Origin of the sequence: Herbidospora daliensis, assembly GCF_001570585.1 — a bacterium.
Lineage (GTDB): Bacteria > Actinomycetota > Actinomycetes > Streptosporangiales > Streptosporangiaceae > Herbidospora > Herbidospora daliensis.
On sequence record NZ_BBXF01000011.1, the window covers coordinates 1 to 112,297 of the forward strand.

The window sequence follows — 112,297 nt, forward strand, 5'->3', positions numbered from 1 at the left end:
GGCCTCCCGGCCCTCGGCGTCACGCGGATCGGGGGGCGGCATCCTCGGCGGCGGGTTCTTCGGCGGCGGCGGACGGTCGTCGTCGGGTTCGTCGTCGCGCCGGTCGGCGCCGCCGCAGCGGCCCCGCCCCGAGCCGACCCGCGCCCCGCGGGCCGAGTCGGCCCGACCGGCCGAGCGGCCCTCCCGCTCCTCCGACGCGCCGCCGTTGTGGCTGCCGGGCCGGTCCGACAGCGGTCGTGGCGGCGGAGGCAGCGGCGGCAGCGGGGGTGGCAGTGGTGACAGCGCCGCGCCGTTCTGGCTGCGGCCCCGCGACAAGGACTGAACATGAACGACGGCCGGAGGAAGGGCCTGTTCGTCGCGGCCGTGGTCGTGCTGGCCGTGCTCGGGATCTATTTAACGACCCTGGGCGACGGCAGCGGCGAGGTCGGGACGGCGGGCCCCGTACCGGGATCCACCCGCACGGTCACCGCGCCGCCGGTGGCCGTGCCGAGCCAGGTGGCGACCACGCCGTCGGCCGACTTCGACGTCTACTCCTACCTGCCGCTGTCGCGTGACCAGCTCGGCGCGGCGGCCGACCTGGCCCGCCGGTTCACCGCCGCGTACGGCACCTACAGCTACGACGACGCGGTGGGCCGGGCCGAGCGGCTCAAGGGGTTCACCACGGTCGAGTTCGGCGACGACATCACCCGTACGGTCACCTCCCCGGCCGCCGTCGAGCACGACACGGCCGACCAGATCGTGTCGAAGGGCACGGCCCGCCTGAAGTCGATCCGCGACATGTCGGCCAACTCGGTCGTCGTGGTCGTCGAGGGCAGCGCCGAGATCACCGCGCTCAGCGGGGCCAAGAACCAGGTCGAGGACTACGCGGTCACCGTCGTCCAGGTCGGCGCCGACTGGCGGGTCTACGACCTGCAACTGGCCGGCAGCGGCCAGGACGGGGACGTCACCCCGTGACCACGACCCGGCTCGCGAACTGGAAGTGGCTGGCCGGGCTGCTGGCGGTCATCGTGCCGCTGACCATGTTCGGCGCGATCGTGCTGATGACGCCGCTGCCCAACATCATGATGGGCGGCGGCTCGGCGGCCTGCGAGGTCGACACCTCCGACCTGTCGGAGACCGCGCAGGAGGACATCCCGCCCGAGATGCTGGAGCTCTACAAGCGGCACGGCGAGGCCGTCGGCGTGCAGTGGAACGTGCTGGCGGCCGTCGGCAAACGCGAGACCGACCACGGCCGGTCGAAGCTGCCCGGCGTGCAGAGCGGCACCAACTACGCGGGCGCGGCCGGGCCGATGCAGTTCCTCATCAGCACGTGGGGCGGCAAGGCGAGCATCCCGATCCCGTCGGAGTTCAACGGCTACGCCTCCGACGGCGACGACGACGGCGTCGCCGACGTCTACAACCCCGCCGACGCGATCCTCGGCGCGGCCAAGATGCTCAAGCGCAACGGCGCCCCCGACGACCTGCGCAAGGCCCTGTTCGTCTACAACCGCGCCAACTGGTACGTCGACCAGGTGCTGGAGATCGCCGCCAAGTACGCCCAGTCGGGCTCGGTCGACGTGCCGCCGGAGGCCAACCCGGCCTGCGAGGTCGCCTACGACGCGCCGAACGCGGTGGTCGACCGGATCCTCGACTACGCCCTGGCGCAGCGCGGCAAACCCTATGTGTGGGGCGGCACCGGGCCCGACGGCTACGACTGCTCGGGGATCATCTACATGGCGTACCGGAACGCGGGCCTGAACATCCCCCGCACCACCTTCGGGCAGTGGCCCTTCGGGGTGCGCATCGACGCGGGCGAGGAGCAGGCCGGAGACCTGGTGTTCTTCAACTCCGGTCCCGGTACGTCGGCCGACAACCCCGGCCACGTCGGGATGATCGTGTCGCCGGGCAAGATGGTCGAGGCGCGCTGCACGCTCTGCGGCCCCATCAAGGTGACCACCTACCGCGACCGCGGGGCCATCGTCGGGTTCACCCGGCCGCTGCAGAATCCCGATGTGCTGGAGCAGCTCAAGCGTCAGGCCCTAACCTAGGCTGGCATGACACAGGTCGTCGTAGGGGCCGCGATCATCGCGGACGGCCGTCTGCTGAGCGCTCAGCGGGCCGAACCGCCGGAACTGCGCGGCGGGTGGGAGTTTCCCGGCGGGAAGGTCGACCCGGGAGAGAAGGACCTCGACGCGCTCGTGCGCGAATGCGAGGAGGAGCTCGGGGTCACCGTGGTGCCGGGCCGGAAGGTCGGCGGCGACTGGCCGCTCAGCAACGGCTACGTGTTGCGGATCTGGTTGTCGACCATCGTGTGCGGGCGCACGCCGGAGGCGCGGGAACACCTCGCGCTGCAGTGGCTGGAGCCGTTCGAGTTCGAGTCGGTGCCGTGGTTGCCCGCTGATCTGCCGATCGTCCGGGAGGTCCAAGATCTGCTCAAGGAGGGTTGAGTCGCCCCTCTTCGTGCCATAACGATTACTGAGAGTAATCGGGGAGGGGATTCTGGTGGTCGCTGGACGTGTGGTGTCCCTGGTCGGAGCCGGAATCCTGGCGCTGTCGGCCACACCGGCCGTGGCCTCGGAGGATCCCGGCCGATGGATGAGAACCGGCGACGTCTGGCGGTTCCGCCTGGCGACCTCGTGCGGTCACGCGGCGTGTTCGGTGCCCGATGAGGCGAGCTCGCCCGGGTGGCGCTGCCCCGTCCAGACGAGCCCCGCGCAGCCCGACGAGACGATGACGGGCCCCGGCCTGTTCGTGGAGGCGCCGGCCGCGATGCGGCTGAACCTCGACATGGCCGAACTGGCCCGCCGGGTGGCCGTCGTCTGCGCCCGCCTCAGCGCGATGCCGCCCGGGAAGCTGAGCGCGCTGGCCGCGACGGGCGAACTCGCCGACGGCGTGACCCAGTCGGCCGAGTCGGCCGCCGTGGTCGACGCGGAGGCCCGCGCCCTCGCCGGGCAGTTCGCCGAGGAGGCCGCGCGGGTCACCCCCCAGAGCCCGACCCTGGCCGGCGACTCCCAGGGCCGCCCGCTCGTGTACGCGGGCGAAGCCCAGGTGGGGCAGCCCATGCAGGCGGAGACCTCCGCGGGCGAGAGCATGGTCGCCCCGCCGATGCAGCCTTTCGAGGGATACGCCCACCCGGCGCAGGCCCAGGCCCCCGTCTACGTTCCGGCCGACCCCTCGATCCGTGAGACCGTGTCGCGCCCGCGCATCCGGCAGGCCGAGGGCCGGAACCGGTCGAAGGCCCAGGCGCATGGCCGCCACAAGTCGCGTGGCGAGAAGCGGAACCGTCCCCGGGTCCACGAGGCCGAGATGCAGACCTGGCCCGAACTCCAGGGCGGCGCGGAGCAGGGCCCGCCTCAGATGGGCGGCTTCGAGCAGGGCCCGCCCGAGATGCGCGGCGGGCGCGGCGAGCAGGGCCCGCCTCAGATGCGCGGCGGCTTCGAGCAAGGGCCGGGGGAGCCGGGAGGGCCCAAGGGCGGTCAGCTCGTCGAGCCGATGGCGCAGCCGCAGGCCATGCCCGGCATCCCGATGCCCGAGATGCCCGGCAATGTCAACCCTGGTCAGAGCCCGCTCGTCGACGGTGCGCCCGGTCCGCAGCCGAACCTGCCGCCCGCGCCTCAGCCCGGTCAGGAGCCCCAGGTCGCCCCTGGTCAGGCGCCGATCGGTGAGGCGCAGGGCCCGGCCGGGAACCTGCCGCCGGGAGCCCAGGGCATGCCGGGAGAGCTGCCGCAGCCGATGCCGAACGCGGCGCCGATGCCCATGCCGGGCGACCTGATGCAGGAGCCGTTGTCAGGAGGGTTGTCGAATCTTCCGCCGCTGCCGCCGCTGCCGCCGGGTGGTCCGCTGCCGCCCGGGATGGTCGAGGGAGGCACCCCGCCGGAGCTGCTGATGCCGATGGCGACGCCCACGCCGAGCGGCCCGCCGCTGACCCGGTCGCTGAACAACACGCAGGCGATCGCGCAGGAGGATTCGGGTCTCGACCTCGTGAAGGGCTGGCCCGGCGTGGTGGCCGCGATCGCGGCCCTGATCGCGGTGCTGGCGCTGCAGATGCGGCTCGGACGGCGCAAGGTCGTTTCCGACCCGCAACCAAAGTGAGGTTTGCCGTTACTTTGCCGGACTAGTATTTGTTTGACGTACGGAGTCAGGCGAAAGCGGCGGAGGAACCCGGTGGTCGGTCGAGCGCCCAGGAGAGCCGCGGCGGTGCTCGCCGCGGTGGTCGGTTCGCTCGGCGTTGCCGTGATGGTGGCCGCGGGGGCGAGTGCGGCCAACCCCGTCGATCCCTGTGACGTGAACCAGTCGTGCGACACGGTGACCACGACGGTGACCATGACGCCGTCGCCGACCCCGTCGGAGGCGGTGGTCACCGTCACCCAGACGGTCACCCCGACGCCGACGAAGAAGCCGACGACCCCGGCGGCGGAGCAGACGCAGGAGCAGGAGCCGACGCAGCAGCAGCCGGTCCCGACGGTGACGCAGGAGCAGCCGGTCGCGCCGCCCACCAACGACGTCGCGCCGCCGCCCACCGAGACGGTGCCGTCGGAGCCCAGCGAGCCGGAGCCCGGCGTCAGCCTGGCCCCGGCCGACCCGCCGCCGGGCACCCAGCCGTCGACGGGCATGAACCAGCCGGTGCCCGAGACGGCCCAGGTGGAGATCCGCAACGCGACGCCCTACTTCGACGAGGTCACGCTCAGCCGCAAGCTGGCGGTCCCGGCCGCGGTGCTGGTGCTGCTGGCGCTGCTCGCCTGGCTGATCTTCGAGGGCCGGCTGCGCCGCCTGGCCCACGCGGCGGCGGTCCGCAAGGCGGGCCCGCAGCTGCCGCCGAACATGGCGATGATGCCCTACCCGGGGTACCCGATGCAGCCCTACGGCCCCCAGCCTTATGGCCCCCAGCCCTACGGCCCGCAGCCCTACCCCTACGCGCAGGCGCCCTACGCGCAGCCCTACCCGCCGCAGCAGCCCCCGCCGCAGCAGGTCGTCAACTACGTGCCGGTGCCCTATCCGATGCCGTTCCCGACGCCGGCCGCTCCGCCGCAGGACTACACGCAGCCCTACGTCTACCAGCAGCAGCCCCCGTCGACGCCGCCGCCGGCCCCCGCGCCGCCGTCGCCGACCTACGCCAAGGGGTACGTCCTCGAGAGCTCGAACCACCCGCCGGACGACGAGCAGAAGCGCTGACCCCGGCCCGAAACAGCCCTCCGACCGGAGGGCTGTTTTTTTGTGCGCAGAATGCGTGGACGTGCAACACGCGGCTTCAAAGCGCGCAAGAAAGCGAGAGCGTTACGAAACTATTTCGCAGGGCCCTTGTGGAACGGGGCACGGGCGACCTACTGTCACCTCACCCTCAGGTGTTCACCCCCCGACAGAAACGAGCACGAGATGGCACGAAAAGTGGCGTTGGCGGCGGTCACCGCCACCGCCGTGGGCTTAGGTCTGCTGGTGGCCGGCCCGGCCGCGGCGACCCGTCAGACGGCGACCCCCACCGCGGTGACGCGGGCCGCGCTCGACCCGTCGCTGGTGGCGGGCCGCGGGGCGAACGTCCCGTTCGTCGAGCAGGAGGCCGAGAACGCGGCCACCAACGGCGTGGTGATCGGGCCCGACAGGAACGCGTACACGCTCCCGGCCGAGGCGTCGGGCCGCAGGGCGGTCAAGCTGACCCCCGGGCAGTGGGTGGAGTTCACGCTGCCGAAGGCCGCCAACGCCGTCACCGTTCGCTACAGCGTGCCCGACGCCCCGAACGGCGGGGGCATCACCGCTCCGCTGAACCTGACCGTCAACGGGGGCAACAAGAAGACCCTGACGCTGACCAGCCAGTTCGCCTGGCTCTACAACCAGTATCCGTTCACCAACGACCCGAACGCCGGGCTGCTGCACCCCGACTGGTGGATCACCGAGTGCCAGTGCGTGCCGGCCGCGACCTCGCCCACGCCCGAGATCACCAAGCCGTTCCGGCCGATGCACTTCTACGACGAGCAGCGGCTCCTGCTCGGCAAGACGTACAAGGCCGGTGACAAGGTCAGGCTCACCGCCCCGGCCAACAGCAACGCCGCCTGGACGGTCATCGACCTGCTCGACTCCGAGGTCGTCGGCGCTCCCCACGTGCGGGTGCTGGCCGCCAACGTGCTGCTGTTCGGCGCCGACCCGACCGGGCGCAAGGACTCGGCCCCGGCCATCGAGAAGGCCATCGCGTTCGCCAAGCGGAGCAACCTGAAGGTCTACATCCCGCCGGGCACCTACCAGGTCAACCGCCACATCATCGTCGACGACGTGACGATCGAGGGCGCGGGCAGCTGGTACACGATCATCAAGGGCAAGGAGGTCGCGCTGCCGACCCCGGCCCCCGACGGCTCGGTGCACACCGGCGTCGGCTTCTACGGCAAGGACGCCGCCGACGGCGGCAGCCGCAACGTGCACCTGTCGGGCTTCGCCATCGAGGGCGACGTACGGGAACGCATCGACACCGACCAGGTCAACGGCGTCGGCGGCGCGATGAGCGACTCGACGATCAAGGGCCTGCACATCCGGCACACCAAGGTCGGCCTCTGGTTCGACGGCCCGATGAACAACCTGAAGGTGACCGACAACGTCATCGTCGACCAGATCGCCGACGCGCTGAACTTCCACGGCGGCGTGACCAACTCGGTCGTGGCCAACAACTTCATCCGCAACACGGGTGACGATGGCCTGGCGATGTGGTCGGAGAAGAACGCCAACGTCGGCAACGTCTTCGACCGCAACACGGTGCAGACCCCGACGCTCGCCAACGGCATCGCGATCTACGGCGGCAAGGACAACGTCGTGTCGAACAACCTGGTGGCCGACCCGCTGCGGGAGGGCTCCGGCCTGCACGCCGGTTCGCGCTTCGGCGCCGAGCCCTTCACCGGCACGCTGAAGTTCACCGACAACACCACCGTCCGGGCCGGCGCGTTCGACCTGAACTGGCGCATCGGCCTCGGCTCGATCTGGTTCTACGCCCTCGACCGCTCGATCGAGAACGACATCCAGGTCACCGGCGACCACTACCTCGACAGCACCTACAACGCGATCATGATGGTGAGCGAGTGGGGTGTGAAGGACCTCTACTCGATCACCGGCGTGAAGTTCAAGAACGTCCGGATCGACGGCACCGGCACGTCGGTGCTGAGCGCCCGCGTCAAGGGCGGCGCGTCGTTCGAGAACGTCGACGCCCGCAACGTCGGGGCGGTCGGCATCAACAACTGCGGCGCGTTCAACTTCCCGCCGACCGGTTCGGAGTTCTCCGTGACCGACCTCGGCGGCAACGACGGCGGCGGCACCACCGGCCCGTGGGCCGGGGCGTGGCAGCTGCCCAACACCATCACCTGTGACGACCGCCCGCCGGTCGTCGCGCCCCCGGCGCCGTCTCCCTGGTAGGACACCCGCATCGTCGATCTGCGCCATCTTCGGGACGAAGCAGCGTCCCGAAGATGGCGATCTTGTAACGTCGGACGATGATCCCCTTATGGCGAACAGTCACCACCCTCGTGACCGCTGCCGCCCTCACGGCGACGGCGTCGCCGGTCTCGGCGACCACGACGCCTGACCGCCACCACGGCGGCCAGGCGGCCACGGTCCGCACCGACGCCGGCTGGTTGCGCGGCACCACGGCCGGCGACCACCGGCTCTTCCAGGGCATCCCGTACGCCGCCCCGCCGGTCGGCGAGTCGCGATGGCGGTCGCCGCAGCCGGTCGCGCCGTGGCAGGGCGTGCGGGCCGCGACGCAGCCGGGCGACCGGTGCGCCCAGCTTCCCGGCATCACGGCCCTGCCGGGCAGCGACAGCGAGGACTGTCTCTACCTCGACGTGGTCGTGCCGGCCTCCGCTTCGCCCCAGCGGCGCAAGCCGGTCGTGGTCTGGTTGCACGGCGGTGGCCTGATGACCGGGGCGGGCAGCGACAACGACGCCCGCAGGCTCGCCGTCAGGGGCGACGTGGTCGTGGTGACCGTCAACTACCGGCTGGGCATCCTCGGTTTCTACGGCTATCCCGGCCTGGAGAACAGCGGCGCGTTCGGCATCGAGGACCAGCAGGCCGCCCTGCGCTGGGTGGCGCGCAACGCCGCCGCCTTCGGGGGCGATCCGCGCAACGTGACGCTCGCGGGGGAGTCGGCCGGCTCCCACTCGGTCTGCGCGCAGCTCGCCTCGCCTTCGGCCGCCGGGCTCTTCCACCGGGCGATCATGCAGAGCAGCGCCTGCCGGATGGGCGACTTCGCCGCCGACGGCGTCACCCCGTTCCTGAACGTGCCGTTGTGGATCCCGCGTGAGGCGCACGAGGGCTACGGCCAGGTGATCGCCGCCGCGCTCGGGTGCGCCGATCCGGCCACCGCCCTGGCCTGCCTGCGCGGCAAGCCGGTCCCTGAGCTGCTCGCCCAGCAGCCGCTGCCGTTCCCGGGTTACGGCACCGCGGTCCTGCCGGAGGACCCCGCGAAGGTCTTCGCCGAAGGACGGTTCCACCGGGTGCCGGTGATCTCCGGCACCACTCGTGACGAGGGCACGCTGTTCGCCTCGGTGCTCTTCACCGATCCCTCGCAGGAGGCGTTCGAGGCGGCCGTGCGCAAGAACTTCGGCGATAAGGCCGCCGCCGTGCTGGCGAAGTATCCGCCGAGCGCGCACGGTTCGCCGCCGCAGGCCGCGGCGGCCATCATGAGCGACTACGAGTGGACGCGGGTGGCCCGCGACAACAACAAGCTGTTCGCCGAGCACGTGCCCACCTACGCGTTCGAGTTCACCGACCGCACCGCGCCGCCGCTCTTCCCCCTGGCCGACGGCGTCCGGCCGCTCGCCTTCCACAGCTCGGAGTTGTCGTACCTGTTCGACACCTCCTCGCTCACCACCCCGCTGAACAGGCAGCAGCGCCGGCTGAGCGACACCATGATCGATTACTGGACGCGCTTCGCCGCCACCGGCACCCCGAACGGTCCCGGCCTGCCGCGCTGGCAGCCGGTACGCCCCGGCGACCCCACGCCCTACGTCCAGCGCCTGGACCTAGGTCCCGGCGGCGTCGGCCCCTGGGACCAGGCCGCCGCCCACAACCTGGCCTTCTGGGACACGCTGACCGCGAGCTCCTGAACACGAAAGAGCCGGGCCGCGGATCCGGCCCGGCTCTTTCATCGCACGGTCAGCGGCGGAAGATCTTGTTCCCCAGCCACACCAGCGGGTCGTACTTGCGGTCGACCACGCGCTCCTTCATCGGGATCAGCGCGTTGTCGGTGATCTTGATGTGCTCGGGGCACACCTCCGTACAACACTTGGTGATGTTGCAGTAGCCCAGGCCGTGGTCCTCCTGCGCGGAGTCCTTGCGGTCGGCCACGTCGTAGGGGTGCATGTCGAGCTCGGCGATCCGCATGAGGAAACGCGGACCCGCGAAGTGGGTCTTGTTCTCCTCGTGGTCGCGGATCACGTGGCACACGTTGTTGCACATGAAGCACTCGATGCACTTGCGGAACTCCTGCGAGCGTTCCACGTCGATCTGCTGCATGCGGTACTCGCCCGGCTTCACGTCCTTCGGCGGCGTGAACGACGGGATCTCGCGGGCCTTCTGGTAGTTGTACGACACGTCGGTGACCAGGTCCTTGATGACCGGGAAGGTGCGCATCGGGGTGACCGTGATGGTCTCGTCCTCGGTGAAGGTCGACATGCGGGTCATGCAGCCCAGGCGCGGCTTGCCGTTGATCTCCATCGAGCACGAGCCGCACTTGCCGGCCTTGCAGTTCCAGCGCACCGCCAGGTCGGGGGCCTGGGTGGCCTGCAGGCGGTGGATGACGTCGAGGACGACCTCGCCCTCGTTGACCTCGACCGTGAAGTCCTCCAGGCGGCCTTCCCCGCCCTCGCCGCGCCAGACGCGGAACTTGCCCTTGTAACTCATGACAACTCCTTGGCCGCGGCGTCGTACTCCGCGAGTTCTTCCTCGGTGAGGTACTTCGAGAGCTCGGCCCGGTCGAACAGGGTGATCAGGTCGTCGCGCATGGAGACCTGGGTCTTCTCGACGACCTGGACCTCGGAGCCGTCGGGCTTGGACGAGCAGACCAGCAGCTTGCGCCGCCACTCCGGCTCCATGGCCGGGTAGTCGTCGCGGGTGTGGCCGCCCCGGCTCTCCTGGCGCAGCAGCGCGGCCTTGGCCACGCACTCGCTGACCAGCAGCATGTTGCGCAGGTCGATGGCGAGGTGCCAGCCCGGGTTGTAGATCTTGCCGCCGGGGGCGGTCGTGTTGGTCGCCCGCTCCTTGAGCTTCTCGACGGCCTCCAGCGCCTCGGCGACCTCGCTCTCCTTGCGGATGATGCCGACCAGCTCGTTCATCGTGCGCTGGAGCTCGTGGTGGACCTCGTAGGGGTTCTCGCCGCCCTGGCGCTCCAGGGGGGCCATCGCCTCGGCGTGGGCCTCCTCGACACCGGTCACCTGCGGGCGCCGGGCGCCCAGCGAGTCGACGTACGCCGCCGCGCCCGCGCCCGCCCGGCGGCCGAAGACCAGCAGGTCGGACAGGGAGTTGCCGCCCAGGCGGTTGGAGCCGTGCATGCCGCCCGACACCTCGCCGGCCGCGAACAGGCCGGGCACCGAGGCCGCGCCGGTGTCGGCGTCGACCTCGACGCCGCCCATGACGTAGTGGCAGGTCGGGCCGACCTGCATCGGCTCGGCGGTGATGTCGACGTCGGCCAGCTCCTTGAACTGGTGGTGCATCGACGGCAGCCGCTTGACGATCTCGGCGGCCGGGAGCCGCGAGGAGACGTCCAGGAAGACCCCGCCCTGGGGTGAGCCACGCCCGGCCTTCACCTCGGCGTTGATCGCGCGGGCGACCTCGTCACGCGGCAGCAGCTCCGGGGGACGGCGGTTGTTGGCCTGGTCGGTGTACCAGCGGTCGCCCTCCTCCTCGGTGGTGGCGTACTTGTCCTTGAAGACGTCCGGGATGTAGTCGAACATGAACCGGCGGCCCTCGGAGTTGGTGAGCACGCCGCCGTCGCCGCGGACCGACTCGGTCACCAGGATGCCCCGGACCGACGGCGGCCAGACCATGCCGGTCGGGTGGAACTGGATGAACTCCATGTTGATCAGCTGGGCGCCGGCGAGCAGGGCCAGCGCGTGGCCGTCGCCCGTGTACTCCCAGGAGTTCGAGGTGACCACGAACGACTTGCCGATGCCGCCGGTGGCCAGGACCACGGCCGGGGCGTCGAAGGTGATGAACTTGCCGGTCTCGCGCCAGTAGGCGAAGGCGCCGGAGATCGCGTCGCCGTCCTTCAGCAGGCGGGTGACGGTGCACTCGGCGAAGACCTTGATGTAGGCCTCGTAGTCGCCGTGGACCTCGAAGTCCTCCTGCTGGAGGGCCACCACGCGCTGCTGGAGGGTGCGGATCATCTCCAGGCCGGTGCGGTCGCCGACGTGGGCCAGGCGGGGGTATTCGTGCCCGCCGAAGTTACGCTGGCTGATCTTGCCGTCTTTGGTGCGGTCGAACAGCGCGCCCCACGCCTCGAGCTCCCAGACCCGGTCGGGAGCCTCCTTCGCGTGCAGCTCGGCCATCCGCCAGTTGTTCAGGAACTTGCCGCCCCGCATGGTGTCGCGGAAGTGGACCATCCAGTTGTCGTCGGAGTTGACGTTGCCCATCGCCGCCGCCGCGCCGCCCTCGGCCATGACGGTGTGGGCCTTGCCGAAGAGCGACTTGCAGATGATCGCGGTGCGCTTGCCCTGCTGACGTGCCTCGATCGCCGCCCGGAGCCCGGCTCCGCCGGCTCCGATGACGACGACGTCGTATTCGTGACGTTCCACGGTGAACAGTCCTTACGCGAACGGGAAGGTGATGACGCCCTTGGCCACCATGCGGACGTAGAAGTCGGCGATCATCACCGAGAACAGCGACGCCCACGCCAGCTGCATGTGCTTGGCGTTGAGCTTGGAGACGAAGGTCCAGGCCCGGTAGCGCAGCGGGTGCTTCGAGAAGTGGTTCAGCCGCCCGGCGGTGATGTGCCGGCACGAGTGGCACGACAGCGTGTACAGCACGATCAGGGCGGCGTTGACCAGCAGGATCCAGGTGCCCAGCCCCGCCGGCTTGTGGATCAGTGCGAGGACCGCGTCATAGGACAGGATGGCGCCGATCAGGATCGCACCGTAGAAGAAGTAGCGGTGGACGTTCTGGATGACCAGCGGCAGGCGGGTCTCGCCGGTGTACTTCTTGTGCGGCTCGCCGACGGCGCACGCGGGCGGGCTCAGCCAGAACGACCGGTAGTACGACTTCCGATAGTAGTAACACGTGAACCGGAAGCCGGCCGGCAGGCCGAGGATGATCAAACCGGGCGGCAACGTGAACCAGTCGCCGATCGGGGCCCAGCCGAACAGCCGGGCGCCCTCGGGGCACGCCGTCGTCAGGCACGGCGACGAGAAGGGCGCGATATAGGGCTCGACGAAGTAACTCTTGTCGAAGATCGCCCAGAAACCGTAGATCAAGAAGAAGGTGAGACCGGCGAACGTGAGCGCCGGCGCGAGCCACCATCGGTCGGTGCGGAGCGTACGCACCTTGAGCTGAGCGCGTTGTTTTCTGGCCGGGCTCTCGGCCGTCTGCTGGGTCATCGGAGACCTTCCACCGGAACTGACCGCGTGACGCCGTGTTGGGCGGCTCGCGCCGAACCGCCGCGTCGCCACGCCGTATTGGTGGGGGCTACGTTACGACCATGTCATAGATACGTGTGAGGAGGGTCACTGACTTCTGGCCTGTGATTCCTGTCACGTTTCTTGATCATGACCCCCTGTGGGAATTGCCCGGGAGCTTCACGACAGTCACGAAGAAATCATCGATCTGCCGTACTACCCGGATGAACTGGTCGAAATCCACGGGCTTGGAGACGTACGCGTTGGCGTGCAGCTTGTAGCTCCGCACGATGTCCTCCTCGGCCTCCGAGGTGGTCAGCACCACCACGGGGATCGAGCGCAGCTCGGGGTCGGCCTTGATCTCCTCCAGGACCTCCCGGCCGTCCTTACGCGGCAGGTTGAGGTCGAGCAGGATCAGGTCGGGGCGCGGCGAGCCGGCGTAGTCGCCCTCGTGGCGCAGGAACCGCAGCGCCTGCTCGCCGTCGTTGACGATGTGGAGCTTGTTGCGCACCTTGTTCAGCTCGAAGGCCTCCTGGGTGAGCAGCACGTCGCCCGGGTCGTCTTCGACCAGGAGCACGTCGATCCAGCGCAGCTCATTCATCAGTGGCCTCCAGAGTGAAGCGGAACGTGGTGCCCTTGTGATCGGGGCTCTCTTCGAGCCAGATCCGGCCACCGTGATATTCGACGATCTTCCGGCACAGCGCCAGCCCGATGCCGGTCCCGGGATAGACGTCCCGTGGGTGCAGGCGCTGGAAGATCAGGAAGATGCGGTCGGCGTACTTCGCGTCCACACCGATGCCGTTGTCGGAACAGGCGAACTCCCACATTCCGTCTTTGCGCTCGGCGGTGACGACGATCTTGGGGGGCTCTTCGGAGCGGAACTTGATCGCGTTGCCGACCAGGTTCTGGAAGAGCTGGGTGAGCAGCAGCTTGTTGCCGCTGACCGTCGGCAGGTCGTCGTGGACGACCGTGGCGCCGTTGTCCTCGATGCGGACGGCCAGGTTGTCGAGCGCGGTCTGCAGCGCGTCGGCCGTCGAGGTCGGCACCCGGTCGCCGGTGACCCGGCCGACCCGGCTGAAGTCGAGCAGGTCGTTGATCAGCAGCTGCATGCGCTTGGCGCCGTCGACGGCGAACTTGATGTACTGCTTGGCCCGGTCGTCGAGCTGGTCGCCGTAGCGCTGCTCCAGCATCTGGCTGAAGCTGGACACCTTGCGCAGGGGCTCCTGGAGGTCGTGGCTGGCGACGTACGCGAACTGCTCCAGCTCGCTGTTCGACCGCTTGAGCTCGGCGGCCTGGTCGGCCAGGGCCTGCTGGGCCTTCTGGGTGGCCCGCCACTCACGCAGCACCCGGCGGCGCATTGCGTCGACGTGGCCCGACAGCTCGGCCATCTCGGCCGGGCGGGACACGTTGAGCACGCTGTCGAAGTCGCCCGCGGCGACCTTGCGGACCTGGGCCTGCAGCGCGGCCACGGGCCGCAGGACGACGTAGCGCACCAGCAGGGTGAAGGCGACCGCGGCCAGCAGCAGGACCAGGGCGAGGGTGCCGAGCGCGGCGTAGAAGACGTCCCAGCCGCGCTCCAGGCGGGTGGCGGCGTCGCCGTGGAGCAGGGTCAGGTGCCCCTGCTGGGCGGCCAGCGCGCCGCGGACCGCGCCGAACGCCTCGTTGTTCACGCTCGCCAGGTTCGAGGCGGTGTCCTTGCCCGTCTCCGGCACCTGCCGGACGATCTCCTCGGCGTAGACCCGCCGCCAGTTCTCGATCGCCGCGAACAGGCGGTCGCTGTCGTCTCTGACCTCGGGCGCCCTCGGCAGCAGCGCCTCGATCTTGGCCCTGGCGGTCGCCGACGACTTCTCGGCGGTGTCGTAGTCCTGGAGGTAGAACGCCTCGTTGGTGCGGCCGTAGCCGCGCATGGCGCTCTCCTCGTTGGAGACCGACGTCGACATCTCCAGGGTGTGGAGCACGAGCGGGTCGATCACCTCGATGAGCGTCGCCCGCGCCTCGCGGGTGTCGTTCATGGTCGTGAGGGTGAACGCGATCGAGGCCGCGAACAGCAGCGTCACGATCGCGCCGACGAGCAGGAACCAGCGGCCCGCCGGGAGCCGGCCCAGCCCGCGTGGTGGCTTGGGCGGGGCGAGCGGACTGATGGTCCGGCTCATGTCACCTCCGGGAGAGCGCGACGGCCGCGAGGTCATCGGTCAGCGCGTCGGCGTGCATGGTCTTGACCTGTTCGATCAGCTGGTCGAGGAAGACGCCGCCCTGCTCGCGCACCAGCCGGATCAACCCCTCAGTGCCCAGCAGGTCGCGGCCGTCACCCACGGTGGCCTCGATCAGCCCGTCGGTGAAGAAGAGCAGCGTCCAGGGCGCGTCGAGGGTGATGTCGACCGGGGTCCAGTTCATCTCGGGGAAGATCCCGATGGGCGGCCCCGACGGGATCTCGGTGACCACGTCGACGTCGTCACCGAGGATAACCACGGGCGGCGGGTGCCCGACCACGTAGAGCCGGGCCGAGTCGAGGCCGGGGCTGATCGTCGCGGTGACGAGCGTGGTGAAGATCTCGGGGGAGCCGCGCTCCAGCCGGAGCACCGCGTCCATCGTGCGCAGCACGCCGTTGCCGTCGAGCCCGGCCAGGGTGAGGGTGCGCCACGCGATGCGCAGCGCCGCGCCCAGCGCGGCCTCGTCGGGGCCGTGCCCGCAGACGTCGCCGACCAGCACGTGGACCGCGCCGTCGGCCGTCTGGATGGTGTCCCAGAAGTCGCCCGCGAGCAGCCCCGCCTGGCGGCCGGGCAGGTAGGTCGACTGGTGGATCAGCGCGTCGGTGTGGAGCACCGGGGTCGGCAGCAGGCCGTGTTCGAGCCGGGCCGCCTCCTCGCGGATCAGGCGCTGCTCGACCAGTTCGCGTTCGGCGATGTCGCCGCGCTTGCGCTCCATGGCGTAGCGGATCGCCCGCGCCAGCAGGCCGCCGTCGACGTCCTGCTTGATCAGATAGTCTTCGGCGCCGGCCGCGACCGCGTCGATGGCGATCTGCACGTCGTTGAGGCCGGTCAGCACGACCACGGCCTTGTCGGGCGCCATGGCGGTCACCTGGCGGACGGCGTCGAGACCCATCGCGTCGGGCAGCGACAGGTCGACGAGGACGCAGTTCACCTCGGCGGTGAACCGGTCGCGTCCCTCGGCGAGGCTGCGGGCCCAGATGATCTTCGGCGGCTTCTGCGCGTCGGCCAGCAGCTCCTCGACAAGGAAAGCGTCCTCGGCGTCGTCCTCGATCAGGAGGATGGTGACGAGGTCGGGCAGACCATGGGAGAGAGCGGGCACGAAGGCCTCTTTCCAGAGGAGGGCACCCCAAATAGTAGCGACAGGCTACTAGTGCTGGGGGAGCGCTTCGACGCCTTGTGGGAGCGTGCCCTCACGGGTCGCCTCGTCGAGGAACGCCAGCAGAACGGCCCTGAACGCCTGGGCGGCACGGGTCGGCTCAACATCCTTGCGGTGCGCCAGCGCAACGGTTCTGCGCAGCCCCGGCAGCAGGGGGGCGCCCACCAGGCCGGGCCGTCCGTCGAGCACCATCGAGGGCACCACGGCCACCCCGAGCCCGGCTTCGACGAACCGGAGGACGGCGTCCATCTCGCCTCCCTCGACCGCGAACCGGGGTTCGAACCCGGCCTGGCGGCAGGCGTTCAAGGTGGCTTCGCGCAGGTCGTAGCCGCGCCGGAACATCACCAGAGGACGGCGGCGCAGCTCGTCGATGCGGACGTGGGGCCGGCGGGGAGCCAGGTGGGCGGGGGCGGCGACGACGAGGTGCTCCCGGAGGATCTCCTCGGTGACCAGCGACGGGTCGTCGCTCTGCAGCGGCAGGATGATCAGCGACAGGTCGAGCTGCCCCCGGGCCAGCGCCCGCACCAGGTCGCGCGAGCCGCCCTCCTCGACCTGGATCTCCACCCCCGGGTAGTCGTGGTGGAAGCGGGCCAGCGCGTCGGCCAGCAGCCCCGCGCACAGTGACGGTGTGGCCCCGAGCCTGACCCGGCCGCGCCGCAGCCCGGCGAGCTCGGCGACCTCGCGCCGGGCCGTCTCGGCGTCGGCCAGCATGCGCCGGGCGAGCGGCAGCAGGGCCTCTCCGGCGGGGGTGAGCGTGACGTTGCCGCGCGCCCGGCTGAACAGGGGCGCGCCGAGGTCGGTCTCCAGGGTCTTGATCTGCTTGCTCAGCGACGGCTGGGCCACCCGCATCCGCTCGGCCGCGTGGGTGAAGTGACGCGTCTCCGCCACCGCCACGAAGTAGGCGAGCTGCTGCAACTGCACAGCTCATCACTGTACGGCTGTGACTTTCGTCGCACGGGATCACCCTGGCCCGAAGGTCTTCCGCGCCAGGCCAGAGCACATAGCCAGGGGCTATCGAAACCAGACCCGCGATGACTTGGACGCCAACTGAGCCGCTTCCTAGCGTTTCGAGCGTGACTGCCACCATCGACCGGGGCAAGGCCACCGAACCGGTCACCCAGATACCCACCAGGCCCCGGCGATCCCGGCGCCGGGTCTCGTCGAACTCCCTCAAGGCCGTCATGGCCGTGTCGGGCGCGGTCCTGGTCTTCTTCCTGGTCGCCCACATGGCCGGCAACCTGAAGATCTTCGCCGGCGCCGAGTCGTTCAACGGCTACGCCGCCTGGCTCCGCGAGGTCGGCTACCCGCTGCTGCCGCACCGGGGCCTGCTGACCATCCTCGAAGCGGGCCTGGTCGTCGCGGTCGTGGCGCACATGTACTCGGCGATCGTGCTGGCCCGCCGCGCGGCGCACGCGCGTCCGGTCAAGTACGCCGCCAAGGTCAAGTCCCGCGCCAACGGCTACGCCACCCGGACCATGCGCTGGGGCGGCGTGATCATCTTCTTCTTCGTGATCTACCACCTGCTCGACATGACCTTCGGCGTGGCCAACCCCGAGGGCCACGCCGCCACCCCGTTCGCCCGGATGGTGGCCGGGTTCGAGCCGGCCCGGTGGTACATCACGGTGTTCTACGTGATCTCGGTGGTCATGGTCGGCCTGCACCTGCGGCACGGCCTGTGGAGCGCCCTGCAGACCCTCGGCCTGGCCCGGCGTTACCCCGTGCTGAAGGCGAGCGCGGCCGGTCTCAGCGCCCTGCTGACGATCGGGTTCCTGGTCGTCCCGCTGGCGATCACTTTTGGAGTCGTGCGATGAACTACCGCGAAGGTGCGCCGATCAAGGACACCAAGGCGCCCGAGGGCCCGATCGAAGACCGCTGGGAGAAGCGCAAGTTCTCGGCGCGCCTGGTCAACCCGGCCAACAAGCGCAAGATCAACGTGATCGTGGTCGGCACCGGCCTCGCGGGCGGCTCGGCCGCCGCGACCCTGGGCGAGCTCGGCTACAAGGTCAAGTCGTTCTGCTACCAGGACTCGCCCCGCCGGGCCCACTCGATCGCCGCGCAGGGCGGCATCAACGCGGCCAAGAACTACCGCGGCGACGGCGACTCGATCTACCGCCTCTTCTACGACACCGTGAAGGGCGGCGACTTCCGCGCCCGCGAGTCGAACGTCTACCGCCTCGCCCAGGTGTCGGTGAACATCATCGACCAGGCCGTGGCCCAGGGCGTGCCGTTCGCCCGCGAGTACGGCGGCCTCCTCGACACCCGTTCCTTCGGCGGCGCCCAGGTGTCGCGCACCTTCTACGCCCGCGGCCAGACGGGCCAGCAGCTGCTCCTCGGCGCCTACTCGGCGCTGGAGCGGCAGATCGCGGCCGGGACCGTCGAGATGCACACCCGCCACGAGATGCTCGAACTGATCGTCTCCGACGGCCGGGCCCGGGGCGTCGTGGTGCGCGACATGGTCACCGGCGAGGTCGAGACCCACCTGGCCGACGCGGTCGTGCTGGCCACCGGCGGCTACGGCAACGTCTTCTTCCTGTCGACCAACGCCAAGGGCTGCAACACCACGGCGATCTGGCGGGCCCACCAGAAGGGGGCCGTGTTCGCCAACCCGTGCTACACGCAGATCCACCCGACCTGCATCCCGGTCTCCGGCGACTACCAGTCGAAGCTGACCCTGATGTCGGAGTCGCTGCGCAACGACGGCCGCGTCTGGGTGCCGGTCAAGGCCGGCGACCCCCGGCCGGTGGCGGAGATCCCCGAGGACGAGCGCGACTACTACCTGGAGCGCATCTACCCGGCGTTCGGCAACCTGGTGCCGCGCGACATCGCCTCGCGCGCCGCCAAGAACGTCTGCGACGAGGGCCGCGGCGTCGGGCCGGGCGGCCTGGGCGTCTACCTCGACTTCGCCGACGCGATCGCCCGCCTGGGCCGCGACGCCGTGGAGAAGAAGTACGGCAACCTCTTCGAGATGTACGAGCGCATCACCGGCGAGGACCCGTACACCCAGCCGATGCGCATCTACCCGGCCGTCCACTACACGATGGGCGGGCTCTGGGTCGACTACGACCTCCAGTCGTCCATCCCCGGCCTGTTCGTGATCGGCGAGGCCAACTTCTCCGACCACGGCGCGAACCGCCTCGGCGCCTCGGCGCTGATGCAGGGCCTGGCCGACGGCTACTTCGTGCTGCCGACGACCATCGGCGACTACCTCGCCGACGCGCACCGGTTCGACGCCATCGACGACCAGCAGGTCGCCGAGGCCGAGATCGCGGTGAAGAACCGGATCGAGAAGCTGCTGTCGGTCAACGGCACCCGCACCGCCGACTCCTTCCACCGCGAGCTCGGCAAGCTCATGTGGGACTACTGCGGCATGGAGCGCACCGAGGAGGGCCTGCGCAAGGCCCTGGAGCGCATCCCCGAGCTGCGCGCCGAGTTCTGGCGCGACGTCAAGGTCAGCGGCGTCAACGAGGAGCTCAACCAGGCGCTCGAACGCGCCGGCCGGGTGGCCGACTTCTTCGACCTGGCCGAGCTCATGTGCCTGGACGCCCTGCACCGCACCGAGTCGTGCGGCGGCCACTTCCGGGCCGAGTCGCAGGACGCCGACGGCGAGGCCCTGCGCGACGACGAACACTTCGCCTACGTCGCCGCCTGGGAGTCCACCCCCGAGGGCCCGGTCCTGCACAAGGAAGACCTCGAGTACGAGTACGTGAAGATGACCCAGCGGAGCTACAAGTGAACCTCACCCTGAAGGTCTGGCGGCAGAGCGGCCCCGACGACGACGGGCGGCTGGTGCGCTACGAGATCGAGGACGTCTCCCCGGACATGTCGTTCCTGGAGATGCTCGACGTGCTCAACGAGCGGCTCATCCTGGCGGGCGACGACCCGGTCGCCTTCGACCACGACTGCCGCGAGGGCATCTGCGGCATGTGCTCGATGATGATCGACGGCGTCGCGCACGGCCCGCAGAAGAACACCACCACGTGCCAGCTGCACATGCGCCACTACAACGACGGCGACACCATCGTCATCGAGCCGTGGCGGGCCCGCCCGTTCCCGGTCGTGAAGGACCTGGTCGTCGACCGTTCGGCGTTCGACCGCATCATCCAGGCGGGCGGCTTCATCTCCGTCCCGGCCGGATCGGCCCCCGACGCCCACGCCACCCCGGTGCCGAAGCTCGACGCCGACTCGGCGTTCGACGCGGCCACCTGCATCGGCTGCGGCGCGTGCGTGGCCGCCTGCCCGAACGGCTCGGCCTCGCTGTTCACCGCCGCCAAGATCACCCACCTGGGCCTGCTCCCGCAGGGCCAGCCCGAACGGGGCTCCCGGGCCCGCGCCATGGTCGAGCAGATGGACGAGGAGGGCTTCGGCGGCTGCACCAACACCGGCGAGTGCACCGCGGTATGCCCGAAGGGCATTCCTCTCGACACGATCGCTCGCATGAACGCCGACTACCTGAGAGCATCCCGCAAGTCTGGGTAGGGACAGGGACGCCCGGCCCCTGCCACAACCAAATGGCCGGTTGTGGCAGGGGCCGTGCTCTATCTGGCCGGGCTGCCCAGTTCCTGGACGAGCGCCTCCCGGACCCGGTCCGGTGAGATGCCCGACTCGACGATGATCTGCATGGCCAGCCCGCCGCCCTCGCGGATGACGCCCAGCAGGACGTGCCCGTCGCTGATCGACTTGTGCTTGAGGGCGATGGCCTCGCGCAGCGACAACTCCAGCGTCTTCTTCGCGCGCGGGCCGAAGGGGATGTGCCTGCCGCTGCGCAGGTGGCCCCGGTGGTCGCGGACCGGTTCGCGGTCGAGGGCGCCGGGACCGAACGCCTCCTCGACCTTCTCCCTGATGGCGTCGAGGTCGATGCCGATGGTGCTCAGCAGTGCGGCGTCGAGTTCGGGCCCGCGCCGCCCGCCGGGCTGGTTGAGGATGTCGCGGAGCCGGGCCTCGGCGCCTCCGTGGTCGAGGCCCGTCAGGACGCGGGCGGCCAGCGACTCCGGGTCCTGGAGCATGCCCAGGAGGAGGTGTTCGGTGCCGATGCGCGGATGGTTCAGGCGCCGGGCCTCCACCTGGGCGGCGGAGACGACCCGGCGGGCGTCGTCGGTGAATCGTTCGAACATCGTCAGTCTCCCCGTCTGAGCAGGCCGCGCCCGCCCGCGTACTTCTTGTGGACGGCCTGTCTGGTGACGTCGAGGTGGACGGCGATGTCCTGCCACGACCAGCCCTGTTCGCGGGCGTTCTCGACCTGGAGGGCCTCCAGGCGGTCGACGAGGATCCGCAGCGCCCTCACGGCCCGCAGACCGATCGAGGGATCACGACTGCTCGCGTCGGAGGCGAGCTGCGCTGTCTCGTTCATGGTGTCAATGTAGGTTGACGCCGCCCTTCGTGTCAACCTACATTGACGTAAATGGCTGGACGGCTGTTCAGCGAGGTTGCCAGGCTGGCAGGATGCGCGCTCTTCCGGCCGGCGATCCCGGCCAACCAGACACGCGCGGGCCCGGCAGATACCTCTGGTGGATGGCTCGCGAACAGGGCCTGCCCATGTGGCTCGGCATCACCTACGCAATCCTGTGGTGGACCACCCAGGCCCTCATCCCGGCCGTCATCGGGTTCGGCGTCGACGCCGTCATCGGCAAGGACACCGGCGAGCTCGCGCGCTGGTCGGCGGTGCTGTTCGCGCTCGGCGCGGTGCAGGCCCTCACCGGCGTGCTGCGGCACCGCTGCGCCGTCTACACGTGGCTCTCGGCCGCCTACACCACCGTCCAGCTGACCGGCCGCCAGGCCACCCGCCTCGGCGCGACCCTGCCCAAGCGGCTGTCGACCGGCGAGGTGGTGAGCGTCGGCAACTCCGACATCGCCCACATCGGCAACGCGATGGACATCATTCTGCGCGGCGCGGGCGCGGCCGTCGCGGTCGTCGTCGTCACCGTCATCATGTTGTCGGCGTCGTTGCCGCTCGGCCTGCTCGTGGTGATCGGGGTGCCGTTGATGGCGCTGGTTATCAGCCCGCTGCTGCGGCCGCTGCACCGCCGCCAGCACGCCCAGCGCGACCTTCAGGGCGACCTCGCCACCCGGGCCGGCGACATCGTCGCGGGGCTGCGGGTGCTGCGCGGCATCGGCGGCGAGCAGGTGTTCGCCGAACGCTACCGGGCCGAGTCGCAGCGCACCCGCGCGGCGGGCGTGCGGGTCGCCTCGGTCGAGTCGCTGCTCGAAGGCGCCCAGGTCCTGCTGCCCGGTCTGCTGATCGCCTGCGTGACCTGGCTCGGCGCCCGCTTCGCGCTCGCGGGCGACCTGTCGGCGGGCGAGCTCGTCTCCTTCTACGGGTACGCCGTCTTCCTGATCGCCCCGCTGCGCACGCTTACCGAGGCCGCCGACAAGCTGACCAAGGGCGTCGTGGCGTCCAAGCGGGTCGTGCGCATCCTGTCGCTGGAGCCCGAGATCACCGGCGGCGCCGGCCAGGCCCGCCACGGCGACCTGCACGACGAGGAGTCGGGCGTCGTGCTCCGCGAGGGCGTGGTCACCGCGCTCGCCGCGGCCACGCCCGAGGAGGCGAGCGCCATCGCCGACCGCCTGGGCCGCTACTCCGACGGCCGGGTGACGCTCGGGGGCGTGCCGCTGGCCGACCTGTCCGTGACGGCGGTGCGCGAGCACATCGTGGTCGCCGACAACGCCGCCGCGCTGTTCGCCGGGGTGCTCCGCGAGGAGCTCGACGTCCGGGGCCGCGGCGACGTCGAAGCGGCCGTGCACGCCGCCTGCGCGGAGGACATCGTCGAGGCGCTGCCCGAGGGCCTGGACACCCACGTGGCCGAGGCCGGGCGGGAGTTCTCCGGCGGCCAGCAGCAGCGGCTCCGCCTCGCGCGGGCGCTGACCGCCGACCCGGAGATCCTGATCCTGGTCGAGCCGACCAGCGCCGTCGACGCGCACACCGAGGCCCGCATCGCCGAACGCCTCGCCAAGGCCCGCGCCGGGCGGGCCACCCTGGTCGTCACCACGAGCCCGCTCGTGCTCGACCGGGCCGACCACGTCTTCTACGTCGAAGACGGACGGGCGGCCGCCGAAGGCACCCACCGCGAGCTGCTGACCGCCAGCACCGCCTACCGCGCCACCGTCACCCGAGGGGAGGACCGATGAGCCGCCAGATCCTGCCGATCGCCGACAAGGCGCAGGTACGCGCCTACGCCCGGCGCCTGATGGTCAGGTATCCGAAGCAGTTGTCACTCGCGCTGGCCCTCCACGGCCTGGCCGCGCTCACCGGCCTGGCCGGCCCGGCGCTGCTCGGCGGCCTCGTGCAGTCGGTCGCCGAGGGCAGGCACGACGTCGCCGTCGACGTGATCGCCCTGGCGATCGCCGGGTTCGTGGTCGCCCAGGGGATCCTGACCCGGTTCGCCGTGTACGCCTCCTCGCGGCTCGGCGAGAAGGTGCTGGCCGAACTGCGCCAGGACTTCGTCGACCGGGTGCTCGGGCTGCCGCTCTCCACGGTCGAGCGGGCCGGGTCGGGCGACCTGATCACCCGGACCTCCCGCGACGTCGACTCGTTGTCGCGGACCGTCCGGCACGCCGTGCCGGAGATCCTGATCGCGCTGGTCACCGGCGTGTTCATGATCGGCGCGCTGTTCGTGGTCGGGCCGCTGATGCTGCTGCCGTCGCTGCTGGCGGCGCCGCTGCTGTGGATCTCCACCCGGTGGTACCTGAACCGGTCGGGCCCCGCCTACCTGCGCGAGGGCGCGGCGTACGCCAACCTCACCGAGGGCCTCGCGCAGACCGTCGAGGGCGCCCGGACCGTCGAGGCGCTGGGCCTGGCCGACCGGCGGCGCGACCGGACCGACGACGACATCCGGGAGTCCTACGCCGCCGAGCGCTACTCGCTCAGCCTGCGGACCGTCTGGTTCCCGTCGGTCGAGATGGGCTACGTCATCCCGGTCGTCGCCACGCTGTTCATCGGCGGCCTGTTCTACACGCAGGGCTGGGTCACGCTGTTCCAGGTGACCGCGGGCACGCTCTACGTCCAGCAGCTCGTCGACCCGCTCGACCGGCTGCTGTCGTGGATCGACGAGCTCCAGGTCGGCAGCGCCTCGATGGCCCGCCTCCTGGGCGTCGCCAACGTGCCCGACGACCGGGCGCCCTCGGGGGCGACCCCCGACGGCGACGCGATCAGGGCCGACGACGTGCGCTACGCGTACCGGGAGGGACACGACGTCCTGCACGGCATCGACCTCGACGTGCGGCCGGGCGAACGGCTGGCCATGGTCGGGCCGTCGGGGGCCGGCAAGTCGACCCTCGGGCGGCTGCTGGCCGGCATCCACGGCCCCCGGACCGGCACGGTCACCGTCGGCGGCGCGTCGCTGGTCGAGCTGCCGCTCGGCGAGCTGCGCGGCCAGGTCGCCCTGGTCACCCAGGAGCACCACGTGTTCAAGGGGACGCTGCGCGACAACGTCCTCATCGGCCGTCCCGAGGCCGATGACGACGCCGTGCGGCGGGCCCTTGCGGCCGTCGACGCCTGGGAGTGGGCCAGGAGGCTGGGCCTGGACGCCGAGGTCGGCTCGGGCGGCGTGAGCGTCTCGCCGGCGCAGGCGCAGCAGCTCGCGCTGGCGCGGCTGGTGCTGGCCGACCCGCACACGCTGGTGCTCGACGAGGCGACCTCGCTGATCGACCCCCGCCAGGCCCGCCACCTGGAGCGGTCGCTGGCGGCGGTCCTCGACGGGCGCACTGTGATCGCCATCGCGCACCGTCTCTACACGGCCCACGACGCCGACCGGGTGGCCGTCGTCGAGGACGGCCGGATCAGCGAACTCGGCTCCCACGAGGAACTGGTCGAGGCCGGCGGCCCCTACGCGGCCCTGTGGGAGAGCTGGCGGCGCTAGCCGCGGCTTATTTCAGGGCCCGGCGGAGGAACTCGACCTGGAGCAGCAGGAGGTTCTCGGCCACGACCTCCTGCGGCGTCATGTGGGTGACGCCCGACAGCGGCAGCACGGTGTGCGGCCGCCCGGCGGCCAGCAGCGCCGACGACAACCGCAGCGTGTGGGCGGCCACCACGTTGTCGTCGGCCAGGCCGTGGATCAGCATCAGCGGGCGTTCCAGCTTCTCGGCGTCGGCCGCCAGCAGCGAGGAGTGCTCGTAGTGGCCCTCCGACGGGTGACCCAGATACCGCTCGGTGTACGCCGTGTCGTAGAGCCGCCAGTCGGTGACCGGCGCGCCCGCGATGGCGGCGTGGAACACGTCGGGCCGCCGCAGCACCGCCAGCGCCGCCAGGTAGCCGCCGAACGACCAGCCCCGGATCGCGACCTTGGTCAGGTCGAGGTCGGGGTGGGGCATCGACTGGAGCACCTCGACCTGGTCGTCGAGGGTGACGGTGAAGTCGTGGTGGACCTCGCGCTCGAAGGCCGGGCCCCGGCCGGGGGTGCCGCGCCCGTCGGAGACGATCACCGCGAAGCCCTGCTCCGCCCACCACTGGGGCTCCAGGAACATGCGGTGGGAGTGCAGCACCCGCTGGGCGTGCGGCCCGCCGTAGGGGTCCATCAGGACCGGCAGCTTGGCCGACCCCTCGACGTGCCACGACGGCAGCAGGACGGCCGTGGAGAGCTCGCGGGAGCCCGCCCGCGACAGGGAGACGCGCAGGTCGAGACCGGGCCGCTCGGCCACGCTCGCGATCGGCGCCGAGCTCCCGTCGAGCCGGATCACCCGCACCGACACGCCCTCGTGGTCGAGCGACTGCGCCACCACGACGGTCACGCCGCCGCTGCGGCGGCCGGTGAACACCCCCGCGTCGGTCGAGAGGGGGCTGAGGGTGCCCTGGGCGTACGACCAGAGCTGCACCTGCGCCGGGTCGCCGCCGCTCGCCGTGAACAGCACCACGTTGTCGTCGACGTCGACCACGCTGCGGACCTGCAGCGACGGCGGGGTCACCGGGCCGGCGCCGACGAACAGCCGTCGCCCGCCGTCGGCGTCGGCGACCCAGACCACCGCGCCGTCGGCGGTGTGCGCCGGGACGCCCGGAGCCGCCTCGACCCACGTGTCGTCGACGTCCTCCCTGACCAGGGTGGTGCCGCCGGTCGTCGGGTCGACCGAGAGCAGCCGCAGCGACTTCTGGTCGCGGGCCAGCGTCACGATGAGCGGCCCGAAGGAGTCCCAGGAGGCGGTGACCAGGTATTCGTGCTCGAACGGCACCTCGGTGCGGATCCCGTCGAGGCCCACGATGTAGAGGTTGACCCGCGCGTTGGCGGTGCCGGCCGCCGGATAGGCGACGGAGACCGGCTCGTTGCCGGGGTTGGCCGGGTCGGCGATGTGCCAGATCTGCACCGGGGAGTCGTCGACCCGGGCGACCAGCAGCGCCGAGGCGTCGGGCGACCACCAGTAGCCGCGCATCCGGTCGAGCTCCTCGGAGGCGATGAACTCGGCCAGGCCCCAGGTCGCGCCGTCTTCCCCGGCCACCTCGAAGTCGGAGCCGGTCTCCAGGTCCTGCACCCGCAGGCGGCCGCCGCTGACGTAGGCGACCTTGCCGCCGTCGGGGGACAGCCGCGGGTCGATCACCCCTCCCGGGGTCTTCAGCCAGCGGATCTCGCCGGCCTCCCAGACGTACAGGGCGCCGGAAAGGGTGAAGACGATCCGGTGGCCCGCGTAGGAGAACCCGACCACGCCGCCGGCCGACTCGCGGGCGCGCTCACGCCGGGCCCGCTCCTCCGGTGGCAGCTCCTCCTCGGCCGCGCCCAGGATCAGCGGGTCGACGAGCAGCCGCTCCTCGCCCGAGGCGACGTCGAGTTCCCACAGGCAGGTCACGGGGTCGGTGCCCGACTTGGTCCGCTGGAAGATCACCTTGTCACCGGAGGGGGTGAGGGTGAATCCGCGCGGCACCCCGAGCGTGAACCGGCGGGTCCGGGCATGCAGGCGAGGGAAGCTCTCAGTCATAGCCCCTTATAGTGCCAGCATGCCCGACCGACGCCTCCTCCTCGTGCACGCCCATCCCGACGACGAGACGATCGGCACCGGCGCCACGATGGCCCGCTACGCCGCCGAGGGCGTCCACGTGACCCTCGTCACGTGCACCCGCGGAGAGGAGGGCGAGATCATCCCGTCGACCCTCGCCCATCTGGGCCCCGACGAACTGGGCGCCTACCGCGAGCGGGAACTGGAAGCGGCCTGCCGGGCGCTCGGCGTCGACGACCACCGTCTCCTCGGCTACCGCGACAGCGGCATGATCGGCTCGCCCGCCAACGACGACCCCCGCTGCTTCTGGCGGGCCGACGTCGACGAGGCCGCCGGCCGCCTGCTGGCGATCATCGAGGAGGTGCGGCCCCAGGTGATCGTCACCTACGACGAGAACGGCCTCTACGGCCACCCCGACCACATCCAGGCCCACCGCGTGGCCTGGCGGGCGTTCGAGCGGGCCGGCACGGTCGCGAAGTTCTACCAGACCGCCCAGCTCCGATCGGAGATGCTCGAAGCGGCGGCCCGGATGGAGATCTTCCGGCCAGAGGACGTCGACGCCCTCGGCTACGGCCGCGAGACGGTCACCACCTCGATCGACGCCCGCCCCCACCTCGACGCCAAGCTCGGCGCGCTGCGCGCCCACGGCACCCAGATCACCGTCGACGCCCCCCGCTTCGCGTTGTCGAACGGGGTCGGCCAGGAGGCCCGGGGCGTCGAACACTTCGTACGCAAAGCGGGACCCACCGTAGCGGGTCACGAGGACGACCTGTTCGCCGGCATCGGCTAGCCTCGCCCCATGATGGTGAACGCCGCTCCCGAGACCGCCGAACACGACGACGGTCCGAGTGGCGCCGAACCCGTTCTCACCGGGGCCGCCTACGGCGTGCTGTTCATGCTCGGCCTGGTCGTGGGCGTCGTGGGCGCCTTCGAGCACGAGTGGTACCTGTTCGCCACCCTCCCCATCGGAGGAGTGCTGGCGGTGCTGGTGCTGTTCGCGGTGCCCTACGCGATGGGCCGCCTGATGCGCACCCGGCTGGCCGCCGGGGTGGTGGCCGCCGGCTGGGTGATCCCGTCGATGATCCTGGCGGGCCCGCGTCCCGAGGGTGACCTGGCCATCGCCGCGACCCTGGGCGGATACATCTACCTCTACGGCGGTCTGGTGGCCGTCGCCCTGGCCGTCGTCCTCGTCCCGTCAAGGGGAGGCTCCTGGCTGCTCAGGCAGAACATCCACATAAAGTAGCGAGCGTGCTCGCCGACAGGGATCTTTACCGGAAGGTGGCCGGTCGTTTCGCGACCGGGATCGTCATCGTCACGACCGTCGACTCGTCGGGCACCGACCACGCGATGACGGTCAACTCCTTCGCCTCGGTGTCGCTCGACCCCCTGCTGGCGCTGTTCTGCGCCGAGAAGATCGCCCGCTTCCACGACACCGTGGTCGAGGCGGGCGTGTGGGGCGTGTCGGTCCTCGGCGAGGACGACGAGGAGGTCTCCCGCTACCTGGCCAAACGCGGCCGGTCGCTGGAGGGCCAGCTGACCGGCTTCCCCCACCACCGGGGCGCGCTGGGCGTCGCCCTGCTCGACAGCGCCATCGCCACCCTGGAGTGCCGGACGGTCGCCGTCCACGACGCGGGCGACCACTCGATCGTCGTCGGCGGCGTCGAGACCGTGGCGACCCCGCGCGACGCCGCGCCGCTGATCTACCACCGGGGGCACTACTCGTTCCTGGCCCAGTGAGCGCATGATGTGCTGATGGGGCCGTACTTCCGCTTCCGCCGCGCCGTCAACTGGATCAACCTCTCGACCCCGCTGGGCCTGCTGATCGCCCGCATCGGCGGGGCGACCCTGCACAAGGGCGAGCTCGGTCTCCTCTACGCCCACGGCTACCGCCTGTCGTTCCCGATCGCCGGGGCCTTCACCGTGGGGAACGTCGTCCTCACCAAGCACCCCCACGGCTACCTGAGCGGCCGCCTCCTCCTGCACGAGTCCCGCCACGCCAGCCAGTACGCCGCCTGCGTCGGCCTGCCGATGCTCCCGCTCTACGTGGTGTCGGTGCTGGTGTCGGTGCTGACGTGCGGGAACCCGGCGACGTACAACCCGTTCGAGCGCATGGCCAACCTCGACGACGGCGGCTACGAGAGGGTCCCCCCGTGGTGGCGCCGCCGCCCGCGCTAGCGGCCGATCTCGATCGAGAGGTCGAGGGCCAGGATGTGGTCGGCGTGCAGGAAGGTCTCGAACTTCGAGCCCGGGGCGACCTCGCCGTCGTCCTCCAGGTCGCGCAGGATGCGCAGCGCCCCCGGCGTGTCGAGGTCGTCGTCGAACGCCTCGGTCAGGGCGTCGGCGCGGTCCTTGGCGATCGGGAGGCTCGGCTGTTCGGCCCACTCGGCCACCTTCCGCCGCCAGCGGCCGACCGTGTCGGCGGCCGCGCTCAGGGCGTCGGGGGTGACGACGGCCGCGTCGCGGTAGCGGTGCTCCATGAGCGCGAGGCGCAGCGCCAGCGGGTCGGCGGGCGTCGGCGCGTCGAGGGTGACCGCGCTCCGGGCGCGGTGCCGGACGACCTCGTCGTCGACCGGCTCGTCGGTGTCGCCGAGGTAGAGGTCGATCCGGCCGCCCAGGAGGCGCAGCGCGCCCGCCATGCCGTCGGGCACGTGCTCGGCCGGGCGCACGTTCAGCGGCGTCAGGTCGCCGTCGAGGCTCCGGCAGGCGAGCACCCGTACGTTCGACCGTTCGAGCACCCGCCTGATCAGGTCGGCGTGGACCTGCCCCGGCAGGCCGGCGGCGGTGTAGGTGCGCAGCGCGCGTGAGCCGGGGGGCAGGAGCGGCTCCACGAGCCGGTGACGGGTGTCATAGAGCCGCAACATGCGTCCGACATTACTTGAGGGTCACCTTCGTCGACCCGACGAGGAAGTTGATGCCGACCGGCTTGGCGCCCCTCGGCCGGGTGGCGAACTTCAGCGTGACGCTGCGGCCGGGGGCCAGGCTGTTGATCGCGCACTTGACGGTGGTCGCGGTGCGCTTGCACGCCTTCGGCGCATAGGTGAGGCGGTTGTTGCCGAAGGTCTTGCCCGAGATGTTGATCTTCGTGGCCAGCTTGGCGCCGGTGTTGGAGATCTTCAGCACGTACTGCGACCGGCTCTTGGCGCCCCCCGAGATCAGGATGCGGACCGGCGGGTCGGCCAGCGCGTGCAACTGCGACAACGTGCCGTTGAACGCGTCGGAGCCGCCGGCGTGGTCGGCCTTCTCGGCCTTCTGCCAGAACGTCCACTTCTGCCACGCGGCCGGCAGCTCGCCCGGGTCGGCGCCCCAGCGGGCGATCCAGAGCGGGTTCTTGGCGAACTTCTTGGTGTCGCCCGTGCAGGTCTTCCACCAGGAGGTCGTCGTGTAGATGATCGCGTCGCGCTTCGTCCACGCCTTGTAGCGGGAGAGCCAGTCGCCGATCCACTTGACCATCGCGGCCTGGTCGAGGCCGTAGCAGCTGTTCAGGCCGTTGCGGTTGTTGTAGGGGTTGTCCTCGACGTCGAGCACCCCCGGCAGCGTGCGCCCGTCGGCGGTCCAGTTGCCGCCGTTGCGGACGAAGAAGTCGGCCTGCTCCTTGCCGCTCGATTCGTGCGGCTGGGCGAAGTGGTAGGCGCCCCGGTACATGCCTTCGGTCTGGGCGCCGGAGAACTGGGTCCCGAACCGCGGGCTCTTGTAGTTGGGACCTTCGGTGGCGTGCACGAAGACGAACTCCGCGCCCTTGCCCTTGACCTCGGTCCAGTCGACGTCGCCGGTCCAGTTGCTGACGTCGGCCCCCATGACGGTCGTCGACGCGACCAGTAACAAAGCGGCGTACATTCATGATCCTTCCCCGTGCGGAGAACGATCGTCCCACAAACCTTCTTTACAGATAGAGAAGAATGTCGCGATCCCCGCGTTCTCTCAGCCTTCCGAGAACGTCGTCCTTGCCCGCGCCGTCGGGCATGCCGATGCGGGCGCCGATCAGCCGCAGCCCCTCGGCCTCGGAGGCGACGGGGGCGGTGTACCCGATCAGGTGGAGGGCCTTGTTGAGCGGCGGCAGCCCGGCCGCGCCCTGCGGCAGGAACCGGGTCAGCAGCTCGCCGCCGTCGGAGACGGTCAGGAAGACGTGGTCGCCCTCGCCGGCGTTGTACTCGGCCAGTATCGGGCGGATCGACCCCATGGTCGGCTGGTTGTGCCACGAGATCACCACCTCCCCCTGCGGGGTCGAGGCGGTGAGCTGGCCGCCGGGCGCCATGCCGAGGTGGGCAGCGAACCCGGTCGGCAGCGGGGAGCCCGAGCCGCGCAGGTGCTCGGCGTTGACGTCGACCCGGTGCCACCAGCGGCCGTCGCGGCTGCGGAAGCAGCGGCGGGTCATCGACACGTCGCGGCGCGGCTGGTAGTCGGCCGGTTCCGCGCCCGCGACCCTGATCCAGCCGCGCTGGGTGCGCTCGAACCCGGGGCCGCCCGCGTAGGCGCGCACCGAGCTCTCGCTCACCTCGTAACGCGAGGTCAGCGACGCCACGATCGTGTTGACCGACGCCTCGCCGCCGGCCTTCTCGATCTCGCGGGCGATCATCTCCCTGATGCCGAGATACTCCTCGCCGCCCCATCGGGCCAGGCCGTACTTGTTCCGGTCGAGCCGCAGGAACCGGTCGTCGGCGGTGAGCTGATTGCGGATGCCGACCAGGCTGTAGTCTTCGCCGATCCGGTTCTGGATCTCCTCCGGCGTGAGCGGGGTGCCCGCCACCGCCAAGACGGCCTCGGCCTTGTCGTTCACGCTCCTCGGCCACGGCACGACGTGGCCTTCGAGCAGCCGCAACTGCGGCACCGCGCCGAGCCAGCGTTCCCCGACGTCCTCACGCACGCCGAGCTGGGCGACCATGCCGACCGCCTCGGCCAGCGGCACCGGACCGTCGGTGAACAACTGCCGCGTCTTCTCGCGCAGCTCGTCGGCGCCCCCGGCGACCAGCCAGCCGTCGACCTGGTCGTAGCCGGTCAGTAACGTGCGGACGAACCGCCAGGCCGGGATGCCCAGCGTGGCGAGCTCGGTGCGGTGCCACGGCACCGCCGCCATCAGGTCGTCGGCCGGGACCGCCGACCCCAGCCGGGTGCGCAACCACGTGAGGTGGGCGGTCAGCGGGGTCGCCTCCTGGCCCCGCAGCCAGTTGTCGACGTGGTCGCGCAGGTCGCGCTCGATCTGCCGGATGCGCTCGCGGGTGACGGAGAACCGCTGCGCCAGTTCGTCGAGGGTGGCGCGGTGCTCGGCGTAGAGCCGGTCGCGGGCGATGGCGCGCTGCCGGTCGTCGAGCCGCTGGAACAGTTCGTCGATGATCTCGGGCAGCGGCCGTTCGGGCACCGCGGGCGGCACGCTGGCCAGCGGGTTGAGCGGCTCGGTGTCCATGAGCCGGTCGAGCACCCCGGCGAACAGCAGCCGGACGCTGTCGCGGCTGCCCGGCGTGCGCTGGCTCTCGGCGGGTGCGGTGAACCGCAGCAGCGGCATGATGTCGCCGAGGATCAGGTGTCCCCAGCAGGCGGACGTGAGATCGGCCAGTTTGGCCGCGATCTGGGCCGGCCCGACCGTGGCGCAGGCGCGGTCGATCGGGAGCGCCTGCCACCACGAGTTCGGGAGGCCGGGATCGCTGGCGATCGGCTCCACCTGGCTGGGCGCGGTCCAGCGCAGGGGGGGCACGATGTCGCTCAGGCTCAAATTCATGCAGGTCCAACCGGCAAGGGGAATATATCCGCAGTTCAGATTAGGGGATCAGGCGGGAAGGAAGGGACTCGCGCGACCGGAGTAGGACACGTAGAGCAACTCGTTCGCCCGCGTGCATGCGACATAGAGCAACCCCCGTTCTCGCTGCAGGTCGTGCGCTCGTGCCATCGGATCTTCGGCGTGGGGCGTGAGCGCGTCGGGCGCCGGGATGATCCCCTCTGCGACACCTATCACGGCCACCCGCCGGAACTCCAGCCCCTTCATACCGTGCAGCATCGTGACTTTCACCTCGATGCCCGCGTCGCGCAGCGCGGCGCGGGCGGTCCGGACGATCTCGACCGTGCGGGCCGTGACGGCGATCTCCTCGGGGGCGACGCCGTCGGCCAGCCAGTCGCTGACGTGGGCGACCAGGCCGCTGATCTCGGCGTCGGGGGAGACGTACTCGCGCACCAGCGGGCGCGGGCCGTGCACGGTGGAGCGGTAGCCGTACATCTCGGCCGCGCCCTCGACCAGGCCGTCGACCGGGCCGCCGCCGCGCAGCCGGACGCCGAACGACAGGATCTCGTGCGGCAGCCGGTAGGAGATCTTCAGGTGGAACCGGCGGACCGGGATGCCCATGCCGGCCAGCGCCGCACGGGTGTCGAACATGCGCTGGTGGGGGTCGCCCACGATGAACATGTCGTTCGGGCCGGGTGGCACCGCGGCCCGAAGCAACCGCCACTGCGCGGGGTGCAGGTCCTGCGCTTCGTCGATCACCACGTGTTTGTACGGCTCCCGCCGAGGCGCGTCGCTCTCGAGCACGTCGGTCGTGCGCCCCAGCAGCTCGGCGCCCTCGGAGGCCAGCTGGAGGAGGGTGCGCCGCCCCGAATCCCGGAGACGGCCCTCGACGTGCTCCACCGCCCGCCACACGCTGGTGCGGATGTCGGAGTTGAGCTGCACGCCCCGGCCCGGCCGTTCGGCCGCCAGGTACTCCTCCAGCGTGCGCAGGTTCTGGGAGAGGATCACCTGCTCCCACTCGCGCAGCAGGAACGCCGCGCCGAAGCGGCTCCCGGCCGCCTCCTCCCACAACTTGGTGACGTCGCCGACCAGCGTCGGGGCCTTGCCCTCGTGGGCGGCGACGATGCGGTGGGCCAGCCGGTCGACGTTGGTGACCTCGACCCGCTTGCGCACGACCTCGTCGTCGATGATCAGGTCGAGCTTGGCCGACAACTCGTTGGCGAGCACCTGGGAGAAGGTGGTCAGCAGGATCGGCCCGCTGTTCTCCTTGGCCAGGTAGGCCGCCCGGTGCAGCGAGATCACCGTCTTGCCGGTCCCGGCGCCGCCGGTGACCAGCACGGGCCGTTCGTAGACGGGCCAGTTGGCGTAGGTGTGCTGCGGCGCGTAGAGGAACGTGCACCAGTGGGGCTTGGTCAGCACCCGGTCGAGCTCGACCCGGTCGGCGGCGAAGGCGGCCTGGCCGGGAGAGCGGTGCAGCGCGGCCTCGAGGTCGTCGAGGTCGAGGTTCTCCGCGGTGGTGACCCGGCAGCCGTCGAGTTCGCGCCAGGCCTCGGCCAGCGAGCCGCCGCGGGCGAGGACCGCGAGGGGGGCGTACTGGCTCTCTGGGAGCAGGGGTTCGACGGCGGCCAGGTGGGCGTCGGTGGCCATCATCCGGACCATTGGGAGCAGCAGTTCCTGGTCGATGCCGATGTCGATCAGGTCGGTCTCGCAGATGTGGCCGTAGAGGCGCTTGCCCGACCCTTCGGACGACCGGCGGAGGGCGGGCTCGACGCGGGCCAGGGCCTCGGCGTCCCAGACCTCGATGACGCCGATCGCGGAGTTCACGGTGAAGCGGTGCCGTTGCGCGTAGGTGTAGGCCTCGGCGTCGGGCAGGACCGTGACGAGCCAGTAGACGTCGCGCTGGCGGACGGCGACCGCCCGGTGCCGGTCGGCCAGGCGTAACGTCGTCACGCGGGGGTCGCGCGCGTTCCGCACCCGCTCGGGCACGGGTCCGGCGGGCGAGTTGTGCAGGAACCGTCTGACGGACACCACGGCGTCCCGCCGCACCGGGCGGGCCAGTGCGGCGAGTTCCTGAGTGAAGTCCAGGGAGACGGCGAGGCGGGGCATGGGGGGCCTAACCCAGCAGGGACAGCAGGTCTCTGTCCCCACGTTCTCGGAGGCGGGCCCGCAGTTCGTCGGGCGGGGTCTGGCCGGTCAGGCCGATGCGCGTGGCGATGACGCGGTCGGCCTGGTCGGAGTTTCCACCGGGGGCCGTGTAGCCGACCAGGCGCAGCGCCCGCGCGATCGTGTCGCCGGAGTTGGCGGCGGGAAGATGGCGGACCCTGAGCATGCCCTCGTCGGAGAGGGTGAGAAAGATGTGGCTGCCCTCCTTGGCCGCGACCTCGCTGAGGATGCGGCCGAGCGAGTCGATGGCGGGGGAGTCCCGCCAGGTCATCGTGACGTCTCCGGCGGCGCTGCGCACCGTTCTTTCGCCACCCGGCGACAACCCCAGGTAGAGGGCGAAGCCCTCCGGGAGGCCGACCGACGTCCCGGCCAGATGCCCGGCGTCGACGTCGACCCGCAACCACCAGCGCCCGTCGGGCTGACGGAAGCAGCGCTGGGTCTGCGACACGTCGGCCGGGGCGAGCGGCGGCGGCACGGGGGCGACGGGGGTGACCGGAGCGGGCGCCGCGCCGTTGGGACTCTGTATCCGCAACTGCGGGACGTTCTCCAGCCACTCCTTGGCGACCTCGGGGTGGATGCCGAGGGAGGAGACGAGTTCGAGGGCCCGCGACACGGTCGGCGGGCGGTCGGCGTTCACGATCAGGCCGCGGGTGCGTTCGTGCAGCTCGGCCAGGTCGCCCTGGACGACCCAGTCGCCGGAGACCTGGTAGCCGGGGAGCGTGGCGAGCACGAACTGCCAGGCGAGCACGTCGAGGGAGGGCAGCTCGCGGGTGTGCCACTCGGCCGCGTTGACCAGCCGCGACTTGGGCGCGGCCACGCCGAGGAGGTCGGTCAGGTTGAGCAGGTAGCCGCGGTAGCGGGCGGCGGGCGGCGAGGCGAGCCACTCCTTGAGCCGGGCGCGCAGCGCGTTCTCGGTCGAATCGAGGATGCCCGAGGGCACGCCGAGCAGCTTGGAGAGCGACTCGGGCGAGGTCGGGGAGTCGGTGAAGATCCGGTTCTGCGCGACCATCCAGCTCTGGTCGTCGAGCGAGGCGAAGACCCGGTCGATCACCTCGGGGAAGTCGGGATCGTCGTCCTCACCCGTCAGCCGGGGCTGCGGCACCACCGGCGCGACCGGCGCGGCCTGTGCGACGGGCGGCGCGGTGGGCGGGTCGTCGGCCTCTTCGGGCTCCGACTCGGCCACTTCGGCGACCGCGGCCTGCGCCTTGGTCTGGAACGGCGCCCTGAAGGGCGACTTGAGCGCGGCCCGCGTCTCGTAGGGCTCCTCGGCGGGCGCTTCGGGCTCGGGCTCCACCGGGGCCCTGGACGGCGCCTCGGTCGCCGCCAGCTTCGCCAGCACCGCCGTGTAGAGGGCCGCCAGCAGCGGGCGGGCCTTCACGAACGGCTGCTCGGTCAGCTCCCGGCCGGTCAGCGCCAGCAGGCCGGGCCACGACCCGGCCCGGTCGAGCGCGATGCCGACCTGGGGGTCGTCGGCGTCGTCGGGGTCGAGCACGTGCAGGGCGGGCAGCACGTCGCCCACCGCCGCGGCCGGCCACTGGTCCAGGGTCAGATCGGTCAGCAACTCGGCGAGGGCGTCGACCCCGAAGGCGGGCAGCACCCGGCCCATGGGGAGCGAACGCCACCAGGCGTCGGGTAATCCGGCGCGGCCGGTCAGGACGGGGGCAGCATCACTCCAGCGCAGCGGTGGCACGAGGTCACTCAGGCAGAAGTTCATCGCTATCCCCATCACTTCCGTAAGACCAGACCATAGTCTGGCAAATCCCCTGCCGTGGCGGGAGTTTCATCCGTGACGAACAGCCACAAACGATGGTGTCACCCTTCAGTGGCGCACCGCTGCGAAACGCAGTCTCACGTAGTCGGCCATCCAGCCGGAGTCGTTGCGGAGGGCCGGGGCGGCGAGTTCGTTCACCCGCCGGAGCAGCGGCTCGACCGTCGCCGGGGGCACGCCGTCGAGGAGCGACCCGGCGAACATCCGCACCCAGTCGGCCGCGCCGTTGGGACACTCGTCGAGCGGGGTCGGCCGGTCGAAGTGCTCCAGGATGCGCAGGGTGAACCCGGCGCGTTCCAAACGGACGGCGTACTCGGCCGGGCTGGGGAAGAACCAGGGGAGTTCGGGCTCGCGCAGGCCGTGCTCGCGCCAGGCGGTCAGCATGGCCGAGGTGAGGGCGGCGCAGTTGCCGGCCCCGCCGAGCTCGGCCACGAACCGGCCGCCGGGCCGCAGCGCGTTGCGGACCGAGTCGATGACCGCGTCGGGGTCGCGGCTCATCCAGTGGAGGGCCGCGTTGGAGAAGACCGCGTCGAAGGGCTGGGCGACGGTGAAGTCGTGGCCGTCGCCGACCGTGAAGTCGAGCCGGGGGAACTGGGCGATGGCCGTCTCGATCATCGCCTGCGAGCCGTCGATGCCCAGGACGTAGGCCCCGCGGATGGCGATCTCGCCGCTCAGCACGCCCGTGCCGCAGCCGAGGTCGAGCACGCGCTCGCCCGGCTGCGGGTCGAGCAGCTCCACGAGGGGAGCGCCCTGCGCCGAGACGTAGCCGAACGAGCTGTCGTAGGCGCGAGCGTTCCACCTCATGAGCGTCGGGGTGTCATATCGCAAGATGGCTCACTTCCACGGTTGTCCGCATAGAGTACGCCAGCCGTGGAATCAGTGTTTTTCAGCTCATTTGCTGAGACCAGTGTTTCTGGAGATACACCTTGGCCTCGTCCTGCTGCGGGATGGTCATGAAGACCGGCGTCCCGTTCGCCTTCGGCAGCTTCCCGGCCGCCTCGTTGTCGAGGGTGCTCTTCATCTGCATGGCCTCCATCCGCGAGGGCCGCGCGTAGCCCCTGAGCAGGATGTTCTGGCCCTCGTCGGAGAACAGGAACTCGGTCCAGAGCCGGGCCGCCGCCGGGTGGGGCGCGCTCGCGCTGATCGCCTGCACGTAGGGCGCGGCCAGGATCGAGCCCGCCGGGATCGTCACCTGCCAGTTCGCCGTGTTGGCGGCCGCCCGCGCGGCGTTCAGGTAGTCCCAGTCGAGCACCGCGGCCGCCTGCTCGGGCGCGGCGGCGACCGCCCCGGCCTTCTTCAGCGCCGCGAACGCCTGCACGCCCTTGCGGGCGTCGAACTTGGCGCCCTGCCCCGAGGGCTGCATCGAGGCCGCCATCACGCCGTTGAAGCCGCTCGCGTTCTTCAGCGGGTCGCCCGCGAGCGCGACCGTGGTCCCGGCCGGGCGGCCGTTGGGCTTGAGCAACTCGGCGTACGACGCCGGCGCCTTCATCTTGCGCGGGTCGTAGCCGATCGACATGTAGCCGCCGTAGCCGGCGTACCAGGCGCCGTTGGCGGCCTTGACCTCGTCGGGGACGTCGGTCCAGCCGGTCACCTGGTAGGGGGCGAACTTGGCGGCGTTGGCCAGGGCCACGTCGATGCTGAGGTCGAACACGTCGGGCTTCTGGGCCGTGGCGACGGCGTCGATCTGCTGCTGGCTGTTGGCCGCCGGGTTGAGCGACTCGACCTGGATGCCGTACTTGTCGGCGAAGACGTCCATCAGCTCGCCGTGGTTGACCCATTCGCGGGGCACCCCGACGACGGTGAGCTTGCCCTCCTTCTGGGCGGACTCGACCAGCCGGTCGAAGTTGCCGAAGCCCGCCTGGAGGCTGGCGCCCTTCACGTTGACCGGCGGGAGGGCCTTGGTCTCGCCGCCCTGGGACGAACAGGCCGCCAGGGCCAGCAGGGCCGCCAGCGCGGGAGTGGTCACGAGTCTGGTCACGGATCGAATGCTTGGGGCCGGGTCGCGCCGGGTCGAGACGGCACGCCTCAGCCTGGGACGACCTTTGCCGCCGCCATGACCTTTTCTGGGAACTCCACGAGCGTGCCGTCGCGCTTGCGCACCGCGAGCACGCCGTCCTCCCACGATTCGAGCACGCCCACGACGTCGCGGAAGCCCTCGGGCAGGGCCCTTCTGACGGTGACCCGCCTGCCGACGTCGGCCGGCGTGATGGTCACCTTGAGCTGGAAGGCCATGACATTGGCCCCTCCTGTTCCGGCCACCTGACAGTCACCGCAATACTAGGACGGAGCAACCTGCGGCCCATGTCGTGCCGGAAAGAAGGAGCTAGAGGTGACCTACGTCATCGCGCAGCCTTGCGTGGATGTTCTGGACAAGGCGTGCATCGAAGAGTGCCCTGTCGACTGCATCTACGAGGGCGAGCGCATGCTCTACATCCACCCCGACGAGTGCGTCGACTGTGGGGCGTGCGAGCCGGTCTGCCCGGTGGAGGCCATCTTCTACGAAGACGACCTGCCCGAGCAGTGGAAGGACTTCTACAAGGCCAATGTTGACTTCTTCGAGGACCTGGGCTCGCCCGGCGGCGCCTCGAAGGTTGGCAAGATCGAGAAGGACCATCCGATCGTGGCCGCACTGCCGCCGCAGGCGGAAGACCACTGACCCTCTGACGCTGGAGAGTCCTTCGTGATCGCCCTGCCCGACTTTCCGTGGGACAGCCTTGCCTCGTACAAGACGACGGCCGAGGCTCATCCCGACGGCATCGCCGACCTGTCGGTCGGCACCCCCGTCGACCCGGTTCCCGAAGTCGTGCGCAGGGCGCTCGCCGGCGCCGCCGACAGCCCGGGTTACCCGCTCACCTACGGCACCGCCCGGTTGCGCGAGGCCGCGGCGGGCTGGCTGGCCCGCCGCCACGGCGTGACCGCCGACCCGGCCGGGGTGCTGCCCACGATCGGTTCGAAGGAACTGGTCGCGTGGTTGCCGACCCTGCTCGGCCTCGGCCCCGGCGACAAGGTGATCTTCCCGGAGCTGGCCTACCCGACCTACGACGTGGGCGCGCGGCTGGCCGGCGCCGAGCCGTTCCCGACCGACGGCCTGCTCTCGCTCGGCCCCGAGCGGGTGCCGCTGGTCTGGGTGAACTCGCCGAGCAACCCCACCGGCAAGGTGCTCCCGGCCGAACACCTGGCCAAGGTGGTCGCCTGGGCCCGCGAGCGCGGTGCGGTCGTGGCCTCCGACGAGTGCTACATCGAGCTCGGCTGGGAGAAGCGCCCGGTCTCGATCCTCCACCCCGACGTGTCGGGCGGCTCCCACGAAGGGCTGCTGGCCGTCCACTCCCTCTCCAAGCGCTCCAACCTGGCGGGCTACCGCGCCGCCTTCGTGGCCGGCGACCCGGTCCTGGTGAAGCGCCTGCTCGAGGTGCGCAAGCACGCCGGCATGATCGTGCCCGCGCCGGTCCAGGCCGCCATGACGGCCGCCCTCGACGACGACGCCCACGCCGACGAGCAGCGCGAGCGCTACTCGGCCCGGCGCACCGCCCTGCGGGCCGCGCTCGAATCGGCGGGCTGGCGGGTCGACCACTCCGAGGCCGGCCTCTACCTGTGGGCCACCGACGGCACCGGCTGCTGGGATCAGGTCGCCCGGCTGGCCAAGCTCGGCGTCCTGGTCGCGCCCGGCAGCTTCTACGGCACGGCCGGAGAAAGCCACATCCGGGTCGCGATCACCGCCACAGACGAAAGAATCGGCGCAGCGGTCGCACGCCTCACAACCGCGTAGCGAGCCGCCCTCATAAGGGCGGATATGGCGCGTTTGTGTTGATAGGATCGCGCGCCATGACGACAGCGGTGGTGCTCGGTCTGTGCCTCGCGGCGGTGGTCGTCGTGCTGGTCGCCTATCTCGCCACCGCCCGCAGAGACGGGCGTGGCCGGGCCCGCACGGCAGTCGAGGTCGAAGCCGACTTCTACGACGAGTTCGACTACTTCGACCCCCGCACCATCAAGGTCGGCGACACCGCCACCGTGGAGGGGTCGCGCTTCAAGGCGATCGGCGCCCTCCACCTGATGCGGCAGGGCGACGAGTGGACCGAGCACCTGCTCGACGACGGCAGCCGCCGCGTCCACTGGCTCTCGGTCCAGGAACGGCCCGAGGGCCTCGAAGTGATGTTGTGGACGCCGGTCCAGGCCCAGGGCATGGTCCCGGCCAAGAGCATGCTCATCATGGAGGGCGTCGAGTTCTTCCCCGGCGACCGGGGCACCGTCGCCTACCGGGCCGAGGGCATGACCGGCCTGCCCGAGCGCGGCCTGCTCGACTTCGCCGACTACCACGCCCACGACGGACGCCTGCTGTCGTTCCAGCGGGTCCAGGGCGGCCAGTGGGTCGCCTCCTACGCCTCGCCGCTGACCCCCGGCTCGATCCAGGTCGACCGCAAGCCCTAACCCTGGGCCACCGGCTGCCACCCGTCCTGACCGGCGGAGGCGGTCCAGACGAACCCGTCGTGGACGACCTGGCGCAGCCCGTAGACCGGGGCGTGGGTGACGAACCAGGTCGCCTTCAGCCAGTCTTCCCTGGACGCCCCCCTGGCGCGGGTGAACTCCTTCTTCGCGGCCGACTCCTGCGGCGGGGGCGGCGACTCCTTCGGCGGATACCAGCAGTGCACCGCCCGGGGCTGGTCGCCGCGGAAGGCGGTGGCCAGGATCTCGGCGCTGCGCCGGTGGTCGGCGTAGGCGCCGCCGTCGGCCGAGCGCTGCACCGCTTGGGCGGCGTCGTGGAGGTCCATGTCGAGGTAGCCGTCGACCTTCTCCAGGGCGGCGAAGAAGCGGCGGGTGGAGTAGACCGGGTCCATGATCTGCTTGACCGTGCCCCACCCCTGGGAGGGCCGCTGCTGGAAGATGCCGACCGAGTCGCGGTCGCCGAAGGCGATGTTGGTCATCTTCGACTCCTGGATCGCCGTGATGTAGGCGATCTCCAGCGCCTGCTTGGGCAGCTTGCGCCGGGCCGCGACGGCGGCGATCGTGGCGGCCACCTGCGACTGCTCCAGATCGAGGTCGAGCGTGCCCATTGGGACGGTGACCGTGCACCCCTCACCCAGCACGAGGGTGTCGGCCTTTTTCAGCAGCTGGTAGCCCGCGAAGAATATCGCTCCCGCCAGGACGACCACGATGGCCACGATGGTCAGTGCTGTTCTGGAGGGACGCCGCGTCACAGCCCAAGAACCTACCTTCTCGGATGCCTGCCGTAGGCTCGGCAGACATGCGACTTGATCAGGACGTGAGGACGTTGACCGCCGAGTTGGTGGACGTCCGGTCGGAGAGCGGCGACGAGAAGGCCCTGGCCGACGAGATCGAGGAGGCACTGCGGCGGCTGCCCCACCTGACCGTCGACCGCCACGGCAACAACGTGGTGGCCCGGACCTCCCTCGGGCGGGCCGAGCGTGTCGTCGTGGCGGGCCACCTCGACACCGTGCCGATCGCGGGCAACGTGCCGAGCCGGGTCGAGGGCGGGCGCCTGATCGGCTGCGGCGGCACCGACATGAAGGCCGGCGTGGCCGTCCAGCTGAAACTGGCCCTGCTGAGCGCCCCCAACCGCGACCTGACCCTCGTCTTCTACGACCTGGAGGAGGTCGAGGCGGCCCGCAACGGCCTCGGCGTGCTGGTGCGCGAACGCCCCGACTGGGTGCGGGGCGACTTCGCCGTGCTAATGGAGCCGACCGACGGCGTGATCGAGGGCGGCTGCCAGGGCACCATCAGGGCCGAGATCGTCTCCCGCGGTGTACGCGCCCACAGCGCCCGCAGCTGGCTGGGGTTCAACGCGATCCACGGCGCGGCCCAGATCCTCAACCGCCTGGCGGCCTACGAGCCCAGGCGGCCCGTCGTCGACGGCCTCCAGTTCCACGAGGGCCTCAACGCGGTGCTGATCCGCGGCGGCCACGCCGGCAACGTCATCCCCGACGAGTGCGTGGTGACGGTCAACTACCGCTTCGCCCCCGACCTCACCGAGGAAGAGGCCCAGCAGCACCTGCGCGAGGTCTTCGACGGCTTCGAGGTGACGATCGCCGACTCGGCCCCGGGCGCCCGGCCGGGCCTGGAACACCCGGTCGCGGCGGCATTCACGAGAGTGGTCGGCGGCGAACCCCGGGCGAAGGTCGCATGGACCGATGTGGCCCGTTTCTCCGCACTTGGAGTTCCAGCGGTGAACTACGGACCGGGCGATCCCGCGATGGCCCACAAAGTCGACGAATACGTCGAACTCGACAAGATCGTCGAGGCCGAACGGGTCATGACCGCCTGGTTGACCTGAGCAAACTGTCCGTAGAAAGAAGAAAGTGGCTTTCCTCGCCGGCCATTTGGCGGGGAAAGCCACTTTCCGTCCCGAGCAGCACCCTCGACTGTTAGACGCGGCCTGAACGAAATCCGGTTCCACGGTTCCGTGTGGATTCTCAAGATTTTTTCCACGGCCATCCTGAGGGGCTAGCGTGGCGTCCCATGAACACGATTCGCCGTGAACGCCGCCAGGGGCCGCAGCTGCTCCGAGGCGAGATGGTGCCCGACTCCACCCACGACCAGCGCCTGCTCGACCGGCGCGGACCGGCCGACTGGCTCCACATGGACCCGTGGCGGGTGCTGCGCATCCAGGCCGAGTTCGTCGAGGGCTTCGGCTCCCTGGCCGAGCTCCCGCCGTCGGTCACCGTCTTCGGCTCGGCCCGCACCAAGCCCGACTCGCCCGACTACGAGCTCGGCGTCCGCCTCGGGGCCGCGCTCGCCGACGCCGGCTACGGCGTCATCACCGGCGGCGGCCCCGGCTGCATGGAGGCCGCCAACAAGGGCGCCGTCGAGGCCGGCGGCATCTCCGTGGGCCTCGGCATCGAGCTCCCGCACGAACAGTCGATGAACGAATACGTCAACCTGGGCGTCGAGTTCCGCTACTTCTTCGTCCGCAAGACCATGTTCGTCAAGTACTCCTGCGGCTTCGTCACCCTCCCGGGCGGCTTCGGCACCCTCGACGAGCTGTTCGAGGCGCTGACGCTCGTCCAGACCCGGAAGGTCACCTCGTTCCCGGTGATCCTCATGGGCTCGTCGTTCTGGGGCCCGATGATCGACTGGATCAAGTCGTCGCTGCTGGGCGAGGGCAAGATCTCCCCGCAGGACGTCGACCTGATCAGGGTCACCGACGACGTCGACGAGGCGGTGCGCATCATCGTGGAGGCCGACCGCCGCCGCGAGGAGGAGGCGAGCCTCGTGGGAGACGCCCAATAATGTACGTCTGCGTTTTCTGCGCCTCCTCCCAGAAGATCGACCCGAAGTACTTCCGGCTGGCCGCCGACGTCGGCGCCGAGCTCGCCCGGCGCGGCCACCACCTCGTCAGCGGGGGCGCGATCGTGTCGTGCATGGGCGAGGTCGCCCGCGCCGCCCGGGCCGGCGGCGCCCAGACGATCGGCGTGATCCCCCAGGTCCTGGTCGACATCGAGATCGCCGACACCGACTCGACCGAGCTGGTCGTCACGACCGGCATGCGCGAGCGCAAAGGCATCATGGACGCCCGCTCCGACGCCTTCCTGGTCCTCCCGGGCGGCATCGGCACGATGGAGGAACTCTTCGAGATCTGGACCGCCCGGGCCCTGGGCATCCACCAGCGGCCCCTGGTCCTGCTCGACCCGTGGGGCCTCTACACCCCCCTGAAAGACCTCGTCGAGGGCATGTACGACCAGGGCTTCACCCGCCCCGACGTCTTCGACGGCATCGCCTGGGCCACAACGGTCGAAGAGGCCTTCGACCTGCTGGAACAGCCGACGCCCCGGATCACCCCCGGAGTCGACGAGGCGTGACCGGCCTAGGCCAGCCCGCGCCGGGCCAGGGCCGGCGGCCTGCGCCCGGCGATGGCCTCGGCCATGGCGACCGCCTGCCCGATCGCCTCGGCGTGGGCCGGGTCGGCCACCCGGAACTCGGCCGGGCCGCGCCAGGCGGCCAGGGCCGCCACGGCGATGGCCTCGTCGAGGTCGGCCGGCAGCTCGATGGTCTCTGTCGCCATGGCCTCGATGCTCTCACGCTCGGCACATGTGGCACGATTCGTATGTGCTGGTCGTACTCGTTCTCGCCGCGCTCGCGGTCGTGGGCTGCGTGGTCTGGGTCTCCATGGGCCAGGGCGGGGCGATGGCGGAGTTCCCGCCCGACGTGCCGCCGCTGGAGCTCCCCGACGCCGCCCAGGTGACCGCCGTCGACCTGGTGACCGTGCAGTTCCCGGTCGGCCTGGTCGGCTACCACACCGGTTCCGTCGACGAGACCCTCCAGCGGGCCGCGACCGCCATCCGCGACCGCGACACCCGCATCGCCGTCCTGGAGCAGAAGGTGGCCGAGCTGATGGCGAGCCGCCTCCAGGCCAAGTCGCTCGATTCGGAAGAGGCATGGTAGAGATCGTCCGCTGCGCCTGGGCCACGAGCGACCCGCTCTACCTCGACTACCACGACCATGAGTGGGGCCGCCCGGTCCACGGCGACGACCGGGTCTACGAACGGGTCACCCTGGAGGCCTTCCAGTCGGGCCTGTCGTGGATCACGATCCTGCGCAAGCGCGAGAACTTCCGCCGGGCCTTCGACGGCTTCGTCATCGAGAAGGTCGCGGCCTACACCGAGAAAGACGTCGAACGCCTGATGGCCGACGCCGGGATCGTCCGCAACCGGGCCAAGGTCGACGCCGCGATCGCCAACGCCCGCGCCGCCCTCGACCTCCCCGGCGGCCTGTCGGCCCTGGTCTGGACCTACGCCGAGCCCGACTCCCCGGTCCGCAAGACCATGGCCGACATCCCCTCGTCCACGGTCAATTCCCAGGCGCTGGCCAAGGAGCTCAAGAAGAAGGGCTTCCGGTTCGTCGGCCCCACCACCGCCTACGCGCTGATGCAGGCGATCGGCCTGGTCAACGACCACATCGAAGGCTGCGTGGCTACGACGTGAGGGTGCGCTCGACGAAGGCGGCCGCCTTCGGCATCAGCCGCGCCGCCTCCTGCTCGAAATAGGCCCGCGCCTTGTCGCCCGGCCACCCCGAGGGCAGCAGCGCCGCCGGGAGCCCGGGGTCGCGGAACAGGAAGTTGCGCCAGGTGTGCACCAGCCGCGACCTGACCGCGAAGACCAGGTCGTCGGGGGCGTCGTCGGGCAGCCCGTCGATCAAGGGCCGAACCCCGGCCAGCCACTCTTCGTAGGCCCGCCCGATCGCGTCGAGATCCCAGGCTCGGGCGAGCAGATCGACCGGATCGCCGTCGAGCACCGCCTCGAACCGGTCGGCGTGCAGGTCGAGCTGGTCGAGCTCGGCCGAGGCCCGGGGGCCGATCCAGGTGGTCTCCGAGAGGGGGGCGTACCCGAGGAAGGACAGATGGGCCCGCAGCCGCTCCCGCCGGGTCCGGTCGCGGACGGGTTCGATCACCAGCAGGTGCCAGCGGCCCGGCCAGGTGATCGTGCCGCCCCGGTAGACCCTCGCGGCCGCCTCGTCGAGACGTCGAACGCATTTCGGCGTGGCCGCGTAGCCCGGCCCCTGCGGCAGCCTGACCGGATCGAGCCACCCCTGCCGGACCATCCGGGAGATCGCCGTCCGGACGGCGGGCGCGGCGATCTCCAGCGGCGCCAGCAGCCGGACCAGGGCGGCCACCGACGCCTGGCCTCCCCGGCTGCGCAGATGGTCGCCGTAGAGGTCGAAAAGCGCGGCTCGGGCGTTCATCCCACCCAGTGTGGAGTCAGGATCTTCCGCCGACAATCCATCGGCCGACCGCTTTGATCCTCAACCGAGTCCTCTCCCGTTACCTTTTTGAACCCGGAGGCGGGATAATAGGACATCACAGAAGACGTGAATGCGCCGGCCACCCTTCATTGGACGGCCGACAACGCGGGAAGGGATACACGCATGGCGGCGATGAAGCCGCGGACTGGTGACGGTCCGCTGGAAGTCACCAAGGAAGGCCGGGGCATCGTCATGCGGGTCCCGCTCGAAGGTGGCGGCCGGCTTGTCGTCGAGCTATCGGCGGACGAGGCCAGCGCCCTCGGTGACGCGCTGAAGAACGTGGTCGGCTGACTACAGCCGGATATCGAGCGACGTCGGCCCCGCCGCGGACTTCCGCGCCGGGGCCGCATCCTTTTTCCTTGACGTGGAGAAACCGTGCCTATTGAGACCACCGTGACCACCGTGGCCCAAGCAGACGGTGACGCCGAGTTCCTCGCCGTCCCGTTCGGCCCCGACCTGGCCCCCGACGTCGAGCTGCCGGTCTCCGTCCCGGCCCTGCTCGCGCACTACGAGGCCAAGGGCGAGCCCGGAGAGGTCGTCGAGATACCCGTCGCCGCCGCCCACGGCGTGCGCCGCGTTCTCCTGTACGGCACCGGCCCGGCTCCGGCCGATCTCCGCAAGGCGGGCGCCGCCCTGGCCGGCCGCGTCAACGGCCGCGAGCGGCTGACCATCGTGGCCCCCTCCGAGGGCGACGTGGCCGAATTGGTCGCCGGGGCCCTCTTGGGCACCTACACCTACAAGCTGGGCGAGCCGAAGACCACGCCGGTCCACGAGATCGTGTTGTCGGGCGCCGACGCCGCCGCGGTCGCCCGCGGCGAGGCGGTGGCCAAGGCCACCAGCGACGCCCGCGACCTGACCAACACCCCCGCCTCGATCAAGTCCCCGGCCTGGCTGGCCGAGCAGGCGGTCGCGCTGGCGGGCGAGGGCGTCGAGGTCACGGTCGACACCGAGCTGGTCGGCTTCGGCGGCATCCGCGCCGTGGGCCAGGGTTCGGTCAACCCGCCGTGCCTGATCACCATGACCTACGCCCCGCCGGGGGCCACCCGCCACGTCGTGCTGGTCGGCAAGGGCATCACCTTCGACAGCGGCGGCCTGTCGCTGAAGCCGTCGGCGTCCATGAAGGAGATGAAGACCGACATGGCCGGCGGCGCGGCCGTGATCGCCGTCCTGTCGGCCCTGGCCGCCTTCGACGTGCCGGTCAAGGTCACCGGCCTGATCGCCTGCGCGGAGAACTCCTTCGGCGGCAACGCCCAGCGCCCCAGCGACGTGATCACCCAGTACGGCGGCCGGACCGTCGAGGTGCTGAACACCGACGCCGAGGGCCGCCTGGTGATGGCCGACGCGATGGCCTACGCCGACCGCCACCTCGACCCCGACGTGCTGATCGACATCGCCACGCTCACCGGCGCCGCCAAGGTCGCCCTGGGCACCGGCTTCGGCGCCCTCTACGCCACCGACGACGCCCTGGCCGCCGGCCTGCTGGCCTCGGCCGCCCGCAGCGGCGACCGCCTCTGGCGCATGCCGCTGATCGACGACTACCGGACCGCGCTCGACTCCGACGTGGCCGACCTCGCCAACGTCGACAAGAAGGGCGGACTTGGTGCCGGGTCGGTCCAGGCCGCCCTGTTCCTCCAGGAGTTCACCGGCGGGCGCCCGTGGGCCCACCTCGACATCGCGGGCCCGGCCCGCAACGAGAAGGGCAGCACCGGGTTCGGCGTCAGGCTGCTGCTCGACTGGCTCAGTTCGTCAGCTTGACCGCGGCGAGCAGGCCGTCGCCCAGCGGCAGCATGAGCGGGCGCAGCCGCTCGTCGTTCTTGATCAGCCGGCCGACCTCGCGGATCGCGACCGATTCGGGATCGCGCTGCGTGGGGTCGGCCACCTTGTCGTGCCACAGGGCGTTGTCGAAGGCCACGATCCCGCCGGGCCGCAGCAGCCGCAGCGCCTCGCTCAGATAGTCGCCGTACTCCTGCTTGGCGGCGTCGCAGAAGACCAGGTCGTAGCCGCCGTCGGCCAGCCGGGGCAGCACGTCGAGGGCGCGCCCCACGATGAGCCGGGTGCGCCCGCTGGCGAAGCCCGCCTCGGAGAACGTCTGCCGGGCCAGCCGCTGGTGTTCCGGCTCGACGTCGACGCTGGTCAGCGTGCCGTCGGAGCGCATTCCCCGCAGCAGCCACAGGCCCGAGACCCCGCAGCCGGTGCCGATCTCGACCACCGACCGCGCGTTGACCGCGGTCGCCAGGAAGCAGAGCGCGGCGCCCCCGCCGGGCAGGATGGGCGGGGCGCCCACCTCCTCGCCGCGCTGTCGCGCGTTGCGCAGGACGTCGTCCTCCGGGACGAAGTCCTCCGCATGGGCCAGGCTCGCCGTGTTCATGGTTGGCAAGCGTAGGGGAGTACGCCCCGATCGGGAACTCACGCCGCAACGGGGACGTTGCAGCTTTGAACGGTCTTTGTTAAGCCCGTTCGCCGCTGGTACGCAGGAAGGGGCGAAACCAGGCACTATGGCTGTAGCAACGGTCCTGGAGAGAGGATTGCCGGTGGACGATCACGACCACCAGGCGGGTGCTGAGGCGTCCACCTGGACACCTCCCACCTGGGAGGAGGTCGTCAGAAACCACTCGGCACGGGTATACCGGCTCGCTTACCGGCTGACCGGCAACATCCACGACGCCGAAGACCTGACCCAAGAGGTCTTCGTCCGGGTGTTCCGCTCTTTGTCCAGCTACCAGCCGGGCACGTTCGAGGGCTGGTTGCACCGGATCACCACCAACCTGTTCCTCGACGGCGCCCGCCGCAAGCAGCGGATCAGGTTCGAGGGTCTGGCCGACGACGCCGCCGAGCGCATGCACGGCCGCGAGCCGTCCCCCGAGCGGGCCTACGACGACAACCACTTCGACGCCGACATCCAGGCCGCGCTCGACGCGCTGGCCCCGGAGTTCCGGGCGGCGGTGGTGCTCTGCGACATCGAGGGCCTCTCTTATGAGGAGATCGCGGCGACGCTGGGCGTCAAGCTCGGCACCGTCCGCAGCCGCATCCACCGGGCGCGCGCGCAACTGCGCGACGCGCTCGACCACCGCGCGCCGCGCGGTGACCAGCTTCCCCCTTCATCGTTCACCCGGGAGGGAGCATGACGCATCTTGGTGAGCGCGTTTCCGCGCTGATCGACGGCGAGCTCGCGCACCACGAGCGCGAGCGCGCCCTCGCCCATCTGACGTTCTGCGCCGACTGCCGCGACGAGGTCGACGGGATGCGGGCGCTGAAGAGCCGCCTGCGGTCCCTCGACCCGCCCGCGATGCCGGCCGATCTGACGATGTCGCTGCTGCGGCTGGGAGACATGGGTCCTCCGGCCCGCCCGTTGACCGGGCAGCCGCCCCGGCAGCTGCCCGGTCCCTACAGCATCGCCCCCGCCGACACCCGTCCGGCCCGCCGTCCTTTTGGCGCGACCGGCCCCGGCCGTAGCCCCCGCCGCCGCGCGGCCGGTTACGTCGCGGTCGGGGTGGCCTCGGCGGCGGTCGCGCTCGGGTCGCTTTTTCTGGTCAACGGCGAGCCTCGCCCTGCCCCCGCGCCCGAGATGATGTTCCCCCCGCAGGTCACCGCGTCGCCCCACAGCCGGCTGCCGGGTTCTCCGTCGCCCGGTTCCTCGCCCAAGCTTGTTCCTTGACGCGACTAACCGGCACCACGTCTGGGCAGTGAGACGGCATACGATCTGGCGTGAGACACGGGTCGTATGCCTTTCTCATGAGACTGGGTGGCGGCCCCGCCACAACCGCTGGGAGTGACTGCACCGATGACCGACGACACGCGTGACGACGACGCGTACGGGCGGCCTGAGTTCTATCCGGTGGGCGAGTGGGGCGACGAAGACCCCCATCGCCGGCCCCAGCAGCAGGGTGCGGCCCATCCGCCGCCCCCGCTTCCCGGCGGAGAGCCGACACAGACCTATTTCCCGCCACCTCCGCCGCCCAACGCCTACGGCATGGGGCAGGGGTGGGCGCCACCGCCCGGCGGCATCCCCGAACCGCCCCGGCGGGAGCGGCGCGCCGGGCCGCGGACCGGCACCCTGGCCGCGCTGGGCCTGGCGATCGCGCTGGTGGCCGGTGGCGCGGCGTCGTGCGGGACCTATCTGCTGACCCGGCCGACCGCCGGCATCGACCCCGGCTACGCGATCCCGACCCCGGCGGCCGCGCCGACCGGTCGGGCGCCCGAGTCGATCGCGGGGGTGGCCGCCAAGGTGCTGCCCAGCGTGGTCTCCCTTGAGGTGCAGGGCAGCGGGCAGGCGGGCACCGGCTCCGGGTTCCTGATCCGGGGCGGCTACATCGTCACCAACAACCACGTCGTGGCCGCCGCCGCGCGGTCGGGCGGGGGCATCCGCATCCGGTTCGCCAACCGCGAGTCGACCACCGCGCAGATCGTGGGGCGCGACCCCAACTCCGACATCGCCGTGGTGAAGCCCGACGAGACGTTCGGCTCGCCCGAGGTGGCGCTGGGCAACTCCGACTCGATGGTGGTCGGCGACCCGGTGATCGCGATCGGCTCGCCGCTGGGCCTGACCGGCACGGTCACCACCGGCATCGTCAGCTCGCTCAACCGGCCCGTCGAGGCGGGTGGCGAGAGCGGGCGCGACTCGGCGCTGATCAACGCCATCCAGACCGACGCGGCGATCAACCCCGGCAACTCGGGCGGCCCGCTGGTCAACGGCCGGGGCGAGGTCATCGGCGTCAACTCGGCCATCGCGACCATAGGAGCCGGGCAGCCGATGGGCGGGCAGCAGTCGGGCAGCATCGGCCTCGGCTTCGCCATCCCCGTCAACCAGGTCCGCCGGATCGCCGAGGAGCTCATCTCGACCGGCTCGGCCCGCACGTCCCGGATCGGGATCACGATCGACCAGAACTACCAGGGTCAGGGGGTGCGCATCGCCGACGCCCCCGATCGTGGGGTGCCGCCGATCACCCCGCAGGGGCCCGCCGACAAGGCCGGGCTCCGGGCGGGCGACGTGATCCTCGAGGTCGACGGGCAGCCGATCAGCGACAGCCGCGAGCTGATCGTCACGATCCGCAGCAAGACGCCGGGCGACCGGGTCCCGTTCAAATACAGCAGGGCGGGCGCCGAGCGAACAGTGGATGTCGTGATCGGGGCGGCGCCGGCTCCGTCGGCCCAGCCCTCGTGAGCACGCCTGCCCTGGTACTAGTCTGATTCACGACGGTTCGGGCAGGGCAAGGGAGATCTACGGTGTTCGGACTCGGCTGGGCGGAGATCCTGGCGCTTGTAGTGATCGCGTTGCTCGTCTTCGGGCCGGAGAAGCTGCCGGGGGTCGCCTCGCAGGCGGGCCGGACGTTGCGGCAGATCCGGCAGATGGCCAACAACGCCCGCACCGACCTCGAGGCCAACCTCGGGCCGGAGTTCAAGAACTTCGACCCGACCGACCTCAACCCCAAGAACTTCGTCCGCAAGCACCTGCTCGACGACGTCGAGAAAGACTGGAACGCCACCCCGGAGGAGACCGCCGCGGCCGACCCGCCGCCCCCTCCGGTGGCGGTCGAGCTGACGGCGGGGGAGATACCGCCCTACGACAACGAGGCGACCTGAGCCTCAGCACAAAGGCCCGCTCCGGAAGGAGCGGGCCTTTTCGGCTGTCCGGGCGCGGCCGGTTGGCGGCGGTTACGGCGCCGGCCGGAGGCGGCGGGCGGCTGCCAGGGTGGGCGGAGCCGTAACGGAGAAGAAGGCTTTATCGGCCTGCGGGGCTGATGTCGAGCTTCATGCCCTTCAGGCCGCCCCTCTTCTTGCTGAGGCCGGCGGCGATGCGGCGGAGTTCGGCCGCTGCCGGGGCGTCGGGGTCGGTGAGGACGAGGGGCTTGCCCTCGTCGCCGCCCTCGCGGAGCCTGGTGTCGATGGGGATCTGGCCCAGGAGCGGGACCCTCGAACCCAGGGTGCGGGTGAGGGCGTCGGCGACGGTCTGGCCGCCGCCCTCGCCGAAGACCGAGATGCGCTCGTCGCAGTGGGGGCAGGGCAGCCACGACATGTTCTCGATGACGCCGGCGATCTGCTGGTGGGTCTGGGCGGCGATCGAACCCGCGCGCTCGGCGACCTCGGCGGCGGCCTGCTGCGGGGTGGTGACCACGAGGATCTCGGCGCTCGGCATACGCTGGGCGACCGAGATCGCGATGTCGCCGGTGCCCGGCGGCAGGTCCATCAGCAGGACGTCGAGGTCGCCCCAGAACACGTCGGCGAGGAACTGGTGGAGCGCCCGGTCGAGCATCGGGCCGCGCCACACCACCGCGCTGTTGCCCTCGGGCTTGAACATGCCGACCGAGATGACCTTGATGTCGTGGGCCACCGGCGGCATGATCATGTCTTCGACCTTGGTCGGCCGCTCGCCGACGCCCAGCATGCGCGGGATGCTGTGGCCGTAGATGTCGGCGTCGACCACGCCGACCTTGAGGCCGGAGGAGGCCATCGCGGCGGCCAGGTTGACCGTCACCGACGACTTGCCGACGCCGCCCTTGCCGCTGGCGACCGCGAAGACGCGGGTCAGCGAGCCGGGCTGGGCGAACGGGATCTCCTTCTCGGGGCCCCGGTTGCCGCGCAGTTTGGTCTGCAGGGTTTTACGTTGCTCGGCGCTCATCACGTCCATCTCGACCGAGACGCGCGTGACGCCCTCGATCTTGGAGACGGCGGCGGTGATGTCGCGGGTGATGGTGTCCTTCATCGGACATCCGGACACGGTGAGGTAAACGCCTACGCGCACCAGCCCATCGGGGGCGATGTCGATGCTCTTGACCATGTCGAGCTCGGTGATCGGCCGGCGGATCTCGGGGTCGTTGACCGTCGCCAGGGCCGCGGTCACCACTTCTGGGGTCGGTGCCATGTAGTCATGCTACGAACTGGCGACCGGTCATACGAATCGAGGTCGCGCCTCTAGGATGGCGCGGGTGAGTCCGACAAGTCCGCCTGTCCTGTCGGCGGAACAAATCGAGGTCTGGCGCACTATGCAACGTGCCCAGATGCGGATCACCCGGAGCATCGAATCCGACCTCCTGGAGTCCCACGATCTGGCCATGGCCTCGTACGACGTGCTGCTCCAACTGTCCGAGTCGCCCTACAAACGGCTGCGGATGAACGACCTCGCCGACCGGGTGCTGCTGTCGCGCAGCGGGCTGACCCGGCTGATCGACCGGCTGCAACGCGACGGCCTGGTCGAACGGCAGGCCTGCCCGAGCGATGCGCGCGGCCTCTACGCCGTGCTCACCGACAAGGGCACGGCCCTGCTCGACGAGGCCACCCCGACCTACCTCCGTGGGGTGCGGGCCCAGTTCGTCGAACGGCTGAGCGGGGCCGAGCTAGGGCAGTGTGCCGCGCTCGCCGTGAAGCTGGTCGACTAGCCACTCGGCCTCGGCCTTGATGAAGTCGCGCGTGGCGACCTCACCCAGGGCGATGCGCAGCGCGGCGATCTCCCGGGTCAGGTATTCGAGCTCGGCCCGGTTCTGCTCCGCCGCGTGGCGGTCCTGCTCGCCCTGGACCCGGTCGCGGTCGTCCTGGCGGTTCTGCGCGAGCAGGATCAGCGGGGCGGCGTACGACGCCTGGAGCGAGAGCATCAGGGTCAGGAAGATGAACGGGTAGGGGTCGAATCTCAGCGGGCCCAGGGTGTTCCAGGTGACCCAGACGATCACGAAGGCGGTCATGTAGACGAGGAACCTGGCCGTGCCCAGGAAACGGGCGAACTTCTCCGACCACTTGCCGAACGCCTCGGGGTCGTACCGGATGGGCAGCTGCCTGCGCAGTTCGCGGGGCTGGTCGAGCCGGCCTTCAGTCATGTCGCTCCCGCCAGTCTTCGGGCAGCAGGTGGTCCAGGACGTCGTCGACGGTGACCGCGCCGATCAGGCGGCCGTCCTCGTCGATCACCGGGGCCGCCACCAGGTTGTAGGTGGCCAGGTAGGAGGCCACCTCGGGGAGGGAGAACTCGGGCCTGATCGGGTCGACGCTGTCGTCGACGAGTGAGCCGAGCAGGGCGAAGCTGGGCTCGCGGAGCAATCGCTGGATGTGCGCGATGCCGAGGTAGCGGCCGCTGGGGGTCTCGGTCGGCGGGCGGGCGACGAAGACCTGGGCGGCGATCGAGGGCGGCTGCTCACGGTTGCGCAGCCGGGCCAGCGCCTCGGCGACGGTGGAGTTCGGCGGCAGCACGACGGGCTCGGTGGTCATCATGCCGCCGGCGGTGTCCTCCGCGTAGCCGAGGAGGCGGCGTACCGGATCGGCCTCTTCGGGGATCATCAGGGCCAGCAGGCTCTCGGCCTGGTCGGGCGGGAGCTCCTGGAGCAGGTCGGCGGCGTCGTCGGGGCCCATGTGCTCCAGGACGTCGGCGGCCCGTTCGGCGTCGAGGTCGCCCAGGATGGCGACCTGGTCGCGTTCGGGCAGCTCCTCCAGGACGTCGGCCAGCCGGTCGTCGTCGAGGGCGGCGGCGATCTCGGCCATGCGCTTTCCGGGGAGCTCCTGGAGCACCCCGGCCAGGTCGGCGGGGCGCATGGCGTCGAAGGCGGCCAGCAGGCTCTGCGCGCCCTGGTCCTTCTGGGCCACCTCGAAGCCGCTGACCTGGCCCCAGTCGACGACCGTGGTCTCGCCCCTGCGGCGGGTGCCGCGCCGGAAGGCGACCTTGGTGATCATCCAGTCGGGCGGGTTGGGCTGCTCCATGGCCAGGTCGAGCACCGTGCCGGGCTCGTCGTCGACGGTGATCTCCAGGTCGAGCAGCTCGCCGATCGCCAGGGTCTCCGACTCGCGCTGCTCGAAACGGCGCAGGTTGAGGCGTCCGGTGAAGATGACCGCCCCGGCCTCGACCGAGATCACCCGGGTGATCGGCAGGAACACCCGGCGGCGCGGCTGGACCTCCACGACGTAGCCGTGGACGCGCGGGGGCAGCGGGCCGCGCAGCGCGACGACCACGTCCCGGACCCGGCCGATCTTGTCACCGGCGGGATCGAACACCGCGAGCCCGGCCAGCCGGGCCACGAAGATCCGCTCCACCTTGGCAGGTTATGGGGATGCCCCGGTCCGGGCGGATATGACAGGATCAAAGTAGGTCAACGGTAGTTACAGGGAAGAGTCATGATCCGGTCAGTCAGCCTTGGAATCGCGGCCGTGTCCGCCGTGTGCTTCGGGTTCTCCGGACCCATGGCGAAGTACCTGAACGCCGCCGGGCTCGCCCCGCTGGAGTCGGTGTGGGTGCGCATGGCCGGGGCCGGGCTGCTCCTCCTGGCCGCCCTGGCGCTGCTGCGGCCCGCCGCGCTGCGCATCCCCCGCGGGCAGTGGCTCTTCTTCGGGGTGTACGCCCTGGTCGCCGTCGCCGGGGTGCAGGCCCTGTACTTCCTGGCCATCCAGCGGCTGCCCGTCGGCGTGACCCTGCTGATCGAGTACACCTCGCCGGTCCTGGTCGTGCTCTGGGTGCGCTTCGTCCGCGGGATCAGGCTGCCGCGCGCGGCCTACGTCGGCGCGGTCATCGCGGTGGGCGGGCTCGCGGTCGTGGTCGAGGTCTGGGACGGGCTGCGGCTCGACGCCATCGGGCTCGTGCTGGCCCTGCTGGCCGCCGCGTGCTGCGCGGGCTACTTCCTGATGAGCGACAACCTGCACGTCGACCCGCTCGGCCTGGTGGCCTGGGGCATGCTCGGCGCGGCGGTCGTGCTGCTGCCGTTCGCCCAGCCCTGGTCGATCGACTGGGCGGTCTTCGGCGACGTCGTGACCGTGGCGGGCAACACCCTGCCCGTCGCCGGGGCGGCCGGCTGGCTGATCCTGGTGGCGACGGTGGTGGCGTACATCGCGGGCGTGACCGCGGTGCGGCGGTTGTCGGCGGCGGTGGGCGCGACGGTGGCCTCGCTGGAGGTCATCACCGGCGCGCTGATCGCCTGGTTCCTGCTGGGGGAGTCGCTGGGCGCCTACCAGATCGTGGGCGGCGCGGTGGTGCTGCTCGGCGCGCTGCTGGCCCAGACAGCGACGGTACGGCGGGCTCCCGCGGAGGAGGCGCCCGCCGCACGCGAGCCGGTGCTCAACCCGTCGGCCTGAGCCGGATCACCGACGAGCGTTTCGCCCAGCGGGCGGGCAGCCCGGCCGCGTCGGGGGCGTTCAGCCGCTCCTTGGCAAGGGCGGCCACCACCTCGGGGCTGGTCGTCTGGTCGACGACCTCGACGGCCGCAGGGAAGCGGACGAGCTGGGCGCCGTTGTCCTTGCTCCGGAGCACGACCTCGATCTCGTGCTGAGTGGTGAGGCCGGGGAGGTTCTGCTCCCCGCCCCCGACCACCATGTAGATGGCGTCGTCGTGCCAGACGTGCCAGGCCAGGCGGGTGCCCTGCGGCAGCACCACCCACAACACGCTCGACCGCTTCGCTGCGTCTTCGATCAACGCGAGGCTCATGACCGCCAGCTTTGCACAGGTCAATTCGCCTGTCAGGAGGCGATTTTCCAGGCCGCGGGGAGCAGTCCGGCGGCGAGCAGGATCTTGATCCCGTCGCCGATGAGGAAGGGCACGACGCCCTGCTCGATCGCGGTCGCCAGGCTCATGTCGCCGGCCACGGCCAGCCACGGCACGCCCACGAGGTAGATCAGCAGCGTGCCGACGACCATGGTGACGAGGGTCCTGACGACGGTGCGGTCACCGCCCCGCCCGGCCAGCGCGCCGACGACCGAGGCGGCCAGGAAGAAGCCCACGACGTAGCCGAGGGTGGAGTCGCCCGCGGCGGTGAACCACGGCACGCCGGCGAGGCCGGCGAGCAGGTAGAGGGCCATGCCCGCGGCGGCCCTGGAGAGGCCCAGAGCGGCTCCGGAGAGCAGCACGGCGAAGGTCTGGAGGGTGACCGGCACGGGGCTGCCCGGCACCGGGAACGCCACCTGAGCGGTCAGACCGGTCAGCGCGGCGGCGCCGACGACGAGCGCGACGTCGCGGACGATCGTGCCGGGGAGGAGGTCGGAGAGGACCGCGGGGCGGTTCGCGGCGACGACTCGGGACATTGTCTGTCTCCATTGAGGAAGAGGAATTACCTCCCCATTAATCGCATAGATCACCCGGTGATCCCGTATGCGCCCTGGCACAAGGTCCACCGTCCGGCTTTGTAGGGTTGGCCCCATGCGCGCGCGACGTACGTGTCTGGCGGTTCCCGGGAGCAGCCCCCGCTTTCTGGAGAAGGCCCAGGGGCTGCCCGCCGACGAGGTGTTCCTCGACCTGGAGGACTCGGTGGCCCCGCTGGCCAAGGAGCCGGCCCGGACCAACGTCGTCTCCTTCCTGAAGGAGGGCGACTGGGCGGGCAAGACCGTCGTCGTGCGGGTCAACGACCTGTCGACCTCGTGGACCTACCGCGACGTCATCGAGGTGGTCGAGGGCGCGGGCGACCGGCTCCACTGCCTGATGCTGCCCAAGGTCGAGGACGCCTCCCACGTGCGGTGGCTCGACGTGCTGCTGACGCAGGTCGAGAAGGCCGTCGGGCTGCCCGTCGGGGGCATCGGGATCGAGGCGCAGATCGAGAGCGCCCGGGGGCTGGTGAACGTCGACGAGATCGCCCAGGCGTCGCCCCGGGTCGAGACGCTGGTCTTCGGCCCGGCCGACTTCATGGCCTCGATCGGGATGCGCACGCTCGTGGTCGGGGAGCAGCCGCCCGGTTACCCCGAGGGCGACGCCTACCACTACATCCTGATGCGCATCCTCATGGCCGCCCGCGCCCACGGCCTCCAGGCGATCGACGGGCCCTACCTGCAGATCAAGGACGTCGACGGCTTCCGCCGCGTCGCCGCGCGGGCGGCGGCGCTCGGGTTCGACGGCAAGTGGGTGCTGCACCCCGGCCAGATCGACGCCGGGAACGAGGTCTTCTCGCCCGCGCAGGACGACTACGACCACGCCGAGCTCATCCTCGACGCCTACGACTACTACACGACGGTCGAACGGCGCGGCGCGGTCATGCTCGGCGACGAGATGATCGACGAGGCGTCGCGCAAGATGGCGCTGGTGGTGGCGGCCAAGGGCCGCGCCGCAGGGCTCGCCCGGACGAAGGCGTTCGAGCGGCCCTGAGGCCCGATCTCAGAACTGCACGCCGATGGTGGTGAAGAACCAGAACGACGAGGTCAGCCAGAGGCCGATCAGCAGCGTGAACAGCAGGCCGCCGGCGACCGGCAGCGTCCAGCCGGGCAGGCCGCGCTTGGGCAGCGACAACATCTTCGTGACGAACACGCCGTAGAAGACGCAGCCGAGGATCGAGTGGAACATGACGCGCGGGTCGTCGTAGCGCGCGCCGACCGAATAGAGGCAGTGGAAGGCGACCGGCACGGTGGCCAGGAACGCCAGGCGGCCCGACCAGCGGTGCACCACACCGGGCCAGGAGCCCTGCACGGGGATCTTGCCCCAGATGGCGAACGCGGAGATCACCTGCACGATCGCCAGCAGCGCGGCGAGCGTGGTCAGCCAGACCTTCATGGCCAGCGGGCCGGAGAACCCGGCCAGGCCGTAGGCGAAACCGGTCGGGGGGTGCAGTTCGCCGTACACGCCGAGGGCGGCGGCGACCAGGCCGCCCGCGAGCACGGGGATGACGAGGACGGCGACGGCGCCACGGTTCTGTGGGGCGACTTGGGTGTGAGACATCTCAGGCTCTCAAGCGTTCGGGGGCGGCGATGATCAGGAGGCTGGGGCCAGGAAGGCGTCGATGAACTGGTCGGGGTCCTGGGGGGTGAGCGGGATGCCGTACCACTCCTGGACGCCGCCGTCGAAGGCGGCGGCGGGCTCGCCGGAGTTCTCGCCGAGCATGATGCGGCCGACCGACTGGCCGTTGGGGAGCTTGATCCAGCCGCCGACGACACGGGCGCCGCGCACCTGGGCGGTGGCGCGGTAGAGGCCCGAGGGCTTCTTCACGGTGGCGGCCGAGAACCGCCAGCTCTTGTTCTTCCACTCGATGCGGCCCTGCGCCTTGCCGCCCCGCAGCGCGGCGGTGACCAGGGTGTCCTTGCCTTCGAGGGTGATCGTGTTGTCGGCGGCGGTGCCGCGCAGCCACGCCTCGATCTTGCCGTCGCAGAAGTAGCCGACGACCTTGCCCTTCCTGATCGAGATGGCGATCAGGCCGCCGTTCTGGTCGACGACGCCGGCGTAGTCGGCTTTCTTGGGGGTGGGGTCCTCCTCCTGCTCGGGGGCGGCCACCTCTTCGGGTTCCTGGGTCGCGTCGGGGGTGGCCGCCTCTTCGGCCTCGGGGGTCTCCTCGGGCGTGGCCAGCGGGTCGGCCCCGGCCGCGGCCGGGACGGCGGCGGTCTCCTGGATCTGGGGCGAGGCGGTCGCGCTGGCCACCGTCAGGCCCGCGGTCATCACCACTCCGACGGCCAATGTGTAAATGGGTCCTAGCCGGCTCATGTTCCGTCTCTCCTGGGTTTGTTTCCTGCCCCAGAGTGAATCGCGGCGGGCCGCGTCTGTCTGTGGACTAATGCGCACTCGTCTGTGATGAGAATGGGGGCGTGATCCAGCAGCCATCGCTCACGTCGTGGATCGTCCCGCCGCCTCCGGGCCTCCGGTACGACCAGCTCGCGCGCACCCCGATCCACCGCTGGTGGCGGCCCCTGCTCGGGACCCTGCTGATCGTGGTGGTCTACGTCGCGCTGACGGCGGCGCTCGGCCTGGTCGCGATGCTCCTCATGGCCGTGTCGGGGGCCTCGCCGATGGGGCTGTCCCCCGGCCGGATCCTGTTCGAGGACCCGGTGCTCGACCTCGCGTTCCAGCTCGTTGCGATCGCGCTCCTGATCCCGCTGGTGCTGGGGGCGGCCTGGCTGGTGCAGCGGCGGCCGGCCGGAACGCTCTCCTCGGTGGCCGGGCGGCTTCGGTGGCGGTGGCTCCTGCGGTGCGTTCCATTGGCGATCCTCGCGGTGGTGCTGGGGGAGGTCGCCCAGAGCCTGGTCCTGCTGGCGACGGGGGTTTCCCCTGGATACGGCTGGGCGGGCTGGTCGGATGTGCTGGTGCCGTTGCTCGTCGTCCTTCTCCTCGTGCCCATGCAGGCGGCTGCTGAGGAGTACGCGTTCCGGGGCTGGGTGGTTCAGGCTTTCGGGGGCTATTTGCGTAATCCGTGGTGGGGGATCGTCATCTCGGCGGCCGTCTTCGCGGCGTTCCACGGCTACACCGACTTCGGAATCGCCTATACGTTCGGGTTCGGCGTACTGATGGGATGGGTGTCGGTGCGCACCGGCGGACTGGAGGCGGCCATCGCGCTGCACGCGGTGAACAACGTGGGGGCGTTCGGGATCGCGGCGGTGGCGGGGGAGCTCGGGTCGGCGCTGGAGCAGGGTTCGCTGCCCTGGCAGACGCTGGTGGGAACGATCGTGCAATTTGGCGTTTTTGGGGTTGGTGTCGTGGTTTTGGCTCGTAAGTCGGGAATTTCAGTGACGAGCGGATAAATCTCACTAGAGAGGAGGTGATCGTGGGTTGCGGGAGGGGTATCAGAGGGATTGCGTCCCTCCCAGACATATGTGGAACGGTCCTGATAGAGGAGGTAAGTGGCCGTGCCCCCCGAAGACGAGGAGCAGCCGGATGTGCCCCCCAAGCTCCACCACTCGCCACCGGGCCCTGCCACGACCCCTGAGGAGAGTCCCCGCCCGCGCACCTCACCCTGGGCCCTGCCCCCCTTCGCCGCCCCGACGCCCGAGGAGCCTCCCGTAAAGGGCCGCCGCCCCTACGACGCCGCGGCCGACCTCGACGAGCCCCGCCCCGGCGACCTGGAGACGACCCAGCCCCGGCGCGCGATCGGCTCGTTACCCTTCGAGGCCCTGGGCGAACGCCGCCACGCCCCGATCGGCCCCCGGCCGGGCGAACCCCAGGACCAGGTGATCTGGCCGCTGGGCAAGTCCCCGTTACCCCCGCCTCCGGTGCCTGGCGAGGCGGAACCGGCGCGGGCGGAAGACGCCCTGGGCGAACCGAGCCGATCGCGAGACACAGCGGCGATCGAGGGTCTCGGCGGCTCACGGGCCGCTGACCTTCACGGCGAGCCCGACAGATCACGAGCCGACTCCTATGGCGACGCCGATCGGCCTGTTGGCGCAGTCGAGGGGCCGAGTGGCTGGCGTGGCGCCGATCCCTATCGCGAGCCCAGTGGACGGCGCAGTACCGATCCTTATGGCGAGGCCGATCGGCCTGTCAGCGCGGTCGAAGGGCTGGGCGGGTCCCCGGAGTCCGACCCGCACCGCGAAATCGGTCGATCGGGGAGCGCAGGCGAGCGGCCGAGTGGCTCGCGAGGTGCCGATCCCTTTGGCGAAGTCGATCGGGCGCGGGGCGCGGATCCTTATGCCGATACCGGGCGGGCGCTGCCCGCGGTCGCCGGGCTTGGTGGGGTCGCTCGTGATGATCTGCTGAATGATCCGCTCGGGGTCTCGCGGGGAGAGGCGGGGTTGCCGCCTGGGGTCGAGCCCATGTATCCCGTCGATCCCGCCATTCGCGGAGAAGAGGCCACGCCTGAGGGGATTTATCCGCCTGACCCCGGGTTGCGGCAGAGCCGGCCGTCTGACTTTCCGCCTCGGCATCATCGGCCCTACTCCACCCCTCAGCGGCCCGATGACGACGAGCGGCGCGGGCCCCGCGAGTATCCCGACAAGCTGGTCGCCTCCGGGCCCCCGCGTGAACATGGGATCAGGGTTCGGCCGGCCATCGCGGCGGAGCCCGAGTTCGTGTCCGAGCCCGAGTTCGGGCCGGGGAGGCGGGAGAAGGACGTACCGGCGACGGTTCCCGCTGTTCGGAAGGCGCCGCCTGAGCGCATCGGGAAGCCGCCGGGCGGGCGGCCGTTGCGGCCTGATGTGCTGGCCACGCTGGGGCCGCCCCGGGGTGGGAAACACGGGCGCAGGGGGGTGCGGGCGCAGCGGCGGCGGCCGAGGATCGGGTTGCCGTTGCTGGTCATCGTGGCGGTCATCACGGCCGCCGCGTTCGGGTTGTTCGTGGTGCGGTGGGCCACCGCGCCAGCCACGTCGGGTATCCGGCTCGCCGTCGGCGACGGGCAGTCGGGCGACTCGGCGTTCCAGGCGCCGGGGTTGCCCGGCAACGGGTCGCGGCAGGTGCTCACCTCGGTCGCCTCCTCGGGGGCGACGATCGTGGCGGTCGGCACCGACACCACCAGCGCCATCGCGCGGCCCCTGTTCATCGTGTCGGTCAACGACGGCAAGGACTGGACTCTCGGCGAGGTCAACGGGCCGCCCGGCTACGAGGCCGCGCCCGGGTCGCCCGGCCGGGTCGTCGGGAGCGGCGGGAAGTGGCTCGCCGTCAGCACCGACCCCGCCGGGCCCGAGGGCCGGGGCATGTGGACGTCGCCCGACGGCCGGTCGTGGGCGGCGGTCGACCCGGCCCGGCTCGGGATGTTCCTCGAATCCGACCGGGTGACCGATCTGGCCCGGACCGCCACCGGCTTCGTCGCCGTCGGCAGCACCATGCAGGCCGACGGCACGCCCGGCGCGGTCGCCTGGACCTCCGCCGACGGGCAGGCGTGGACGCGGGTGGAGACCCCGCGCATCGGCACCCCCGACATGATCCGCACCGTCAAGGCGGTCGTGGCCAAGGGCGACAAGGTCGTCGCGCTGGCCGAACCGGGGGCCGGCACCGCGACCGTGATCCTGCGATCGGACGACGGCGGGAAGACGTGGCTGCGTACCGCGACGGCGCTGCCCGACATCAGGCCCGAACCGGGCGCGCTGGCCGCGTCGGGTGACGGCTTCGTGCTGGTGCCGACCGGGCAGCGGTTCTCGGGCCCGGGTGTACGCGTCCACTGCTCGCCCGAGGGCCAGAACTGGACCGCCTGCGGGACCATCGGGCCGCTGAGCCCGGCCGGGAGCGGTGTGCGCGGCCTGGCGGCCTCCGGGGCGGGCCTGGCCGCCGTCGTGGAGTCGGCGTGGGAGGAGTACGCCCTCTTCACCAGCGACGACGGCCGCGACTGGCGGAAACGGGCCGACCTCGGCCTCATCCCGGGCACGCTGCGCGGGCTGACCATCACCGACACCGGACGCCTGGTCGCCGGCGGCGACAAACGCGGCGCCGGCGACGTGGAGAACCTGCCGGTCCTGATGACGGCCGAGAAGGGCAAGGCCGCCCGCGCCGTGCCGCTGGAGAGCGTGCCGGGCCTGAACCGGCTGGCGCGCAACACCTCCGGCGTGCTGGCGGCCGGGGGCGCGTTCGTCGCGGTCGGCTCGGCCAACGGCGACGCGGGCATCTGGACCAGCGGGAACAACGGCGCCAACTGGCGGGCGATCAACTCCCAGTGGCTCGGCGGGTCGGGCCGGCAGGCGCTCTCCGACGTCGCCCACGGACCCAAGGGCTGGCTCGCCGTCGGCAGCACGATGGCCGACCTGCTGGTCACCAAGCCGCTGCTGGTGGTGTCGTCCGACGGCAAGGGCTGGCGGCCGGGGCCCGAGATGTCGGCGCCCGAGGGGCACTACTACCTGGCGCCCCAGACGGTCGCCGCGGGGCCGAAGGGCTACGTCCTGGCCGGCGAAGACCAGACCGGCGCCGGGATCGGCCCCGCGCTCTGGTTCACCGCCGACCTGAAGAAGTTCACCCGCGTGGGCGATCTGCCCGGCAGGGCCGCCGAGGTGCGCATCCACGACGTGGCCGCCACCGACGACGGCTTCGTGGCCATCGGCGGGACCGGCCGGTCGGAACGGGAGAACGGGGTCGTCTGGGTCTCCTCCGACGGGCTGAAGTGGGAGGCCAGGGACCGGGTGCTGCCCGACGACGCCCAGTCGGCCGGGCTGCGCCACATCGTCGCCCGCGACGGAAAGCTGATCGCGACGGGAACCGCCCTGACCGACGACGGCACCCGCCCCTTCTCGGCGGTGAGCGGCGACGGCGGCGACACCTGGGAGTTCGCCTGGTTGCCCGCCGAAGCGCCGGCCGTGGTCCTCGACCTGACGGCGAGCGAGCGCGGCATCGTCGCCGTGGGCGCCCACGGGACGGGCAGCGAGGTCGACAGCTCGGTGTGGGCGTCGGAGGACGGGCTGGTGTGGGTCCGGCACGGGCTCGTCGAAGACGGGCTGGGCGGGGCGGGCGCGCAGTGGCTGGAGGCGGTGACGATCTCGGGCCAGCGGGTGATCGCGGTCGGCCGCTCGACGACGAGCAGGACCGACAACATCACCATCTGGCGCAGCACCCTGTCCTCGGGAGACGCCTAGGGGACGGGGAGGTCGTTCAGGAAGTCGAGGAGGCCGTTCGTCAGCGGGAGACGTACAAGATCATCATCGGTGGCCCAGACGGCCGCCGCCGCGTCGTCTCCCGGGCGGAGATCGCCGCCGGTCACGTGGGCGTGGTAGTCGAAGATCTCGTAGAAGCCGATCACGATCGTGCCGGCCAGGGCGCCGACCTGGATGTCCAGGCCGGTCTCCTCGCGGATCTCGCGGCGGAGGGCGTCGTCGTCGGTCTCGCCCTCTTCGACGCGGCCGCCGGGCAGGGACCACAGGCCCTCCGACGGGGGGTGGCCGCGCTGGATGAGCAGGAGACGGCCCTCGGTGTCGCGGATGATTGCCCCAACACAGCGCATAACGCCAAGATTACGGCTAAAAGGTTCGGGAGCCCTTGACGGGTCCCGGGCATCGGAGCACGGTGAGTAACTGTGAGAGCTGCGCCCACCTGTCCCCGGTGCTTCGGCCAGCTGAGCGAGCCCAGTGTCTGGTCGAGCGCCTGGCGGTGTCTCGTGCACGGCGAGGTGCTGCCGCATCGCTCCCATCGGCCCGGTCCGGCCGCCGTCGAACTGATCCGGGGCTCGACCGTACCCGTCTGGCTGCCCTGGCCCCTGCCCGCGGGCTGGCTGGTGACCGGCTTCGCCGAGGCGGGTGACCGGGCCACGGTGGTCGCGGTCTCCGGGCCCTCGCTCAGCTACGGTCCCGCCGATCTGCTGATCATCTCCGAGGAGCCGGGGGTGGGCCTGGGGGCCGCGTACGCCGGCCTGCCCGGTCCCGACCCCGGAGACATCGTCGCCCGCACGCCGATCACCAAGATCGACGCCAACGGCCATTCGATCCCGCTCTGGGTGGTCCGGAACGGGGTCCCGGGAGATCGCGCGGTGTACGTCGGCGAGGCCGCCGGACGCTGGCTCTGGACCGTGGCGTGGCCCGCCGAGGCCGGGAACCTGATCACTCTCATGCAGCTCGCGCTGGCCGATCTTCGCGATCTCGAGTGGGACGTGCCGTTCGGGGCGTTCTCTCCACGTCTGACGGGGGAAGGCGCGGCGGGAACGGGCTAGAGTGCTGTTCGTGACAGCGCGTATCGAGCGAGTGGTGACCTCGGGGGTCGTCGAGATCGACGACGTCGAGCACAAGGTTGAGAACAACACCTGGATCGTGGGTGACGACGACGAGGTCATCGTCATCGACCCCGCGCGCGACGCGGAGAAGATCCTGGAGAAGGTGGGCGAGCGGCAGGTCCTCGCCGTCATCTGCACCCACGGGCTGCCCGACCACGTCGGCGGCGCCATCGAGGTGGCCGCCCGCGACGAGGCCGTGATCGCCCTGAGCCCCAAAGACAAGCGTCTGTGGCGGCAGACCTGGGAAGACACCTGGCCCGACATCGAGATGGAGGACGAGGGCCTGTTCGCCGTCGCCGACACCGAGCTCGAGGTCATGAACACCCCGGGCGTGACGGCGGGCGGCGTGTCGCTGCTGGCCGAGTCGCTGGGCGTCGTGTTCACCGGCAAGACCCTGCTGGCCGACGGCCCGGGCAAGCTCGGCGGCGACTACCCGGCCCTGGCCGACCAGCTGACGTCCATCGGCGAGCGGCTCTTCACCCTGCCGGGCGACACCCGGGTCCTCCCCGCCCACGGCGAGGAGAGCACGATCGGCGACCTGGAGCCCCTGTTCGACCGGTGGCTCTCCGGTTCGCTGACCGCCGGCCCCGAGGAGCCGCAGCAGGAGGGCCCGCTGACCGACGGCACCCGCGTGTCGGGCATCCGCCTCAACGCCGCCGACGACGACTGAGCGCGGTGGAGCAGCTCCCCCTGGAAGGAATGCCGCGGCGGCTCTTCTCGTGTACGCCGTCGCGGCTCAACTCCTGGCTCGACTGCCGCCGCCGTTACCGGTTCACCTACCTCGACCGCCCCGCGCCCCAGAAGGGCCCGCCGTGGGGCCACAACAGCGTGGGGGCGTCGGTCCACAACGCGCTGGCGGCCTGGTGGCGGGAGCCCTACGAACGCCGCACCCCGCTGTCGGCCGCGATCCTGGTCTCCAACGGGTGGATCACCGAGGGCTTCCGCGACGCCGAACAGTCGCTGAAGTGGCGTGACCGGGCCCGCGAGATGGTCTCCGGCTACACCGCCACCCTCGACCCCTCCGACGAGCCGGTCGGCGTCGAACGAACCGTCGCGACCCGCACGTCGGTGATGGCCCTGTCGGGCCGCATCGACCGCCTCGACCGGCGCGGCGACGAACTGGTCGTGGTCGACTACAAGACCGGCCGCCGCCCGCTGACCAGCGACGACGCGCGCGGCTCCCTGGCCCTGGCGGTCTACGCGGTCGCGGCGAGCCGGGTGTTACGACGGCCCTGCCACCGGGTCGAGCTCCACCACCTGCCGACCGGCGAGGTCGTCGAGTGGGAGCACACCGACGAGTCCCTGGCCCGCCACCTGTCACGGGCCGACCAGATCGCGGCCGAGGCCCAGGAGGCCGACGAGGCCTACCGCGCGGGCGAAGCCACCGATGAAACTTTCGCGCCGTCGCCGGGCGTGCTGTGCTCCTGGTGCGACTTCCGCAAACACTGCCCGGAGGGCCAGGCGGCCGCCCCCGACAAGGATCCGTGGGACGGCCTGGCCCCGATCTAGTCCGGGTCCATCCTGCGCGCGTCACTCAAGCCAGAGAGATGGCTGCCGGTTCAGCCGCGCTGAAACATGAGCCCACTACCTGGCCAGCATCGTGCTTTCTGCTGTGTTCCAGAAGCGGGTCAGGGCCGCTGCCGTTGTTTCCGGCGCCTCCACCGCGGGCGAGTGCACCGCGCCCGGCACCACGACGCAGTCGCAGTCGAGGCGGTCGGCCATCTCGGCCTGCAGCCGGGGCGGCCAGCCGTCGTCGTGTTCCCCGTAGAGGACCAGGGTCGCCAGGCCTGATTCGGCCAGTTCGTCGACGCGGTCGTCGGCGTCGAGGACGGCCCGGCCCATGCACTCCAGACCCACCAGCGAGTTGGCGAACAGACGTCGGCGCAGGAAGGCCACGATCTCCTCCGGAACCCCGGCCTTGATCGCGTCGGGTTCCATCTTCTCGGTCCACATGGCTTCCAGGCCGAGCTCGGGCATCTTCTCCAGCATGCGCCGGCCGGCCACCTCGCGGGGGCCCACCATCCCGGCCGGGCCGGAGCTCATGAGGGTGTAGGACGCCAGTTTGCCGGTGCCGTCGAGGACCGTCTCACGGGTGACGAGGCCGCCGAAGGAGTGGCCGAGCAGGTGGACGGGCTCTCCGCCGCCCACGACGGTCACCAGGGAGTCGACGTCGCGGCCCAGGGCCTCGCGGGTGTAGGCGGCGGGGTCGTCGGGGCCGGGCGTCTCGTATTGGCCGCGCAGGTCGACGGCGACCACGCGGCGGCCCGCCTGGGCGAGGGTCTGCAGCACCGAGAGGAAGTCTTCCTTGCTGCCCGTGTAGCCGGGCACCAGCAATGCCGGCCACCGGTCGGGCAGGCCGCTGCCGGGCAGGGCCTCGAGGACGGCGAACACCCCTTCAGGGGTTTCGATCCGCTTCGGGCTCACTCCGGGTGGCAGGTCCAGGAATCTCGGCGTACTCACGTGAAGCCACGATACTGAAACCCGCAGGGCGCCGCAGATGAGCAGCGGAGCCCTGCGGTGTCAGGGCTAGTTCCGGCGCGGGCGCGGGCGGTTGCCGCCGGTGCCGGAGTGACGGCCGTTGCCGCGCGCGGCCTTGCGCTCGGTGGCGGCCGAGGGCGCGGGCAGGTCGTCTTCGGTGGCCAGGTCGGGCGACCGGAAGACGATCGCGAACGGGCTGGCCGGGATGATCTTCTCGGGTTCGGCCGGCCGGGTGGTCTCCATGGGAGTCACCTCCACCTCTTCCTCAACTTCGTGAATCTCATCGTGGATCGGATCGAGGATGTCGCCCTCGAAGAGAGCGGGCGCCTCGGGGACCTCGACGACGTCGACGACCTCGTCGACGACCTCGGCGACGGTCTCGGGGACCTCGTCGGACGTGCGGCCGGCCCGGGTGCGACGGCGGTTCCTGGCCGGGCGCTCCCTGCGCTCGTCCTTCTCCCTGTCGCGGTCCCGGTCACGGTCGCGGTCTCTGTCGCGGTCCTTGTCGCGGCGGCTGCGGGTGCGGCCGGTCTCGCCGAGGTCTTCGATCTCCTCGGCGTCGAGGCCCGCCCGCGAGCGGTTGGCGCGCGGCAGCACGCCCTTGGTGCCCGCCGGGATGCGCAGCTCTTCGAGCAGGTGGGGCGAGCTGGAGTAGGACTCGGCCGGCTCGGGGTTGCCGAGGCCCAGCGCGTTGTTGATGACCTTCCAGCGGGTCATCTCGGTCCACTCCATGAACGTCACCGCGACGCCGGTGCGACCGGCCCGGCCGGTCCGGCCGATGCGGTGGACGTAGGTCTTCTCGTCCTGCGGCAGGTCGTAGTTGACCACGTGGGTGACGTCGTCGATGTCGATGCCGCGGGCCGCCACGTCGGTGGCCACCAGCACGTCGATCTTGCCGTTGCGGAACGCCCGCAGGGCCTGCTCGCGCTGGCCCTGGCCGAGGTCGCCGTGGACGGCCGCCGCCGCGAACCCGCGGTCGCGCAACTGCTCGTGCACCATGTCGCAGGCCCGCTTGGTCTCGCAGAAGACCATGGTCAGGCCCCGGCCCTCGGCCTGCAGCAGCCGGGACAGGATCTCGATCTTGTCCATCCGGTGGGTGCGGTAGACGAACTGGGTGACCTGCGAGGGGGCGTCGTTCTCCGCCTCGGTGGTCTCCGCGCGCACGTGGATGGGACGGGTCAGGTAGCGCCGCGACAGGGCCACGATCTCGCCCGGCATGGTGGCCGAGAAGAGCATGGTCTGCCGCTGCTCCGGCACCAGCTTGATGATGCGTTCGATGTCGGGCAGGAAGCCCAGGTCGAGCATGCGGTCGGCCTCGTCGAGCACCATCATGGTGATCTGGCTGAGGTCGAGGTGCTTCTGCTTGATCAGGTCGAGCATCCGGCCCGGGGTGCCGACGATGACGTCGACCCCGCTCTTGAGCGCCTCGACCTGCGGCTCGTAGGCGCGCCCGCCGTAGACGGTCAGGATGCGGGAGCCGAGCTTCCCGGCGGCCAGGACGAGGTCTTCGGTCACCTGGAGGGCCAGCTCGCGGGTCGGGACCAGAACGAGGCCCCGGGGCTTCTTGCGGTTCTTGCGTGGCTTCCCGACGGACTGGAGCATCGCGACGCCGAAGGCGTAGGTCTTGCCGGTGCCGGTGCGGGCCTGGCCGATGACATCCTGGCCGGACAGCGCGAGGGGGAGAGCCATCTCCTGAATCGGGAAAGGTGAGACGATGCCCTCGGTCTCCAGGGCATCGGCGATCTCTGGGATGACACCCAGGTCTCGGAACGTCGTAATCGTCGCCTGCCTCAGTCGTGTGGCGAAGGCGGTTTCGTGACCAAACGGGCTCGCGTGCCGGGTCCTTACGAAAGGCGCCTTCGACGTCGTACGCGACCGCGCGCAGCCAAACTCTCTGGGGGTTACCGGGAACAGATACCCCGGATCAACACAGTGCGGTCGCACTTCTCACAGAGCAGTCTACTCGATACCACAGCTGCTAACCGATTTGCGGCGTGTTTCGCATGTTTCTTCGTGAGACCCTGCCCCTACGCTGCTGCCATGACCATTTCCCGGCCCGGTGTCGTCGACCTTCTCGGGGTGCTCGCCTACGCCGAGCTCACCGCGTTCCTCCGGATGGCGCAGGACGCCTCCGTGCTGGCCCCCTCGCTGACCGACAGGGCCGCGCTCGGCGACGTGGCGGCCACCGAATACGGCCACTTCCGGCTGGTCCGCGACCGGATCGCCGACCTGGGTGCCGACCCGGAGGAGGCGATGGCCCCGTTCGCCGACGCCCTCGACGCCTGGCACGAGCAGACCCAGCCGGGAGACTGGTACGAGGCCCTCGTGAAGGCCTACGTGGGCACCGGGCTGGCCGGCGACTTCTACCGGGTGGCGGCCCGCCGGGTCGACGAGGAGACCCAGAAGCTGGTCGACCAGGCGCTGGCCGACGAGGCCCGCTCGGAACTGGTCGTCGAACGGGTCAGGAAGGCGCTGGCGGAGGATCCGCGCCTGGGCGGCCGGCTGGCCCTGTGGGCGCGGCGGCTGGTCGGCGAGGCGCTCAGCCAGGCCCACCGGGTCGCGACGGCCCGGCCGGAACTGGCCGAACTGCTGGTCGACGGCGACGACCTGGCCGCCATCGGGCGCATGTTCGCCCAGCTGACAGAGGAGCACGGCAAGCGGATGTCGGCGCTCGGGCTCACTCCCGGAGGCTGAATCAGGCGCCCCAGAGTGATGATCGAGAGGCGTGAAGGCGTCATTGGGTTGTACCGTGCGAGTTATGAGGGCCTCGCGCCGCTACGGCAGTTCCTTGACAAGATGTGGACCGAACCGATGGGCCTCCCGCGCGGTGTTGCGCAGGGCGAGCTCAGGATGCCCGACCATCAGCAGACGCAGGGACGACGCACACATCCCACGCAGACGTCCGCCGGGCTGTATCCACGGTCCCCGTTAGAGAAGCCAATGGGCGCCGCCGTCCAAAAGCGGCGCCCGAAGGCACTCATCTAGAGGGTGCCGCCGAAGCCGACCGAACGGCTGGCCCCCTCGCCGATCTCGATGAAGCCGAGCGCCGAGACGGGCACGATCACCCGGGTCCCCTTGACGTCGGTGATCGAGAAGACGCCGCGGTCGGCCGCGAGCGCGTTGCGGATCTCCGCCTCGATCTCCTCGACGGTGAGGTCGGTCTCGACGACGAGTTCACGGTGCACCGACTTTACGCCGATCTTGATTTCCATCTGGGCCCCTTTCGAGAGGGTTCCATCGTGACCCCGGGAGCCGTCGCGCAGAGCCCTGATCGCGGCGGGCGTAAAGCTACGTCGTGCGGGGGAAACCGCCGATGCCGCGCCACGCCAGGCGGGCGATGAGCCCGGCCGCGGCGTCCTTCGGGATCGCGCCGCCGCTGGTCAGCCAGTAGCGGGCGCTCACCTCGGCCATGCCGACGAGCCCGACGCCGAGCAGGTGGGCGTCTTCGCTGGAGCAGCCGGTGTCCTCCTGGATCACCTCGGCGATCGCGTCGGCGCTCTGCCGTAGCGAGCGTTCCATACGTTCGCGCACGGCCGCGACGTTGCGCAGGTCGCTCTCGAAGACCAGCCGGAAGGCCTCGCCCTGGCTGGAGACGAAGTCGAAGAACGCGCCGATGGCGGCCTGGACCCGCTGCTTGTTGTCGCTCGTGGAGGCCAGCGCCTCCTTGCAGCGCGACACCATGTCGTCGACGTGGACGTCGAGCAGCGCCAGGTAGAGCTCGAGCTTGCCCGGGAAGTGCTGGTAGAGCACCGGCTTGCTGACGCCGGCCCGTTCGGCGATCTCGTCCATGGCGGCCGCGTGGTAGCCGTTCTCGACGAAGACCTCTTGGGCGGCGCTGAGCAGCTGGCGACGGCGGGCGAGCCGGGGCAGCCGGGTGCCCCGGGGCTTGGCGTCCGGGGTAGCGGTCACGGCCTCTCCTTGCGCGCGGGCTTCTCTTCTGATCAGGTGGCCTTCGGCCGCGGCCACATTCTATGGCTGGGCCACCAGGTCAGCGATAGTCGTCCTCGTCGTCGGCGTATGTCCGTTTCTGGTCGGTGGCGTCCGCCGGGTCGGCCTCCAGCGGCAGATCCTCCGGCCAGGGGCTCTCTTCAGGCTCGTCGTCGAGGGGGCGGTTCTGCTCGGCGACGTCGGCCTCGGTGGCTTCGCTTGCGCTCTGCTCGGACATGGCGTCCTCCTCTCGGCCCACACTACGGGAACAGGTCTCCGGACGTCCCGACCCGCGCCAGCACGTCTGACGTGGTGAATCTGAGCTGGTCAGGGTGGTCGCAACCGGCCACCTCGTCCCACGTCAGCGGGGTGGAGACGGTCGGGCGGGGGTTGGCCCGCATGGAGTAGACGGCGACCGTGGTCTTGGCCGGGTTGTTCTGGCTCCAGTCGATGAACACCTTCCCCGGGCGTTCGCGTCTAGCCATCACGGCGGTGACGAAGTCGTGGCGGCGGGCCAGCCGCTCGGCCATCGCCTTGGCGAACTCCGAGGTGCTGACCTCCGATGCCCACGGCACGTGGAGCTGCATGCCCTTGTTGCCGCTGGTCTTGGCGAAGCAGTCGAGGCCCTCCTCGGCCAGGGCGTCGCGCAGCAGCAGCGCCACCACGCAGCACTCGACGATCGTCGCCGGGGCGCCCGGGTCGAGGTCGAAGACCAGCAGGTCGGGCGGCAGCGGGTCGCCGTCGCCGGAGACCCGCCACATGGGCACGTGCAGCTCCAGGGCGGCCAGGTTGGCGTAGTAGACGAGCGTCGGCAGGTCGTCCACGATCGCGAAGTCGATGGTCTCGCGGTCCTTGGTGCTGCCGGGGACGGGCAGGCGTACCCGGCGCACCCACGAAGGCGTGTGGGCGGGCGCGTTCTTCTCGAAGAAGAAGGCCCCGCCGACGCCGTTCGGGTAGCGCTTGACGGTGAGCGGCCGCCCGCGCAGATGGGGGAGCAGGACCGGCGCGATCCGGGTGTAGTAGTCGATCACCTCGGCCTTGGTGAACCCCGCCTCGGGATAGAGGGTCTTGCCGAGGTTGCTCAGCACCAGGTCACGGCCCTCGACCTGGACGGGGACCTTCTTCACAACCGCACCTCCGCCGGGATCTTGTCCGGCCGCAGGCGGCGCCAGGCGGGCGCGCGCAGGCGGCCCTCCGTGGTCTGGTTGGCGTAGGCGACCTCGCCGACGATCTCGGGGCGCACCCAGCGTGCGTCTCTGGCGATCTCCCTGGGCAGTTCTCTCGTGTACGCGCTGCGCGGGACCTCCAGCGGTGCGAGCAGCGTGAGAAGTTCGTCGAGGGCGGCGTCGCTGAACCCCGTACCGACATGACCCAGGAAGACGAACCCGTCGGGGCCGAAGGCCCCCATCAGCAGCGAGCCGATCCCGCCCGACCTGCGGCCCCTGCCGGGCCGCCAGCCGCCGATGACGACCTCGCGTTCGGTCACGTTCTTCACCTTCACCCACCAGGGTGACCGGGTGCCCGGTCGGTAGCGCGAGTCGACGTGCTTGGCCACCACCCCTTCGAGCCCCTGCTCGACGGTGGCGGCCACGACGTCGGGGTGGCAGGGGAAGGTCGGCGCGACCGTGATCCCGAGCGACTCCAGCAGGGCCCGCCGCTCGTGGTAGGGCCGGTCGAGCAGCGCCTCGCCGTCGAGGGCGAGCAGATCGAAGGGCATGTACGTCACCGGCACCGCCCGCAACAGCCCGTGGGCCCCCGGGTCGCCGACGTGCATGCGCCGCTGGATCAGCTCGAACGAGGGTTTCCCGTCGTGGTCGAACGCGACGACCTCCCCGTCGAGCACGACCGAGCGGCCGGGCACCTCCAGGCCGGCGACCTCGGGATAACGCCCGGTGACCTCGACGCCCTTGCGCCCGAACAACCGGGGCGAACCCTCCAGGTAGGCGAGCACCCGGATGCCGTCCCACTTGACCTCGAGCACGTAGTGGGCGCCGTCCGGCGGCAGCGGGCCGGGGACGGCGAGCATCGGTTCGACCGGGTATGGCAGTGCCACAGGGGGTATGTGCCCATTAGGTAAGTCATCTGAATCCCGACATGGCGGTATTCGAACACAGAGACGAGAATGTGGCTATGCGCAGCATCTGGAAAGGCGCCATCTCGTTCGGCCTGGTGACGATCCCCGTGAAGCTCTACTCGGCGACCGAGCAGAAGGACGTCTCCTTCCACCAGGTGCACCGCGAGGACGGCGGCCGGATCCGGTACAAGCGCGTGTGCACCGTCGACGGTGAAGAGGTCGCCTACGCCGACATCGCCAAGGGCTACGAACTGCCCACCGGCGACATGGTGGTGCTGACCGACGACGACTTCGCCGACCTGCCGCTGTCGAGCTCCCGCCGCATCGACGTCCTCCAGTTCACCCCGGTGGAGCAGATCGACCCCATCTACTTCGCCAAGTCCTACTTCCTGGAGCCCGACGCCCAGGGCGCCAAGCCCTACGTGCTGCTGCGCGACGCGCTGGAGCGGTCGGGCCAGGTCGCGATCGTGAAGGTCGCGCTGCGCCAGCGCGAGTCGCTGGCCACCCTGCGGGTGCGCGACGGGATCTTCGTCCTGGAGACCATGCTCTGGCCCGACGAGGTGCGCACCGCCGACTTCCCGTTCCTCGACGAGGACATCGACCTGCGCCCGCAGGAGCTCAAGATGGCCGAGTCGCTGATCGAGACGATGGTGGGCGACTTCGACCCGGGCGAGTACAAGGACGCGTACAGAGAGGCGCTCCAGGAGGTCATCGACGCCAAGGTGGCCGGGCGCGAGGTGATCCAGGCCGAGGCGCCGGCCGAGGCGGGCCCCGCCGTCGACCTCATGGCCGCCCTGCGGGCCAGCGTCGACGCCGCGAAGCGCGAACGCGAGGGCGCCCAGAAGAAGAAGGCGGAGCCCAAGAAGAAGGCTCGCAAGACCGCCTAGAAGCGCCCACGGCGCAGGAGGTCGAGCTCGAACTTGTTGCCTCGCCTCAGATAGGCGTCCTGGGTGTAGCCCACGCGGCCGTTGCCGACGCCGACGACGCGGCGCCACCTGTTCTCCTCGCCGAAGAGCCGGCAGCTGCCGGTGATGAAGTCGCCGAGGTTGTAGAGGTCGTCAATGATCTTGCTCTTGACGTCGGGCGCCGTGTGCACGGGGGCGGCCGCGTTGAACATGGTCTTGGCCCCCCTCATGAGCTGATACGAACAGACCTCCGCGTCCGCGGGGGCCGCCGCCGCGGTGACGAGGGTGCCGGAGGCCAGGGCCGCCGCGATGGCGATACCAGTCAGACGGGTTATCATCATCACTCCTAGTAATCATCGTGATCCTTTCGGTGATAACCCTGTGTGACCAAACGAAACGTGCCGCGATGACCGGAGTCATCGCGGCACGATCGTCGCTGGGATCTCAGAAGACCACTCAGGTCATTCCGTGATCAGGTCCTGCTAGTTGCGGTGCCAGCGGTACTGCTTGTGGAGGTGCCAGCCCTCCGTGAAGCCGCTGCGCGGGCTCCAGCGGTGACGCTTGAAGTGCGACTTGACCTTGTGGAAGTGGTGGCCGCCGTGGAAGCCGTGGCCCCAGCCGCCGCCGTCGCCGCCCCAGTCGCCGCCGCCGTCGCCGTCCCAGCCGCCGCCCCAGCCGCCGCCGCCGTGGTGGTGGTGGCCGCGGACCGGGTGGCACTTACCGATGGTGTAACCACCGGAGTGCAGGTAGCCGACGATCCGGCTACGGTGCCACGGGCGGTGGTAGACCCGCACGTAGTGACGGAAGCGGCCCGCCGGGAACGCACCGTGGTGCAGCTTCGGGTCGGCGTGGTGCGAGCCGTGCCGCACCTTGAAGACGCAGGTGTGGTTGTGGTGGTGGTGGCCGTGGCCGTAACCGTAGTTGTTGCCGTAGTCGTCGCCGCCCCACTCGTAACCCCCGTGGTCACCGGCGGCGGCGGGAGTGGCGAGGGCGAGGACGGCGCCGCCGCCGACGAGGGCGGCGGTAGCCAGGGTGCTGGCGAGCTTCTTGAGCTGCATCAATTACTCCTTGTGATTGGCTGGTGCCTGATCGTGTTATGTCCTCACTCTGCGTGACAAAACGGGCAACATCCTGCTTTTGCGGTCACTTAGCGTAGTCATGGAGTACGATGGGGTGGATTGTCCGTAAACGGCGGGAGGACGAGGCGTGACAAACCCGATTCCTGCGGAGGTTCCGGGCCCTGTGCCCGACTGGCCGAGCGACCGGGTCGATCTTGGCGATCTGCGGCTCAATTACCGATTTACGCCTGACGGGCCCCAGGAGAAGGCCGTGATGATCCACGGCCTGGCGGGGTCCGCGACCAACTGGACCGACCTCTCTGACCTGCTCAAAGACCAGGTGCGCACGTTCGCGCCCGACCTGCCCGGCGCCGGGTGGTCGCCCGAGCCGGAAGACCGCGACTACTCGGTGTCCGCCCACGCGCGGGCTGTGGTGCGGTTCGTCGAATGGGTGGGCGGGCCGGTCCACCTGTTCGGCAACTCGCTGGGCGGGGCGGTGTCCGTACGGGTGGCCGCGTGGCGGCCCGACCTGGTGAAGTCGCTGACGCTGGTCTCCCCGGCGCTGCCCGACCTGCTGCCCCGGGTGGGCCCGGCGCGGGTGGCGCTGTCGGCGGTGCCCGGCGTGGCCGAGTTCGTGATCCGCCGGATGTCGGTGACCGTGCCGCCGGAGAAGCGCATCCAGGCCACCATCTCCATGTGTTACGGCGACCTCGACTGCGTCCACCCCGATCGGCTGGCCGCCGCAATCAAGGAACTGCGCCGCCGTGACGACCTGCCCTACTCCGCCTCGGCCATGATCGGTTCGGCCCGGGGCATCGTGCGCGAGTACTTCCGGCCCGACCTCTGGCGTGAGGCGGCCCGGGTCGAGGCCCCCACCCTGGTCATCCACGGGCGCCGCGACCGCATCGTCGACGCGCGCATGGCCGCCCGCGCCTCCCGGGCCTTCCGCGACGTGCGGATCGTCACGCTGCCCTGGGCGGGCCACGTGGCCCAGATGGAGTCGCCTCAGATCGTCGCCCGCGAGGCCCGTGCGCTGATTCGGGAATGCGCGGACGCGCCGGTTAGGTTGTGATGTGGAGCGCGTCCCCTTGGGACGCGAGCCTTACCCTCGAACGCCCTGAAACGGGAGTGGAACTGTGTCGTTGCCACCGCTGGTCGAGCCGGCCCCCGAGCTCACCGTCGACGAGGTGCGCCGCTACTCGCGCCACCTGATCATCCCCGACGTCGGGATGACCGGGCAGAAGCGGCTGAAGAACGCCAAGGTCCTGTGTGTGGGCGCCGGCGGTCTGGGCTCCCCGGCTCTGATGTACCTGGCCGCGGCGGGCGTCGGCACGCTCGGCATCATCGACTTCGACGTGGTCGACGAGTCGAACCTGCAGCGTCAGATCATCCACGGGCAGTCCGACGTCGGCCGCCTCAAGGCCGAGTCGGCCGCGGCGACCGTGCGCGAGATCAACCCGCTCGTCAACGTGGTGATCCACAACGTGGCCCTCACCACCGACAACGTGATGGACGTCTTCTCGGGCTACGACCTGATCGTCGACGGCACCGACAACTTCGCCACCCGCTACATGGTCAACGACGCGGCCGTGCTGCTCGGCAAGCCCTACGTGTGGGGCTCGATCTACCGCTTCGACGGCCAGGCCAGCGTCTTCTGGGCCGAGCACGGCCCCTGCTACCGCTGCCTCTACCCGGAGCCCCCGCCTCCCGGCATGGTGCCCTCGTGCGCCGAGGGCGGCGTGCTCGGCGTGCTCTGCGCCTCGATCGGCTCGATCCAGGTCAACGAGGCCATCAAGCTGCTGACCGGCATCGGCGACCCGCTGGTGGGCCGTCTGATGATCTACGACGCGCTCGAGATGAAGTACCGCGACGTGAAGGTCCGCAAGGACCCCGAGTGCGTGCTGTGCGGCAAGAACCCGACGGTCACCGCGCTGCTCGACGACTACGAGGCGTTCTGCGGCGTCGTCTCCGACGAGGCCCAGGCGGCCGCGCAGGGGTCGACGATCACCGCGCTGGAGCTCAAGAAGTGGCAGGACGACGGCGAGAACATCTACCTCGTCGACGTCCGCGAGCAGGGCGAGTACGAGATCGTCAACATCCCCGGCGCGACCCTGATCCCCAAGGGCGAGTTCCTCAACGGCTCGGCCCTGGAGAAGATGCCGCAGGACAAGAAGATCGTCCTGCACTGCAAGTCGGGCGCGCGTTCGGCCGAGGTGCTCGCGGTGCTGAAGAGCGCCGGGTTCTCCGACGCCGTCCACGTCGGTGGAGGCGTGCTGAGCTGGGTCAAGACGGTAGACCCGTCTCAGCCGACTTACTGATACGACCCATCTGGGCCGGTTACAGTCGGTCCGTGACGGAAAGACGCAGTTGGCCGGCGCTCGTCGTGGCGTCGGCCCTCACCGTGAGCTGCGCGGTCGTCGCGGGGGTGGGGGTCAGTTCGGCGATGACCGAGCTGACCCGGGGCCCCACCAAGCAGGAACGCCGCGCCGCCGCCGCAGAGGAACTGGCCCGCCGCTGGCGCACCTGGCCGGCCGGCAAGATCTTCCCCGACCGGCTCGGCTACACCTCCGAGCAGGGCGGCCGTGAGGTCGCCCGCCGGGTCGGCATCGGCCCCGAGACCGATTGCGAGCCGGCCGTCGACGCCGCGTTGCGGACCGCGATGGACGAGGCCGGGTGCCGGGGCCTGATCCGCGCCACCTATCTCGACGCCGTCGAGGGCGTCGTGGTCACCATCGGGGTGGCCGCCTTCCGCGACTCCGCCGCCGTGATGGCCGCCACCACCGCGCTGCCCCGCGAACACCGCCCATCGCCGGGCCTGCGGCCCCTCACGTTCGCCAAGACCGCCACGGAACGCTTCACCGCGGCGGGCCGCCAGTACGGCACCTACCACCGGGCCGGCCCTTATCTCGTGATGGTCACCGCCGGGCAGGCCGACGGCCGCCCCGCCAAGGCCCTCGACCGGCCGATGACCTCGATGTTCACCTTCACCGACGAGTTGTCGGAGCAGATCGCCCGCGGCCTGGTCGCCGCCGAGCCCGCGACCTGCGACTCGGAGGGCTTCCTGTGCTGATCCGGGCCCTCGCGGCGGCGCTCCCGCTGCTCTTCCTGGCCGCCCCCGCCTACGCCGACGGCGTGCGCGGCGGGCAGACCGGCACGCTCGGCATGATCGGCATCAACCAGGCCTGGCGTGAGACCAAGGGCGCCGGCGTCCTGGTGGCGGTGCTCGACTCGGGCGTCGACCCCGCCCACCGCGACCTCGCCGGGTCGGTCCGGGTGGGCCGCGACTTCACCAAGGGCGCCAACCCGCCCGATACGCGGCCCCAGCGGCTGCACGGCACGTACATGGCCTCGCTCGTCGCCGGGCACGGCCACGGGCCCGGCGGGCGCGACGGGGTGGTCGGGGTCGCGCCGGAGGCCGAGATCCTGTCGGTCCGGGTGATCCTGGAGGACGACGAGCCCGGCTTCAAGAAGTTCAACATGGACGAGCGCTACGAGGGCGTGATGGCCAAGGGCATCCGGTACGCCGTCGAAGAGGGCGCCGACGTGATCAACCTGTCGATCGCCAAGGGCGCCGCGACGGAGGACGACCGGGCGGCGGTGGCGTACGCGATCTCCAGGAACGTGGTGCTGGTCGCGGCGGCCGGGAACGACGGCGCCGAGGACGCCGGCGGCCACTACTCCTATCCGGCCTCGCTGCCCGGGGTGATCTCGGTCGCGGCGGTGACGGGAACGATGCAGCGGGCCTTCTTCTCCACCCGCAACGCCTCGGTGATGCTGGCCGCGCCGGGCGTCGACATCCTCGGGGCCGGGCCCGGCGACGAATACTGGGTGGGCCGGGGCACCTCCCAGGCGACGGCGCTGGTGTCGGGGGTGGCCGCCCTCATCAAGGCGAAATATCCGAAGATGTCGCCCGCGCTGGTGGCCCAGGCCCTGGCCGGTTCGGCCGTCGCCCCCAAGGGCACCGGCTACAACACCGGCACCGGCTTCGGCGTCGTCAACGCCGGCCGCGCGCTGGCCGCGGCGGCCCTGCTCACCGGGTATAGACCGACCGCTTCGGGGAAGGAGGCCCACGATCCCGACCGCCCCTTCGCCACCGCCTCCCCGCAGCCGATCGCCATGGTGCGGCGCGACCGCCGGATGATCACCTTCTACGGTGCGGCGGGCGTCGCCGGGCTCCTCGGCGCAGGTGGCAGCGTCGCTGTGATCGTCGTCTGCGCCCGCCGGGCGCGGCGCCGGGAGGCTTCACCAGAAATCGCCACGTAGGAGACCTCTACCGAATCGTTGGCGTATGGAGTCTTCGGCGTAACATTGAGGAATGTCGCCACAGCAGCCGCGAGCCCAGCGAACGCGGGTGCGCCCATGGCCGGCCACACGCGGGCGCGCGGCGGCGGTCCAGGCAGCCAAGGAGCGGCGGGAGCTCGAGAAGGGCGTCCGCCGCCGCGGCATCGTCACGAGCCTGCTGACGGCCGCGGTGCTGGTGGCGGCCGTCAACGCGGTGGTCGCCGGGGTCGGCATCGTCCAGGAGACCCGTTCCCGCCCCCTGACCGGTCAGGAACGCGCCGACTACGTGAAAGAGGACGTCGCGCGGCGCTGGCACGACTGGCCGGCCTCGATGGTCTTCCCCGACGAGCTCGAATACGTCGGCCTGGCCCGGTCGCAGCAGTTCGCCCGCCGGGTCGGCATCGCCCCCGAGATCCCCTGCTGGGCGGGGGTCGACCGCTCGGTCGCCTCGGTCTTCCGCGAGGTTTCGTGCCGGTCGCTGCTCCGGGCGACCTACGTCGACCAGTCGGGCACGTTCGCGATCACGGTCGGCGTGGCCGTGATGGCCGACGAGGACGCCCGCACCTCCGCCGCCGCCAAGCTGCCGATCGACGACCGGGTCGGGGTGCGGCCGGTGGCCTTCCCGGGCACCGTGACCGACCTGTTCGGCGCGGCCCAGCGGCAGCGGTCGGGCTGGGTCGGGGTGGGGCCGTACATCGTCTTCTACACCGCCGGGTACACCGACGGGCGCACCCGTGACGCGATCCCGCAGGAGGAGCTGTTGCACAGCGAGCTGTGGCCGACCGCGCAGGCCCTCGGCGCCCGGGTGGCCCGGTCGCTGGGCGAGGAGCCCGAGGTGCCGCGCTGCACCCAGGGGAACGAGTGCTGAGGGCGGCCGCCCTGGCGGCGGCCGCGCTGCTGGCCGTCGCGGCGGCCCCGCCGCCCCTCGACGACCTGGGCGTCGACGCCGCCTGGGCGAAGACCAAGGGCGCCGGGGTGACGGTGGCGCTGCTCCACGACCGGGTCGGCGACTCGCCCGGCCTGAAAGACCGCGTCGTCCAGGCCCCCGACATGACGGGAACGTTCTTCGAGGGCGACGAGATGCGCACCAACGACTACTCGACCATCCTGGCCGGGCTGGTCGCGGGCGACGGCGCCGGCGGCGGACCGCAGGGCACCGCGCCCGAGGCCACGGTGTTGTCGGTGCCGATCACCTCGATGCCCCTCGAAGGCGGCCTGGTCGACCCCGAGGGCCCGCAGGGCACCCCGCTCGACAGCCCGATCGCCCGGGGCGTGCGCTACGCCGTCAACCACGGCGCCCAGGTGATCGTGATCCCGATGGGCATCTTCGGCGTCGGCCGGATCGAACGCGACGCCGTCTCCTACGCCCTCCAGCGCGACGTGGTGGTCGTCTCGGGGGCGGGCGACGTCGGCCAGTGGCCCTCGTCCACCGCCAACGGCACCTCCTACTGGCAGTTCCCGGCGGGCTTCCCCGGCGTGATCGGGGTGGCCGCCGTCGACGACGCGGGCGTGCGCGCCCCCGCCAGCTCCGACAACCTCTCTGTCCTGGTCGCCGCCCCGGGCGTGCGCATCCCGGCGGGGCAAGCGGGCGGGCGGCCGCTGGCGGTGAACGGCACCCAGGCGGCCAGCGCCCTGGTGGGCGGGGTGGCCGCCCTGATCCGGGCCGAATACCCCCGGCTGCCCGCCGAACTGGTCGCCCGGTCGGTGTCCGACTCGGCCGGGCCCCACCCGGGCAACGGCTACGACGACAAGGTCGGCTTCGGCGTGGTGAACGCGGGCAAGGCGCTGGTCCGCGCCGGGGAGCTGGCGAGATACCAGGAGGCGGTGCCCGTGGGCGGCGACCTCCACTTCGGCGGGGGGCCCAAGTCGCCCGGTCCGCAGCCGCCCGGCCCCGACCCGCTCCGGTTGTGGGTCTACGGCGCGGGGGCGGTGGTGAGCCTGGCCGCCTTCGGCCTTCTCGCCGGGTTGCTGGCGCGCCGCCGGAGATGACGACTTAGAGGGAAACTTGCCCTTTCTCATCACAACAAGGGGCAAAGGTTCGCTATCGTCGCGCCTCATGGGTTACGAGCTGCGCGTCGAGCGTGAATCACCGCTCGCCTACGCCGAACTCGTCCGGGCGCTGTCGGGCCATTCCGACCTCGAAGTGCGCGGATCGGCCGAGGCGGGAGAGGTCGTCGCGCGGCACGGCGACGAGGGCCACCGGGTCGCCGAGTGGTCGGGCCGGTTGTTCGGCTCGCCCGAGTCCGACTGGCACCTCGCCCACCTGGCGCGCGTCGCCGAGCTGCTGGGCGGACGGCTGGTCGGCGAGGACGGCGAGGTCTACGGCGTCCGCGACGGCATTCTGGAACAGGGCGACGTCGAGTTCGGCAAGGTGGAGGACCTCCTCTACGCCGGACCGACAAGCTGGAGCCAATGAACGATCACCCGCCGCCGTTCGCCGACCGGGTCCTCGACCTGGTCGAACGGATCCCGCCCGGGAGGGTCATGTCGTACGGCGACGTGGCCGAATATCTCGGCGAGGGCGGGCCCCGGCAAGTGGGGCGGGTGATGGCCACCTGGGGCGGCGCCGTCCCGTGGTGGCGCGTGATCAGAACCGATGGGAGCCCGCCGCCGGGCCTGGAGGCCGAATGTCTCCGCAGGTGGCGAACGGAAGGAACACCGGTGAAAGGGGAACGCGCATTGATGCGTGAGGCACGATGGGACGGAATCCCCCTTTAACCGGCATTACCATTTCTGAAACACCGGTCATCCGAAGGGTGGTGCCCCCTTATGACACCCGCTCGCCAGGGCGATTCCGTCGCCGATCGACTGCGGGCTGTCCAGGAGCTCTATGACAGGGGCGAGCCACTCGACGCCCTCGTGGAGCTCATTCGCGCGGAGGGTCTGAGCAGCGCCGAACGCGCCCGGCTCGACGCCGAGGTGCTGGCCGGTTGCCTGGGCGCCCGGCTCGACGCCGCCGCCAAGCGCGGCCCCGCCCGCAGGGCCCAGGCCATCGAGGTGCTGCGCCCCTATCTCGCCACCGTCGACCCGAAGGTCAAGCGCGACCTGCCGGTCGGCCGCCGGGTGGCCTTCCACCTGGTCGAGACCGCCGACGTCACGACCCTCGCCGACGGCGACGCGCTGGCCAAGCTGGCCGCCGCGGCCGCCGAGCCGTCCCGGCGCGTCCGCAAGGGCCTGCGCTGGTACGCCGACCTCCCCGTCGAGGTCCCCGACCAGTCGCTGCTGCGCCTGCGCCCCGCCGACATGGTGCCCGTCACCCAGATCGACGACATCACCTGGGAGAACGGCAAGCTCCGCATCACCGGCCACGCCTACCTGGCGGGCCTGTCGGTGCGGTCGCGCCGCTTCAACCGGGCGACGGTGGTGCTGCGGGGTCCGCGCTGGCTGCCGCCGGTCACCCTCAAGACCACCCGGGTCTTCCGGCCCGAGGCCACCCACGACGCCCGCGAGCCGGGCTGCAACTACGACTGGGCCGGCTTCCAGGCCGAGCTCAACCCGTTCTCGCTGCGCTGGCGGGCGGGCGTGCGGGCGCTGGTCCGTGGCGCCAAGCGGGTGATCAAGCGTCGGCACACCGTCCAGGACACCACCACCTGGCGGGCCGAGATCGTGATCTGGTCGCGGGCCGCCCGCGCCAAGGGCGTGCTGCGCGGCCCGTCGATCGGCCGGGTCGAGCGGCCCGCCGGACGCCGGACCCGCGACCGCTGGTGGGTGCGGCCCGTCTGGACGTCCGACAAGGCGCTCCAGGTCGTGCTCCAGCCCACGCGGGCCGAGCTGACCGGCGTCAAGATCGACGGCGACACGGTCGAGCTGACCGGCTTCCTGCCGGGGCGCGCCGTCGACAAGGGCAAGGCCCGCGTCGGCGGCCACCGCATGCCGGCCGAGTTCACCCCCGCCGAGGGCGGCAGCGTCTTCTCGCTCTCGCTGAGCGTGCAGACCCTGCTGACCGCCGACGCGCGGCGGCTCTGGGTCGAGCCCAAGGGCGACCCGGCGGCCTCGGTCATGCTGGAGGGCACTCCGGAGACCCGGCTGCTGCTGGGCGACCGCGAGATCACCGTCCAGGGCGACCGGCGCGACCGCGTGGTCGTCTCGGGCCACAAGGTGCTGCCCGTCATCAAGGCGATGGCCTGGAACGACGGCTCGCTCAAGCTGACCGGCGAATACCCGGCCGAGGCGGGCGAGCGCGACCTGGTGCTGCGGCACCGGGGCGGGCTGACCTACCGGGTGCCGCTGCGCCGCGAGGGCACCGCCTTCGAGGTGGAGTTCGCGCCCGGCGCGATGCCCCGCTTCGGCGACGGCACCCCGCTGGTCGAGGGCACCTGGACGATGTCGGTCGCCCCGCCCGGCAAGTACGGTCCCGCGATGGTGCCCGTCCGCGTCGACCACGCCGCCCTCGACACCATCGACGAGGAGCAGCGCACGGTCGGCGGCCGGGTCTACCGGTTCGTGGCCACCCGCTACGACGTGCCCGTCCTGGTGGCGGCCGAGGAGCGGCCCGGCGACGAGCGCAGCGCGGCCGGGGTGTGGGCGCTCAGCCGCACGTTCTACCCGGCCGAGAAGGCCAAGCCGATCCGCCAGGCCACCGTCTACGCCTCCTTCGACGGCCGGTCCTACTCCGACAACCCGCGCGCCATCTACGAGGAGCGGCTGCGCCGGGGCGACGAGGGCGAGCACATCTGGGTCGTGCGCGACGGCGCGTTCACGCCGCCGGGCTCGGCCGAGCTGGGCCTCGGCGAGGGCATCGTGCCGACGGTCGTGCGGGAGGGCAGCCGGGAGCACTACGAGGCCTTGGCCCGCGCCCGCTACATCGTCGCCAACCAGTTCCTGCCGCCGTGGTTCCGGTCGCGCGACGACCAGGTGTACGTCCAGACCTGGCACGGCACCCCGGTCAAGCACATCGGCCGCGACCTGCCCCACATGCGGCGCGAGCCGCGTCCGCCGGTGTACGCCCGGCAGACCACCGAGGTCCGCCAGTGGGACCTGCTGATCTCCCAGTCGTCGTGGGCGTCGGGCGTGCTGCGCAAGGCGTTCGGCTATGAGGGCGAACTGCTGGAGTGCGGCAACCCGCGCAACGACGTGCTGTTCCACCGCGACGCGCTGGCCCCGGCCATCCGCCGCCGGCTGGGCATCCCCGAGGGGAAGCGGGTCGTGCTGTACGCGCCCACCTTCCGCGACTGGGACCGTCGCAACGCGGCCGTCAAGCTCGACCTGGCCGACGCGCAGCGGGCGCTGGGCGACGACCACGTGATCCTGGTGCGCGGGCACATGATGCAGGCGTTCCCGCACGTGCAGTCGCTGGGCGGGTTCGCGATCGACGTCACGACCTATCCCGACATGGCCGATCTGCTGGTCATCGCCGACGTGCTGGTCACCGACTACTCGTCGTCGGTGTTCGACTTCGTCGCGACCGGGCGGCCGATCGTGCTGTTCACGCCCGACATCGACAAGTACAAGAACAGCCGGGGCCTCTACCTCGACCTGGAGGCCCAGCGGCCGGGCCCGCGCCTGGCCAGCTCGGCCGAGGTGGTCGAGGTGCTGCGCACCATCGACTCGGTGTCGGTCCGGCTCGCCGACCGCTACGCGGCCTTCGCCCGCACGTACGCCCCGCACGACTCCGGGAAGGCCACCGCCCGCCTGGTCGACCACGTCTTCACCGGATAACGTTAAAGAAACTTTCCTATTGCCGCCGTCACGTGATCCAATGAGGATCGTGTGGCGGCGGCTTTCGTTGGGACTGGTGATGCTGGTGACGTCGTGTGGTCCGGGCACTCCGGCGGAACCTCCGCAGCTCGCCCTCGTGCCCTATCCCGCCTCGGTGACCCGGCTGGAGCAGGGCTTCACCCTCGAACCCGGCGACACGGTCGCCTCGGCCGAGCCGGCGGTCGCCGAACAGCTCGTCGGCGGGCTCCGGGCCGACACCGGCTTCGAACTGACGACCGGTCCCCAGGGCCGGATCAGGCTCGACCTCGACGCGCCGCAGGCCGGCGCCGAGGGCTACGAGCTCACCGTCGGCCCCGACGGCGCCCGCATCAGCGCGGCCACCCCCGAAGGGCTGTTCCGGGGCGCGCAGACCTTCCGGCAGCTGGCCCGCGAGCGGGAGGTCCCGGGCGTGCGGATCAGCGACCGGCCCCGCTACGCCTGGCGCGGCGCGATGCTCGACGTCGCCCGCCACTTCCGGCCGGTCGCCGACGTCAAGCGGTTCGTCGACCTGATGGCGGCCTACAAGCTGAACGTGCTGCACCTGCACCTGACCGACGACCAGGGCTGGCGCATCGCCGTGCCCGGCTGGCCCAAGCTGACCACGGTCGGCGCGTCGACCGAGGTGGGCGGCGGGCCCGGCGGCTTCTACACGGCCGCCGACTACCGCGAGATCGTCCGGTACGCCCAGGAGCGCTTCGTGCGCGTGGTGCCCGAGGTCGACGTGCCCGGCCACACCAACGCCGCCCTGGCCGCCCACCCGGAGCTCACCTGCGACGGGGTGGCGCCAGAACCGTACACGGGCATCAAGGTCGGTTTCTCGGCCCTGTGTCCCGGCAAACCCGAGACGGCCCGGTTCCTGAACGACGTGCTGAAGGAGCTCGCCGCGCTGACCCCCGGCCACCACCTGCACATCGGCGGCGACGAGGTCGAGAAGCTGAGCGCCCGCGAGTACGCCCAGATCGTGGAGCTCGCCGCCAAGGCGGTGACGGCCAACGGCAAGGAGGTCGTCGGCTGGCAGGAGGCGGGCGCGACCGTGCTGCCGCCGAACTCGCTGGTGCAGTACTGGCAGACCAACGGCGGCCCCGAAGACGTCGAACGCGCGGTCGCCCAGGGCGCGAAGGTCATCATGTCCCCGGCCAGCCGGGTCTACCTCGACATGAAGTACGACGACACCACCAGGATCGGCCAGACCTGGGCCGGCACCACCGAGGTCGACGACGCCTACGACTGGGACCCGGCCACCCTGATCGACGGGATCGGCGAGGAGAAGATCGAGGGCGTCGAGATGGCCCTGTGGACCGAGACCGTCGTCACCATGGACGACGTGGAGCTGCTGGCCTTCCCGCGCCTCCCGGCCGTCGCCGAGGTTGCCTGGACCCCGCAGGCGCAGCGTTCGTTCGACGCGTTCGCGGCCCGTCTGGCCCCGATGGCGACCGTCTGGGACCGATGGGGGGTCGACTACCACCGTTCGCCGCGCATCAGCTGGCCGTGACGTGATGAAATGACGGGTTATGAACTATCGGCTGGTGCGGCGCGGGGGCGTGGGGCGCGGGCCCGGTCCCGTGCTCGACGAGCATCAGCGGGCTGTGGTGGCCCATGAGAGCGGTCCGCTGCTGGTGCTGGCGGGCCCCGGGGCCGGGAAGACGACCACCATAGTCGAGAGCGTCGTCGACCGGGTCGAATCGCGGGGCGTCGACCCCGAGCGCATCCTGGTCCTCACCTTCAGCCGCCGGGCGGCCGGAGACCTGCGCGACCGCGTCACCGCCCGGCTGCGCCGGACCACCCGCACGCCCCTCGCGCTGACCTTCCACAGCTACGCCTACGCCCTGCTGCGCCGCGAGGCGCTGGAGGCGGGCCAGCCGCCGCCGCGCCTGCTGACCGGCCCCGAGCAGCTGCTCGAAGTGCGCCGCCTGCTGCACGGCGAGCTCGAAGACGGGGCCACCCGCTGGCCCGAGGCGATGCGCGAGTGGCTGAAGACGCGGGGGTTCGCCGAGGAGGTCCGCGACTTCCTGGCCCGCGCCCGCGAACGCGGGCTCGACGGCCCGGCGCTGGTCGAGCTCGGGCACACCCACGGCCGGTCCGACTGGGTGGCGGTGGGCCGGTTCGCGGCCCGCTACCAGGAGCGCTTCGACCTCGACCCGATCTGGACGCTCGACTACGCCGAGCTGATCAGGGAGGCCGCCGCGCTGCTGGCCGACGGCCCGGTCAGAGACCGCGAGCGGGCCGCCTACGACGTCGTGTTCGTCGACGAGTACCAGGACACCGACCCGGCGCAGGAGGACCTGCTGCGCGGGCTGGCCGGCGACGGCCGCGACCTCATCGTGGTCGGCGACCCCGACCAGGCAATCTACGGCTTCCGCGGCGCCGAGGTGCGCAACATCCTCGACTTCCCCGAACGGTTCCGTACCGCCGGCGACGGGCCCGCGCCGATCGTGGCGCTGCGCACCTGCCGCCGCAGCGGCGAAGACCTGCTGGCCGCCTCGCGCCGGATCGCCAACCGGCTGCCGGTCCCGCCGGGCTGGCGCGACACCTCCCACCGCGACCTGCACGCCGTCGACGGCCTGGAGCCGGGCGAGGTCCGCGTCGTCATCGCCGACAGCGTGTCGCAGGAGGCCGCCGTGGTCGCCGACACGCTGCGCCGGGCCCACCTGCTCGACGGCGTGCCGTGGCAGCGCATGGCGGTCCTGGTGCGCAGCGCGACCCGGCAGGTGCCGATGCTCCGGCGCGCGCTGCACACCGCCGGGGTGCCGGTCGTCGTCACCGGCGACGAGGGCCCGCTGATCACCGAACCCGGGGTCAGGCCGCTGATCCTGCTGCTCAAGGCGGCGGCCCGGCGCGAGTCGCTCGACGTCGCCACCACCGAGGAACTGCTGACCGGCCCGCTCGGGGGCACCGACATGATCGGGGTACGCCGCCTCCGGCGCGGCCTGCGCATCGCCGAGCACGAGGCGGGCATCGTGCCGCCCCGGTCGAGCGACGAGCTGATCGTGGCCGCCGTGCAGACCCCCAACGAGCTCACCCTGCTCGAACCCCACGTCGCCGCGCCCGCGCAGCGGCTGGCCACCCTGCTCGCCACCGCGCGGCAGACCGTGGCCAAGGAGCTGACCGCCGAAGACGCCCTGTGGGAGGTCTGGAAGGCCAGCGGCCTGTCGGAGCGCTGGACCCATTCGAGCCTCGGCGGCGGCGCGCGCGGCGGCCAGGCCGACCGCGACCTCGACGCGGTGGTCAACCTGTTCGACTACGCCGCCAAGTTCGTCGACCGGCTGCCGCAGGCCGGCGTCGAGGTCTTCGTCGACGACCTGATGGCCCAGGAGATCCCGGCCGACTCGCTGGCCGCCCAGGCGCCCGACGGCGAGGCCGTGCGCATCCTGACCGCCCACCGGGCCAAGGGCCTCGAATGGGACGTCGTCGTGGCCGCCGGCGTGCAGGAGGGCGTCTGGCCCGACCTGCGGGTACGCGGCTCGCTGCTCGGGGTCGAGTCGCTGGTCGAGGTCGCGGGCGGCATCGCGCTCGACGGCACCGACGCCGAGAGGTTCGCGCTCGGCTCCAAGATGCTGGCCGAGGAGCGGCGGTTGTTCTACGTCGCCGCCACCCGGCCCCGCTCCCGGCTGGTCGTCACGGCCGTCGGCGGCGAGGACGCCGACGAACGCCCCTCGCGCTTCCTCAACGAGCTCGTCCCCGGCGGCCTGGAGAACGCGACCGTCGACGACCGGGCCCGCTGGCTCAGCATGCCCGCGCTGGTCGCCGACCTGCGCTCGGCCGTCTGCGACCCGACCCGCCCCGAGCCGATGCGCCGCGCCGCCGCCCGCCACCTGGCCCGGCTCGCCGACGAGGGCGTGCCGGGGGCCGACCCGTCGTCGTGGTACGCCCTCACCGAGATCTCCGACGACCGCCCGCTCGCCTGGCCCGACGGGGTCGTGCAGATCTCGCCGTCGGCGGTCGAGAAGTTCACCAAGTGCGGCCTGCGGTGGGTGCTGGAGACCGCGGTCGGCACCGGCGGCGAGAGCGTGCCGCAGGTCTTCGGCAACGTCATCCACGCCATCGCCGTGCTCGCCGCCGAGGAGCACACCACCGACGAACTGGCCAAACGGCTCGACGACGTGTGGGACGACCTCGACTTCGGCGGCATCTGGTTCAACCGCAAGCAGCGGCACGTCGCCGAGAAGATGGTCGACCGCTTCCTCACCTGGCACCGCGAGAACCCGCGCGAGCTGGTCGGCTTCGAGGAGTCGTTCACCCAGGTCGTCTCCGACGGCGTCGTCATCAAGGGCCGGGTCGACCGGGTCGAGCGCGACGGCGACAACCGGGCCGTGATCATCGACATCAAGACCGGCACCGCCAAGCCGCGCGACGACGAGCTCGACCGTCACCCCCAGCTCGGCGTCTACCAGCTCGCGACGGTCCTGGGCGCGTTCGAGCGCCACGGCATGACCGAGCCCGGGGGAGCCGCGCTGCTCCAGGTCGGCAAGGCCGCCGGGACCGGCCCGCTGGCCAAGGAGCAGTCGCAGATCCCGCTCGCCGACGACGTCAACCCCGAGTGGGCCCAGGACCTGGTCACCACGGTCGCCGCCGGCATGTCGGCCAACCTGTTCGTCGCCAAGGTCAACGACGGGTGCCGCACCTGCGCGGCCCGGTTCTCGTGCCCGGTGAACGACAGCGGGGGCCAGGTGTGCTGACCCCGTTCGACCTGGCGGCCACGCTGGGCGTGCCGCCGCCCACGCACGAGCAGGCCGGGGTGATCTCCGCCGACCTCGGGCCGATGGTCGTCATCGCCGGAGCCGGGTCGGGCAAGTCCGAGACCATGGCCGGACGGGTCGTCTGGCTGGTCGCCAACGGGTTCGCCAAACCCGAGCAGATCCTCGGCCTCACCTTCACCCGCAAGGCGGCGGCCGAGCTCGCCGAACGGGTGCACAAGCGGCTCACGACGCTGGCCGAGAAGACCGAGACCCCGATGGACCTGGAGGTGGAGCCGACGATCTCCACCTACCACGCCTACGCCGCCCGCCTGGTCACCGACCACGCCCTCCGCGAGGCCATGGAGCCCACGATGCGGCTGGTCACCCCGGCCGTCGCCTGGCAGATGGCGGCCCGCGTCGTCGGCCAGTACGACGGCCCGATGGACCAGATCGACCTCGGCCCGCCGAGCGTCACCGCCGCCGTGCTCGACCTGGCCGGGGAGATGGCCGAACACCTGGCCACCGCCGACGAGGTGCGCGACTACGGCCGGCGCTGGTCCGAGCGGCTGGCGCTGCTCCCGGGCCGGGTCACCAACGCCCAGCGCAGGCCGGTGCAGGTCCACGCCGTGCGGGAGCAGCTGCTGCCGCTCGTGGAGGCGTACCAGAGGCTCAAGCGGGCCCGTGAGGTGATCGACTACGGCGACCAGATGGCGCTGGCCGCCCGCATCGCCTCCCGGCACGAGGAGGTCGGCGAGATCGAACGGGCCCGGTTCACCGTGGTGCTGCTCGACGAATACCAGGACACCAGCCACGCGCAGCTGGTCCTGCTGCGGTCGCTGTTCGGCGGCGGGCATCCCGTCACGGCCGTCGGCGACCCGTGCCAGTCGATCTACGGCTGGCGGGGGGCCTCGGCGGGCAACCTGTCGCGCTTCCCGCACGACTTCCCGACCGCGCAGGGGGAGCCCGCGCCCGTCAGGCAGTTGTCGGTCAGCTTCCGCAACGGCGAGCGGGTGCTCGACGTCGCCGCCCGCATCCAGACCGACCTGCGCCGCGAGAGTTCCGAGGTGCCGGTGCTGACGCCGGGCGAGAACCGGGCCGACCGGGGCCGCGTGGTGTGCGCCTACCACGCCACGGCCCACGACGAGGCCGAGTGGATCGCGGAGGGCGTACAGAAGCAACTGGGCCTGGAGCTCGCGCCCGACGGGCTTCCGTGGGGCGAGGGCGAGCGGAGCAAGCCCCGGCAGGGCCCGGCCCTGCAACCGGGCGACGTGGCGATCCTGGCCCGCAAACGCTCGCAGTTCCCCACGCTCCGCAAGGCGCTGGAGGCGCGCGGCATCCCGGTCGAGGTGGTCGGGCTCGGCGGGCTGCTGACCGTGCCCGAGGTGGCCGACATCGTCTCCACGCTCCGGGTCATGTACGACCCCACCGCCGGCGACGCCCTGATCAGACTGCTGGCCGGACCCCGCTGGCGCATCGGCCCCGCCGACCTGAAGCAGCTCGGCGACCAGGCCAGGGAGCTGAACCGCGAGCGCGACGAACGCGGCGGCCGCCCCAGCGACCCCCTCGACCAGGTCGTCGCCGACCTGGAGGCCGAACGCGGCAGCATCATCGACGCCCTCGACGAACTGCCCGACCGCCCCGAATGGCTCGACCCCTACAGTCCGCTCGCCCGCGAGCGGCTGCCGAAGCTCGCCGAGGAACTGCGGCTGCTGCGCTCCCACGCCGGGTTGCCGCTGCCCGACCTGATCTCCGAGGTGGAGCGCCGGACCGGCCTCGACGTCGAGGTGGCCTCCCGGGGCGGCAGCCCGCTGGCCGCCCGCGCCGACCTCGACGCCTTCCTCGACGCGGCGGCCCGCTTCGCCGGCGACGCCGAAGACCCGACGCTGGGCGCGTTCCTGGCCTACCTCAAGGCGGCGGAAACCGAGGAGTTCGGCCTCGAAGGCGGCCGGGTCGGCGAGACCAACAGCGTCAAGCTGATGACCGTGCACGCCTCCAAGGGCCTCGAATGGCCCGTCGTGATCGTGCCCGGCCTGTCGGAGGTCACCACGGCGGCCGGCGGGCTGGCCCGGGGCAGCGTCTTCCCGGCCACGCCGGTCACCAACTCCCGCTGGACCGACAACCCCCGCAAACTGCCCTACGCGCTGCGGGGCGACGCCCGCGACCTGCCCGCCCTCGAAGGGCTGAGCAAAGAGGAGCTGGCCGACTTCGACGCCGCCAGCCGGGAGCGCGACCTGCGCGAGGAGCGCCGCCTGGCCTACGTGGCGGTGACCCGGGCCCACTACCTGCTGATCGCGTCGGGCTACCGGTGGGGGAGCGCGTCGCGTCCGCTGGAGCCGTCGCGGTTCCTGCTGGAGGTGCGCGACCAGGCGTCGTCGGTGGCCGTCTGGACCGACGACGACGCCGTGGAGAACCCGCTGCTGGCCGAGCCCGCCGAGGCGGCCTGGCCGTCGGTGGCGGTGCGCGACGGCATCGCCGAAGGGGCCAGGTTCATCCGCGAGGCCCTCGACGGCCTCGACGAGGAGGGCGTCGGCGAGGTGCGGCAGTGGGAGCAGGAGCGTATGCAGTCGTGGGCCCGCGACACCACGCTGCTGCTGCGCGAACGCGACCGGCGGCGCGAGGGCAACCTGGTCGAGCTGCCGCTGCGCCTGTCGGTCTCCTCGCTGGTCTCCCTGGCCAAGGACCCGTCGGCCTACGCCCGCGAGGTACGCCGCCCGCTGCCGCACAAACCCGCGCCGCTGGCCCGGCGCGGCACCTCGTTCCACCGCTGGCTGGAGACCCGGTGGGGTCAGCAGCGCCTCATCGACGAACTCGACCTGCCCGGCGCGGCCGACGACCTCAACGAGGCCGACGAGCAGCTGCGCGTCCTGCAGGCCCGGTTCGAGGAGAGCGAGTGGGCCGAGCGCACCCCGGTCGACCTGGAGGTCCCGTTCGAGACCGTCATCGCCGACCGGCTGGTGCGCGGCCGCATGGACGCCGTCTTCCCCTGGAACGACGGCTACGTCGTGGTCGACTGGAAGACCGGCAACCGCCCGCGCGGTTCGGCCGCCGCCCGCATCCAGGCCATCCAGCTCGCCGCCTACCGGCTGGCCTGGGCGAAACTGGCCGAGGTGCCGCTGACCCGCGTCGGCGCGGCCTTCCACTACGTGCTGGAGAACCGCACCGTCAGGCCGGTCGACCTCATGGGCCTCGACGACCTGACGGCGCTGATCTACGGCATCCCCGAGACGTAGTGGAACTCCGGCTTCGGGTGCATCAGGAAGTCGTGGTGGGAGATGTTGTACGCGTAGGCCCCGGCCATCGCGAACGCGACGACGTCACCCGGCCGGAGAGCCGCCTTCACCCGGCGGGCGAACACGTCCTTCGGGGTGCAGAGCTGCCCGACCAGGGTGACCTCCTCCTCCGGGCCGCCCGGCCCGAACACGGTGAAGGGCTGGTCGTGGCCCTTCGTGACGGGCGTGCGCAGGTGGTGGGTGCCGCCGGTCAGCACGGCGAACAGTTCGCCGTGCACCCGCTTCACGTCGAGGACCTTCGTCAGGTACCAGCCGCAGTAGGCGGTCATGGCCCGGCCGGGCTCGATCCTCATGACGTCGCGCCCGAGCCCGCGCAGCCCCTCGCCGTAGGACTCCCAGTCGAAGGTGCGGCCGGGGTCGGCGTAGTCGACGGCCATTCCGCCGCCCACGCACACCTCCTCGCCCGGCAGGGCGTGGTCGACGATCGTCTCTGCCAGGCCCGTCAGCGCGGGCGCGTCGAGCCCGCTGGCGAGGTGCGCGTGGACGCCCGCGATCCGGGCGTTCCCCGGCTTCTCGCGGCACGCCGCGACCATCTCCGGGTCCATCCCGAACGGCCCGCTCATCGCCAGCGCGGCGCCGTCGACCTCCGCCTTCAGGTTCAGCCGCAGCAGCACGTCCCCCTGGAGCAGGTCGAGCTCCCGGGGACTCTCCACATGGAACCGGTAGGGCCTGCGCGCGAGGTCGGCGGCGGTCTTGCCCGGCCCGCCGAACGCCAGCCGCGAGCCCGGGAACAGCGCCGACACGTGGTCGAACTCGCCGCCCGACGACACCTCGAACCCGTCGACGTAGGGCGCCAGCGTGCGCAGGATCGCCGGGTCGGGGTTGGCCTTCACCGCGTAGTAGACCTCGATCCCGCGCATCGCCGCCCGGATCCGGGCCGCGTGGGCGTCGAGCGCCGCCAGGTCGTAGACGTAGGCCGGCACGTCCCCCAACCGGTCGGCGATGTCCGCGATCACGCGATCACCAGCGGGTTCGCCACCGGCACGTAGGTCGCGGCCCGGTCGGCCCGGCGCTCCCACCGCACGGTCAGGTTGGCCTTGGCGGGCAGCGGCACCCCCGACATCAGCCGGGCCAGCGGCTCGGGCCACCCGATCGACTCGCCGTAGGCGGCGATCTCCTCGGCCGCCACGCCCCACAACGTCTCCAGGGGCGCGTCCACCGACGCCGCGATCTCGGCCAGATGGTTCACGACCAGGCAGTAGACCACCCGGTCCCAGCCCTTCTCCGGCGTGTACGTCATCGCCCGCGCCACCTCCTCGCGCACCCCGGCCAGGTCGTGCCCGACCAGCTTGGTGCCCTCCAGGTCGCGGAACACCGCCTGCACCGGCTTCCTCTCGGCATCGAGCCCGACCAGCACGTTCTGCAGGTGCGGTTCGAGCACCACCCCGTGCCGCAGATAGGCCTCCAGCACCGGCAGCGCGACCACCTCGACGTAGGAGCGCCACCACCCGACGGGGTCGTCGCCCCCGAGGTCGCGCAGCGCCAGCGCGCCCGCCAGCACCGGCGTGACGTCGGGCCCGCACCGGCCGCGCGGGCTGCACCGCACCAGCACGCCGAGCCCTTCGAACAACTCCCGGCCCAGGTCGACGGTCCGGTAGCCGGGCTCGGGCAACCACCGGGTGCCCGGGAACCGCTCGGTGAGGGCGGCGAACACCGGGGCCAGCCGGCCCGACAACTCGACCGCGCTCGCCAGCTCGTACCAGGCGTTCTTCCGCACGCAGTTGGTGATCCGCACGTCGAGGGAGAACTTGAGGCACTTGTCGAGCAGCGGGTCGTAGACGGTCCGCACCGACGACGTCGGCAGCACGTCGTGCTCGGCCGGGCCGAGGTCGATCAGCCGATCGCCGTCGACGGGCGGCCCGGTCAGCTCGTACTGCCACGGGTGGACCGGCAGCAGCCGGTAGCCCGGCGGCACGTCGGCCGGGATGCCGTCGAGGGCGCTCACGTCGCCCTCCTCGACGACCAGGTCGTCACGCACCGCCAGCAGCCGCAGCGGAAACCGGGCGTACGCCTCGGGCGCGTACGCCAGCCAGTCGCCCCGGGCCGCCCCGCGGGCCTTGGGCGCGGGATGGAACGGGTGCCCGAACACGAGGTCCTGCTCCGAGGCCAGCCACTCGTTCCCGGGCGGCTTGCCCTGGGCGCGGGCCGCCAGCAGCCGCCCGATCACCTCGCGGCTCCCGGCCACCTGCGCCGCGAACTCCCCGTTCACGCCGGGCAGCTCCCGCGCGATCAGGCCGACCAGGGCGTCGGAGGTCAGCGGCTCCCACGCCGGACCGACCAGGCGCTCGGGCTCGGCGACACGCAGGGCCATGCCGCCGCTCGTCTTCGCCCGCAACCACACCCCGCCGACCCGCACCATCGTGTACGGCCCGGCCGGGAACGCCTGGCCGGGCAGTTCGCGGATGCAGCACCGGAGGAGGGCCGCGACGGTGGCGTGCTCCGCGACGTTCATGTACATGGGCCAGAGGACCCCTTTCGCAGATAGTTCGGGCCGCTGGTCCCGTAGAACTTGTTGATGTCCTTCGCGCCGCTCCTGGCCTTGGAGACGAGGCTCCCGGCGGTGACCATGCTCTTGCCGACCAGCCGGGCGGCCTCCAGCGTGCGGTTGCGCAGCAGCCGGGCCATCGGGTGGTCGCCGTGCTCGTCGAGGGCGCGGGCCAGGGCGGCCCGCACCAGGTCGGGCCGCAGCGTCACCGCGGCGGCGGCCAGGTGGAGGGTGATCGTCACGAACACGTCGGCGAGCGCGTGGGGATCGCCGGTCAGCATGCGCTCGTCGGCGAAGCCGGGCACCTCGATCCCGGCCGCCGCCAGGTGGTCGGGGGAGGCGAGCAGCCCGTCGTTGTCCTTGAGGAGCAGCCGCATCGGGCCGTCGCCGAAGACCAGCGCGAGGTTCTGCTGGTGCGCCTCCAGCGCGACGCCGTAGCGCACGAAGAGCGTGACGTTCCAGGTCAGCAGCGCCCGCAGGTAGTCGGCGAGCAGCGTCTCTGCGTCGCCGCGATAGTGGCGGCCGGCCAGCGCGTCGAGCACGCCGGGCGCGTTCAGCGCCGCCACCGAGACGATCTCGCCCTCGGGCAGCCGCCGGGCCATCCAGGCCAGGAACTCGTTGCCCGAATGGGCGAACTCCTGCTCCCCGGCGAGCCGGACGGGCAGGCCCGGGTGCCGGTCGAGCACCTCGGTCAGCAGCCGCTCGGCCCGCGCGCCGTCGTCGAGCACGCCCGGTTTGATCGACCGCCGGTTGCGCACCCCGAGCGTCGCCGTGGCGAGCGGCATCTTCAGATGGGTACGCGGCGACACCTCGACCGTGCGCATCGACAACGTGGGGCGTACCGGAAGGAAGTCGAGCGGCGCGACCACGGCGTTCACCTGCGGCAACGACAGCGGATGCACCGGGAACAGGCGATGGGTCGCGGCCAGGCCGGACGGCAGGCCGACGGCGGCGAACGACGGGAAGAACTCCGGCACCGGCCCGGTCCCCGGCACGGCCGCCCAGCGCAGCGTGAACCGCGGCGCGAACTCGGGCGCGTAGGCGAGCAGCTGCTCCTCGGTCAGGCCGTGCCGGCAGCGCGCCGTCGGATAGACCGGGTGGTCGCTGAACGCGGCCAGCACCTCGTAGCCGATCGGGCCCAGCTCGGGCAGCCGGTCTTCGACCGAGGCGCGGTGACGGTCGAGCAGCTCCAGGCCGGTCAGGGTCTGGCGGCACTCCTCGCGGAAGGCGGCCACCCCTTCGGCGTCGGCCGGGTCGGCGATCCTGCCCAGCGTCGCCAGCACCTCGCGCAGCCGCACGCTCTCGCCCGGGGCCACGGTGAAGTCCTGGAAGAGCCCTTCGAGGCCGCCCGAGGGGAACCCCGGGGCCAGCCGCACCCGCCGCGAGGCCGACAGCGGCACGTACGCCCCCGCCTTGTCCCAGCTCAGCCGGCCGGCCAGCCCGCCGACGTCCTCTCTGATCAGGGCGTTCAGCACCCGCGCCGCCAGGTAGCCGTCGCGGCCCACCCGCACCGCCGTGGCGTTGCTCACGCGACCACCCACGGGTGGGCGTCCAGGAAGACCTTCGCGGCCGTGTCGACGGCCTCGCGGGTGGGGCCGACGGCCCGCAGCAGGGCCAGGTAGTCGCGGTTGGTGTGGGTCACCGCGACCGGCTGCCCGGCCTCCTTGAGCGGCAGGTGCCAGAGCCGCACGTCCTCGTGGGCGCCGGTCAGCTCCGTGGGCGCCTTCACGATCGTGCCCGGCCGGGTGGCCAGCACGCTGATCGCCGCCGCGTGCCCACGGGGACGGGGCGCCTCCGGCGCCGGTTCGCCCGCGTGCACCCGCAGGATCCACTCGAACAGCGGCACGTCGAGGTGGTCGGCCAGCAGCAGGTCGCAGTTGTCGCCGATGACCCGGTAGTTGACCTCGACGACGCGCGGCCCGTTCTCGGTGAGCACGTATTCGGTGTGACAGGCCCCGAATCCGACGCCCAGCGCCTTGAGCTGATCGAGCACCTCTTCTGAGCCCGGCAGGTCCGGCGACCAGTCGAGGCGCTCCTCCACGAAGTGGGGCAGCGGCCCGAGCGTGGTCTGGAACCCGCCCAGCACCCGGGTCGTGCCGCCGTCGCCGAGGGTCTCCAGGGTCATCAGCGGCCCTTCGAGGTACTCCTCCGCGACCAGCACCGCCCCCGGGCGGCGCGTCCAGATCTCCCGCGCCGCCGCGCCGAGGTCGTCCCTGACGAGCACGACGTCCTCGCTGGCCACCCCCTCGCGCGGTTTGACCACGACGGGGTAATCGACCTCGGGCAGCGGCTCGCCGGGCACCACCCGGGCCGAGCGCACGTCGCCGAGCACCCGCCGGGTGAGCGCCTTGTTCTTGCCGTTCAGGCAGGCCCGCCAGTCCTTGCCCGACAGGCCGAAGTAGTCGGCGGCCAGGGCGGTCTCGACCTGGAGGTGGTCGGAGTTGGAGAAGATCACGTCGGGCCGGTGGTGGCGCGCGATGACGTCGATGACGGCCTTCGGGTCGCGTACGTCGGCCGGGATCGTCTCGTGGCCGGGATAACCCTCCGGTTGATCGGTCAGGATGGTGACCTCCCACCCGAGGGCCTTCGCGGCGGGCAGGAAACCCCGCGTGACCGAGTCGGTGGGGTTGAGCGTGGTGAGGTACAGCCGCAAGTGCATCCCCTGAGGTAAGGCTTACCTAACCTCTAGAACCTTACTGGGGAACGGGCGGCCGCGTGGGCCGATGAAAGAATAACCCCGTGGACATCACCGAGGGACTCCTGGGGCCCCTGCTACTCAGCCGCAGCACCATCGACCGTTCCGCCCAGCTCCGACATGACCCCGACTGGCTTGAGCGGGTATGGCACGACCCGTCCACACGCGTCCTCGTCATCAGCGACGGCCAGACCATGGTCAAACGGTCGGGCGACGAGGCCGAGATCGTCCTGCTCGCCCCCGCCGAGGCCCCCGAGGGCCAGCGCCATCTGCTGGGCGTCGCCGACGGCGTGGCCTACTTCTCCGTCTCGGCCAAACTCCCCGACGACGCCGACTCCGCCGGCCTGCGCGAGGCGGGCTCGATCATGAGTGACCGCGACGCCGGCCTGTTCACCTACGCCGTCGCCCTGGAGTCGTGGCACGCCACCCACCGCTTCTGCCCCCAGTGCGGCGCCGAGACCACCGTCACCCAGGGCGGCCACGTGCGCGTCTGCCCCAACGACGGCTCCCAGCACTTCCCCCGCGTCGACCCGGCCGTCATCATGCTCATCCGCGACCCCGACGACCGCATCCTGCTGGCCCGGGGCCCCCAGTGGCCCGAGGGCCGCATGTCCGTCCTCGCCGGCTTCGTCGAACCCGGCGAATCGCTGGAAGCGGCCCTGGCCAGAGAGGTCTTCGAAGAGGTCGGTGTACGTGTTTCAGACCCCCGCTACCTAGGCAGCCAGCCCTGGCCCTTCCCCCGCAGCCTCATGCTGGGCTTCTTCGCCCGCGCCCTCACCAGCGACCTGACCCTGGATCCGAAGGAGATCGCCGAAGCCCGCTGGTACACCCGCGAGGAGTTGCGCGTGGCCATCGCCACCGGCGAACTCCGCGTGCCACCCCCCGTCTCGATCGCCCGCAGACTCATCGAAACCTGGTACGGATCGGCCATCGACGACCAGGGAAACTGGGGCCGCTGACAACCGCAGGTTCAGGGAGCGCGGATCAGCTGACGCGGGCAAGTCGTTTCGTCCCGGTCACCGGCCGATGGCGCGGACATGGCCAGGCCGAAATCCATGCGGGGGCAGGTCGTTTCGATCACCCGCTGACCGCGCGGGCTAGAAGCATTCCGCAGGCCCCCGCTCCCAGGCCGCCCGCGATGCTGACGACCACGTTCGCCACCGCCGCCAGCCGGGCTCCGTCTTCGGCCAGGCGCAGGGTCTCGTAGCTGAAGGTCGAGTAGGTCGTCAGCGCGCCGCAGAAGCCCGTTCCCGCCAGGGCCATGAGCGTGTGGTCGGCGGGCAGGGTGACCAGGAAGCCGAGCAGGGCCGAGCCCGCCAGGTTGACCCCGAACGTCCCCCACGGGAACACGCTGTCGTGCCGTGACTGGATCAGCCGGTCGGTCAGGTAGCGCAGGGGAGCGCCGACAGCCGCGCCCGCCGCCACGAGCAGGGCGGTCAGCAGCCCCGTCACCGGGGCCGCCCGCCGTAGTGGCGGACCTCGACCTCGTCCACCATGACCAGGCCCTCACCGATCAGCTCGTCGAGCTCCGGCAGGAACGCGCGCACCCGGTCGGGTTCGTCGACGATGACGATCGCCACCGGCAGGTCCTCCGACAACGACAGGATGCGCGTGGTGTGGATGTGGTTCGACGCGCCGTAGCCCTCGATGCCCCGGAAGACGCTGGCCCCGGCCAGTCCGGCGGCGTGGGCGCGGTGCACGATCTCGTGGTAGAGCGGCCGGTGGTGGCTGGTGTCGGTCTCGCCGACGAAGATCGTCAGCCGTAGCGCCGGTGTCATGCGCGCCTCCCCAGTCGCCGGGCCCCCGCCCGGGTGGCGGCCGTGCCGGCCCACACGGCGGCCAGCGCCAGCAGCGGCGTCACCACCAGGTAGACCAGCGCCGACCGGGGCGCGCCGCCCGCGACCAGCAGGCCGATGTCCGCGATGTAGGTGGAGAACGTGGTGTAGCCGCCCAGCACCCCGACCCCCAGAAGGGGGCGTACCCAGGCGGGCGCGGCCCAGATCTCGGTGATCGCCACCATCAGGACGCCGATCAGCAGGCACCCGGTGACGTTGATGAACAGGGTCGTCCACGGGAACCCGGGGGCGCTCGGGAAGAGCACCCCCAGCCCGTAGCGGACGAGAGATCCCGCGACCCCTCCGGCCGAGATCGCGACGAGGGTTCGGACGGGCATCGGTTCCTCCTACCGGTGAAGGTAGGGACCGTCGGCAGAGATCTGCGGTTACCCGAATGGGGCGGTGGGCCCCACCACCGCTCAGATCCCCACTATATCGACTGGCCCATCGTCGCCAGCCGACGCTTGACCTCGATCACCGAAGGGTTGGTCGCCGCGCTGCCGTCGGGGAACACGACGGTGGGAACCACGCGGTTGCCCTTGTTGACACTCTCGACGAACGACGCCGCCTGGGGGTCGGCTTCGACGTCGACCTCCTGATAAGCGATGCCTTCGCGGGTCAGCTGGCTCTTGAGCCGCTTGCAGGGCCCACACCACGAAGCGGTGTATACCGTGAGCGCCATTGTCGTCCCTTTCTGTCGGCAGTCATTGCCAACACGACGGATGGTGCTCATCTTCCCACCTAGTACGCGAGATGTCCGATCACCCACGACTGGATCGTCTCGGCCACGCCGGGCTCCCGGAACAGGGGCGAGCTGTGGTAGTGCCCGGGGTAGGACCGGACCGACATGTCGATCCCGTAGACCGCCAGCGACTCGCGCAGCAGCTCGCTCTGGTAGGGCGGCACGAACTCGCGGGCCGAGTGGACGCTGAGCATCGGCGCGTCGCCGTAGGAGGCGTGGAACGGCACCTCCATGCTCGACCAGATCCGCGGGCACTTGTTGGGGCCACAACCCCCGGCCAGGGCCACCGCCGCCTGGCGCAGCTTGCGCTGCTCGTGGGTGGCGCCGTAACCGCCGTCGGAGTAGGCGGTCAGCGGGGAGATCACCGGCGAGACGCCGACGACGGCGCGTAACCCGGGCTGCCCGTTGCCGTAGGTGCCCACCGACGCCGCGATGTGCCCCCCGGCCGAGAAGCCGATGATCGCGTAGCGGTTGGGGTCGAGGCCGAACTCCGCCGCCATGCGCCGGGTGGTCGCGATCGCCTCCATGGCGTCGTCGCGCTGGGCCGGCCACCGCGCGTCGCCGGACAACCGGTAGTTGACGTTGACCACGACGTAGCCGAGGTCGAAGTAGCTGCGGGTGACGGACTTCATGTACGCCTTGTCGCCGCCCGACCACCAGCCGCCGTGGATCATGAACACGACCGGGCGGATCAGCTGGTCGTTGGCGCGCCAGTAGACGTCCATGCGCTGGCGCACGTGGCGGCCGTACTTCACGAGCGTCTTGCGCTCCTGCACCGGCGGCGGCGTGGCGGAGGTGCTCGGCGAGGGCGAGGCGACGGGCGTCGGCGTGGCCGTGGCGCCCGGCTGCGGGCTGACGGCGTGCGCGCCCGCGCTCATCGGAGCGCAGAGGACGGCGGCGAGTGCGAGAGCACCGGCGACGGCCGCTTTCTTCAAGGGTCTGAAACCTCCCCGCGCGGCCCCCGTCGTGCCCGCCGGGGACGCTCCCTCTTTGCCTTCGGCCACCCGGCTCTTGAGACGCGCTTGGCCGGGTGCTGGAAGGATGATGCCAGCAGATCACCCGCCGCGCACGTTGGAGGCCGCATTTGGACGTCCTTTCGGGCCTCGATCCCGAGCAACGGGCGGTGGCCGAAACGCTGCGGGGTCCGGTGTGCGTGCTGGCCGGTGCAGGTACCGGCAAGACTCGGGCGATCACCCACAGAATCGCCCATGCGGTACGAACCGGTATCGCCGACGCGCCGAGCGTGCTCGCTGTGACGTTCACCACCCGGGCCGCCGGAGAGCTCCGCCACCGGCTGCGCGAACTGGGCGCGCCGGGCGTGCAGGCGCGCACCTTCCACGCCGCCGCGCTGCGCCAGCTCACCTACTTCTGGCCGCGCGTCATCGGCGGCGACGCGCCCCAGGTGATCGAGTCGAAGCTGCCGCTGCTGGTCGAGGCGGCCCGCATGCTGCGCCGTAACCCCGACCGCGCCGAACTCCGCGACGTCGCCAGCGAGATCGAGTGGGCCAAGGTCACCCAGCACGCCCCCGACGACTACCCGGCCGCCGCCCTGAAGGCCCGCCGCACCCCGCCGATCCCGGCCGAAGACGTCGCCCGCCTCTTCGACCAGTACGAGAAGCTGCGCCGCGCCCGCCACCTGGTCGACTTCGAGACCATCCTCGAACTCACCGCCGCCGTGATGACCGAGCACCGCGAGGTCGCCAACCAGATCCGGTCGCAGTACCGCTACTTCGTGGTCGACGAGTACCAGGACGTCAACCCGCTCCAGAAGCTGCTGCTCGACACCTGGCTCGGCGGCCGCGACGACGTCTGCGTCGTCGGCGACCCCAACCAGACGATCTACAGCTTCACCGGCGCCAGCCCCCACTTCCTGACCAGCTTCGGCGTCGAGCACCCGGGCGCGGCGGTCGTGAAACTGGTCCGCGACTACCGCTCGACCCCCGAGGTCGTCACCCTGGCCAACCGGGTGATGGCCCGCAGCCCCCACCGGCTGGAGCTGGTCGCCCAGCGTGACCAGGGTCCCGAGCCGGTCTTCACCGAATACGACGACGAGCCCGCCGAGGCCATGGGCGTGGCGCTCCGGGTCAAGAAGCTGATGGCCGACGGGGTGCCGACCAGGGAGATCGCGGTCCTGTTCCGGGTGAACGCCCAGTCGGAGGCGTATGAACAGGCCTTCACCCAGGCCGGCGTGCCCTATCTCCTGCGCGGGGCCGAACGCTTCTTCGAGCGCCCCGAGGTCCGTCAGGCCGTCGTGCTGCTGCGCGGCGCCGCCCGCTCGGCCAACGACGAGGAGCCGCTGGCGCCGGCCGTCCACGCGATCCTGGCCGGAATCGGCCTGACCCCCGAGCGTCCCGGCGGCGGCGCCGCCCGCGCGAAGTGGGAGTCGCTGAACGCCATCGCCGAACTGGCCGAAGACCTGGCCGCCAAGGGCGGCGACCTGCCCGCGTTCGTCGCCGACCTCGAACGCCGCGCCGCCGAACAGCACGCCCCGCCGGTCGAGGGCGTCACCCTGGCCTCGCTCCACGCCGCCAAGGGCCTCGAATGGGACGCCGTCTTCCTGATCGGCCTCACCGAGGGCATGCTCCCGATCGTGTACGCCGAGACCCCCGACCAGATCGAGGAGGAACGCCGCCTCCTCTATGTGGGCATCACCCGCGCCCGCGTCCACCTCAACCTGTCGTGGGCGCTGGCCCGCTCCCCGGGCGGCCGGCGGTCGCGCCGCCCGTCGCGGTTCGTGGAGTCGCTGGCCGGCACCCCGGCGAGCCAGCCCTCCTACCCCTCCCCGCAGCCCGCCCGCCGGAGCGTCGCCGCCCCCGCGACCTGCCGCATCTGCGCCCGTACGCTGGCCACCGGCCCCGAGCAGAAGCTCGGCCGCTGCGCGACCTGCCCCGCCGAATACGACGAGGCGCTGCTGGAGGAACTGAAGACGTGGCGCGCCGAGGCCGCCAAAGAGGCCAAGGTGCCGAGTTACGTCGTCTTCACCGACGTCACCCTGCAGGCCATCGCCGAACGCGTGCCCGCGACCGAGGAGGCCCTCCTCTCGATAGCCGGCATCGGCCGCGTCAAACTGGAGCGATACGGTCAAGCCGTACTCTCCCTCGTCCGACGCCGTCTGGAGGCCTCGTGAACTCCGCCCTCAAGGAGTTGCTCGACCTGCTCGACCTGGAGCAGATCGAGCTCGACATCTTCCGCGGCCGCAGTCCCGAGGAGCGCATCCAGCGGGTCTTCGGCGGCCAGGTCGCCGCCCAGGCCCTCATGGCCGCGGCCCGCACGGTCGGCGCGGAACGCCAGGTTCACTCGCTGCACGCCTACTTCATCCGGCCGGGCGACCCGGCCATCCCGATCGTCTACACGGTCGACCGCGTCCGCGACGGCCGCTCGTTCAGCACCCGCCGCGTGGTCGCCGTGCAGCACGGCAAGGTCATCTTCACGATGTCGGCCTCCTTCCACATCGAGGAGGAGGGCGTGCACCACCAGGCGGCGGTGATGCCCGACGTACCGAGCCCTGAGAGCCTGGCCCCGCTGCACGACCGGCTGCGCAAGCTCATCGGCGACGACCCCGAGTGGTCGGGCTGGTTGTCGCGCCCCCGCCCGCTCGACGCCCGCTACGTCACGCCGCTGACGTGGGAGGCCAACCGCGACCCGAGCCTGATCGGCCCGGAGAACCAGGTCTGGTTCCGCTACGACGCCGACCTCCCCGACGACCCGCTGCTCCACGTCGTGCTGGCCGCCTACGCCTCCGACTACACCCTCGTCGACACGGTGCTGCTCGCCCACGGCCTCGCGTGGGGCCCGTCGAACATCTCCGGCGCCTCCCTCGACCACGCCATGTGGTTCCACCGCAGGTTCCGCGCCGACGACTGGATCCTGTACGCGCAGGAATCCCCCTGGTCCGGCGGCGCCCGCGGCCTCGCCCAGGGGCAGATGTTCACCGCCTCCGGCGAGCTGGCCGTGTCGGTCGTCCAGGAGTGCCTCATCCGGGTTGGCTGAACCCGGAAAATTTCTGTGTAATCGCAGGTCGAAAATGTGTTGCCCACTCGGCAGGTTGCCGTTTAGGGTCATGCACATGCGAGTCGGACGCTACTGTCCGGCCCCCCGAGAAAGTCACCAGGAGGTGAGCCCAGTGCTGAGCATCAGAATCGCGACCGCCACGCCGTGGCTCACCGTCGCATGCCCTGCCACCGATGCATCGGCTTATGGCCGGCAGGCCAAACTGCGCGTCGATGGCGCCTTCGCGTCGAACCCGCTAGTCCGACGCATGCGTATTGAGCAGACCAGCCACACCACCACCGGTGGAGTGGGGCGTCCGTGTCCTGCCTGGAGTAGACCAGTCACAACCTGACCGGTCAGTCAGCCTCCAGGCCGCGGATCCCCACATCGGATCCGCGGCCTTCGTGTTTTTCCCGGCCCGTATCCCCCCACTGCAGAGGACAACGACCAACCCGATTCACAAAGAGGTGACGCAGATGGCGGCCCCGGTCATGGACCTGATCGAAGCCGAGATCCCCTGTCGTACCGACCCCGACCTCTGGTTCGCCGAGTCTCCCGAAGACGTCGAGTTCGCGAAGGCGCTCTGCGGCGGCTGCCCGATCCGGGAGACCTGCCTGACCCGGGCCCTCGAGCGTGAGGAGCCCTGGGGCGTCTGGGGCGGCGAGCTGATCCTGCGAGGCACCGTGGTTCCGCGCAAGCGGCCCCGTGGTCGCCCCCGCAAGACCCCGCTCCCGCTCTGACGAAACGATCGACAGACAACCCGACCCGAAGACCTGCAGAAAAGAGAAGTCCGATGACCTTCCACACCTCCACGGCGCCACATCTGTTCCAGGAACTGGTAGATGAGCGAATACGAGGGCTCCAGCGGGAAGCCGCGGAGCACCGCCTCGCCAGCCGTGTGGCCAGCGCGAACAAAGCCCGCGAGCGGGCCGCCCGCGCCACCGCCGCCCTCCAGGCGGCCCTGTCGAGGCTCTAACGGCCACTTGTAGAAAAAGGCCCGGGTGTCCCACTACACACCCGGGCCTTTCTGCATGCTTCTCCTCATGACGGACCTGCTCGCCACCACCCAGGCGGCCTACGACGCCGTAGCGGCCAATTACGCCCGCGACGTGCCCGAGCGCTACCACTCCACCCCGCTGGCCCACGCGATGACGCCGCTCTTCGCCGAACTGGTCATCGCCGGGGGAGGCGGCCTGGTGGCCGACGCCGGCTGCGGCCCCGGCCACGTGACCGCCCACCTGGCCACCCTGGGCGTGCCGGCGTTCGGCGTCGACGTGTCACCGGAGATGATCGCCCTAGCGCGAAAGGCCCACCCGGACCTGCGCTTCGAGGTCGGGGCCATGACCGCCCTCCCGGCCGCCGACGGCACGCTGGCGGGCGTGGTGGCCAACTACTCCATCATCCACACGCCCCCGGAGGGCCTCCCCGAGACGTTCGCCGAGTTCCACCGCGTGCTGGCGCCCGGCGGCCATCTCCTTCTCGGCTTCCAGGCGGACGACCACGCCACCCGAGTAGGCGAACCCTTCGACCACTCGGTGACCCCGGCCCACCGCTATTCCCCCGACCGCATCGTGGCCCTACTCGGCGACACGGGCCTGACCGAGGTGGCCCGGTTGATCATCGCCCCGAGCGAGGACACGAAGCGCGGCTTCCCGCAGGCGTACCTCATCGCCCGCAGCAGACTGATCCCGTGAACCGTGACCAGTTATGGGCCGTGATCGACAAAGCGCGCGAGGCCCTGCCGAACGCCGACGCCGACGAGATCGCGGCCGGCGTCACCGACCTGCTGGCGGCCCTGCCGCCGGCGGACATCCAGGACGCCGTGCAGCTCCTCTGGGATCTGATGGCCGAGTCCTACCGCACCGACGTGTGGGGCGCCGCCTACCTGATCAACGGCGGGGCTTCCGACGACGGGTTCGACTATTTCCGCGGCTGGCTGATCTGCCAGGGCCGGACGACCTTCGAGGCGGCCGTGACCGACCCCGACTCGCTGGCGACCGTCCCGGCGGTGATCGCCGCCGTGGCCCAGGGCGAGGACCTGTGGGGCGAGGACATCCTCAACGCCCCCCACGACGCCCACCTCCGCCGCACCGGCCAGGACCTTCCACCAGACGCCTTCACGATCGACTATCCGGACCTCGACGAGGGATGGGACTTCGACGACGACGAAGCGGCCCGACGTCACCTGCCCCACCTGACGAGACTCCTGGAGAGCTAGCCCCGACGCGACAGGACTATCGGTTTTCGCGGGCCTGGTCCTCTCGCGGGCGCGGTCAATGCCGGTCTCGTAGTGCCACCGATGTCGATGCCGGTCTGATGGTGGCACCGATGTCGATGCCCGTCTGGTGGTGCACCGATGTCAAGGCCCGCCTGGTGGTGGTGCACCAGTGTTGACGTCGGTCTGGTGGTGGCACCGGTGTTGACGTCGGTCTGGTGGTGGCACCGGTGTTGACGTCGATTCGGTGGTGGCACCGATGTTGGTGCCGATTCGGTGGTGGCGCCGATGCGACGTTCGACCGGACGCCATCTCGGTCGTGCACCGGCGAGCCGGAGTCCGCTATGGCGTCGGTCGCCCGTTCAGTTCTCGTCGTCGGCGAAGCCGGGGACCCAGTTCAGGACCTCGTCGCGGAAGCGGGCCGTCGTGCCGAGTTGGCACAGGACGCCCACGCCCGCCGCGTGGACCCGGTGGATCAGCACGTAGGTCGCCGGCAGGTTGAGGTGGCGGACCACGTTCGTCGGGCGGAGGTCGGTCGCGCTGGCCGCCTGGGCCTGGAGCCACTCCCGGCTGAAGCTGAACTCCTCGACCTGGGTCGGTTCCACGTAGGGGGCCAGGAACGCCCGCAGCGCCTCGACGTCGATCTCGATGTGCGGGCGGATGAAGCCCTCGGCCCGCAGGCCGTCGACGACCGTGTCGATGTCGCCCTGGTTGAACAGGCGCACCAGGCGGCCGAACACCGGCGGGTAGCCCTCGGGCAGGCGGTTGACCGCGCCGAAGTCGAGCACGCCGAGACGGCCGTCGGGCAGCATGCGGAAGTTGCCGGGGTGCGGGTCGGCGTGCAGCATGCCCACGCGGGCGGGGGAGCTGAACAGGAACCGGGTCAGCAGCAGGCCGGCCCGGTCGCGCTGCTCCTGGTCGCCGTCGGTGATCACCTTCGACAGCGGGGTGCCGTCGATCCACTCGGTCACCAGGACGTGCTCGTTGGCGGCGATCACGTCGGGCACGCGGAAGTCGGGGTCGTCCTTGAAGGCGACCGCGAAGGCGTGTTGCGCCTCGGCCTCCAGGAAGTAGTCGAGCTCCTCGACCACCCGGTCTTTCAGCTCGGCCAGGACGGCCTTGACGTCGAGGCCCGGCAGCAGCGCCCCGAACAGCTTGCCCAGCCTCGCGAGCTGGTTGAAGTCGGAGATCAGCGCCTTGCCCGCGCCCGGATACTGGATCTTCACGGCGACCTCGCGGCCGTCGTGCCAGACCGCGCGGTGGACCTGCCCGATCGAGGCGGCGGCGGCCGGCCGGTCGTCGAAGGACAGGAAGTTCTCCCGCCAGTCGTCGCCCAGCTCCTCGCCGAGCACCCGGTGCACCGTCGCGACGGGCAGCGGGGGAGCGGCGTCCTGGAGTTTGGTCAAAGTGGCCCGGTAGGGTCCGGCGATCTCGCTCGGCAGCGCCGCCTCGAAGATCGACAACGCCTGGCCGAGCTTCATCGCCCCGCCCTTGAGCTCACCGAGGATCTTGAAAATCTGCGCCGCAGTACGCTCCTGGATCTCCTGGGCGACGATTTCCGCGGACTTCCCGCCGATCCGTTTCCCCAGGCCGAGAGCGGTGCGCCCGGCGAACCCCAGGGGCAGGGCCGCCAGTTTCGCCGAGCGCGTCACGGCGTTGCGCGGAAGGTCACTCACGCGACCATTGTTAGCCCAGCCTGGTCGTTTCGACTACAACGGCATCGGGGATGACGCGGCCACACCCGGCGCCGCCACACCAAATCAGGCAGGATCTCGGCCGTTCCGGCGGCGTCGATCCCACGCCTGTCGAGGAACGCGAGCGCCTGCCCGGCCGCCTGACCGGCGACCAGACCCGACGTGACGGTGTCGCAACCCGACTGCCCCCTGACGGCGGCCCTGACCGACGGCCAGCCCGGATCCCGGTCGCGCCGGGTCAGCTCGACGCAGGCCAGGCACGGCGACTGCCCCGGCACGACCAGCGGCCCGACGGCCCCGCACCCCTCGGCGCACGTCGCGAGCAGGTGGGGGATGCCGAGCGTGGTGAGGTCGTGGGCGAGCATCGGATCGGGTGAGCCGGTGGGCGCGAGCACGACCAGGTCGGGCCCGGCCGCGCCGTCCATGAGCCCGGCGGCGGCCCGCCCCGCCCAGGCGGTGACGCTCGGCGCGACCGAGGCGGCCACCGCCACCGCGCCCTCCTCGCGGGGGCGGCCCACGTGATCCCAGCCGAGGCCGCCCGGCACGACGTCTTCGGCCTGCGCGGTCTCGGGATCGAGCACGCAGATCCGGCCGACCCCGGCCGCCGCCAGCAGGGCGGCCACACGCGCCCCTATGCGCCCGGCGCCGTAAATCCGGACATAAGCCCTCTGTCGGGCCGTGAAGGCCGTCAGGCCGCCGTCCAGGGCCGGAGAAGGAGACTTCTGGCCGGCGGGGAGTTCGTACACCGTGGGCGGGAGCGACAGCGCCTCCAGGTCGGGCCTGAGCCGGTCGCGCTCGTCGCGGCTGAGCGTGGTCAGCGGAGCCGGGCCGGAGACGTCGTCGAGCAGGCCCCGCCCGGCGAGCAGTTCGATGATCCGGGTGGCGACGGTCTCGTCGACCCGGGAGTCGGCGATGGCCTGCGCCAGCGTCCTGGTGCCGTCGAGGGCGGCCACGAAACGCCGCCCGTGCTCGTCGAGACCGGTCAGCAACACGGCCCGCGCGGGGTGCAGCCCGAACTGGAGCGTCTCCTCGTCGCGGGTCGCGATGCCGATGGCGGGCTTGATGCGGGGCCGGCTGGACATACCCAAGGGTTGTGTCATGGCCGGGAAACTGTCACACGCCGTCAGCCGCCCGAGTCGCATTCCGGTCGCCTGTGGAAAACCCCGTCGACGAGAAAGATCGATAAACGGCTTCCGATCTTCGGAAACGCGCTTCGCCGCAGGTCAGGTTTGTCCTGAACCGCCGTCGCAGGTTTTACTTTTGCGCTGCCGCCCATATCCATTCGTTGTCAGGCAATCCCGGAAACCCGCGCACATCGGCCTTCCCGGGCGCTCTCACGGGGGGACACTGAGGCCCGTGTGCCGGTTTAACATGCGGGAAACGTTGATTGACCAGCGGGAACGTCGGTGACCCCCTGTGGAATTCCGCGCGTGTCGAGTACCGTGCATATGTGCCCCCCGAGACAGTCGAGGTTCGTCGGAGCGCACGACGGCGGCGAACCGTTTCCGCGTACCGCGATGGAGACAAGACCATCGTGCTGCTGCCTGCCGGTCTGAGCACGACCGACGAGGAGCAGTGGGTACGCCGCATGCTCGAACGCCTGGCGGCGAAGGAGCAGCGCAAAAGACCCAGTGACGACGACCTGCTCGATCGCGCCCGGGAACTGTCGGCCCGCTACCTCGACGGACGGGCCGCGCCATCGAGTGTGCGCTGGGTCGAGAACCAGCTCCACCGATGGGGGTCATGCACTCCAGATCATGGCACGATCCGATTGTCGGCCAGACTCCGGGGCATGCCCGCGTGGGTCGTAGACTACGTGATCATGCATGAGCTGGTGCACCTGCTGGTGCCGAGCCACGGCCCCCGGTTCTGGGCGCTGGTCGAACGTTACCCCAAGGCCGAACGCGCCCGCGGTTTCCTCGAAGGATTCTCGATGGCCGCGAGCGGCACTCCGGAGGAATGTTGACCGAACGGCTGGTGGCCGTCCTGGTGACCCCGTCGTGCGGCGACGCCGCGCCACCGGGGGTCGGCCGTAACGAGTTCCTTCGCGCCGTGGCCGAGGACACGTACGAGATGGTCGCGGGGCTCGACCTGGTGACTCCGGTGATCCTAGCGGTTGGAGTCACAGGTTTGGAGGAGATCGCCTGGCCGGGCACGCCGGTGATCTCCATCGACTCCGTGGGCCAGGCCTTCGCCGCGCTGCCGCCGGCCGACCAGGCCGTGGTGGTCTGCGGTGACGCCCCCGACCTGCCGCCGCTGCTGATCGGGAAGTTGTTCCGCGAGCTCGGCCGCGCCGAGATCGCCGTCTGCCCGGCCGACACCGGGGGAGCGGTCGCCGTCGCCGCCCACCTGCCGTTCCCCGCGTGGGCGACCCTCGACGTCGACCACCCCGAGGTCGTCAAGGCGCTGCGCGCGCAGGCCCCCGGCCCCCGCAAGGTCGCCACCGGGCCGGGCTGGCACCGCCTCCGGACCCCCGACGACCTGGCCCGGCTCGACCCGGGCCTGGAAGGGTGGGACTCCACCAGAGCGTTGGTCATGGCGTGAACCGCGACGACCTCGTCCGGCTGCGCAAGGTCCGCGACATGATGGACCGCGACTACGCCAGCCCTCTCGACGTGCCCGCCCTGGCCCAGGCCGCCCTCATGTCACCCGGCCACTTCTCCCGCAGCTTCCGGGCGGCCTACGGAGAGACGCCCTACAGCTACCTGATGACCCGCCGGATCGAGCGGGCCAAGGCGCTGCTCCGCAACGGCGACCTGTCGGTCACCGACGTC

Annotated in this window: 111 protein-coding genes and 1 pseudogene (1 of these 112 cut by a window edge); 61 read left to right on the plus strand and 51 right to left on the minus strand. The window is 71.2% G+C overall.

The genetic code is table 11. The features are described from left to right. Window positions 1–315 (minus strand): annotated as a pseudogene (locus tag AW274_RS36100) (hypothetical protein); the annotation flags it as partial. A 9-nt stretch (window positions 316–324) separates the two neighbouring features. Between AW274_RS36100 and AW274_RS36105 the strand changes: the two are divergent. From AW274_RS36105 to AW274_RS36135, 7 genes are all read left to right on the plus strand, one after another. After that, window positions 325–954 (plus strand): hypothetical protein, encoded by a 630-nt coding sequence (locus AW274_RS36105; RefSeq protein ID WP_062442888.1) that lies wholly within the window; start codon window positions 325–327, stop codon window positions 952–954. Continuing rightward, on the plus strand, window positions 951–2,027 hold the full coding sequence (locus tag AW274_RS36110) for a C40 family peptidase (RefSeq protein WP_232320656.1): 1,077 nt from the start codon (window positions 951–953) through the stop codon (window positions 2,025–2,027). Before AW274_RS36105 ends, AW274_RS36110 begins: the two co-directional genes overlap by 4 nt. A 6-nt stretch (window positions 2,028–2,033) precedes the next feature. After that, the gene (locus AW274_RS36115; RefSeq protein ID WP_062442891.1) at window positions 2,034–2,426 is read left to right on the plus strand and encodes a (deoxy)nucleoside triphosphate pyrophosphohydrolase; all 393 of its coding nucleotides are present in this window, start codon (window positions 2,034–2,036) and stop codon (window positions 2,424–2,426) included. A 55-nt stretch (window positions 2,427–2,481) separates the two neighbouring features. Beyond that, window positions 2,482–4,071 (plus strand): hypothetical protein, encoded by a 1,590-nt coding sequence (locus AW274_RS36120; protein ID WP_157520919.1) that lies wholly within the window; start codon window positions 2,482–2,484, stop codon window positions 4,069–4,071. 105 nt (window positions 4,072–4,176) lie between these two features. After that, the gene (locus tag AW274_RS36125) at window positions 4,177–5,151 is read left to right on the plus strand and encodes a hypothetical protein (RefSeq protein WP_062442897.1); all 975 of its coding nucleotides are present in this window, start codon (window positions 4,177–4,179) and stop codon (window positions 5,149–5,151) included. A 201-nt stretch (window positions 5,152–5,352) separates the two neighbouring features. Beyond that, window positions 5,353–7,365, plus strand: a complete 2,013-nt coding sequence (locus AW274_RS36130) for a glycosyl hydrolase family 28-related protein (protein WP_062442900.1) — start codon at window positions 5,353–5,355, stop codon at window positions 7,363–7,365. Window positions 7,366–7,442: 77 nt separating this feature from the next. Further along, window positions 7,443–9,056 (plus strand): carboxylesterase/lipase family protein, encoded by a 1,614-nt coding sequence (locus AW274_RS36135; protein ID WP_083975399.1) that lies wholly within the window; start codon window positions 7,443–7,445, stop codon window positions 9,054–9,056. Window positions 9,057–9,105: 49 nt separating this feature from the next. Here AW274_RS36135 and AW274_RS36140 read toward each other — a convergent pair whose 3' ends face one another. The 7 genes from AW274_RS36140 to AW274_RS36170 all read right to left on the minus strand — a co-directional run bounded on the left by AW274_RS36140 (window position 9,106) and on the right by AW274_RS36170 (window position 16,844). Then, window positions 9,106–9,852: a succinate dehydrogenase/fumarate reductase iron-sulfur subunit gene (locus AW274_RS36140; RefSeq protein ID WP_062339010.1), complete on the minus strand. Its 747-nt coding sequence runs from the start codon at window positions 9,850–9,852 to the stop codon at window positions 9,106–9,108. Next, window positions 9,849–11,750 carry a fumarate reductase/succinate dehydrogenase flavoprotein subunit gene (locus AW274_RS36145; RefSeq protein ID WP_062442903.1) on the minus strand — a complete coding sequence of 634 codons (1,902 nt, stop codon included), beginning with the start codon at window positions 11,748–11,750 and terminating at the stop codon, window positions 9,849–9,851. The genes AW274_RS36140 and AW274_RS36145 overlap by 4 nt, the downstream gene beginning before the upstream one ends. Before the next feature lie 3 nt (window positions 11,751–11,753). Further along, a complete protein-coding gene (gene sdhC, locus AW274_RS36150) occupies window positions 11,754–12,539 on the minus strand; it encodes a succinate dehydrogenase subunit SdhC (protein WP_062442905.1) in 786 nt (261 codons plus the stop codon). A gap of 166 nt (window positions 12,540–12,705) precedes the next feature. Then, a complete protein-coding gene (locus AW274_RS36155; RefSeq protein WP_062442909.1) occupies window positions 12,706–13,158 on the minus strand; it encodes a response regulator in 453 nt (150 codons plus the stop codon). Next, window positions 13,151–14,710, minus strand: a complete 1,560-nt coding sequence (locus tag AW274_RS36160) for a sensor histidine kinase (protein ID WP_062442911.1) — start codon at window positions 14,708–14,710, stop codon at window positions 13,151–13,153. The genes AW274_RS36155 and AW274_RS36160 overlap by 8 nt, the downstream gene beginning before the upstream one ends. 1 nt (window position 14,711) lies before the next feature. Further along, window positions 14,712–15,866, minus strand: coding sequence for a PP2C family protein-serine/threonine phosphatase (locus tag AW274_RS36165; protein WP_063813877.1), 1,155 nt, complete (start codon window positions 15,864–15,866; stop codon window positions 14,712–14,714). Window positions 15,867–15,914: 48 nt separating this feature from the next. After that, on the minus strand, window positions 15,915–16,844 hold the full coding sequence (locus AW274_RS36170; protein ID WP_062442916.1) for a LysR family transcriptional regulator: 930 nt from the start codon (window positions 16,842–16,844) through the stop codon (window positions 15,915–15,917). 152 nt (window positions 16,845–16,996) lie between these two features. On the opposite strand from AW274_RS36170, the gene AW274_RS36175 reads away from it, so the two are divergent. Genes AW274_RS36175 through AW274_RS36185 form a run of 3 tightly spaced genes read left to right on the plus strand, consistent with a single transcriptional unit; the run spans window position 16,997 to window position 20,399 of the window. Further along, complete coding sequence (locus tag AW274_RS36175) at window positions 16,997–17,734, plus strand: succinate dehydrogenase cytochrome b subunit (RefSeq protein ID WP_369408695.1); 738 nt, start codon at window positions 16,997–16,999, stop codon at window positions 17,732–17,734. Beyond that, entirely contained in the window at window positions 17,731–19,656 is a 1,926-nt protein-coding gene (locus AW274_RS36180) for a fumarate reductase/succinate dehydrogenase flavoprotein subunit (protein WP_062442919.1), read from the plus strand. Before AW274_RS36175 ends, AW274_RS36180 begins: the two co-directional genes overlap by 4 nt. Further along, entirely contained in the window at window positions 19,653–20,399 is a 747-nt protein-coding gene (locus AW274_RS36185; RefSeq protein ID WP_062442922.1) for a succinate dehydrogenase/fumarate reductase iron-sulfur subunit, read from the plus strand. The genes AW274_RS36180 and AW274_RS36185 overlap by 4 nt, the downstream gene beginning before the upstream one ends. Before the next feature lie 59 nt (window positions 20,400–20,458). On the opposite strand, the gene AW274_RS43105 is transcribed toward AW274_RS36185, so the two are convergent. Next, window positions 20,459–21,034 (minus strand): Clp protease N-terminal domain-containing protein, encoded by a 576-nt coding sequence (locus AW274_RS43105; RefSeq protein WP_062442925.1) that lies wholly within the window; start codon window positions 21,032–21,034, stop codon window positions 20,459–20,461. A 2-nt stretch (window positions 21,035–21,036) separates the two neighbouring features. Beyond that, window positions 21,037–21,270 (minus strand): hypothetical protein, encoded by a 234-nt coding sequence (locus AW274_RS36195; RefSeq protein WP_030451855.1) that lies wholly within the window; start codon window positions 21,268–21,270, stop codon window positions 21,037–21,039. Between the two features lie 161 nt (window positions 21,271–21,431). Between AW274_RS36195 and AW274_RS36200 the strand changes: the two genes are divergently transcribed. Next, window positions 21,432–23,045 (plus strand): ABC transporter ATP-binding protein, encoded by a 1,614-nt coding sequence (locus AW274_RS36200; RefSeq protein WP_232320657.1) that lies wholly within the window; start codon window positions 21,432–21,434, stop codon window positions 23,043–23,045. Beyond that, entirely contained in the window at window positions 23,042–24,775 is a 1,734-nt protein-coding gene (locus tag AW274_RS36205; RefSeq protein ID WP_062442932.1) for an ABC transporter ATP-binding protein, read from the plus strand. Before AW274_RS36200 ends, AW274_RS36205 begins: the two co-directional genes overlap by 4 nt. A gap of 7 nt (window positions 24,776–24,782) precedes the next feature. Here AW274_RS36205 and AW274_RS36210 read toward each other — a convergent pair whose 3' ends face one another. Next, window positions 24,783–26,816, minus strand: coding sequence for a prolyl oligopeptidase family serine peptidase (locus AW274_RS36210; protein WP_062442935.1), 2,034 nt, complete (start codon window positions 26,814–26,816; stop codon window positions 24,783–24,785). Window positions 26,817–26,835: 19 nt separating this feature from the next. Here AW274_RS36210 and mshB point away from each other — a divergent pair, with 19 nt between their 5' ends. From mshB to AW274_RS36230, 4 genes are read left to right on the plus strand one after another with little or no spacing between them, the layout of a single operon-like run. Then, on the plus strand, window positions 26,836–27,624 hold the full coding sequence (gene mshB / locus AW274_RS36215) for an N-acetyl-1-D-myo-inositol-2-amino-2-deoxy-alpha-D-glucopyranoside deacetylase (protein WP_062442938.1): 789 nt from the start codon (window positions 26,836–26,838) through the stop codon (window positions 27,622–27,624). Window positions 27,625–27,633: 9 nt separating this feature from the next. Then, on the plus strand, window positions 27,634–28,077 hold the full coding sequence (locus AW274_RS36220; protein WP_062442941.1) for a DUF6113 family protein: 444 nt from the start codon (window positions 27,634–27,636) through the stop codon (window positions 28,075–28,077). A gap of 5 nt (window positions 28,078–28,082) precedes the next feature. After that, the gene (locus tag AW274_RS36225; RefSeq protein ID WP_062442955.1) at window positions 28,083–28,571 is read left to right on the plus strand and encodes a flavin reductase family protein; all 489 of its coding nucleotides are present in this window, start codon (window positions 28,083–28,085) and stop codon (window positions 28,569–28,571) included. Window positions 28,572–28,586: 15 nt separating this feature from the next. Then, complete coding sequence (locus tag AW274_RS36230) at window positions 28,587–29,009, plus strand: hypothetical protein (protein WP_062442958.1); 423 nt, start codon at window positions 28,587–28,589, stop codon at window positions 29,007–29,009. Here the strand turns inward: AW274_RS36230 and AW274_RS36235 are convergent. The 8 genes from AW274_RS36235 to AW274_RS36270 all read right to left on the minus strand — a co-directional run bounded on the left by AW274_RS36235 (window position 29,006) and on the right by AW274_RS36270 (window position 38,704). Next, the gene (locus AW274_RS36235; RefSeq protein WP_062442961.1) at window positions 29,006–29,695 is read right to left on the minus strand and encodes a hypothetical protein; all 690 of its coding nucleotides are present in this window, start codon (window positions 29,693–29,695) and stop codon (window positions 29,006–29,008) included. The two genes, AW274_RS36230 and AW274_RS36235, sit on opposite strands and share 4 nt — an antisense overlap. A 10-nt stretch (window positions 29,696–29,705) precedes the next feature. Next, entirely contained in the window at window positions 29,706–30,668 is a 963-nt protein-coding gene (locus AW274_RS36240; protein WP_062442963.1) for a GH25 family lysozyme, read from the minus strand. Between the two features lie 46 nt (window positions 30,669–30,714). Further along, window positions 30,715–32,544 carry a sigma factor-like helix-turn-helix DNA-binding protein gene (locus AW274_RS36245; protein WP_062442967.1) on the minus strand — a complete coding sequence of 610 codons (1,830 nt, stop codon included), beginning with the start codon at window positions 32,542–32,544 and terminating at the stop codon, window positions 30,715–30,717. Window positions 32,545–32,592: 48 nt separating this feature from the next. Continuing rightward, complete coding sequence (locus AW274_RS36250; RefSeq protein ID WP_062442970.1) at window positions 32,593–34,647, minus strand: UvrD-helicase domain-containing protein; 2,055 nt, start codon at window positions 34,645–34,647, stop codon at window positions 32,593–32,595. Window positions 34,648–34,654: 7 nt separating this feature from the next. Next, window positions 34,655–36,418 (minus strand): hypothetical protein, encoded by a 1,764-nt coding sequence (locus AW274_RS36255; protein WP_157520920.1) that lies wholly within the window; start codon window positions 36,416–36,418, stop codon window positions 34,655–34,657. 105 nt (window positions 36,419–36,523) lie between these two features. Beyond that, window positions 36,524–37,276 carry a class I SAM-dependent methyltransferase gene (locus tag AW274_RS36260; RefSeq protein WP_062442976.1) on the minus strand — a complete coding sequence of 251 codons (753 nt, stop codon included), beginning with the start codon at window positions 37,274–37,276 and terminating at the stop codon, window positions 36,524–36,526. Between the two features lie 82 nt (window positions 37,277–37,358). Further along, entirely contained in the window at window positions 37,359–38,450 is a 1,092-nt protein-coding gene (locus tag AW274_RS36265) for an ABC transporter substrate-binding protein (RefSeq protein WP_083975409.1), read from the minus strand. A 47-nt stretch (window positions 38,451–38,497) separates the two neighbouring features. Next, complete coding sequence (locus tag AW274_RS36270; protein WP_062339032.1) at window positions 38,498–38,704, minus strand: putative acetyltransferase; 207 nt, start codon at window positions 38,702–38,704, stop codon at window positions 38,498–38,500. A 97-nt stretch (window positions 38,705–38,801) separates the two neighbouring features. Here AW274_RS36270 and fdxA point away from each other — a divergent pair, with 97 nt between their 5' ends. The 3 genes from fdxA to AW274_RS36285 are packed head-to-tail and all read left to right on the plus strand — an operon-like array spanning window position 38,802 to window position 40,897. Beyond that, window positions 38,802–39,128 (plus strand): ferredoxin, encoded by a 327-nt coding sequence (fdxA, locus tag AW274_RS36275; protein WP_062339033.1) that lies wholly within the window; start codon window positions 38,802–38,804, stop codon window positions 39,126–39,128. A 24-nt stretch (window positions 39,129–39,152) separates the two neighbouring features. Next, a complete protein-coding gene (dapC, locus tag AW274_RS36280; protein WP_062442979.1) occupies window positions 39,153–40,238 on the plus strand; it encodes a succinyldiaminopimelate transaminase in 1,086 nt (361 codons plus the stop codon). 56 nt (window positions 40,239–40,294) lie between these two features. Then, entirely contained in the window at window positions 40,295–40,897 is a 603-nt protein-coding gene (locus AW274_RS36285) for a DUF4178 domain-containing protein (RefSeq protein ID WP_062442982.1), read from the plus strand. Here the strand turns inward: AW274_RS36285 and AW274_RS36290 are convergent. Then, window positions 40,894–41,664: a hypothetical protein gene (locus tag AW274_RS36290; protein ID WP_063813878.1), complete on the minus strand. Its 771-nt coding sequence runs from the start codon at window positions 41,662–41,664 to the stop codon at window positions 40,894–40,896. The two genes, AW274_RS36285 and AW274_RS36290, sit on opposite strands and share 4 nt — an antisense overlap. 47 nt (window positions 41,665–41,711) lie before the next feature. Here AW274_RS36290 and dapE point away from each other — a divergent pair, with 47 nt between their 5' ends. The 3 genes from dapE to AW274_RS36305 all read left to right on the plus strand — a co-directional run bounded on the left by dapE (window position 41,712) and on the right by AW274_RS36305 (window position 44,283). Beyond that, complete coding sequence (gene dapE / locus AW274_RS36295) at window positions 41,712–42,758, plus strand: succinyl-diaminopimelate desuccinylase (protein WP_062442985.1); 1,047 nt, start codon at window positions 41,712–41,714, stop codon at window positions 42,756–42,758. A gap of 185 nt (window positions 42,759–42,943) precedes the next feature. Next, window positions 42,944–43,714: an LOG family protein gene (locus AW274_RS36300; RefSeq protein WP_062442988.1), complete on the plus strand. Its 771-nt coding sequence runs from the start codon at window positions 42,944–42,946 to the stop codon at window positions 43,712–43,714. After that, window positions 43,714–44,283: an LOG family protein gene (locus AW274_RS36305; protein ID WP_062339038.1), complete on the plus strand. Its 570-nt coding sequence runs from the start codon at window positions 43,714–43,716 to the stop codon at window positions 44,281–44,283. Before AW274_RS36300 ends, AW274_RS36305 begins: the two co-directional genes overlap by 1 nt. Window positions 44,284–44,288: 5 nt before the next feature. Here the strand turns inward: AW274_RS36305 and AW274_RS40890 are convergent, their stop codons facing one another. Then, window positions 44,289–44,486: a hypothetical protein gene (locus tag AW274_RS40890; RefSeq protein ID WP_062442991.1), complete on the minus strand. Its 198-nt coding sequence runs from the start codon at window positions 44,484–44,486 to the stop codon at window positions 44,289–44,291. Between the two features lie 44 nt (window positions 44,487–44,530). Here AW274_RS40890 and AW274_RS36315 point away from each other — a divergent pair, with 44 nt between their 5' ends. After that, the gene (locus AW274_RS36315) at window positions 44,531–44,866 is read left to right on the plus strand and encodes a hypothetical protein (RefSeq protein ID WP_062339040.1); all 336 of its coding nucleotides are present in this window, start codon (window positions 44,531–44,533) and stop codon (window positions 44,864–44,866) included. After that, window positions 44,860–45,405 carry a DNA-3-methyladenine glycosylase I gene (locus AW274_RS36320; protein WP_062442995.1) on the plus strand — a complete coding sequence of 182 codons (546 nt, stop codon included), beginning with the start codon at window positions 44,860–44,862 and terminating at the stop codon, window positions 45,403–45,405. Before AW274_RS36315 ends, AW274_RS36320 begins: the two co-directional genes overlap by 7 nt. Here the strand turns inward: AW274_RS36320 and AW274_RS36325 are convergent. Beyond that, window positions 45,395–46,162 (minus strand): PaaX family transcriptional regulator, encoded by a 768-nt coding sequence (locus AW274_RS36325; RefSeq protein ID WP_062442998.1) that lies wholly within the window; start codon window positions 46,160–46,162, stop codon window positions 45,395–45,397. The genes AW274_RS36320 and AW274_RS36325 overlap by 11 nt on opposite strands. Before the next feature lie 183 nt (window positions 46,163–46,345). On the opposite strand from AW274_RS36325, the gene AW274_RS39840 reads away from it, so the two are divergent. Next, a complete protein-coding gene (locus AW274_RS39840) occupies window positions 46,346–46,513 on the plus strand; it encodes a DUF3117 domain-containing protein (RefSeq protein WP_083502187.1) in 168 nt (55 codons plus the stop codon). Window positions 46,514–46,597: 84 nt separating this feature from the next. Continuing rightward, window positions 46,598–47,977 carry a leucyl aminopeptidase family protein gene (locus AW274_RS36330; RefSeq protein WP_062443001.1) on the plus strand — a complete coding sequence of 460 codons (1,380 nt, stop codon included), beginning with the start codon at window positions 46,598–46,600 and terminating at the stop codon, window positions 47,975–47,977. Here the strand turns inward: AW274_RS36330 and AW274_RS36335 are convergent. Then, on the minus strand, window positions 47,961–48,590 hold the full coding sequence (locus AW274_RS36335) for an O-methyltransferase (RefSeq protein ID WP_062443005.1): 630 nt from the start codon (window positions 48,588–48,590) through the stop codon (window positions 47,961–47,963). The two genes, AW274_RS36330 and AW274_RS36335, sit on opposite strands and share 17 nt — an antisense overlap. A gap of 127 nt (window positions 48,591–48,717) precedes the next feature. Between AW274_RS36335 and sigE the strand changes: the two genes are divergently transcribed. From sigE to AW274_RS36355, 4 genes are all read left to right on the plus strand, one after another. Then, on the plus strand, window positions 48,718–49,347 hold the full coding sequence (gene sigE, locus AW274_RS36340; RefSeq protein WP_062443008.1) for an RNA polymerase sigma factor SigE: 630 nt from the start codon (window positions 48,718–48,720) through the stop codon (window positions 49,345–49,347). Next, on the plus strand, window positions 49,344–49,877 hold the full coding sequence (locus AW274_RS36345) for an anti-sigma factor family protein (RefSeq protein ID WP_062443011.1): 534 nt from the start codon (window positions 49,344–49,346) through the stop codon (window positions 49,875–49,877). The genes sigE and AW274_RS36345 overlap by 4 nt, the downstream gene beginning before the upstream one ends. Window positions 49,878–50,003: 126 nt before the next feature. Next, window positions 50,004–51,383 carry a S1C family serine protease gene (locus AW274_RS36350; protein WP_062443013.1) on the plus strand — a complete coding sequence of 460 codons (1,380 nt, stop codon included), beginning with the start codon at window positions 50,004–50,006 and terminating at the stop codon, window positions 51,381–51,383. Window positions 51,384–51,445: 62 nt separating this feature from the next. Continuing rightward, the gene (locus AW274_RS36355) at window positions 51,446–51,802 is read left to right on the plus strand and encodes a sec-independent translocase (RefSeq protein ID WP_062443015.1); all 357 of its coding nucleotides are present in this window, start codon (window positions 51,446–51,448) and stop codon (window positions 51,800–51,802) included. Window positions 51,803–51,941: 139 nt separating this feature from the next. On the opposite strand, the gene AW274_RS36360 is transcribed toward AW274_RS36355, so the two are convergent. Then, on the minus strand, window positions 51,942–53,081 hold the full coding sequence (locus AW274_RS36360) for an Mrp/NBP35 family ATP-binding protein (protein ID WP_062443018.1): 1,140 nt from the start codon (window positions 53,079–53,081) through the stop codon (window positions 51,942–51,944). A gap of 136 nt (window positions 53,082–53,217) precedes the next feature. On the opposite strand from AW274_RS36360, the gene AW274_RS36365 reads away from it, so the two are divergent. Next, complete coding sequence (locus tag AW274_RS36365) at window positions 53,218–53,595, plus strand: MarR family winged helix-turn-helix transcriptional regulator (RefSeq protein WP_232320658.1); 378 nt, start codon at window positions 53,218–53,220, stop codon at window positions 53,593–53,595. Here AW274_RS36365 and AW274_RS36370 read toward each other — a convergent pair. Next, window positions 53,554–54,027, minus strand: a complete 474-nt coding sequence (locus AW274_RS36370; protein ID WP_062443023.1) for a DUF1003 domain-containing protein — start codon at window positions 54,025–54,027, stop codon at window positions 53,554–53,556. The two genes, AW274_RS36365 and AW274_RS36370, sit on opposite strands and share 42 nt — an antisense overlap. Next, on the minus strand, window positions 54,020–55,228 hold the full coding sequence (locus tag AW274_RS36375) for a magnesium transporter MgtE N-terminal domain-containing protein (RefSeq protein WP_062443026.1): 1,209 nt from the start codon (window positions 55,226–55,228) through the stop codon (window positions 54,020–54,022). The genes AW274_RS36370 and AW274_RS36375 overlap by 8 nt, the downstream gene beginning before the upstream one ends. A gap of 81 nt (window positions 55,229–55,309) precedes the next feature. Here AW274_RS36375 and AW274_RS36380 point away from each other — a divergent pair, with 81 nt between their 5' ends. Then, window positions 55,310–56,260 (plus strand): EamA family transporter, encoded by a 951-nt coding sequence (locus tag AW274_RS36380; protein WP_198169574.1) that lies wholly within the window; start codon window positions 55,310–55,312, stop codon window positions 56,258–56,260. Here the strand turns inward: AW274_RS36380 and AW274_RS36385 are convergent. Both AW274_RS36385 and AW274_RS36390 read right to left on the minus strand, forming a co-directional pair. Further along, entirely contained in the window at window positions 56,244–56,609 is a 366-nt protein-coding gene (locus tag AW274_RS36385; RefSeq protein WP_062443029.1) for a hypothetical protein, read from the minus strand. The genes AW274_RS36380 and AW274_RS36385 overlap by 17 nt on opposite strands. 32 nt (window positions 56,610–56,641) lie before the next feature. After that, on the minus strand, window positions 56,642–57,202 hold the full coding sequence (locus AW274_RS36390) for a biotin transporter BioY (protein WP_062443032.1): 561 nt from the start codon (window positions 57,200–57,202) through the stop codon (window positions 56,642–56,644). Window positions 57,203–57,317: 115 nt separating this feature from the next. Between AW274_RS36390 and AW274_RS36395 the strand changes: the two genes are divergently transcribed. Next, window positions 57,318–58,253: an HpcH/HpaI aldolase/citrate lyase family protein gene (locus tag AW274_RS36395; RefSeq protein WP_062443034.1), complete on the plus strand. Its 936-nt coding sequence runs from the start codon at window positions 57,318–57,320 to the stop codon at window positions 58,251–58,253. Between the two features lie 9 nt (window positions 58,254–58,262). Here the strand turns inward: AW274_RS36395 and AW274_RS36400 are convergent, their stop codons facing one another. After that, window positions 58,263–58,820, minus strand: coding sequence for a DUF6529 family protein (locus tag AW274_RS36400; RefSeq protein WP_062443037.1), 558 nt, complete (start codon window positions 58,818–58,820; stop codon window positions 58,263–58,265). A gap of 33 nt (window positions 58,821–58,853) precedes the next feature. Next, window positions 58,854–59,531 carry a hypothetical protein gene (locus AW274_RS40895; protein WP_157520921.1) on the minus strand — a complete coding sequence of 226 codons (678 nt, stop codon included), beginning with the start codon at window positions 59,529–59,531 and terminating at the stop codon, window positions 58,854–58,856. Window positions 59,532–59,677: 146 nt separating this feature from the next. Between AW274_RS40895 and AW274_RS40900 the strand changes: the two genes are divergently transcribed. Both AW274_RS40900 and AW274_RS36420 read left to right on the plus strand, forming a co-directional pair. Further along, complete coding sequence (locus AW274_RS40900) at window positions 59,678–60,607, plus strand: CPBP family intramembrane glutamic endopeptidase (protein ID WP_062443043.1); 930 nt, start codon at window positions 59,678–59,680, stop codon at window positions 60,605–60,607. 1,263 nt (window positions 60,608–61,870) lie between these two features. Continuing rightward, window positions 61,871–64,354: a beta propeller repeat protein gene (locus tag AW274_RS36420; RefSeq protein WP_157520922.1), complete on the plus strand. Its 2,484-nt coding sequence runs from the start codon at window positions 61,871–61,873 to the stop codon at window positions 64,352–64,354. Here the strand turns inward: AW274_RS36420 and AW274_RS36425 are convergent. Beyond that, a complete protein-coding gene (locus AW274_RS36425; protein WP_062443051.1) occupies window positions 64,351–64,719 on the minus strand; it encodes an NUDIX hydrolase in 369 nt (122 codons plus the stop codon). The two genes, AW274_RS36420 and AW274_RS36425, sit on opposite strands and share 4 nt — an antisense overlap. Before the next feature lie 72 nt (window positions 64,720–64,791). Here AW274_RS36425 and AW274_RS36430 point away from each other — a divergent pair, with 72 nt between their 5' ends. From AW274_RS36430 to AW274_RS36440, 3 genes are read left to right on the plus strand one after another with little or no spacing between them, the layout of a single operon-like run. Next, the gene (locus AW274_RS36430; RefSeq protein ID WP_062443054.1) at window positions 64,792–65,421 is read left to right on the plus strand and encodes a DUF6758 family protein; all 630 of its coding nucleotides are present in this window, start codon (window positions 64,792–64,794) and stop codon (window positions 65,419–65,421) included. Window positions 65,422–65,431: 10 nt separating this feature from the next. After that, window positions 65,432–66,151, plus strand: a complete 720-nt coding sequence (locus AW274_RS36435; RefSeq protein ID WP_062443173.1) for an MBL fold metallo-hydrolase — start codon at window positions 65,432–65,434, stop codon at window positions 66,149–66,151. Between the two features lie 29 nt (window positions 66,152–66,180). Beyond that, a complete protein-coding gene (locus AW274_RS36440; protein WP_198169575.1) occupies window positions 66,181–66,990 on the plus strand; it encodes a RecB family exonuclease in 810 nt (269 codons plus the stop codon). A 75-nt stretch (window positions 66,991–67,065) separates the two neighbouring features. Here the strand turns inward: AW274_RS36440 and AW274_RS36445 are convergent, their stop codons facing one another. Both AW274_RS36445 and AW274_RS36450 read right to left on the minus strand, forming a co-directional pair. Next, window positions 67,066–67,941: an alpha/beta fold hydrolase gene (locus AW274_RS36445; protein WP_062443059.1), complete on the minus strand. Its 876-nt coding sequence runs from the start codon at window positions 67,939–67,941 to the stop codon at window positions 67,066–67,068. Between the two features lie 66 nt (window positions 67,942–68,007). Continuing rightward, a complete protein-coding gene (locus AW274_RS36450; RefSeq protein WP_063813879.1) occupies window positions 68,008–69,648 on the minus strand; it encodes a DEAD/DEAH box helicase in 1,641 nt (546 codons plus the stop codon). Window positions 69,649–69,999: 351 nt separating this feature from the next. Between AW274_RS36450 and AW274_RS36455 the strand changes: the two genes are divergently transcribed. Continuing rightward, on the plus strand, window positions 70,000–70,653 hold the full coding sequence (locus AW274_RS36455) for a ferritin-like fold-containing protein (RefSeq protein ID WP_062339066.1): 654 nt from the start codon (window positions 70,000–70,002) through the stop codon (window positions 70,651–70,653). 287 nt (window positions 70,654–70,940) lie between these two features. Here AW274_RS36455 and AW274_RS36465 read toward each other — a convergent pair whose 3' ends face one another. The 5 genes from AW274_RS36465 to ligD (AW274_RS36485) all read right to left on the minus strand — a co-directional run bounded on the left by AW274_RS36465 (window position 70,941) and on the right by ligD (AW274_RS36485) (window position 73,939). Then, on the minus strand, window positions 70,941–71,171 hold the full coding sequence (locus AW274_RS36465) for a DUF3107 domain-containing protein (RefSeq protein WP_062443063.1): 231 nt from the start codon (window positions 71,169–71,171) through the stop codon (window positions 70,941–70,943). A gap of 76 nt (window positions 71,172–71,247) precedes the next feature. Continuing rightward, entirely contained in the window at window positions 71,248–71,868 is a 621-nt protein-coding gene (locus AW274_RS36470) for a TetR/AcrR family transcriptional regulator (RefSeq protein ID WP_083975438.1), read from the minus strand. A 79-nt stretch (window positions 71,869–71,947) separates the two neighbouring features. After that, window positions 71,948–72,124: a hypothetical protein gene (locus tag AW274_RS41630; RefSeq protein ID WP_198169576.1), complete on the minus strand. Its 177-nt coding sequence runs from the start codon at window positions 72,122–72,124 to the stop codon at window positions 71,948–71,950. Window positions 72,125–72,146: 22 nt separating this feature from the next. After that, window positions 72,147–73,013, minus strand: coding sequence for a non-homologous end-joining DNA ligase (ligD, locus tag AW274_RS36480; RefSeq protein WP_062443067.1), 867 nt, complete (start codon window positions 73,011–73,013; stop codon window positions 72,147–72,149). Continuing rightward, complete coding sequence (gene ligD, locus AW274_RS36485) at window positions 73,010–73,939, minus strand: non-homologous end-joining DNA ligase (protein ID WP_232320659.1); 930 nt, start codon at window positions 73,937–73,939, stop codon at window positions 73,010–73,012. The genes ligD (AW274_RS36480) and ligD (AW274_RS36485) overlap by 4 nt, the downstream gene beginning before the upstream one ends. 77 nt (window positions 73,940–74,016) lie before the next feature. On the opposite strand from ligD (AW274_RS36485), the gene ku reads away from it, so the two are divergent. Next, complete coding sequence (ku, locus tag AW274_RS36490; RefSeq protein WP_062443069.1) at window positions 74,017–74,847, plus strand: non-homologous end joining protein Ku; 831 nt, start codon at window positions 74,017–74,019, stop codon at window positions 74,845–74,847. Here ku and AW274_RS36495 read toward each other — a convergent pair. Then, the gene (locus AW274_RS36495; RefSeq protein WP_157520923.1) at window positions 74,844–75,203 is read right to left on the minus strand and encodes a hypothetical protein; all 360 of its coding nucleotides are present in this window, start codon (window positions 75,201–75,203) and stop codon (window positions 74,844–74,846) included. The two genes, ku and AW274_RS36495, sit on opposite strands and share 4 nt — an antisense overlap. Window positions 75,204–75,347: 144 nt before the next feature. After that, complete coding sequence (locus tag AW274_RS40905; protein WP_062443075.1) at window positions 75,348–75,923, minus strand: hypothetical protein; 576 nt, start codon at window positions 75,921–75,923, stop codon at window positions 75,348–75,350. Between the two features lie 271 nt (window positions 75,924–76,194). On the opposite strand from AW274_RS40905, the gene AW274_RS36505 reads away from it, so the two are divergent. The 12 genes from AW274_RS36505 to AW274_RS36555 all read left to right on the plus strand — a co-directional run bounded on the left by AW274_RS36505 (window position 76,195) and on the right by AW274_RS36555 (window position 93,807). After that, the gene (locus AW274_RS36505) at window positions 76,195–76,995 is read left to right on the plus strand and encodes an alpha/beta fold hydrolase (protein WP_500786080.1); all 801 of its coding nucleotides are present in this window, start codon (window positions 76,195–76,197) and stop codon (window positions 76,993–76,995) included. A gap of 64 nt (window positions 76,996–77,059) precedes the next feature. Further along, the gene (gene moeZ / locus AW274_RS36510; protein ID WP_062443080.1) at window positions 77,060–78,241 is read left to right on the plus strand and encodes an adenylyltransferase/sulfurtransferase MoeZ; all 1,182 of its coding nucleotides are present in this window, start codon (window positions 77,060–77,062) and stop codon (window positions 78,239–78,241) included. Window positions 78,242–78,273: 32 nt separating this feature from the next. Further along, window positions 78,274–78,993, plus strand: a complete 720-nt coding sequence (locus AW274_RS36515; RefSeq protein ID WP_232320660.1) for a hypothetical protein — start codon at window positions 78,274–78,276, stop codon at window positions 78,991–78,993. After that, the gene (locus AW274_RS36520) at window positions 78,987–80,186 is read left to right on the plus strand and encodes a S8 family serine peptidase (protein WP_232320661.1); all 1,200 of its coding nucleotides are present in this window, start codon (window positions 78,987–78,989) and stop codon (window positions 80,184–80,186) included. Before AW274_RS36515 ends, AW274_RS36520 begins: the two co-directional genes overlap by 7 nt. Window positions 80,187–80,274: 88 nt before the next feature. Further along, window positions 80,275–81,072 (plus strand): hypothetical protein, encoded by a 798-nt coding sequence (locus AW274_RS36525; protein WP_232320662.1) that lies wholly within the window; start codon window positions 80,275–80,277, stop codon window positions 81,070–81,072. Further along, window positions 81,066–82,193, plus strand: a complete 1,128-nt coding sequence (locus tag AW274_RS36530) for a S8 family serine peptidase (protein ID WP_062443088.1) — start codon at window positions 81,066–81,068, stop codon at window positions 82,191–82,193. The genes AW274_RS36525 and AW274_RS36530 overlap by 7 nt, the downstream gene beginning before the upstream one ends. Window positions 82,194–82,260: 67 nt before the next feature. Next, a complete protein-coding gene (locus tag AW274_RS36535; protein WP_062443091.1) occupies window positions 82,261–82,620 on the plus strand; it encodes a hypothetical protein in 360 nt (119 codons plus the stop codon). Continuing rightward, the gene (locus tag AW274_RS39865; protein ID WP_083975419.1) at window positions 82,617–82,922 is read left to right on the plus strand and encodes an MGMT family protein; all 306 of its coding nucleotides are present in this window, start codon (window positions 82,617–82,619) and stop codon (window positions 82,920–82,922) included. The genes AW274_RS36535 and AW274_RS39865 overlap by 4 nt, the downstream gene beginning before the upstream one ends. Window positions 82,923–83,063: 141 nt before the next feature. Then, window positions 83,064–85,862: a CDP-glycerol glycerophosphotransferase family protein gene (locus AW274_RS36540; protein ID WP_232320663.1), complete on the plus strand. Its 2,799-nt coding sequence runs from the start codon at window positions 83,064–83,066 to the stop codon at window positions 85,860–85,862. 40 nt (window positions 85,863–85,902) lie between these two features. Continuing rightward, the gene (locus AW274_RS36545) at window positions 85,903–87,393 is read left to right on the plus strand and encodes a beta-N-acetylhexosaminidase (RefSeq protein ID WP_062443093.1); all 1,491 of its coding nucleotides are present in this window, start codon (window positions 85,903–85,905) and stop codon (window positions 87,391–87,393) included. Between the two features lie 19 nt (window positions 87,394–87,412). Continuing rightward, a complete protein-coding gene (locus AW274_RS36550; RefSeq protein ID WP_062443096.1) occupies window positions 87,413–90,577 on the plus strand; it encodes an ATP-dependent helicase in 3,165 nt (1,054 codons plus the stop codon). Next, a complete protein-coding gene (locus tag AW274_RS36555; protein ID WP_062443099.1) occupies window positions 90,571–93,807 on the plus strand; it encodes an ATP-dependent helicase in 3,237 nt (1,078 codons plus the stop codon). The genes AW274_RS36550 and AW274_RS36555 overlap by 7 nt, the downstream gene beginning before the upstream one ends. Here the strand turns inward: AW274_RS36555 and AW274_RS40910 are convergent. Genes AW274_RS40910 through AW274_RS36575 form a run of 4 tightly spaced genes read right to left on the minus strand, consistent with a single transcriptional unit; the run spans window position 93,786 to window position 99,011 of the window. Then, on the minus strand, window positions 93,786–94,823 hold the full coding sequence (locus AW274_RS40910; RefSeq protein ID WP_062443102.1) for a type III PLP-dependent enzyme domain-containing protein: 1,038 nt from the start codon (window positions 94,821–94,823) through the stop codon (window positions 93,786–93,788). The two genes, AW274_RS36555 and AW274_RS40910, sit on opposite strands and share 22 nt — an antisense overlap. After that, window positions 94,820–96,325, minus strand: coding sequence for an IucA/IucC family protein (locus AW274_RS36565; protein ID WP_062443104.1), 1,506 nt, complete (start codon window positions 96,323–96,325; stop codon window positions 94,820–94,822). The genes AW274_RS40910 and AW274_RS36565 overlap by 4 nt, the downstream gene beginning before the upstream one ends. Beyond that, window positions 96,316–97,881 (minus strand): IucA/IucC family protein, encoded by a 1,566-nt coding sequence (locus tag AW274_RS36570; protein WP_063813880.1) that lies wholly within the window; start codon window positions 97,879–97,881, stop codon window positions 96,316–96,318. Before AW274_RS36570 ends, AW274_RS36565 begins: the two co-directional genes overlap by 10 nt. Next, window positions 97,878–99,011: an ATP-grasp domain-containing protein gene (locus tag AW274_RS36575; RefSeq protein ID WP_198169577.1), complete on the minus strand. Its 1,134-nt coding sequence runs from the start codon at window positions 99,009–99,011 to the stop codon at window positions 97,878–97,880. Before AW274_RS36575 ends, AW274_RS36570 begins: the two co-directional genes overlap by 4 nt. Window positions 99,012–99,091: 80 nt before the next feature. On the opposite strand from AW274_RS36575, the gene nudC reads away from it, so the two are divergent. After that, the gene (gene nudC, locus AW274_RS36580; RefSeq protein WP_083975423.1) at window positions 99,092–100,006 is read left to right on the plus strand and encodes an NAD(+) diphosphatase; all 915 of its coding nucleotides are present in this window, start codon (window positions 99,092–99,094) and stop codon (window positions 100,004–100,006) included. A 118-nt stretch (window positions 100,007–100,124) separates the two neighbouring features. Here nudC and crcB read toward each other — a convergent pair whose 3' ends face one another. The 5 genes from crcB to AW274_RS36605 form a co-directional block, all read right to left on the minus strand. Then, complete coding sequence (crcB, locus tag AW274_RS36585) at window positions 100,125–100,487, minus strand: fluoride efflux transporter CrcB (protein WP_062443197.1); 363 nt, start codon at window positions 100,485–100,487, stop codon at window positions 100,125–100,127. Window positions 100,488–100,495: 8 nt separating this feature from the next. Further along, on the minus strand, window positions 100,496–100,825 hold the full coding sequence (locus AW274_RS36590) for a DUF190 domain-containing protein (protein ID WP_062443107.1): 330 nt from the start codon (window positions 100,823–100,825) through the stop codon (window positions 100,496–100,498). Further along, the gene (locus tag AW274_RS36595; protein WP_062443110.1) at window positions 100,822–101,220 is read right to left on the minus strand and encodes a fluoride efflux transporter FluC; all 399 of its coding nucleotides are present in this window, start codon (window positions 101,218–101,220) and stop codon (window positions 100,822–100,824) included. The genes AW274_RS36590 and AW274_RS36595 overlap by 4 nt, the downstream gene beginning before the upstream one ends. Window positions 101,221–101,312: 92 nt before the next feature. Then, complete coding sequence (locus AW274_RS36600) at window positions 101,313–101,615, minus strand: mycoredoxin (protein ID WP_232320664.1); 303 nt, start codon at window positions 101,613–101,615, stop codon at window positions 101,313–101,315. 8 nt (window positions 101,616–101,623) lie between these two features. Then, window positions 101,624–102,559, minus strand: coding sequence for an alpha/beta hydrolase (locus AW274_RS36605; RefSeq protein ID WP_062443115.1), 936 nt, complete (start codon window positions 102,557–102,559; stop codon window positions 101,624–101,626). 149 nt (window positions 102,560–102,708) lie between these two features. On the opposite strand from AW274_RS36605, the gene AW274_RS36610 reads away from it, so the two are divergent. From AW274_RS36610 to AW274_RS36635, 5 genes are all read left to right on the plus strand, one after another. Beyond that, window positions 102,709–104,751, plus strand: coding sequence for an ATP-dependent DNA helicase UvrD2 (locus AW274_RS36610; RefSeq protein ID WP_062443118.1), 2,043 nt, complete (start codon window positions 102,709–102,711; stop codon window positions 104,749–104,751). Beyond that, window positions 104,748–105,614: an acyl-CoA thioesterase gene (locus AW274_RS36615; RefSeq protein ID WP_083975427.1), complete on the plus strand. Its 867-nt coding sequence runs from the start codon at window positions 104,748–104,750 to the stop codon at window positions 105,612–105,614. The genes AW274_RS36610 and AW274_RS36615 overlap by 4 nt, the downstream gene beginning before the upstream one ends. 476 nt (window positions 105,615–106,090) lie before the next feature. Beyond that, window positions 106,091–106,354 carry a WhiB family transcriptional regulator gene (locus tag AW274_RS36620; RefSeq protein ID WP_062443202.1) on the plus strand — a complete coding sequence of 88 codons (264 nt, stop codon included), beginning with the start codon at window positions 106,091–106,093 and terminating at the stop codon, window positions 106,352–106,354. Between the two features lie 303 nt (window positions 106,355–106,657). Further along, window positions 106,658–107,308, plus strand: coding sequence for a class I SAM-dependent DNA methyltransferase (locus AW274_RS36630; RefSeq protein ID WP_083975444.1), 651 nt, complete (start codon window positions 106,658–106,660; stop codon window positions 107,306–107,308). Beyond that, complete coding sequence (locus tag AW274_RS36635) at window positions 107,305–107,832, plus strand: DUF4240 domain-containing protein (protein ID WP_062443128.1); 528 nt, start codon at window positions 107,305–107,307, stop codon at window positions 107,830–107,832. The genes AW274_RS36630 and AW274_RS36635 overlap by 4 nt, the downstream gene beginning before the upstream one ends. Before the next feature lie 359 nt (window positions 107,833–108,191). On the opposite strand, the gene AW274_RS36640 is transcribed toward AW274_RS36635, so the two are convergent. Continuing rightward, window positions 108,192–109,505: an ABC1 kinase family protein gene (locus tag AW274_RS36640; RefSeq protein WP_062443131.1), complete on the minus strand. Its 1,314-nt coding sequence runs from the start codon at window positions 109,503–109,505 to the stop codon at window positions 108,192–108,194. Next, entirely contained in the window at window positions 109,502–110,605 is a 1,104-nt protein-coding gene (locus tag AW274_RS36645; RefSeq protein WP_062443134.1) for a ThiF family adenylyltransferase, read from the minus strand. The genes AW274_RS36640 and AW274_RS36645 overlap by 4 nt, the downstream gene beginning before the upstream one ends. A gap of 368 nt (window positions 110,606–110,973) precedes the next feature. Between AW274_RS36645 and AW274_RS36650 the strand changes: the two genes are divergently transcribed. The 3 genes in view from AW274_RS36650 to AW274_RS36660 are tightly spaced (at most 41 nt apart) and all read left to right on the plus strand, a layout consistent with a single transcriptional unit that may run on beyond the window. Further along, the gene (locus AW274_RS36650; protein WP_062339090.1) at window positions 110,974–111,489 is read left to right on the plus strand and encodes a M48 metallopeptidase family protein; all 516 of its coding nucleotides are present in this window, start codon (window positions 110,974–110,976) and stop codon (window positions 111,487–111,489) included. Continuing rightward, window positions 111,483–112,067 (plus strand): hypothetical protein, encoded by a 585-nt coding sequence (locus AW274_RS36655; RefSeq protein ID WP_062443137.1) that lies wholly within the window; start codon window positions 111,483–111,485, stop codon window positions 112,065–112,067. The genes AW274_RS36650 and AW274_RS36655 overlap by 7 nt, the downstream gene beginning before the upstream one ends. Before the next feature lie 41 nt (window positions 112,068–112,108). Next, window positions 112,109–112,297 carry the 5' end (the start) of a helix-turn-helix transcriptional regulator gene (locus tag AW274_RS36660; protein WP_198169583.1) on the plus strand. It continues 192 nt past the right edge of the window, so only the first 189 of its 381 coding nucleotides appear in the window; it begins with the start codon at window positions 112,109–112,111; its stop codon lies beyond the right edge, outside the window.

What these genes read in the sequence shown, in the direction of transcription:
- AW274_RS36105 (WP_062442888.1), top strand. Translation starts at nt 325, where the DNA reads ATGAACGACGGCCGGAGGAAGGGCCTGTTCGTCGCGGCCGTGGTCGTG.
- AW274_RS36115 (WP_062442891.1), top strand. Translation starts at nt 2,034, where the DNA reads ATGACACAGGTCGTCGTAGGGGCCGCGATCATCGCGGACGGCCGTCTG.
- AW274_RS36130 (WP_062442900.1), top strand. Translation starts at nt 5,353, where the DNA reads ATGGCACGAAAAGTGGCGTTGGCGGCGGTCACCGCCACCGCCGTGGGC.
- AW274_RS36135 (WP_083975399.1), top strand. Translation starts at nt 7,443, where the DNA reads ATGATCCCCTTATGGCGAACAGTCACCACCCTCGTGACCGCTGCCGCC.
- AW274_RS36140 (WP_062339010.1), bottom strand. Translation starts at nt 9,852, where the DNA reads ATGAGTTACAAGGGCAAGTTCCGCGTCTGGCGCGGCGAGGGCGGGGAA.
- sdhC (WP_062442905.1), bottom strand. Translation starts at nt 12,539, where the DNA reads ATGACCCAGCAGACGGCCGAGAGCCCGGCCAGAAAACAACGCGCTCAG.
- AW274_RS36155 (WP_062442909.1), bottom strand. Translation starts at nt 13,158, where the DNA reads ATGAATGAGCTGCGCTGGATCGACGTGCTCCTGGTCGAAGACGACCCG.
- AW274_RS36160 (WP_062442911.1), bottom strand. Translation starts at nt 14,710, where the DNA reads ATGAGCCGGACCATCAGTCCGCTCGCCCCGCCCAAGCCACCACGCGGG.
- AW274_RS36180 (WP_062442919.1), top strand. Translation starts at nt 17,731, where the DNA reads ATGAACTACCGCGAAGGTGCGCCGATCAAGGACACCAAGGCGCCCGAG.
- AW274_RS43105 (WP_062442925.1), bottom strand. Translation starts at nt 21,034, where the DNA reads ATGTTCGAACGATTCACCGACGACGCCCGCCGGGTCGTCTCCGCCGCC.
- AW274_RS36195 (WP_030451855.1), bottom strand. Translation starts at nt 21,270, where the DNA reads ATGAACGAGACAGCGCAGCTCGCCTCCGACGCGAGCAGTCGTGATCCC.
- AW274_RS36200 (WP_232320657.1), top strand. Translation starts at nt 21,432, where the DNA reads ATGGCTCGCGAACAGGGCCTGCCCATGTGGCTCGGCATCACCTACGCA.
- AW274_RS36205 (WP_062442932.1), top strand. Translation starts at nt 23,042, where the DNA reads ATGAGCCGCCAGATCCTGCCGATCGCCGACAAGGCGCAGGTACGCGCC.
- AW274_RS36210 (WP_062442935.1), bottom strand. Translation starts at nt 26,816, where the DNA reads ATGACTGAGAGCTTCCCTCGCCTGCATGCCCGGACCCGCCGGTTCACG.
- mshB (WP_062442938.1), top strand. Translation starts at nt 26,836, where the DNA reads ATGCCCGACCGACGCCTCCTCCTCGTGCACGCCCATCCCGACGACGAG.
- AW274_RS36220 (WP_062442941.1), top strand. Translation starts at nt 27,634, where the DNA reads ATGATGGTGAACGCCGCTCCCGAGACCGCCGAACACGACGACGGTCCG.
- AW274_RS36230 (WP_062442958.1), top strand. Translation starts at nt 28,587, where the DNA reads ATGGGGCCGTACTTCCGCTTCCGCCGCGCCGTCAACTGGATCAACCTC.
- AW274_RS36235 (WP_062442961.1), bottom strand. Translation starts at nt 29,695, where the DNA reads ATGTTGCGGCTCTATGACACCCGTCACCGGCTCGTGGAGCCGCTCCTG.
- AW274_RS36240 (WP_062442963.1), bottom strand. Translation starts at nt 30,668, where the DNA reads ATGTACGCCGCTTTGTTACTGGTCGCGTCGACGACCGTCATGGGGGCC.
- AW274_RS36245 (WP_062442967.1), bottom strand. Translation starts at nt 32,544, where the DNA reads ATGAATTTGAGCCTGAGCGACATCGTGCCCCCCCTGCGCTGGACCGCG.
- AW274_RS36250 (WP_062442970.1), bottom strand. Translation starts at nt 34,647, where the DNA reads ATGCCCCGCCTCGCCGTCTCCCTGGACTTCACTCAGGAACTCGCCGCA.
- AW274_RS36255 (WP_157520920.1), bottom strand. Translation starts at nt 36,418, where the DNA reads ATGAACTTCTGCCTGAGTGACCTCGTGCCACCGCTGCGCTGGAGTGAT.
- AW274_RS36260 (WP_062442976.1), bottom strand. Translation starts at nt 37,276, where the DNA reads ATGAGGTGGAACGCTCGCGCCTACGACAGCTCGTTCGGCTACGTCTCG.
- AW274_RS36270 (WP_062339032.1), bottom strand. Translation starts at nt 38,704, where the DNA reads ATGGCCTTCCAGCTCAAGGTGACCATCACGCCGGCCGACGTCGGCAGG.
- AW274_RS36285 (WP_062442982.1), top strand. Translation starts at nt 40,295, where the DNA reads ATGACGACAGCGGTGGTGCTCGGTCTGTGCCTCGCGGCGGTGGTCGTC.
- dapE (WP_062442985.1), top strand. Translation starts at nt 41,712, where the DNA reads ATGCGACTTGATCAGGACGTGAGGACGTTGACCGCCGAGTTGGTGGAC.
- AW274_RS36300 (WP_062442988.1), top strand. Translation starts at nt 42,944, where the DNA reads ATGAACACGATTCGCCGTGAACGCCGCCAGGGGCCGCAGCTGCTCCGA.
- AW274_RS36305 (WP_062339038.1), top strand. Translation starts at nt 43,714, where the DNA reads ATGTACGTCTGCGTTTTCTGCGCCTCCTCCCAGAAGATCGACCCGAAG.
- AW274_RS40890 (WP_062442991.1), bottom strand. Translation starts at nt 44,486, where the DNA reads ATGGCGACAGAGACCATCGAGCTGCCGGCCGACCTCGACGAGGCCATC.
- AW274_RS36320 (WP_062442995.1), top strand. Translation starts at nt 44,860, where the DNA reads ATGGTAGAGATCGTCCGCTGCGCCTGGGCCACGAGCGACCCGCTCTAC.
- AW274_RS36325 (WP_062442998.1), bottom strand. Translation starts at nt 46,162, where the DNA reads ATGAACGCCCGAGCCGCGCTTTTCGACCTCTACGGCGACCATCTGCGC.
- AW274_RS39840 (WP_083502187.1), top strand. Translation starts at nt 46,346, where the DNA reads ATGGCGGCGATGAAGCCGCGGACTGGTGACGGTCCGCTGGAAGTCACC.
- AW274_RS36335 (WP_062443005.1), bottom strand. Translation starts at nt 48,590, where the DNA reads ATGAACACGGCGAGCCTGGCCCATGCGGAGGACTTCGTCCCGGAGGAC.
- sigE (WP_062443008.1), top strand. Translation starts at nt 48,718, where the DNA reads ATGGCTGTAGCAACGGTCCTGGAGAGAGGATTGCCGGTGGACGATCAC.
- AW274_RS36345 (WP_062443011.1), top strand. Translation starts at nt 49,344, where the DNA reads ATGACGCATCTTGGTGAGCGCGTTTCCGCGCTGATCGACGGCGAGCTC.
- AW274_RS36350 (WP_062443013.1), top strand. Translation starts at nt 50,004, where the DNA reads ATGACCGACGACACGCGTGACGACGACGCGTACGGGCGGCCTGAGTTC.
- AW274_RS36360 (WP_062443018.1), bottom strand. Translation starts at nt 53,081, where the DNA reads ATGGCACCGACCCCAGAAGTGGTGACCGCGGCCCTGGCGACGGTCAAC.
- AW274_RS36365 (WP_232320658.1), top strand. Translation starts at nt 53,218, where the DNA reads ATGCGGATCACCCGGAGCATCGAATCCGACCTCCTGGAGTCCCACGAT.
- AW274_RS36370 (WP_062443023.1), bottom strand. Translation starts at nt 54,027, where the DNA reads ATGACTGAAGGCCGGCTCGACCAGCCCCGCGAACTGCGCAGGCAGCTG.
- AW274_RS36380 (WP_198169574.1), top strand. Translation starts at nt 55,310, where the DNA reads ATGATCCGGTCAGTCAGCCTTGGAATCGCGGCCGTGTCCGCCGTGTGC.
- AW274_RS36385 (WP_062443029.1), bottom strand. Translation starts at nt 56,609, where the DNA reads ATGAGCCTCGCGTTGATCGAAGACGCAGCGAAGCGGTCGAGCGTGTTG.
- AW274_RS36390 (WP_062443032.1), bottom strand. Translation starts at nt 57,202, where the DNA reads ATGTCCCGAGTCGTCGCCGCGAACCGCCCCGCGGTCCTCTCCGACCTC.
- AW274_RS36395 (WP_062443034.1), top strand. Translation starts at nt 57,318, where the DNA reads ATGCGCGCGCGACGTACGTGTCTGGCGGTTCCCGGGAGCAGCCCCCGC.
- AW274_RS36400 (WP_062443037.1), bottom strand. Translation starts at nt 58,820, where the DNA reads ATGTCTCACACCCAAGTCGCCCCACAGAACCGTGGCGCCGTCGCCGTC.
- AW274_RS40895 (WP_157520921.1), bottom strand. Translation starts at nt 59,531, where the DNA reads ATGACCGCGGGCCTGACGGTGGCCAGCGCGACCGCCTCGCCCCAGATC.
- AW274_RS36425 (WP_062443051.1), bottom strand. Translation starts at nt 64,719, where the DNA reads ATGCGCTGTGTTGGGGCAATCATCCGCGACACCGAGGGCCGTCTCCTG.
- AW274_RS36440 (WP_198169575.1), top strand. Translation starts at nt 66,181, where the DNA reads ATGCCGCGGCGGCTCTTCTCGTGTACGCCGTCGCGGCTCAACTCCTGG.
- AW274_RS36450 (WP_063813879.1), bottom strand. Translation starts at nt 69,648, where the DNA reads ATGGCTCTCCCCCTCGCGCTGTCCGGCCAGGATGTCATCGGCCAGGCC.
- AW274_RS36455 (WP_062339066.1), top strand. Translation starts at nt 70,000, where the DNA reads ATGACCATTTCCCGGCCCGGTGTCGTCGACCTTCTCGGGGTGCTCGCC.
- AW274_RS36465 (WP_062443063.1), bottom strand. Translation starts at nt 71,171, where the DNA reads ATGGAAATCAAGATCGGCGTAAAGTCGGTGCACCGTGAACTCGTCGTC.
- AW274_RS41630 (WP_198169576.1), bottom strand. Translation starts at nt 72,124, where the DNA reads ATGTCCGAGCAGAGCGCAAGCGAAGCCACCGAGGCCGACGTCGCCGAG.
- ku (WP_062443069.1), top strand. Translation starts at nt 74,017, where the DNA reads ATGCGCAGCATCTGGAAAGGCGCCATCTCGTTCGGCCTGGTGACGATC.
- AW274_RS36495 (WP_157520923.1), bottom strand. Translation starts at nt 75,203, where the DNA reads ATGATAACCCGTCTGACTGGTATCGCCATCGCGGCGGCCCTGGCCTCC.
- AW274_RS40905 (WP_062443075.1), bottom strand. Translation starts at nt 75,923, where the DNA reads ATGCAGCTCAAGAAGCTCGCCAGCACCCTGGCTACCGCCGCCCTCGTC.
- AW274_RS36535 (WP_062443091.1), top strand. Translation starts at nt 82,261, where the DNA reads ATGGGTTACGAGCTGCGCGTCGAGCGTGAATCACCGCTCGCCTACGCC.
- AW274_RS39865 (WP_083975419.1), top strand. Translation starts at nt 82,617, where the DNA reads ATGAACGATCACCCGCCGCCGTTCGCCGACCGGGTCCTCGACCTGGTC.
- AW274_RS36545 (WP_062443093.1), top strand. Translation starts at nt 85,903, where the DNA reads ATGAGGATCGTGTGGCGGCGGCTTTCGTTGGGACTGGTGATGCTGGTG.
- AW274_RS36550 (WP_062443096.1), top strand. Translation starts at nt 87,413, where the DNA reads ATGAACTATCGGCTGGTGCGGCGCGGGGGCGTGGGGCGCGGGCCCGGT.
- AW274_RS36565 (WP_062443104.1), bottom strand. Translation starts at nt 96,325, where the DNA reads ATGTACATGAACGTCGCGGAGCACGCCACCGTCGCGGCCCTCCTCCGG.
- AW274_RS36575 (WP_198169577.1), bottom strand. Translation starts at nt 99,011, where the DNA reads ATGCACTTGCGGCTGTACCTCACCACGCTCAACCCCACCGACTCGGTC.
- AW274_RS36590 (WP_062443107.1), bottom strand. Translation starts at nt 100,825, where the DNA reads ATGACACCGGCGCTACGGCTGACGATCTTCGTCGGCGAGACCGACACC.
- AW274_RS36595 (WP_062443110.1), bottom strand. Translation starts at nt 101,220, where the DNA reads ATGCCCGTCCGAACCCTCGTCGCGATCTCGGCCGGAGGGGTCGCGGGA.
- AW274_RS36600 (WP_232320664.1), bottom strand. Translation starts at nt 101,615, where the DNA reads ATGAGCACCATCCGTCGTGTTGGCAATGACTGCCGACAGAAAGGGACG.
- AW274_RS36620 (WP_062443202.1), top strand. Translation starts at nt 106,091, where the DNA reads ATGGCGGCCCCGGTCATGGACCTGATCGAAGCCGAGATCCCCTGTCGT.
- AW274_RS36630 (WP_083975444.1), top strand. Translation starts at nt 106,658, where the DNA reads ATGACGGACCTGCTCGCCACCACCCAGGCGGCCTACGACGCCGTAGCG.
- AW274_RS36645 (WP_062443134.1), bottom strand. Translation starts at nt 110,605, where the DNA reads ATGTCCAGCCGGCCCCGCATCAAGCCCGCCATCGGCATCGCGACCCGC.
- AW274_RS36655 (WP_062443137.1), top strand. Translation starts at nt 111,483, where the DNA reads ATGTTGACCGAACGGCTGGTGGCCGTCCTGGTGACCCCGTCGTGCGGC.